Consider the following 105,494-nt stretch of genomic DNA (forward strand, 5'->3'; position numbering starts at 1 on the left):
TGGGCTCGGAGATGTGTATAAGAGACAGCCCGGGGGAGGCGCGGGGGCCCCCGAAGTCGGAGCCGCCGGCGACTTCCCCAGGGCCAGCAGCATTTCGGCGGTATGCCGCGACAGCTGCCAACCGCCCTGGAAGGGGGTGAACTCCATCGGGAAGGTGAAGTTGGAATTGTTGGCCTGTGCGGTGTGCACGGCGATGCTGGTCTTCACGTTCGACGGGTTCTTGTCCGACCACGCGATGTCGTTCGCGTTGAAGGTCATGGGCAGATAGCCGTTGTCGCGCAAGGCGTTGGTGAACTTGTCCAGGATGGGCGCGCTCTCCGGCGTCGCGCCCTCCACAAGATTCACCTTGCTGGCGCCCGGAACGTTCGGGTCGGTGAGTCGGGCGAGCACGTCGGTGAGCGCTTCGGGTGGCGGCAGGGGAGTCGTGACCGGCGCAGCAACCTGGCTCGACGAGGCGGGCGGCAGCGAAGAGACGGCCGACGAATCACTCTTCGGGTGCGGCGACGAACACGCCGCGAGCCCGACTGCCGCCACGGCGGTGGCGGCGCTCAGCGCTACTAACAGTGGCCGGTGCATCCAGTCGGTCGGCCGGCTAGGCGGCTCTGGCCGCTTCGCGAAGGATGGTTGTCGCTAAGGTCGGGCCGATGGGTGCAATCGAAGTCACACCCGCGGCGGGGGCTACGACGGCGACGCGGGTCGAGCCTGTGGCGAGGCTTTTTGCGGTCACGGCGGCCCTTTCGATCATCACGATTAGTGGCCGAGATTACCAGCGTGACGAAAATCTTAACTTTTCGTGGGTATTTGACTACGCACATCAATCGGCAATCGCCGGTAGCTTTGAAGTATCCGCCGCGCCAATTCGGTGTGGGAAAGGAGCGCAACATGGGTAGCTCAGAGCGTTCTGACGCTTTCGGACCTCTTCACGAATCAGACATGTCCAGCGGCGACGAGGCCGAGTTGGAGCAACTACGCCGCGAGGCAGCGCTGTTGCGCGAGCAACTCGAGCACGCCGCCGGCTCGCATGGCGGCGCCCGCTCCGCGCGCGATGTGCATCAGCTGGAAGCGCGAATCGACTCGCTTGCGTCGCGGAACTCCAAGTTGATGGAGACCCTCAAAGAGGCCCGCCAGCAACTGCTGGCGCTGCGTGAGGAAGTCGATCGGCTGGGGCAGCCGCCCAGCGGTTACGGCGTCCTGCTGGCCGCCCACGAGGACGACACCGTCGACGTCTTCACCTCCGGTCGCAAGATGCGGCTGACCTGCTCGCCGAATATCGAAGTCCCGTTGCTGCGCAAGGGTCAGACGGTCCGCCTCAACGAGGCACTCACCGTCGTCGAGGCCGGCACGTACGAGTCGGTCGGCGAGATTTCCACGTTGCGTGAACTGCTCGCCGACGGGCACCGCGCCCTTGTCGTCGGACACGCCGACGAGGAACGCATCGTGTGGTTGGCCGAGCCGCTGGTCGCCGAGAACCTGCCGGAAGGGCATCCCGACGCGCTCAACGACGACACCCGGCCGCGCAAGCTGCGGCCGGGCGATTCATTGTTGGTCGACACCAAGGCCGGTTACGCCTTCGAGCGCATCCCCAAGGCCGAGGTCGAGGACCTGGTGCTGGAGGAGGTGCCCGATGTCAGCTACCTGGACATCGGTGGCCTGACTCGCCAGATCGAGCAGATCCGCGACGCCGTGGAGCTGCCGTTCCTGCACAAGGAGCTATACCGCGAGTACGCGCTGCGTCCGCCCAAAGGTGTGCTGCTCTACGGCCCGCCCGGTTGCGGTAAGACGCTGATCGCCAAAGCCGTGGCCAACTCGTTGGCCAAGAAGATGGCCGAGGTGCGCGGCGACGACGCCCGCGAAGCCAAGTCCTACTTCTTGAACATCAAGGGTCCCGAGCTGCTCAACAAGTTCGTCGGCGAGACCGAGCGGCACATCCGGCTGATCTTCCAGCGCGCCCGGGAAAAGGCGTCGGAAGGCACACCGGTGATCGTGTTCTTCGACGAGATGGACTCGATCTTCCGCACCCGCGGCACCGGCGTGTCCTCGGACGTCGAGACGACGGTGGTTCCTCAGCTGCTCAGTGAGATCGACGGTGTGGAGGGACTCGAGAACGTCATCGTGATCGGCGCCTCCAACCGTGAGGACATGATCGACCCCGCGATCCTGCGGCCCGGCCGTCTCGACGTGAAGATCAAGATCGAGCGGCCCGATGCCGAAGCGGCGCAGGACATCTTCTCGAAGTACCTGACCGAGAACCTGCCGGTGCACGCCGACGACATCGCCGAGTTCGACGGCGACCGTTCGGCCTGCATCAGGGCGATGATCGAAAAGGTCGTCGAGCGGATGTACGCCGAGATCGACGACAACCGGTTCCTGGAGGTCACCTACGCCAATGGTGACAAGGAAGTCATGTACTTCAAGGACTTCAACTCTGGGGCGATGATCCAGAACGTCGTCGACCGTGCCAAGAAGAACGCGATCAAGTCGGTGCTGGAGACCGGTCAGCGGGGTCTGCGCATCCAGCATCTGCTCGACTCGATCGTCGACGAATTCGCCGAGAACGAGGACCTGCCCAACACCACCAACCCCGATGACTGGGCACGGATCTCGGGTAAGAAGGGCGAGCGGATCGTTTACATCCGCACCCTGGTCACCGGCAAGAGCTCGAGCGCGTCGCGGGCCATCGACACCGAATCCAACCTGGGTCAGTACCTGTAGGGATCGGCAACTTCTAGCGCGACATATAAGCCACGCACACGACACGCCGAGGCGGGTGTGCGTGGCTTATATCTCGGCATCGCCGACGGTCAGTCGGTGACCAGCGAATAGCTGTTGGTCAGATTGTCCTGCAGCACTTGGGCCGGCCGCTGCGTGGTGTCCAGGCGCAATTCGTCGGTGAGCACCCGAGGTTGATAGGCCCACCCCGCCGGCAGGTCGAGACGATCGCCAAGGCCCGGTAGGTCCGCGCGTGACAGGGCGGCGTCGGCGACCTGGCTCCAGGTCTGCATGATCCAGTGCTGGCTTTGGGGATCGATGAGTTCGTACACCTCTTGGCCGGCGTTGAAGACGAACACCGTGTGACGGCTGACGGTGTTGGGGATGTACGGCGCCGGGTTCATCGAGGACAGCAGCACGGTGGCCTGCTGGATCATTTCGATCCCACCAAAGGATTTCGTGATCTGCGGCCCCCGGGCTTGTTTTTCGATGGCGTTCATCAGCCAATACCGGGGACCGTTCAGCAGGGCAGCGGCCGCCCCGTGTTCGGTGGCGATGGCGTGCGCGTCCAGCGCCGACCACAGCTCTTGGGGACAGTCGTTGAGCGGGAAGCTGTTGTACACCGTTGCCTGCGGACCCGCCTCGCCCGGCGTTACGAGGAGTACCTCGCCGTAGCGCTTTCCGGACAGGTCGAGTGCGTGCTTACCGACGGATTGGCCGGATTCAGGGGCGGACACAGGGTGAAATTAGTCACTGGTGTCGGCGCCGTCAACACGACAGGCGGTGACCCCGGCGGCGCCGTGGTAGCGATTGCGCGCCGCCAAAGTCGTGTCCAGGTCGTCTATCAGCGGGTCGAGGAACGTGGACCGGTATTCCGCGTCGCCGGCCGCGCGGGCGCTGATGTACATGAACGTCAGCGCGCCGAGGAACAGCGTCATGTGGATCAGCGAGTCGGGCACCGGCAGCGTGAATCCGAGCACCGTCGCACTGCTCTTGTATGTGTGGGTCCACTCGTTGAGCAGTTCGGGGCTGAGCACGATGAGCCCCAGAATCAAGTAGATCGCGGTGGTCACCACCGCCACCACCAGGATCTGCGCCAGCTGAGAGACCGCCAGAACAAAAACGACGTTGAGGCGCTCCGACTTCTTCAACGGTGCGCCGGCGGCGGCGTTGGGCAACGTGGCGAACGGTGTGCCCGCGAGCTTTTCGGGTTCGTCGCACCGCGCCGTCGCCAATTTCAGCATCGGCCTGACGCGCTCTCGCGTGGCCGAGCTGACGAATGCCGCGGCGATGGTGACCAGGAACGCCATGGCCAGTGCCAGCCGGTTGCCGCTGATGGTCGCGGCCATCAGCCAGACGTAGGTGTTGAAGAACACCAACGCGGTCAGCAGCACGACCGGCAAGGCCCGAACGGCCAAGGCGCCCACGGTCGCAAGGTGCGACAGCATCATCCGCACCGCCCAGCCGATGACCGATCCGATTCCGCTGCCGGTCAGGATCAGCACGGCCACAACGACGACGGCCTCCTGTACGACGTCGCCTACGGCGACTCCAACGCACGCCACGGCCAGCACCGACGACGTCGCTATCGCGGTGCGTGCCTTGCGGCTTCGCGATCGCGAGGTCAGCCAGCCGACGGCCGCCGTCAACGGCAAGGCCAGCGCGAGCAGAGCCAGCACGGCCAATTCCGAAGTTGTCGGCTCGCCGCTGATCTCGACGTCGTGGCCGCCGGTGGTCAGATAGACCGCCAGGATGCAGGCCTGCAGCGCTGCGTACGCGGCAAGCATCGGCGCCGACCGCGGCCAGAGCCGCCGCCATCGCGCACGCCGGGTGAGTACGGACGGCAAACCGCGCTCCAAAAACCAGCTTTCGGCCGCGGCGCTCGGCTCGGCCCGGCGGCTCGGAGCGCGGCCGCGAAGTAGCTCCATGCCGGCTCACCCTACGGCCGGCATGTCGCCCGTGGTGCCCTTATCGGAAGGGTTGCCGGACTGGCATTTTCCCGACATCGGCGGCCCCGCTCAACGGCCTGCCCCGTCGCGGCTGCGCCGCTGGGAGGTACCCCCACTCCGCCCCGCCGCACGGGCCGCCTCGTCAACCGGCCTACGCTTAGGTCATGCAACGAATCATCGGGACGGAGGTTGAATACGGCATTTCATCGCCATCGGACCCGACGGCCAACCCGATCCTCACGTCGACACAGGCGGTTTTGGCTTACGCGGCCGCGGCGGGCATTCAGCGCGCCAAGCGCACCCGCTGGGACTACGAGGTGGAATCGCCGTTGCGGGATGCCCGCGGCTTCGACCTGAGCCGTTCGGCCGGCCCACCCCCGGTGGTCGATGCCGACGAGGTCGGCGCGGCCAACATGATCCTGACCAACGGCGCGCGACTGTACGTCGACCACGCGCACCCCGAATACTCCGCGCCCGAGTGCACCGACCCGCTCGACGCGGTGATCTGGGACAAGGCCGGCGAGCGTGTGATGGAGGCCGCCGCCCGCCACGTCGCCAGCGTGCCCGGGGCCGCGAAATTGCAGCTCTACAAGAACAACGTCGACGGCAAGGGCGCCTCCTACGGGTCGCACGAGAACTATCTGATGTCGCGGCAGACCCCGTTTTCGGCAATCATCGCCGGGCTGACCCCCTTTCTGGTCTCCCGGCAGGTGGTCACCGGTTCCGGACGGGTCGGCATCGGGCCGTCCGGCGACGAGCCCGGGTTTCAGCTGTCCCAGCGCTCGGACTACATCGAGGTCGAGGTCGGCCTCGAGACCACGCTCAAGCGCGGCATCATCAACACCCGCGACGAACCGCACGCCGACGCCGACCGGTATCGCCGGCTGCACGTCATCATCGGCGACGCCAACCTCGCCGAAACGTCGACCTACCTGAAGCTGGGCACCACCGCCCTGGTGCTGGACCTGATCGAAGAGGGCCCGGCGCACGGCATCGATCTGAGCGATCTCGCGCTGGCCCGGCCGGTGCACGCGGTCCACGCGATCAGCCGTGACCCGTCGCTGCGCGTCGCCGTGGCCATGGCGGACGGCCGGGAACTGACTGCTCTTGCGCTGCAACGGGTTTACCTCGATCGGGTAGCCAAACTGGTCGACGGTCGCGACCCCGACCCGCGGGCGGCCGACGTAGTGGAAACCTGGGCGCACGTGCTCGACCAACTCGAGCGCGATCCGATGGAATGCGCCGAAATCCTGGACTGGCCGGCCAAGTTGCGCCTGCTCGAAGGGTTCCGGCAGCGCGAAAACCTGAGCTGGTCGGCGCCGCGGCTGCATCTGGTCGACCTGCAATATTCCGACGTCCGGCTGGACAAGGGCCTGTACAACCGGCTGGTCGCGCGCGGCTCGATGAAGCGCCTGGTGACCGAACACCAGGTGCTCGAAGCGGTGGACAAACCGCCGACGGACACCCGCGCGTACTTCCGGGGTGAATGCCTGCGCAGGTTCGGCGCCGACATCGCCGCGGCCAGCTGGGACTCGGTGATTTTCGATCTCGGTGGTGACTCCCTGGTCCGCATTCCGACGCTGGAACCGCTGCGCGGCAGCAAGGCGCACGTCGGGGCGCTGCTGGACTCGGTGAACAGCGCCGCCGAACTGGTGGAACAACTCACCAGCTAGGTACCGGTTCACCGCGGGAACGTCGGGGTTGACCGGTAGGCTAGGAAAGACCAACGGGCAGTGTGGCTTGATCGGTGAATAAGCCATTCAGATGGCCCACACAACGCAGGAGGCGGCGATGGCTCAGGAGCAGACCAAGCGTGGCGGTGGTGGCGACGACGAAGACGACATCGCCAGCAGCACCGCCGCGGGCCAAGAGCGCCGGGAGAAGCTAGCCGAGGACACCGACGATCTGCTCGACGAGATCGACGACGTCCTCGAGGAGAACGCTGAGGACTTCGTTCGCGCGTATGTCCAAAAGGGCGGACAGTGACCTGGCCTTTCTCTAATCGCCTGTCCACCAATTCCGCACTCCCCGGCTCCGCATTCTCAAGAGACCCCGCTATAGACCTCTCGTCATTTGCTGAGCTGCTGCGACGCCAGGCGCCGGAATTGCTGCCGGCAAGCCTGTCCGGCACGCAATCGGATGCCGCCACGGGGCAGCTGCCGCACGGCACCACCATCGTCGCGCTGAAATACCCCGGCGGCGTCGTGCTCGCCGGCGACCGGCGTTCGACGCAGGGCAACATGATCGCCGGGCGCGACGTCAAGAAGGTGTACATCACCGACGACTACACCGCCACCGGTATCGCGGGTACGGCCGCCATCGCCGTCGAGTTCGCCCGCCTTTATGCGGTGGAACTCGAGCACTACGAAAAGCTCGAAGGCGTGCCGCTCACGTTCGCCGGCAAGGTGAACCGGCTGGCGATCATGGTGCGCGGAAACCTGGCGGCCGCGATGCAGGGTCTGATCGCGTTGCCGTTGCTGGTGGGCTACGACATCGATGCGGCCGATCCCGAAGGCGCCGGCCGCATCGTGTCTTTTGACGCCGCCGGCGGCTGGAACCTGGAAGAGGAGGGCTATCAGTCGGTGGGATCGGGCTCGATTTTCGCCAAGTCGTCGATGAAGAAGTTGTACTCGCAGGTGACCGACGCCGATTCCGCGGTGCGCGTCGCCATCGAGGCGCTCTATGACGCGGCTGATGACGACTCCGCCACCGGCGGACCGGATCTGGTACGCGGGATCTATCCCACGGCGGTCACCATCGGCGCCGAGGGGGCACTTGACGTGCCGGAGGCACGCATCGCCGAGTTGGCCCGCGAAGTCATCCAAAGCCGTTCGCGCGCTGACACTTTCGGCCCCGATAGTGGTGAGAAGTGAGCTTCCCGTATTTCATCTCGCCTGAGCAGGCGATGCGCGAGCGCAGCGAGCTCGCGCGTAAAGGCATCGCGCGCGGCAAGAGCGTGGTCGCGCTGGTTTATGCCGGCGGTGTGGTTTTTGTCGCGGAGAACCCGTCGCGGTCGTTGCAGAAGATCAGCGAACTCTACGACCGCGTGGGCTTTGCCGCCGCGGGCAAGTTCAACGAATTCGACAATTTGCGCCGTGGCGGAATTCAATTCGCCGACACCCGCGGCTACGCCTACGACCGTCGCGACGTCACGGGCCGCCAGCTGGCCTATGTTTACGCGCAGACGCTGGGCAGCATCTTCACCGAGCAGGCCAAGCCCTACGAGGTGGAATTGTGCGTCGCCGAGGTCGCGCACTACGGCGAAAGCAAACCGCCTGAGCTGTACCGGATTACCTATGACGGATCGATCGCCGACGAGCCGCATTTCGTGGTGATGGGGGGTACCACCGAACCGATCGTCACGGCGCTCAAGGAGTCGTACGCCGAGGATGCCGATCTGCGTGAGGCCATGCGGATCGCGGTGAAAGCGTTGCGGGCCGGCAGCGAAGCCTCGAATGGTGACCAGTCCACCCTCGACGTGGCTAGCCTGGAAGTCGCGATATTGGATGTCAACCGCCCGCGACGGGCGTTCCGGCGGATCAATCGCGCCACCCTGGAGAATTTGCTGCGCGAGCTGGATTCCAACGGCTCGGGGGGCGACGGCGAACCGTCGGACGCTGACGGCGACTCCTCCGACTAGACACGACTTGCCCGTGACGGCGACGCTCACTCGCCGGTGCTGATGGGACTGGTGGTTCGGAAGGTGCCGGTGAGCTAGCTCATAGCCAGGGCGTCGGTGCGGGCGGACAGGTGGTTCCGTGCGCCCCGCGCTGCCACCCCACGGGTCGACGACGAACTTCGTCAAACTGATACGCGCGGCTTGCTCACCGTCCCGGTCGGACAGCAAGTACCCTCGATTACGTGCAGCGACGAATCATGGGCATCGAGACCGAGTTCGGCGTGACGTGCACGTTTCATGGCCACCGCCGGCTCAGCCCGGATGAAGTCGCCCGCTACCTGTTCCGTCGCGTCGTGTCCTGGGGCCGCAGCTCCAACGTCTTCCTGCGTAACGGCGCCCGCCTGTATCTCGATGTGGGTAGCCACCCCGAGTACGCCACCGCCGAGTGCGACAGTCTGATACAGCTGGTCACCCACGACCGCGCCGGGGAATGGGTGCTGGAGGACCTGCTGGTCGACGCCGAGCAGCGGCTCGCCGACGAGGGCATCGGCGGTGACATCTACCTGTTCAAGAACAACACCGATTCGGCGGGCAACTCCTACGGGTGCCACGAGAACTACCTGATCGTGCGGGCCGGCGAGTTCTCCCGGATCTCCGACGTGCTGCTGCCATTCCTGGTCACCCGCCAGCTGATCTGCGGGGCCGGCAAGGTGCTGCAGACCCCCAAGGCCGCGACGTTCTGCCTTTCCCAACGCGCCGAGCACATTTGGGAGGGCGTCTCCTCGGCCACCACCCGCAGCCGGCCGATCATCAACACCCGCGACGAGCCGCACGCCGACGCCGAGAAGTACCGGCGCCTGCACGTGATCGTCGGCGACTCCAACATGTGCGAGACCACCACCATGCTCAAGGTAGGCACGGCGGCGCTGGTGTTGGAGATGATCGAAGCCGGCGTCCCGTTCCGGGACTTCTCGCTGGACAACCCCATCCGCGCCATCCGCGAGGTCAGCCACGACGTCACCGGCCGTCGTCCCGTGCGGCTGGCGGGCGGCCGTCAGGCCAGCGCGCTGGACATCCAGCGCGAGTACTACAGCCGGGCCGTCGAGCACCTGCAGACCCGAGAGCCCAACGCGCAGATCGAGCAGATCGTCGACCTGTGGGGCCGCCAGCTCGACGCGGTCGAGAGCCAGGACTTCGCCAAGGTCGACACCGAGATCGACTGGGTGATCAAGCGCAAGCTCTTCCAGCGCTACCAGGACCGATACAGCATGGAACTGTCCGACCCGAAGATCGCCCAGTTGGACCTCGCCTACCACGACATCAAGCGCGGGCGCGGCGTCTTCGATCTGCTACAGCGCAAGGGGCTGGCCGCGCGCGTCACCACCGACGAGGAGATCGCCGAGGCCGTCGACAACCCGCCGCAGACCACCCGGGCGCGGCTGCGCGGCGAGTTCATCAGCGCGGCCCAGGCCGCCGGCCGGGACTTCACCGTCGACTGGGTGCACCTCAAGCTCAACGACCAGGCCCAACGCACCGTGCTGTGCAAGGACCCCTTCCGGGCGGTCGACGAGCGGGTCAAGCGACTGATCGCGAGCATGTAGCCGCACGTCGGCTCGGCGCCACACTGGTGGCAGGGAATCGCGCGACGCGAGCGGCCGCGGAAGCGCCGGACGAGGTCCATCGAATAATCTGGAGCCAATGGCGACGTCAAAAGTCGAGCGGCTGGTCAATCTGGTCATCGCCCTGCTGTCCACCCGCGGCTACATCTCGGCGGAGAAAATCAGGTCGAGCGTGGCGGGTTACTCCGACAGCGCCAGCGCCGAGGCGTTCTCGCGCATGTTCGAGCGGGACAAGAACGAGCTGCGCGACCTGGGCATCCCGCTCGAGGTCGGCCGGGCGTCGGCGTGGGACCCCACCGAGGGCTACCGGATCAACCGCGACGCCTACTCGCTCGCGCCGGTCGACCTGACCCCCGACGAGGCGGCCGCGGTGGCCGTTGCGACGCAGCTGTGGGAGTCACCCGAACTCATCACCGCGACCCAGGGCGCGCTGCTCAAACTGCGCGCGGCCGGCGTCGACGTCGATCCGGACGCGCCGGTCGCCATCGCGTCGCCGGCCGGCGTGCCGGGCCTGCGTGGCTCGGAGGAAGTCCTCGGAATCCTGTTGTCCGCCATCGATTCCCGCCAGGCCGTGCAGTTTCCGCACCGGCCGTCCCGGGCCGAGCCGTACGCCACCCGCACGGTCGAGCCCTGGGGTGTGGTCACCGAGAAGGGCCGATGGTACCTGGTGGGCCACGACCGCGACCGCGACGCGACCCGCACCTTCCGGCTCTCCCGGATCGGCCCGGACGTCACGCCGATCGGCCCGCCGGGCGCCGTCACCGTGCCGAAAGACGTTGACCTGCGCAAGATCGTGGCCCAGACCGTCACCGACGTGTCGGCGCCGAGCATCGGACAGGCCCGGGTATGGGTGGCCGACGGGCGGGCCACCGCGCTCCGGCGCGCCGGCAGGCCCGTCGACGCGCGCCAACTCGGCGGTCGCGACGGCGAGGTGATCGAACTCGACATCAGGTCCGCCGACCAGCTGGCACGTGACATCGCCAGCTACGGAGCCGACGCCCTGGTGCTCGACCCGCAATCGCTGCGCAACGACGTGCTGGCCCGGCTGCGCGCGCATGCGGGCGCGGACACCGTCGGTGCGGGGCAACAGCCCGGGCGCGGGGGAGTGTCCGCATGACACCCATCTCCACCCGCCTGATCCGGCTGCTCAACATGGTGCCGTATTTCCAGGCCAATCCGCGGGTCACCCGAGCCAAGGCCGCCGCCGACCTCGGGGTATCGGCCAAGCAGCTGGAAGAGGACCTCAACCAGCTGTGGATGTGCGGTCTGCCCGGCTATTTCCCGGGTGACCTCATCGATTTTCAATTCTCCGGGGACACCATCGAGGTGACGTTCTCCGCGGGCATCGACCGCCCGCTCAAGCTCACCTCGCCGGAGGCCACCGGACTGCTGGTGGCGTTGCGTGCGCTGGCCGACATTCCCGGCGTCGTCGACCCCGAAGCCGCGCGCAGCGCCATCGCCAAGATCGAGGACGCCGCGGGAGCTCTCGGGCACGACGCCACCCATGCGGCGTCGGCCGTCGACGAACCGGCGCCGGTGGAGAACCGCGCCGCCGCCGCGGTGCGCGCCGCCGTCCAGTCCAGGCACGCGCTGGCCATCGACTACTACTCCGCCTCGCACGACACCCTGACCAGCCGCGTCGTCGACCCCATCCGAGTGCTGCTGATCGGCGGCCAGAGCTATCTGGAGGGCTGGTCGCGCGAGGCCGAAGGCGTCCGGTTGTTCCGTTTCGACCGGATCGTGGACGCCAGCGAGCTCGACGAGCCGGCCGCGCCGCCCGAGCCGGCGCTGCACGCCCCGCCGGACACCTCGCTCTTCGACGGCGACCCGTCGCTGCCGTCGGCCAAGCTGCGGGTGGCACCCGCGGCATCCTGGATGTTCGAGTACTACCCCATGCGCGACGTGCGCGAATTGCCGGATGGATCCTGCGAGGCGGTGATGACCTACGCCTCCGAGGATTGGATGACGCGGCTGGTGCTGGGCTTCGGGGCCGACGTGCAGGTGCTGCAGCCCGCGTCCCTGGCGCAGCGGGTGCGGGACGCCGCCGCGGCCGCCGTGACGTCCTACCAAGCCTTGAGCTCATAAAAGCCCAGGCGACATGGTTCACCGCGGCGCGGCGCGGGCCCGCCGCCACATGGCGCTACTGCGGTAGCATCGGGTCAACGTCTGGAGGTAATCAAAGTGGGCAGTCTTAGTCCGTGGCACTGGGCGATCCTCGCGGTCGTGGTGATATTGCTGTTCGGTGCCAAGAAGCTCCCCGATGCGGCGCGTTCGTTGGGTAAGTCGATGCGGATCTTCAAGTCCGAGCTCCGCGAAATGCAGACGGAGAACAAAGCGGAGACGTCGGCCCTGGGAACCCAGGGCGAGGCCTCCGCGGCGAACCCCACTCCCGTGCAGTCGCAGCGGGTCGACGCGCCGGCGCCCAGCGAGCAGGGGCACAGCGAAGCACGTCCGGCGTAGCCGCCATCATCGTCGCGCTGCCCGAGCGCCACTGACCGAGCATCGTGAGAGTCTTCAAGGTTTCAGCGCGCACTTCCGGCCTGCTGAGGCGCCTCAACCCCCGTAACCGGCGCAGCCGAACCAATCCGGATGCGACCATGTCGCTGGTCGACCATCTGACGGAGCTGCGCGCCCGGCTGCTGATCTCCCTGGCCGCCATCCTGGTGACCACGATCTTCGGGTTCGTCTGGTACTCGCATTCGATCTTCGGGCTGGAAAGCCTGGGCGAGTGGCTGCGGCATCCCTACTGTTCGCTGCCGCAGTCGGCGCGCGCGGAGATCAGCCCGGGCGGCCAATGCCGGCTGCTGGCCACCGCGCCGTTCGACCAGTTCATGCTGCGACTCAAGGTCGGGCTGACGGCCGGGGTGGTGCTGGCCTGCCCGGTGTGGTTCTACCAGCTGTGGGCGTTCATCACGCCCGGCCTGTACCAGAAGGAACGCCGCTTCGCGGTCGCGTTCGTGATCCCCGCCGTGGCGCTGTTCGTCGTCGGCGCGGTGCTGGCCTACTTCGTGCTGGCCAAGGCGCTGGGTTTCCTGTTGACCGTCGGCAGCGACGTCCAGGTGACCGCGCTGTCCGGCGACCGGTATTTCGGCTTCCTGATCAACCTGCTGGTGGTCTTCGGCGTCAGCTTCGAATTCCCGCTGCTCATCGTCATGCTCAACACCATCGGCGTGCTGCCCTACGAGCGGCTCAAGGCGTGGCGGCGCGGCCTGATCTTCGGGATGTTCGCGTTCGCGGCGGTCTTCACCCCCGGGTCCGATCCGTTTTCGATGACCGCGCTCGGGTTGGCGCTGTCCGTGCTCTTGGAGTTGGCCATCCAGATCTCCCGGCTGCACGACAGACGGAAGGCCAAACGTGAAGCCCAGGCCGTGATTCCCGACGACGAAGCATCGGTCATCGAACCGCCCACCGCGATACCGGAGCCGTCGTTCACCGCCGGGCAACACGACGATGTCACCTGATCCGTCGCCGCCCCCTGACGTGGCGGAACTGGTGGAGCTCACCCGGTTCACCGCCGAATTGCCCTTCGCGCTCGACGGCTTTCAGCGGCGGGCGTGCGCGGCCCTCGAACGAGGCCACGGCGTGCTGGTCTGCGCGCCCACCGGTGCCGGCAAGACGGTGGTCGGCGAATTCGCCGTGCACCTGGCGCTGGCGTCCGGCGGCAAGTGCTTCTACACCACGCCGCTGAAAGCGCTGAGCAACCAGAAGCACACCGACCTCACGGCGCGCTACGGCCGTGACCGCATCGGCCTGCTCACCGGAGACATGTCGGTGAACGCCGATGCGCCGGTGGTGGTCATGACGACCGAAGTGCTGCGCAATATGCTCTACGCGGATTCGCCCGCGCTACATGGGCTTTCGTATGTAGTGATGGACGAGGTGCATTTCCTCGCCGACCGGATGCGCGGCCCGGTGTGGGAGGAGGTGATCCTGCACCTGCCCGATGAGGTGCGGGTGGTCAGCCTCTCGGCGACGGTCAGCAACGCCGAGGAATTCGGCGGCTGGATCCAGACCGTGCGCGGCGACACGACTGTCGTGGTCGACGAGCACCGGCCGGTGCCGCTGTGGCAACACGTGTTGGTGGGCAAGCGTCTGCTGGATCTGTTCGATTACGACAACGAGAAACCCGCCGCGGATCGTCAGCCGCGCGTCAATCCCGAACTGCTGCGCCATATTTCGCACCGCCGCGAGGCGGACCGCATGACGGATTGGCAACCCCGGCGCCGTGGCACCGGGCGGCCGTCGCGTCCGCGCTTCTACCGGACTCCGTCGCGGCCGGACGTGATCGCCAGCCTGGACTCCGAGGGGCTGCTGCCGGCGATCACGTTCGTGTTCTCCCGGGCCGGTTGCGACGCCGCCGTCCAGCAGTGCCTGCGCTCGCCCCTGCAGTTGACCACCCAGGAGGAGCGCGCACAGATCGCCGAGGTGATCGAGCACCGGTGCGGCGATCTCGCCGACGCCGACCTCGGCGTGCTCGGCTACTACGAATGGCGCGAGGGGCTGCTGCGCGGTCTGGCGGCCCACCACGCGGGCATGCTGCCCGTCTTCCGTCACACGGTCGAGGAGCTGTTCACCGCCGGGCTGGTCAGGGCCGTGTTCGCCACCGAGACGTTGGCGCTCGGCATCAACATGCCAGCCCGCACGGTGGTGCTCGAGCGGCTGGTGAAGTTCAACGGCGAGCAGCACGTGCCGCTGACACCGGGGGAGTACACGCAGCTCACCGGCCGCGCCGGGCGGCGCGGCATCGACGTCGAGGGTCACGCGGTGGTGCTGTGGAATCCAACGGAGGAAACCACCGAGCCGTCCGCGGTGGCGGGGCTCGCCTCCACTCGCACCTTCCCGCTGCGCAGCTCGTTCGCCCCGTCGTACAACATGACGATCAACCTGGTCCAGCAGATGGGTCCCGAGCAGGCGCACCGGTTGCTGGAGCAGTCATTCGCGCAGTATCAGGCCGACCGCTCCGTGGTCGGGCTGGTCCGCGGCATCGAGCGCGGTACCGCGATGCTCGACGAGATCGCCGGGGAGCTCGACGGGCCCAAGGCCCCGATCCTCGAATACGCACGGATGCGGGCACGGATCAGCGAGATGGAGCGCGCGCAGTCGCGCGCGTCCCGGCTGCAGCGACGGCAGGCCGCGAGCGACGCGCTGGCCGCACTGCGCCGCGGCGACATCATCAACATCACCCATGGCCGGCGCGGTGGTCTGGCCGTGGTGCTGGAATCCGCCCGCGACAGCTCCGACCCGCGACCGTTGGTGCTCACCGAAAACCGCTGGGCGGGAAGGATTTCGACGGCCGATTACTCGGGTGCGTCCGCACCGGTCGGTTCGATGTCACTGCCCAAGCGGGTCGAACACCGTCAGCCGCGGGTCCGTCGCGATCTGGCGTCGGCGCTGCGATCGGCCGTCGCCGGGTTGACCGTCCCGGCCCGGCGCCGCGGGGGGCGCGGGGACTCCGATGGCGAATTCCACGATCCCGAGTTGGCGTCGTTGCGTGAACAACTGCGCCGGCACCCGTCGCACAACACGCCCGGCCTGGAGGCACAGGTGCGGCAGGCCGAGCGCTATCTGCGAATCGAACGCGACAACGCGCAATTGGAGAAAAAGGTTGCGGCGGCCACTAATTCGCTGGCCCGAACCTTCGACCGGATCGTCGGGTTGCTCACCGAGCGCGGCTTCATCGAAGGGCGCGACGGCGACCCGCGCGTCACCGACGACGGCCGGTTGCTGGCACGTATCTACAGCGAAAGCGATCTGCTGGTGGCCGAATGCCTGCGCACCGGCGCGTGGTCGGGGTTGAAGCCGGCCGAGCTGGCGGCGGTGGTCTCGACGGTGCTCTACGAAACCCGGGGTGGGGAGGGGCCCGGCGCGGGCTTCGCGGCCGACGCGCCCACCCAACAAGTGCGGCAGGCGCTGCAGCAGACGTCGCGGCTGTCGATGGCGCTGCGTGCCGATGAGCAAACGCACCGCATCGCCCCGAGCCGCGAACCCGACGACGGCTTCGTCAACGTCATCTACCGCTGGGCCAGGACCGGAGATCTGGCCGCGGCGCTGGCGGCCGCCGACCCGGCCGGCACCGGATCACCCCTTCTCGCGGGGGATTTCGTGCGCTGGTGCCGGCAGGCGCTCGACCTGCTGGACCAGGTCCGCAACGCCGCTCCGGACGCGGAGTTACGGGCCACCGCCAAGCGGGCCATCAATGACATTCGGCGCGGCGTCGTCGCAGTTGACGCCGGGTAGGCTAGGCCGGAGCTACCGTTAAGCGCCGAATAGTTCATGCCAAGACACAAGGGCTGAGGGAGAAAGATGAGCGGACCGCAGGGATCGGACCAGCAGTGGCAACCGCCTGGTCAGGGTCAAGGTAGCGATCACTCGTCGGACCCGACTCAGGTCGCACCAACCTGGAACGAGCAGTCGAACCAGGAGACGTCGTGGCAGGCCCCGGCCTACACGCCGCCCGCCGACTACCCCCACTACCAGCAGCCGGCCGAGCAGGCGTACCCGCAGCAGTACCCCCAGCAGCAGCCGGGCTACGGGCAGCCCGGTCAGTACGGTCAGCCGGGTCAGTATGGCCAGCCGGGCCAGTACCCGCAGCCGGGTCAGTATGGCCAGCCGGGCCAGTACCCGCAGCCGGGCCAGTATGGCCAGCCGGGCCAGTACCCGCCGCCTGGTCAGTACGGTCAGCCGGGCCAGTACCCGCAGCAGTACCCCGGCTACGAGCAGCCCGGCAAGAAGCGACCGGTCGGACTGATCGCCGGCGTGGGCGGCGCGATCGCCTTCCTGCTCATCGCGGTGGTGCTGGTGCTCGGCTTCTGGCAGCCCGGATTCTTCGTCACCACCAAGCTGGACGTCAACAAGGCGCAGGCCGGGGTCCAGCAGGTCCTCAGCGACGAAACCAATGGCTACGGTGCGAAGAACGTCCAGAACGTCAAGTGCAACCACGGCCAGAACCCCACCGTCAAGAAGGGCGCCACGTTCGACTGCGACGTCAGCATCGACGGCGCGCCCAAGCACGTGACGGTGACCTTCCAGGACAGCAAGGGCACCTACGAGGTCGGCCGGCCGCAGTAGCCGTCGGCCACGTCAGTTCGGCAGCGCGTCCAGGGCTTTCTGCAGGCGGGTGATCGACGAGCCGACACCCAGCTCCGTCGCCAGTTCGGCGGTGCGTTGCGGATCGGCGGCGACCAGCGGTAGTTCGTCGTCGGGCGTCGAGAAGGTGACGGGCGCGTCGGTGGCCACCCGCACCACCTTCCCGGCCGCCTCGATGTAATCCAGCGCGCCCAGCAGCTTCGCGCGCACACCCTTGGCCATCTTCGACTTCGGGTCGTGGGCGGCGGCCAGGATCTGCTCCAACGAGCCGTGCTGGGCCAGCAGGGTGGCCGCGGTCTTCTCGCCGACGCCCGGGACCCCCGGCAGGCCGTCGGACGGATCGCCGCGCAGCAGGGCGAGCTCGGCGTAGGCGGGGCCGGCCCTATCCACCGGCACGCCATAGTGTTCGGCTACCTCGTCGGGCCCGAACAGAGTGGCCTTGCTCAGTCCGCGGCCGAGGTAGAGCACGCGGACGGGGACGGGATCGTCCGACACCACCTGCAGCAGGTCGCGGTCACCGCTGACCACCACCACCGGATCCTTGCGTTCCTGTGCCGCCAAGGTGCCGAGCACGTCGTCGGCCTCGAAACCCCCCGCCCCGGCGGTCGGAATTCCGAACGCGTCCAGGAGCTCGGCGATCATGTCGATCTGGGGCGTCAGGTCGTCCGGGACTTCCTCGATGTCAGGCTCGTCCCGCGGCTCTTCCTCGGCCACCCGGTGGGCTTTGTAGGACGGGACGAGATCCACCCGGAACTGGGGCCGCCAATCGAGGTCCAGGCAGACGGCCAGCCGGCGGGGCCGCTGCTGGTTGATCACCACGGCTACGGAGTCGATGAATCCCCGGACGGCGTTGACGGGCCGGCCGTCGGGTGCGGTGATCGAGGACGGCACCCCGAAATAGGAGCGGAACCACATGCTGGCGCCGTCGAGCAACACGAGCGGTGATTGGAGCGCTGGCATGCCGGTTATGGTCTCACGCCGCCGCGAGGCGACCTGCGATCGAGCATTAGCCTGGCTGCCATGGAGTCTCACCGCTTCGACACAGCAGTATATGAGCGCCGCCTGGCCGCGGCCGCCGCGGCCGCCGCCGACGCAGGCCTGGCCGGGCTGGTGATTACACCGGGGTACGACCTGCGCTACCTCGTCGGGTCGCGCGCACAGACCCTGGAACGGTTCACCGCCCTGGTGTTGCCGGCATCGGGTGACCCGACGGTGGTGGTGCCGCGGCTGGAGCTGGCCTCGCTCAAGGGGTCTGCCATCGCCGAACTCGGCCTGGCGGTGCGGGATTGGGTCGACGGCGACAATCCCTACGAACTGGTGGGCGCTGCGTTGGGCGGTGCCCCCGCCGCGACCGCCGTCACCGATGCCATGCCGGCGTTGCACCTGCTGCCGCTGGCCGGAGTGCTCGGCGTGCTGCCGGTCCTGGCCACCGATGTGTTGCGCACGCTGCGAATGGTCAAGGAGGAATGCGAAGTCGACGCGCTTCGCAAAGCCGGGGCCGCCATCGATCGGGTGCATGCCCGGGTGCCGGAGTTTCTGGTCCCGGGCCGCACTGAGGCCGACGTGGCCGCCGACATCGCGGATGCCATTGTGGCCGAAGGGCATTCGGAGGTCGCGTTCATCATCGTCGGGTCCGGGCCGCACGGCGCCGACCCGCACCACGGGTATTCGGATCGCGAACTGCAGGTCGGTGACATCGTCGTCGTCGATATCGGCGGCTCCTATGAACCCGGCTACAACTCCGACTCGACACGCACTTACAGCATCGGCGAGCCGAATCCGGAAGTAGCTGAACAGTATTCGGTGCTGCAACGCGCTCAACGCGCGGCGTATGACGCGGTGCGTCCGGGCGTGACGGCCGAGCAGGTCGATGCCGCCGCCCGCGACGTGCTGGCCGCCGAAGGGCTTGCGGAGTATTTCGTGCACCGGACCGGGCACGGCATCGGCTTGTCGGTGCACGAAGAGCCCTACATCGTCGCCGGAAACGACCTGGCCCTGGCCGAGGGCATGGCCTTTTCCATCGAGCCAGGCATCTATTTCCCGGGCCGGTGGGGTGCGCGCATCGAGGACATCGTCGTCGTCACGCCCGACGGCGCCCTGGCCGTCAATAACCGGCCACATGACTTGATCGTGGTCCCGGTGGCCTAACCGACGCGGCCCTCCTTCCGCGTAGGTTGGGGGTGGTGTCAATCCTGGATCTCTCGCTGCTCCCGATTCGCATTGCACGTCACGTTGCCCACGCGGTCTTGCACCCCACCGCACCGGCACCGGCACCCACACCGACGCCGCCGGCTGAGCTCATCGTGGTCGACGGGATGCCTGAGGGTGTGCCACCTGCCGCGCGTCGCCCCGAGCGGAAACTTCCCACGCCCGCGGGTTGGCCGTTCGGTGAGGAGTTCCCGCGCACGTGCGGCGCCGGACGAGTGGCCGGCGGTGCACTGTTCTGGACCGACTTCCTCTACGACGACCATGGCGCGACCGGCATCCCGATCGGCGACCTCAAGATTCAGGCGCCGCCACGCGGCACCTACGTCTATCCCGACGGGCCCGCGGCCGGCAACGGCGCCGACATCTTCCGCGTCGCCATCGGGCTCACCGAGACCCACACCTGGTGGCGGATCGACTGGAACACCCTGCAGGACGCCTCAATTCCCGTCGCGCTGTTCACCTTCGACACCGACCCCACCCGAACCGCGGCGGAGGAGTGGCCCGCCAGCGCCGGCGTGCGCTCGAAGGGCATCGACACGGCCCTGCTGGTCTCGGGGAGCGGCGCCGCGTTGATCGACCTGACCACCCAGGTCAGGACGCCGGTCGAGCACAGCGTCGACATGCAGTCGCGGTCGTTCGTGGCGCAGGTTCCGCGGTCGCTGGCGGAGCCCACGGGCAGTTGGACGGTCCGCCTGGTCGCGGGGTTGGCCAACGCGGCGGGGGACGGGTTCGCCGACGTGTCCGCCCTGCACGGTGCGCTGCCCGGGCAACCCAACGTCTACAACGTGGCGTTTCGCACCAACGAGCAGGAGTCGCCGCACCTGAACTTCTGGTCGGATGCCGCGCAGGCCGCCGCCCTGACACACGGCGACGTCTCCGAGTTCGCGCTGACGGTGCCGTGGGCCCGGCTGGCGGCCGGCGAAACGGCTCCCGAGCCGGTGATCACCGGCCCGTCGACCCGGTGGTACGTGTCGTCGGTCGAACTCGGCCAGGGCCTGCAACAAGGTTGGGCCGCCAACGACATCTTGAGCACCAAGCCGCAATTCCTCGGCCGGGTGCAGCCATATTCGATCTGCCTGCCGTCGAGCTACGCGCCGGGGCGCATGCTGCCGCTGACGTTGCTGCTGCACTCGCTTTCACTCGGGCAGAGCCAGTTCGCCGCGATCGACCCGCGGCTGCTACACGAAGTGTGCGAGGGCCGCGACTCGGTGGTGGTCACGCCGTTGGCCCGGGGGCCGTCCACCTGGTACTTCGACACCGGCGAACTCGACGTCTGGGAAGTATGGGCGCGGGTTGCCGAACAACTGGGCACCGATCCCAATCGCACTGTGCTTTGCGGCTATTCGATGGGCGGGTATGCGACGTACAAGCTGGGGCTGAGCTACCCGCAGGTGTTCTCGCAGGCGGTGGTGCTGGCGGGGCCGCCGACGTGCGGTGTGCGGCTGCTGCCACACGTCGATCTTCCCGCCGACCTCGATTTGGACTCACCCTGTGCCCGTGAGGGTGATACCTGGAAGCTGCTGGTGAACGCCCGATGGCTGCCGTACGTCATCGCCCACGGGCTGCTTGACGAACTGGTGCCCTTCGCCTCGGCCGCCGAGCAGGTGCTGGAGTTGGACCGGCTGGGTTACCGGCACCGGTTCAGTGTTTACCCGCTCGAGGATCACATCGCCTGGGTGTTCCAGGACAAGTTCGAGGATCCGATCTCCCACATGGGAACCGCTGTGCGCCAAGCGGATCCGGGACACATCACGTTCGCCTGGTATCCGCAACTGGTGCGCGCCGATCTGGGTATCGGGCCGCACCAGGTGTGGTGGTTGTCGGAGCTGGCCGCAGCTCCCGAGGTGACCGCGCGACGCGGGGCGGTCGCCGAAGTCGACGCGCGCTCGTACGCGCGGCCGGATCCCACGCACGCCATTCGGCACCATCGCGGCGTCATTCCCGGTTTTGAGCCGACGCCCGGGCTGTACAGCGAGCTGGACTGGTACGTGGGACGCTCCGTCGGCCCGCTGCCGTATCTGACGTTGCGCCTCCAGGGTGTTGCCCGCCTGAGCGTCGATGTCGCGCGTGCCGGGCTGGCCGCGTTGCCGAAGTCGACCGTCACGGTGACCACCGATGTCGCCGCCCAGATCGCGCTCGCCGGCCTGCCTGCGGGGGTTGATGTGCAGCTCGACGGGGAACCGGCCGGGACGACCGTGACGGTGTCGCCTGGACGACACCGCATCACGTTGACGGCCGGACTGGCTGTTGATGGCTGAATTGTCGTGCCGAGTGATCGTGGCTAGCTTGGCGAAGCGATCATCGGGTGAATAGCGGCGACGGGCGGACCTGAGCGAAAATTCCGCACGTGGCTCCCTTGGCTGTCGACCCTGAGGCGTTGTACGCCGCGGGTAGCGCCGTGGCCGCGGCCGGGGAGGGTTTGGCCGCGAGCCTGACGGTGTTGGTCGCAGGTTTCTCGGCCCACACCGGTTTGGATGCCGCAGGCACGATCTTCGGGCTGGCGTATCAGGATGGGGCGGAGAAAATCCTGAAGGCCGCTGCGGCGGGCATCAACGCGTGCCGGCAATGCGGGGCCCGGATCCAGCAAGGCGCAGCGAACTATTCGAAGGTGGAAGCGGCCTCGACGCTAGGTGGCGGTGCCGGTGTCTTGCAGTCGCCGCCTGAGCCGCCTAAGACCAACCCTCCCGGGCCGCCGGGGACGTGGGGCAAAGGGGAACCACCGCCTTTGCTTTGGGCGGTAGTGGAGTCCTTCGTCGACGATGTGTGGCCGGACGGCGACGTTGAGGGATTGCATGCAGCGGCTGGTCGTTGGCGCGATTTTGCCGCGACGGTGAGCGGTATGAAAGGCGCACTCAACGCCTCCAAGTCGGTGTTTGACGGGCAACACCTGCCCGAAGGCGACAAGATCGATGATGCTTTATCGAAGATAGGCGACTGCCTAGCGCAGGTCGGCGATGTGTCCGGGAAGTTGGCGACGAACCTCGACAATTTCGCCAATCAGGTGAATCAAGCTCATAACCATATTCGAGACCTGTTGAACCGGTTGGGGTCGCTGACCGATCTGGGCCACGACCTGATGTTGATCGTCAAGGGTGACGCGCTCGACGAGATCAAGAAGATTGCCGATGACATCAATGGCGTTCTGCACGACTTGGGGCGTGAAGCCCGGGCCGGTGAGCAGGGCGTCAAGGTAGGAATGCAGGTCATCGACGGGCTGGTCGTCAAGCTCGAAAAGTACACGCGAGGCCAGCTCAAAGACTTTCTCGGTGATGCGGTCGGAAACCAGGTGGCGAGCGTCTTCGACACGTGGTTGAACGCGAACGAGGGTGTCCTCAAGGGCGCTGTCGGCATGGCGACCAGCATGGGTGACCTTCTCCCGGTCTGGAGTGCCGTCGATCCCGAGGGGTACGCGGCGACCTGGACTGGGTTGGCCAAAAACGTTTGGAAAGGCAGTCTTTTCAACGCCCTTCTCAACCCCAAGGAGGCTGGGGAAACACAGCTGCAGCAAATCAAATCCCTGCTGCACGTTGAAGATTGGAGTCGGGATCGGCCGGGATTGGGGTTTGGCGAGAACCTATTCGATTTCAGCACGTTGTTCATACCCGGGGCCGGTGAAGCGGGCGCTGCGGCTGATGGTGCTGGGGCTGCCGCACGAGGCGCCGAGGCCGCCGGTGCGGCAGGTCGTGCCGGCGAGAAAGCGGCCGGTGGACTTGGGGAGATTGCGGGTGCCCGCGGTGCCTTCGCCGGTATCTCCAAGACAGGTGGCGATCTGACCAAAAGCCTCGAAGGCGTCACCAAGGATCTGCCCGAGATCAAGCCTCCTGCGAGCGGCAGTCCGGTGGCATTGCCACCCGGCAAGCCGACTGAGCCGCCGGTCGAGTCGGCACCTCGTCCGGCCGACGGCGCTCCGGGCGCGCCTCACGGCTCGGCGCCTGCGGCAACGTCGCCGAGTCCGGCGGGCCCGAGAGCGGACGCCCCCTCCGGCCCGCACGAACCGGCGGGTGCTTCTACCGGTGGCCCGCACGAACCGATGTCGGTTCCGTCCGCCGGTTCGCCCGCCGCAGCAGTGCCGACCGCTGCCGGTGAGCGCTTGCCATCGGCGCTTCCGCAGCCGATTGACCATTCGCCGCCGGTGTCCGCCAGCGGATCTCCCGGCGGCGCATCACCTTTCGATGCCCACTCATCGGCGCCGCCGACGCCGGCATCCCCGCACTTCGCCCCTCCGAACGGTCACCCGGCTGAAGTGCCAACGCCCGGCGGTGGCTGGCACGGGCCTGGTGATGGCGGTCCTCCGGGCGGACACACGCCGGGAGAACCACCGCATGGTGCGAAACCGGATGGAGACGGCGACGGCGGTCCGCCGGGAGATCGGCCAGACGGCAAGGCTCCGGACGGTGACGATCCAGCCGGGCAAGGTCATGATCCTGACGACACGCATCCTTCGCACGGCGACGATGGGTCGGCGGACGGGCTCACGGCGGAGAAGCGCGACGAAATCATAGCTATGCCCAAGGGAGCTCGCCCTGATCCTTCGGAGTACTTGTCATCACAATATGTTGAGAGTCATCTGCGAAAATTCCACGATGGCGCAACCCGATTTATGCCGGAAAGCAATCTCGAGAAATACGGTATCGCTCAGCGGGATGGTACATCATTTGTGATGCCCAGTCATGAAGCAGATGCAATGACGGCAGCCACCGCGGGAGACTTGCGGGCAATGGAGAACGAGCTCGGATTACCTCGAGGGTTTTTGGACTCCAATAAGATTGTCAGGATAGATATCGCTGACCCAGAAGGCTTCAATCTGCGCGTTCCATCCGGTAACGAGGCCGGTGCGAACGAACAATGGATTCCCGGCGGTGTCTTACCTAATGGCGCATCGGAGGCTGTCATAGATGGTGGATTGATATCGCCCGACCACTACACTGTAACTGATGTCTTCGAGTAGAAAGAAATGTTATGAAATTTGATGACACATATTTTTCGCGAGAGGATAGATACTCGATCGGCGTCGAGTCGATGTCGGGCCGCTACTACGCGTCAATACCGGTAAGCAATGGGATCGTCGACTACGAAGAATATTACGAACTTACACTGGGTCAATATCACCAATTCCTAGCCGACAGGCAAGCGGCAGTCGATTTCATTGAAGCTTGTCGTCGGCACGAGCATGACGATCTACTCTTACAACAACCTGGCAGTAATCGCGGGACTCCCGTTTAAGGGTGGTCGGACGCCAGGACCGTGGACCTCCAACTTTCGTTAAGATCATGATCACCGATCCTGAAACAGACACTGATACAACGGTTTTCGAGCGAAGAAGCAGCTGAGGATGGATCCGGCAACCATCAATGCCGCAATCGTCGTAGCTATCGGCGACACCGCTGTTCCGCATATCGACCAACAGAAGTTGCTCGAAGTGTACGGGCCAGCGCAAGCCGAATCGCTAATGGCGCAGGTTTCCGACCTGGTGCACGAGGCCGTTGCGATGCCTATCGAATGGGGTAACAAGACGTTAGCGGAGGGCGTGAACGATATCCTGCAGCGTTTCCATGAAAAGCATCCGGAGTTATCTCAGGAAGCACTGCACGAGATTGGCCGATGTGTGGGATGGAATCTTCGTTAACTGATATGCCAAGTTCGGCACACGGTTACACCAAGAATTCGATCGCCTGTGCACGGTGGTGGGTAAGAGGCTGCAACAGACTAACTACTCGCCCCGGTCCAACAGGTCCGACGACCCCAGCACTCGCTCGATCTGAACCTCGATGACCACGCGTCGCGGGTTGGGTCGCGGCGTGCGGTAGCGCTGGGCGTACCGCAACTCCGCGTCGCGCACCGCGTCGACGTCGTTGTTGACCTTGGACCGCCCCTCCAGCGACAGCCACCGCGCGCCGTCGACCTGGCTGAGCACGGCCATTCCGCCGCGATCGGCGTTGACCGCCTTCTGCGAGCCCCCGGTGGTGATGACCCGCGCGATGTGCGTCTTGGGGTCGAAGGTGAAACCGACCGCCACCACGTGCGGTGAATTGTCGGCTCGCAGCGTGGTCAGCATGGCCAGATGGCGTTCCGACAAAAACGCCAACGCGTCGTCGGTGAGCCGGGTAGTGGTATTCGCCATCACCGCTCACGCTAGCGCAGGTGATAATCGCAGCCGTGGACGACACGGGCGCAGGTCCAGTACTTATCCTGGGCGGCCGCAGCGAGATCGGGATCGAGCTGGCGCGACTCCTCGCGCCGGGCGCGACGGTCGTGCTGGCCGCCCGCAAGGCCGATCACCTTGCGGAGCAGGTAAACGCGCTCAAAGCCGCCGGCGCCGCGGGGGTCGACACCAGGGAATTCGACGCCGACGACCTGGCCTCGCACGGCCCGCTGGTCGCCTCGGTCGTCGCCGACCACGGCCCCATCGGCACCGCGGTGCTGGCGTTCGGCATCCTGGGCGACCAGGCCCGCGCCGAAACCGACGCCGCGCACGCGGTCGCCGTCGTCCACACCGACTACCTCGCCCAGGTCAGCCTGCTCACCCATCTGGCGACGGTCATGCGCAAAGCGGACACGGGCCGCGTGGTGGTGTTCTCCTCGATCGCCGGCGCACGCGTGCGCCGCGCCAACTACGTCTACGGCTCGGCCAAGGCCGGCCTGGACGGCTTCGCCAGCGGCCTGGCCGACGCGCTGCACGGCACCGGGGTCCGGCTGCTGATCGCCCGGCCGGGATTCGTCATCGGCCGCATGACGGAAGGCATGACGCCCGCACCGCTGTCCAGCACGCCCGCGCAGGTGGCCGCCGCCACCGCGCATGCGCTCGCGAAGGGCCGCCGCACCGTGTGGATTCCGTGGGCGCTGGGCCCCGCGGCGGCGGTGATGCGACTGCTGCCGCAGTTCGTCTGGCGCAGGATGCCGCGATGATCCGCGCCGCTGACGATGCAGAGCGACGCGATGAGGAGGAGCGGGGCTCATGATCATCGTGGTCGGTATCGGCGCCGACGGCATAGCCGGCCTCGGTGAGGCATCGCGCGCCGAACTCCGCAGGGCTGCAATCGTTTACGGCTCCAAGCGGCAACTCGACCTACTCGACGACACGGTGCGCGCGCCCCGGCGGCAGTGGCCGTCGCCGATGTTGCCCGCGCTGCAAACGTTGCTCGACGAACACTCGAGTGACGTGCACGTGGTGGCCAGCGGCGATCCGCTGCTGCACGGCATTGGGGGCACCCTGATCCGCCTGCACGGCCGCGACAACGTCAGGGTCCTGCCGCACGTGTCGTCGGTGACGCTGGCGTGCGCGCGGATGGGCTGGAACGTTCACGACACCGACGTGATCAGCCTGGTCACCGCGCCTCCGCACACCGCGGTGCGTCGCGGCGGTCAGGCGATCGTGCTGGCGCAAAGCAAGTCCACACCAACGGAGCTCGCCGCACTGCTCACCGCGCATGGCCGCGGCGATTCGGAGTTCACCGTTCTCGAACGACTCGGCGCCCCGGACGAGCACCGGCGCGACGGCACCGCCCGCGACTGGGCCGACGACCGAGATCTCGACGACCTCAACGTGATTGCCGTGCGATATCTGCCCGACGAACGCGTCTCACCCCTGCCCGACGACGCCTTCACCCACGACGGGCAGATCACCAAGCAAGGCATCCGCGCGGTGACGCTGGCCGCCCTGGCGCCACGCCCGGGGGAGCGATTGTGGGACGTCGGCGCGGCCTCGGGCAGCATCAGTGTGGAGTGGTGTTTGAGCGGAAGAGGGTGCAGCGCAGTGGTATTCGAAAGCCACGAAGAACGCCGGCGCAACCTCGAAGTGAATGCCGCGGCCTTCGGAGTCAGCATCGATGTGCGCGGCGAGGCCCCCGGCGCGTTCGACGGCGCCGAGCCGCCGTCGGTGATCTTCATCGGCGGCGGACTGACCCAACCCGGCCTGCTCGACGCCTGCTGGGCCAACCTGGCCGTCGGCGGGCGGCTCGTCGCTAACGTGGTCACCACCGAGTCCGAAGCCGTTCTGACCCAAGCGCATCAGCGCCTGGGTGGTCAGCTGCGACGCTTCCAGCACTATCACGGCGAGCCGCTGGGCGCCTTCACCGGCTGGCGCCCGCAGTATCCCGTCACCCAGTGGGCGGTGACCAAGTGACGGTGTATTTCATCGGCGCGGGTCCGGGTGCTGCCGACCTCATCACCGTGCGCGGCCAGCGGCTCCTGCAAACCTGCCGGGTGTGCCTGTATGCCGGCTCGATCATGCCCGACGACCTGCTGGCGTTGTGCCCGCCGGACGCGAAAGTGGTTGACACCGGCCCGCTGACGTTGGAGCAGATCGTCACCGAGTTGAGCGAGGCACACGCCGCCGGCCTGGACGTGGCGCGGCTGCATTCCGGTGATCCGTCGCTCTACAGCGCACTGGCCGAGCAATGCCGGCGGCTCGACTCCCTCGGCATCGACTACGAAATCGTGCCCGGCGTACCGGCTTTCGCCGCCGCGGCGGCCGCGCTGAAGCGCGAGCTCACCGTTCCCGGGGTGGCGCAGACCGTGACACTGAGCAGGGTGGCGACCCTGTCGACGGCCATGCCGCCCGGCGAAGACCTGAAGACCCTGGCCCAATCCGGCGGGACCCTCGTCCTGCATCTGGCCGCCGCCCAGATCGACTCCATCGTCCCGCAGCTTCTCGAAGGCGGCTATCAACCCGAAACACCGGCAGCCGTTGTGGCTTTCGCGAGCTGGCCGCAAGAGGCGGTGCTGCGCGGCACCCTCGCGGACATCGCCGGGCAGATGCACCGGGCCAACATCACCAAGACCGCCGTCATCGTCGTGGGCGACGCGCTGACCGCCGGCGGCTTCGCCGACAGCTACCTGTACTCGACCGGGCGCGCCCGGGGGAGCAGGCATTGATGCGCGTCCTGCTGCTCGGCGGCACCGGCGAGGCGCGCGCCCTGGCGAAAGCCCTGCACCCGCGCGTCGACATCGTCAGCTCCCTGGCCGGGCGCGTTCCGGATCCGGCCCTGCCGGTCGGCCCGGTCCGCATCGGCGGCTTCGGTGGTGTCGAAGGACTACAGAGATGGCTGCAAGACGAACGCATCGACGCCCTCGTCGACGCCACCCACCCGTTCGCGGCGACCATGACGGCGCACGCCGCCGACGCGTGCGCTGACTTGCGGATCCCTTACCTGATCCTGGCCCGCCCGGCATGGGACCCGGGCACCGCCATCGTCGTCGACTCGGACGCTGACGCCGCTGAAACCGTTGCCCAGCAAGGCTATTCGCGGGTGTTTCTCACCACCGGACGCTCGGGCGTGCGGGCCTTCGCCGGCAGCGACGCGTGGTTTCTGATCCGGGCGGTCACCGACCCCGATGCGTCCGCGCTGCCGCGTCATCACCGGGTGCTGCTGTCCCGCGGACCGTACGGCTACGACGATGAGTTCGCGCTGTTGCGCGACCACCGCATCGATGCCCTGGTCACTAAGAACAGCGGCGGGGACATGACCCGCGCGAAGCTGGATGCGGCGGCGGCGCTGGACGTTCCGGTGGTGATGGTGGCGCGGCCGCCGCTACCCGCCGGGGTTTTGACCGTCGGCACGGTGGCCGAGGCCGCCGAATGGGTTGGCGCGCTAGCCCGTTAGGTGGCTGCGCTCACCGTCGGCCAGCAGCGCGTCGCGGGCGCGCGCAACCCGGGAGCGGATGGTGCCCACCGGGCAGCCGCAGACCGCGGCGGCGTCCGCGTAGGGCAGGCCGAGCAGCTGGGTGAGCAAAAGCGCTTCGCGCTGTTCGGCATTGAGGTTCGCGATCATCGTCGTCACCTCGACCACGTCCTCGAAACCGCGGGCGTGCCGGTCCCCACGCACCACGTGTTCCGGATCGGCGCCCTGGGCGGCGCGGGGCCGCGATTGCAGGTGGCGGATGTGGTCGGCCACGACGCGGCGCGCGATCGACAGCAGCCAGGTCCGCGCGCTCGAGCGCCCGGAGAATCGCTCGATGGCGCCGATGGCGCGCAGGAAGGTTTCTTGAGTCAGATCGTCGGCGTTGCCCGTATCCGACAGATAGGCGACGAACCGCCACACGTCTTGCTGGGTGGCCTTGATGAACGACTCGAGCGCTCGCGAGTTTCCGCGTGCGGCTGACAACGCGAGCTCGGTTACGGCCTCGTCGTCGCTCGGCGCGGTCATGCCCAACCACCTTTGTTGTGCGAGTTTTCCGATTCTACGACGGCTCGTCGTAGAGGACGCGGTGGGGTCGATGGCCGCGTGGTTGATGGGGCGTAGGTGCCCGCGCCGCCGACCACCGGGTGAGTCCGCCGCCCAGGCGGGAAAGTCGGCGTCATCCGAGGCATCTGAACCGCGCCGTCGGTGCGAGCCCACCCGTTCCCGCGCCACCAGCAATGCGAACGCCAGGCCCAACAACAGGGGCATGTGGCTGGCGATGCGGGTCGCGGTGACTTCGCCGTCGAAGGCGTCGACGATCACATAACCCAGCAGCGCAACGGAATAGACACCGGTGATTGCGGCCACCCCCGACGCGGATGCGGGCCACACGCCGGCGGCGATCATGGCCAGACCCAGCGCCAGCAACCAGGCCGTCGACTCGTGCATCAGGTGCTCGCCGGACATCGCGCCGTGCATGTGACTGGACACCATGCCGAAATCGATTCCGCTGATTTGGGCGGCGGCGATCGCCACCTGGAAAAGGCCGACGGCGATCAGGCCCCACCGCCGGTAGTGTGACCGCAACCAGCGCATCCGGGTCTGGTGTCCGGTGGGCTGCTCGCCGATGCTGGCCATGATCTTCTCGACCAGATCGGGTCCGTCGGCGGGAGTCACCGACGCCAGCCGCCGCGTCTGCACCGCCGCCCCTATCAGCCAGGAGCGGCAGCCGCGGCAGGATTCGAGGTGGGCGTCGACTTGCTGCGCGAGCACCTGCGGACGCTCGCCGTCCAGTCGAGCCGACAGCGCTTCGCGCGCAATCTCACACCGCATCCCTGCATCGTTGCGCATGGCCGGGCCGCGCGCAAAGACTCGCGGAATCTAGGGGCAGAACGAAATCGCAGGGAACTTATTCGTGCCGACAACCGACCTCTGATCGAACGCATCGCCCAGCCCGTCCACAAGTTCACCGAAGAGGTATTCGTGCTCTTGCCTGAAGGCCCCCGACGATGACCGCCCCGATCTGGATCGCGTTTCCGCCCGAAGTGCATTCGACGCTGCTCAGCAGCGGGCCCGGCCCCGCGTCGCTGCTGGCCGCCGCAACGGCATGGTCGTCGCTGAGCACCGACTACGCGACCGCGGCCGCCGAGCTCAGCGGAGTGTTGGGCGCCGTGCAGGCGGGTTCGTGGGACGGACCCACCGCGGACCAGTACGTGGCCGCACACGCCCCTTACCAGGCCTGGCTGCTGGAGAGCGCGGCCAAGAGCACCGCGGCGGCGAGCCTGCACGAGACCGCGGCCACCGCCTACACCGCGGCCCTGGCCGCCATGCCGACGCTCGGCGAACTCGCGGCCAATCACGCGGTGCACGGGACGCTGGTCGCCACGAACTTCTTCGGGATCAACACCATCCCCATCGCCGTCAACGAGGCCGACTACGCGCGCATGTGGGTACAGGCCGCCACGACGATGACCACCTATCAGGCCGTCAGTGCATCGGCCCTGGCGGCGGTCCCGGCGACGACGCCCGCGCCGACGATCGTCGTGCCGGGAGCGGAGGCGGGCACCGCAAGCGTCGCGGCGGTACAGGCGGCCGCCGTGGCGCCGGCCTCGGATTCCGGCTCCAACCTCAACAACGCGGATACCTCGAGTGCCCAACAGCAGGCCACCACGGCGACGCAGACCTACCCGTCCTGGCAGGACCAGCTCACGGCTTGGCTGAAGCAATACACCCAGAACTTCGCGTGGCCGGTGTCGGAAGAATTGAATCCCAACGGCTGGCCGTTTCCGCCGGTGCCGTGGGTCAACAGTCTCGCCTCGTTCTTCGGGCAGCTCGGACTGTCGCCGGCCCTGTCGAGCGCGCTGGGCTGGGCCATCTTCCACACCCTGATGATCTTCTGGCCGTTCATCCAGCTCGCGATCCAGATGGCGGTGGTGCTCGCACCGGTCGTCGTCGCCGCCATCGGTGCGGCAGCGGCGGGCGGGGTGGCGGCCGCGGTCACCGCGATCAGCGTCGCGGTCCCGCTCTCGACGCCGGCGCCGTTGCCGGCCGTCGCGGCGGCACCGGCACCGGCAGCCGTTCCGGCGCCGACGATCGCCACCGCGCCCGCCAGTGTGAGCCACGTGCCGACACCGTCGACCGCCCCCGCGACGACCGTCGCCGGATCGGCGGGCGGCGGACCCGTCGGTGGGGGACCCGGCGTGGGCTTCGGTCCCACGGCGACCGACGGCATCGGAGCGAACGTGTCCAACGCCCTGTATGCGGTGGGGCTTTCGGGACTGTCGGCGCGCGGCAGCGCGAGCAGCCGGTCGCGACGTAAGTCGGAGGAACCGTCGTCCGACGACGTCGAAGCACCCGCCGCCGCGGCCGCGGCCGCCGCGGCCAAGAAAAAGGCCAGGGCCCGCAGGCGCCGCGGTGGCACCGTCACCGAGCGGGCGTACCGCTACGAATTCATGGACTTGGACGACGGTGTGGATCCAACCGGTGACGGCGAAGACCCTTACGCCGCAAGCCCTTCCGAGGACAGTGCCGGACCGCTCGGATTCGCCGGTGCCGCAGGAAAATCCGATGCCGCGCAGGCCACCGGGTTGGTGACGTTGACCCGTGACGGGTTGAGCGGCGGCCCCACCGTGCCGATGATGCCGAGCACCTGGGACCGCGACTAGCCCTGGTAGCGCCGCGGCGTGAAGACCCGATCGGCGGAATCGTGTGAGTACCACTGGGTTTGCGACGACCCGACGATCAGCAGGCAGCGCATGTCGATCTCGCCGGGATTGAGATCGGCCAGCCTGACCACGCGGACGTCTTCGTCGGGGCCGGAGACGTTGCGGCCGATCACCACCGGGGTACCGGGTTCGCGGTGGGCCAGCAAGATTTCGCGCATCGCGCCGACCTGCCAGGTTCGCGTCTTGGACGCGGGGTTGTAAACCGCCAGCACCAGGTCGGCGGCCGCGGCGGCCTGCAGCCGCGCGGAGATCACCTCCCACGGCTTGAGGCGGTCGGACAGCGAGATCACCGCGTAGTCGTGCCCCAGCGGGGCGCCGACCCGGCTGGCCACCGCCTGGGCGGCGGTCATCGCCGGAATCACCCGGACCTGCACGCCCGGCCATTCTTTGGCCTCTTCCAGCACCGCGGTCGCCATCGCGAACACACCCGGGTCACCCGACGACACCACCGCCACGGCGCGGCCCTGCTCGGCCAGCGCGCACGCCAGCCGGGCCCGCTCGGGCTCGTCGCGGTTGTCGCTGGGGTGACGCTGCTGGCCGTCGCGGGCCGGGACGCGGTCCAGGTAGCCGCCGTAACCGATCAGGTCGGTCGCCGCGGCCAGCTCGCGCCGGGTCTGCGGCGTCATCCAGTCCATGTCGCCGGGACCCAGTCCCACCACCGCGACGCTGCCGGCGGCGGGGGTGCGTCGTCCGCGCTGCCCGCCCGGCAGGATGGCCAGCGAGAAGTATGGGACGCCGGCCTCGTCGACGTCGGCGGCGGGCAGTATGCGTTGGGTGGCGGTGCTGGCCCGCTCGACGTAGAACGCGTCGTCGAGCTGTCCCGACGCCGAAAGCGCTTCCCGCACAGCATGATACGAACGTCCAAGCTTGAGCACGACGGCGGCGTCGGCGTCGGCGAGTCGACGGGTCAGCTCTTCGACCGGCAAGGTGCCCGGCAGCACCGACAGCACCTCGTCGCCGGCCACCAACGGTGTCGCGATGGCCGCCGAGGCGGCGCTCACCGACGTCACGCCGGGGACGATGACCGCGTCGAACCGCTCCGTGAGCCGGGTGTGCAGGTGCATGTAGGAGCTGTAGAACAGCGGATCGCCCTCGGCGAGCAGGGCGACATTGCGACCGGCGTCGAGGTGCGCCGCGATGCGCTCGGTGGCCTCGACGTAGAAGTCCTCGATCGCACCGGCATAGCCGCCGGGATGGTCGGTCGTCTCGGTGGTGACGGGATAGACCAGGTGCTCCTCGATCTGACCGGGCCGCAGATATGGTTCGGCGATACCGCGCGCGATGCTGCGGCCGTGCCGGGCGCTGTGATAGGCCACCACGTCGGCCTCGCCGATTACCCGGGCGGCTTTGACGGTCACCAATTCCGGGTCACCGGGCCCCAGCCCGACGCCCCACAGGACGCCCCGGTTGGTCATTCGCGGTCGCTTGCGATCGCGTTGACGGCGGCGGCGGCCATGGCACTGCCGCCACGACGGCCCCGCACCACCAGATACGACGTTCCGCGCGGGTTCTCGATGAGCTCCTGTTTGGATTGCGCCGACCCGACGAAACCCACCGGCCCGCCCAGCACCCCGGCCGGCGGGGCCAACCCGTCATCGATCAGTTCGAGCAGCCGGAACAGCGCGGTCGGGGCGTTGCCGATCGCCAGCACCGCGCCGGGCAGCCGGTCCGCCCACAGCTCCACTCCGGCCGCCGAGCGCGTGGTCTGCCGACGGGCGGCCAGCTCCGCCGCCCGCGGATCGGCCACCAGCGACACCACCTGGTTGCCGGCCGGCAGCCGCGCGGCGGTGATCCCGGCGGCCACCATCGACGAATCGCACAGCACGGGAGCGCCGCCGCGTAGGGCCGCGCCGACGCGGTCGACGACGTCGTCGGTGAACGCGACGTGCTCGGCGACGTCGACCTGGCCGCAGGTGTGGATCAACCGGACGACCACCCGTGCCACGTCGGCGGGGAATCGCGCCAGGTCGGCTTCGGCGCGGATCGTCGCGAACGACTGGCGATAGATCTCCGCCGCGTCGCGGATGTAGTCGAGCACCCGCCCACTTTAAGGCTCACCCACGCGGCGACCCGCCGCACCCGGCTACAGCCGCCGGTATCCGTCCGGTGTAGCCACCAGCACCTCGCCGGCGAGGGGACTGCCGCACGCCCGGTCGCAGCCGACGAAGTGCCGGTGCACCGTTGAGTCGGGATCCAGCGATCGCGCGGCGTCGGCCCGCACGTCGGCGGCCGAGCTCGCGCAGCCGGGGCTGCCGGTGCAGGCGCTGACGGTCAGCCAGGGGGAATGCTCGTCGAACACCAGGCCCAGGGGCGCCAACACCCGCAGCGCGGTGTCGGCCACCTCTTCATTGAGGTCACACACCAGCACCGAGCGCCACGGCGTGATCACCAGCGGCGCGTCGATCGCGGCCAGGTACTCGGCGACGCGTGCCGGCAGCACACCCAGAGGCACCGCAGCGCCCAGCGTCACCCGCCCGTCGTCCTGGCCGATCCAGCCCACCGGCGCCGCCTTGGTGACGGCCGGAAAGGGTGTGGCGCGCGGCTCGGCGCCGGGTAGCAGCCGCCGAATGTCGTCCAATTCCTGGACGCGCCAGGCTGTTCCGCGGATGTCGACAAACCGCGTCGCGAGAGTGATCAGCGTCTCGACCACCTCGCCGGCCGCCAGCCGGACACCCGTATCGCGCCCGGCCAGCAACAGGGCACAGCCCTCGGGGGACGCGTGCACCCCGACGTCGGCGCGCAGCCCCGAGACGTCGGCGCGCCCGTCGTCCAGGCTGAACCAGAACCGGCCGCCCAGTTCTGCGAGCCTGGGCTCGGCGCAGAGGGCGGCATCGAGCTCGCCGACCCAGCGCCGGACGTCGAGGTGTCCTCCCGAGCGCCCCGACAGCGGTGACGCGACGATGTTGCGGACCCGCTCGTGCGTCGTCGACGGCAACAGGCCCGCGGCCGCGAGCGCTTCGCCCACCGCGGTCACGTCGGTCAGCCCGCGCAACTGCACGTTGCCCCGGGCGGTCAGCTCGAGCGTTCCCGACCCTGACTGGTTACTGACGGCGGCCAGCGCGGCCAGCTGCGCGGCGGTGATCATGCCGCCGGGCAGCCGGATCCGGGCCAACGCGCCATCGGCCGCCTGGTGCACCTGCAGCGCACCCGGGCATGAGTCGGTGTCGCGTGCTCGGGGCATGGTTCACCGTACGACGTTACGCAACGCTGTCCCATTGTTCGTCGGTCACATCGGCGAGGCAACGGTAGGCGATCACCGGGACCCCAGGGTTCGCCACGCCACCGTTGATGTTGAGACAGGGACCTAGGGCGCTGGTCACCTGGCCGTTGGGCTGGATACTCCAACGCGCGTTGTTCGGATTGGTCTGGCAGCTCGAGAGGATCACCGGGGTGGTATCTGCTGGGCTGCTGATGCTCGCGCACTGCCCGGCGAAGGCCGCGCTCTCGATCTGACCGGCCGCGTTGAAATTCCAGAGCTGGGACGTCGACCCGTTGCAGGCGTTGATCATTGTCGGGGCGTTGTTGCCGTTCGGGCCGTCGAGACACCAATTGCCCATTCGGCTCTTCAACTGGACCGGGCCGGCGGCACTGGCCACACCAGCGCTCAGCAGCGCGACACCGAGCCCCGCGCCGGTTATGACAAGGGCCCGGCACACACCGCCCATCAGCTGTGATTCATGCATTTCAGTTCCATCTCTCGGCCCGGCCCGCCATCTGAACCAGGCGGTTTGCCGCAGGTAACAAGTACCCCGGCCTGCGGGAATCATGCCCGCGGCGCCTGCACCGCCCTTGCGACGAGCGTGCATTCACTGCGAGATTCCGGCCGCCCGGGATTGCCTTCAGCCAGACGTAAACCCTTACCCCAGCCCCCGGCCGCGCCATAGCGTCGGCACAGTGAGCATTGCCACCGCGCTCGACGCTGCGCCGAGCAAGCCGGGCGGCGCCCCATCCGGCGGGCCGAGCGGGTTATGGGCGCGCCGCAAATGGGAAGTCGTGCGCGTCGCGTCGCCACTGGCGCTGCTGGCGCTGTGGCAGCTGGGCAGCGCGCTCGGCGTGATTCCCGCCGACGTGCTCCCGGCCCCCTCCTTGATCCTCGAGGCGGGCGTCGAGTTGACCCGCAACGGCCAGCTCGCCGACGCCTTGCACATCTCCACCGTCCGCGTTGTAGAGGGGCTGCTGCTGGGCGGGATCATCGGGATCGTGGCGGGCGCGGCGGTCGGCCTGTCCCGCTGGGTCGAATCGACCGTGGACCCGCCGATGCAGATGATCCGGGCACTGCCGCACCTGGGACTGATCCCGCTGTTCATCCTCTGGTTCGGAATCGGCGAGTTGCCCAAGGTGCTGCTCGTCGCCCTGGGGGTGATCTTCCCGCTTTACCTCAACACCTTTTCGGCAATCCGGCAGGTCGATCCCAAGATGCTGGAAACCGCTCAGGTACTGGGCTTTTCGTTCTCGCAGCGGTTCACCCGGATCATCGTGCCCAGCACGGCGCCACAGGTGCTCGTCGGCTTCCGCCAATCGCTGGCCATCGCGTGGCTGACCTTGATCGTCGCCGAGCAGATCAACGCCGACAAGGGAATTGGTTTCCTGATCAACAACGCCCGCGATTTTCTGCGAATCGACATCATCATTTTCGGGCTGACCATCTACGCGCTGCTGGGCATCATCACCGACGCGCTCGTCCGGCTCATCGAACGCCGCACGCTGCGGTACCGACACTGAAAGGTCCAGGCTTGACACTCATCGCGGAATCGTCCGCCGCCACCCGCGGGCGGACTGACATCGCCGGCGAGCTGCGCCACGTCGACAAGTGGTACGGAAACCGGCAGGTGCTCAACGACGTTTCGGTGCGGGTGCAACGCGGCGAGATCGTCGCGCTGGTCGGCCGCAGCGGCTCGGGCAAATCGACGGTGCTGCGGGTGCTCGCCGGACTGTCGGATGACCACAGCGGGCAGCGCACGGTGGCCGGCGCACCGGCGCTGGCCTTCCAGGAGCCGCGCCTGTTTCCGTGGCGCGATGTGCGGACCAACGTCGGTTACGGGCTCACTCGCAGCCGCCTCCCGCGGGCGCAAGTCCGGGATCGCGCCGACCGGGCGCTGGCCGACGTCGGGCTGGCCGACCATGCCGGGGCGTGGCCGCTGACCCTGTCCGGCGGTCAGGCGCAACGTGTTTCGCTGGCCCGCGCGCTGGTGGCCGAGCCACAACTGCTGCTGCTCGACGAGCCGTTCGGTGCGCTGGACGCGCTGACCCGGCTGGCCATGCACACCCTGCTGCTGGATCTGTGGCGCCGGCACGGGTTCGGGGTGTTGCTGATCACCCATGACGTCGACGAAGCGGTCGCGCTGGCCGATCGTGTGCTGGTGCTCGACGAGGGCCGCGTCGTGCACACGCTGACCATCGAGGAGCCTCGCCGCGCACCGGGTGATCCCGGTGCGCACACCGAGCGGCATCGCGCGGAGTTGCTGGATCGTCTTGGTGTGCGGCTTTGACGCGGGGTTTCGTCGCGCTGGCCGCGACGGTCGTATTCCTGTTGGCCGGATGTGTCTCGCGCACAGCGAGTTTGGGGCCCAAACCGCCGCCGGCCCCGGTGCCGCTGTCGGAGCTGACCGGTCTCACCCTGCAGGTGGGGGACCAGAAGGGTGGCACCGAAGCGCTGCTGCGCGCCGCCGGGCAGCTGGACAACCTGCCCTACCGCGTCGCGTTCTCGACGTTCACTTCCGGGCCGCCGCAGGTCGAGGCGGCCACCGCGGGCAAGATCGACTTCGCGATCACCGGCAACACGCCGCCGATCTTCGGGGCCGCCAGCAACGCGAAGATCAAGGCGGTCTCCGCGTACGGTGGCGGCGGGGCGGGCAATCGCGTTCTGGTGCATGCCGATTCGCCCATCACGTCGGTCTCCGACCTGCGTGGCAAGGCGATCGCCGTCGCCAAGGGCAGCTCGTCGCACGCCAACCTGCTGGCCCAGCTGGACAAGGCCGGGCTCAAACCCGCCGAGGTAAAGTTCGTGTTCCTGCAGCCCGCCGACGCGCTGTCGGCGTTCAGCCAGCATCAGGCCGACGCCTGGGCCATCTGGGATCCGTATACGGCCCAGGCCGAACAGCAGATCCCGGTGCGCAGCATCGCCGAGGCGCAGGGCGTCACCAATGGCGACTGGGTGGGCGTCGCATCCGACCAGGCGCTGGACGACCCGAAGCGCAACACCGCGCTGTCCGACCTGCTGGTACGTTTCGAGAAGGCCGTACAGTGGGCCAGGGCTCACCCCCAACAATGGGCCCAAGACTATTCCGCCGCAGTAGGATTGGATCCCCAAGTGGCGGCGGTCGCGGCGACGCGCAGCCTGCGACTACCGACCGAACTCGGTGACGACGTGGTCGCGTCGGAACAGAAGCTGGCCGATTTGTTCGCGGCCGCAGGCCAGCTCGCATCGTCGCCCCGGTTTGCCAACTGGGTCGACCGTCGATTCAATGAGGCGTTGCGACAAGGCCTCGCCAGCTGATCTGAGGAGTTATGGCGGCAAAGTTCTTCTGGTTCCTGCCGACCACCGGCGACAGCCGATCCATCGTGGGTGGTTCGCATGCGTCGTCGCACCACGTGGTTCCGGCGAGTCATCGCAAGCCGACGCGCCGCTATCTGGCCGAGGTGGCGCGCGCCGCGGACCGGCTCGGCTACGAGGGCGTGCTGACTCCCACCGGGACCTGGTGTGAGGACGCGTGGTTGACGGCGTCGGCGCTGCTGGCCGAGACGGAACGGTTGAAGTTCCTGGTCGCGTTCCGGCCGGGCCTGGTGCCGCCGACGCTGGCCGCGCAGCAGACCGCGACGCTGCAGCGCTTTTCGGATGGCCGGGTGCTGCTCAACGTCGTCAGCGGTAGCGACGACCGCGAGCAGCGTCGCTTCGGTGACTGGCTCGGCCACGACGAGCGCTACGCGCGCACCGGCGAATTCCTGCACATCGTCAGTTCGGTGTGGCGGCGGGAATCCGTCGACTTCGAGGGCAAGTACTACCACGTCGAAGACGCACGGGTGTCCGAGCCGCCGGATCCGTTGCCGCAGATCTATTTCGGCGGATCCTCACCGCCGGCACTGGCGATCGCGGCCGAATACGTGGACGTGTACCTCACCTGGGGTGAGCCGCCGCAGGCCGCGGCGGAGAAGATCACCAAGGTTCGGGCGCTGGCCCAGGAGCGTGGCCGCAACGTGCGGTTCGGGATCCGGTTGCACACCATCAGCCGCGACACCTCCGCTGCGGCATGGGCCGTGGCCGAGGAACTGGTCAGCGAACTTAGCCCCGAGCAGATCGCGAATGCCACTGAGCAGCATGCACGTTCGGAATCCGAAGGGCAGCGCCGCATGACCGCGCTGCACGGCGGCCGCCTCGACAAGCTGGAGATCTACCCGAACCTGTGGGCCGGAGTCGGGCTGGTGCGCGGCGGTGCGGGCACCGCGCTGGTCGGCAGCCACCAGGAAGTCGCCAACCTCATCGCCGAATACCACGCGCTGGGCTTCGACGAATTCATCCTGTCGGGCTATCCGCATCTGGAAGAGGCCTACTGGTTCGCCGAGGGAGTGCTGCCGATCCTGCGCAACAAGGGCGTTGCCTGATGGAGGATTGAACACGCGTCAGTATGGGCATCCTCGTGCCCGTGAGGACGGTGGAATATGCCCCCGGCCGGTGGGCCGATGTCTTCGGCGAGCCGGCGCCGTCCACGATCTTGCTGTGGCACGGCGCGCAAACCGACGCCCGCGCCGCCGTCGGCCCCTTGGCCGGCATGCTGGCCGGGCGGTCCGCGGTGGTGGTGGCACCGGACTGGAACTCCCACGCCGACGACTGCGGGCGGGAAGATCTGCTGCGGTCGCTGGAGTTCACCCGCAACCTCGCCACCGACGCCGGGCGCATCCTGCTTGTCGGGTGGTCGATGGGCGGTGCCGCCGCGGCGGGCGTGACGCTGCACGCGGCGCAATTCGACTTCGCTCCGGCGCACACGGTGTGCCTCGCCGGGGCCTTCATGGCCCCCGATCCGATTTCCGGTGCGCCGCTGACCGTCGGGCTGAGCGCCGTCGAGGTCGGTTCGCCGTTCTCGTTGCTGCACGGCCTCGACGATGACGTCGTGCCGGTGGACGCCAGCAGGGCTTTCGCCGCCCGGCTGGAACGTATCGGTTGGCCCGTGGAGGTGGTGGAACTGGCGGCCGATCACGGGTCGATCGCCGGCGCCGACTACGACGCCCTCGCGGACCGCTACGAACCGGCGAAGGACGGCCCGGCTCGAATCATGGCGCAACAGGTCGCCGGCCTGATCGCGGCGATGCTGGGCGGTTGACCGGTCCCAGTAGGCGCGAGCGCGCCTCGTTGCGGTACGAATGACGGGTGGCTGAGCCGACCATCCTGCTGTTATCGACATCCGATACGGACCTGATCAGCGCCCGTTCCAGCGGGAAGAACTATCGGTGGGCCAACCCGTCGCGGCTGTCGGAAGAGGAGCTGCCCGACCTGCTGGCCGGCGTCGCCATCGTGGTGGTGCGGATCCTCGGCGGCTACCGGGCGTGGCAAAGCGGCATCGACACGGTGATCGCCAGCGGGGTGCCCACGGTGTTGGTCAGCGGCGAGCAGGCCGCCGACGCCGAGTTGACCGGTCTGTCCACGCTGGCGGCCGGCATCGCGGTGCAGGCGCACATCTACCTGGCCCACGGCGGTGTGGACAACCTGCGCCAGCTGCACGCCTTCCTCTCGGACACCGTGCTGATGACCGGGTTTGGATTCACCCCGCCGGTCGTGACCCCGACGTGGGGGGAACTGCCGCGGCCGAACGCCGTTGATACCGACGGCCCGACGATCGCCGTGCTGTACTACCGCGCGCAGCACCTGGCCGGCAACACCGGCTACGTCGAGGCGCTGTGCCGGGCCATCGAAGACGCCGGCGCGCGGGCGATGCCGGTCTACTGCGCATCGCTGCGCACCGCCGAACCCGAACTGCTGCAACGGCTGGGCGACGCCGACGCCATGGTGGTCACCGTCCTGGCCGCCGGGGGACTGAAGCCGGCCACGGTGTCGGCCGGCGGCGACGATGACAGCTGGAACGTCGAACACCTTGCCGCGCTGGATATCCCGATCCTGCAGGGACTGTGCCTCACCAGTCCCCGCGACCAATGGCGCGCGAACGACGACGGCCTGAGCCCGCTCGACGTGGCAAGCCAGGTGGCGGTGCCCGAGTTCGACGGCCGCATCATCACCGTGCCGTTCTCCTTCAAAGAGATCGACGACGACGGACTGATCTCTTACGTCGCCGACACTGAACGGTGCGCCCGGGTCGCGGGCTTGGCGGTCCGCCACGCGCGGCTGCGCCATGTCGCCCCGGCGGATAAGCGGGTGGCCCTGGTGTTCTCGGCCTATCCCACCAAGCACGCCCGCATCGGTAACGCGGTCGGGTTGGACACGCCGGCCAGCGCCGTCGCGCTGCTGCAGGCGATGCGCGAGCACGGCTACCGGGTGGGTGAGTTGCCGGGCGTCGAGGCCAACGACGGCGACGCCCTGATCCACGCGCTGATCGAGCGGGGCGGACACGACCCCGACTGGCTCACCGAAGGCCAGCTGGCAGGCAACCCGATCCGGGTGTCCGCCAAAGATTACCGCGAATGGTTCGCGACCCTACCCACCGAGTTCACCGACGCCGTCACCGAGCACTGGGGCCCGGCACCCGGGAATCTCTTTGTGGACCGCAGCAACGATCCCGACGGCGAAATCGTCATCGCCGCAATGCAATCGGACAACCTGGTGCTGATGGTGCAGCCGCCCCGCGGCTTCGGCGAAAACCCGGTCGCCATCTACCACGACCCTGATCTGCCGCCCAGCCACCACTACCTGGCCGCCTATCACTGGCTCGACGTCGGCTTCGGGTCGCACGCGGTGGTGCATCTGGGCAAGCACGGCAACCTGGAATGGCTGCCCGGCAAGACGCTGGGCATGTCGGCGGCCTGCGGCCCCGACGCCGCGCTGGGCGACCTGCCGATGATCTACCCGTTCCTGGTCAACGATCCCGGCGAGGGCACACAGGCCAAACGGCGCGCGCACGCCGTTCTGGTCGACCATCTGATCCCTCCGATGGCGCGCGCCGAATCCTACGGCGACATCGCGCGTTTGGAGCAGCTGCTCGACGAGCACGCCAACGTCGCCGCGCTGGACCCTGGCAAGCTGCCCGCCATCCGCCAGCAGATCTGGACGCTGATGCGGGCCGCGAAGATGGACCACGATCTGGGCCTGACCGAACGTCCCGAGGAAGACTCGTTCGACGACATGCTGCTGCACGTCGATGGCTGGCTGTGCGAGATCAAGGATGTCCAGATCCGCGACGGCCTGCACATCCTGGGGCAAAAGCCCACGGGGGAAGCCGAACTGGATCTGGTGCTGGCGATCCTGCGGGCTCGCCAACTGTTCGGTGGCGAGCACACCCTGCCCGGATTGCGACAGGCCCTGGGTTTGGCCGAGGACGGCACCGACGACCGGACCGCGGTCGATCACACCGAGGCCGTGGCCCGCCAGCTCGTCGCCGCCCTGCAGGCGACCGGCTGGGATGCCGATGCGGCCGAACGGATCGCCGGCGCGCCCGACGTCGCCGCGGTGCTGCGATTCGCGGCCACCGAAGTGGTGCCGAGGCTCGCCGGTACCGCCGCCGAAATCGAGCAAGTGCTGCGCGCCCTGGACGGCCGGTTCATCCCGGCCGGCCCGTCCGGATCCCCGCTGCGCGGCCTGGTCAACGTGCTGCCCACCGGCCGCAACTTCTATTCCGTCGACCCCAAGGCGGTGCCGTCCAGGCTGGCCTGGGAAGCCGGTGTGGCGCTGGCGGATTCGTTGCTCACCCGCTACCGGGACGACCACGGGCAGTGGCCGCAATCGGTCGGGCTGTCGGTGTGGGGCACCTCGGCCATGCGCACCGCCGGTGACGACATCGCCGAAGTCCTTGCCCTGCTGGGTGTTCGGCCGGTGTGGGATGACGCGTCGCGGCGTGTCGTCGATCTGGCGGCGATTCCGCTGGCCGAGCTGGGCCGTCCGCGCATCGACGTGACGGTGCGCATCTCCGGCTTCTTCCGGGATGCCTTCCCGCACGTCGTGACGATGCTCGACGACGCGGTGCGGTTGGTCGCCGAGCTCGACGAGGCCGCTGAGGACAACTTCGTCCGCGCGCACGCTCAGGCCGACCTGGCTCAACACGGCGATCAACGCCGCTCCACCACAAGGATTTTCGGATCCAAGCCGGGCACCTACGGCGCGGGGCTGCTGCAGCTGATCGACAGCCGAAACTGGCGCGACGACGCCGACCTCGCCGCCGTGTACACGGCGTGGGGCGGCTTCGCCTACGGCCGCGACCTCGATGGCCGCGAGGCCGTCGACGACATGAACCGGCAGTACCGGCGCATCGCGGTGGCCGCGAAGAACACCGACACCCGCGAACACGACATCGCCGACTCCGACGACTATTTCCAGTACCACGGGGGCATGGTGGCCACGGTGCGGGCGCTGACCGGTCAGGCGCCTGCCGCCTACATCGGTGACAACACCCGCCCCGACGCGATCCGCACCCGCACGCTGTCGGAGGAGACCACCCGCGTGTTCCGGGCGCGCGTCGTCAACCCGCGCTGGATGTCGGCGATGCGACGGCACGGATACAAGGGCGCGTTCGAGATGGCGGCGACGGTGGACTACCTGTTCGGCTACGACGCGACGGCCGGGGTGATGGCTGACTGGATGTACGAACAGCTCACCGAGCGCTACGTGCTGGACCCGGAGAACCGCAAGTTCATGTCGGAGTCCAATCCCTGGGCGCTGCACGGCATGGCCGAACGGCTGCTGGAGGCGGCCGGGCGTGGCATGTGGGCGCAGCCGCAACCGGAAACGCTCGACGGGTTGCGCCAGGCGCTGCTGGAGACCGAGGGCGATCTGGAAGGCTGACGGGGCCCGTCAGATGAAGTCCGACCCGCCATCGACGTTGACCGTCGCACCGGTGACATAGCCGTTGCGCCGCGACGCCAGGTAGGCGGTAAGGGAGGCGACCTCTTCGGGCAGTCCGGCGCGGCCGAGGTCACAGGGCTGGTGAAAGTTGTTGTCGATCCAGGTCATGACGTCGACCGGATTGGTGGCGTCGAGGCCATCGGCGGCGAGGATGTCCTTGAGCGCTTCGGTGAAGCTCGCGGTGACGATGGTTCCCGGGCACACGCAGTTGACCAGAATGCCGTCCTCGGCAAGGCTTTTCGATAGGTTCTTGGTGACACTGGCCAACGCCGATTTCGATGCCGTGTAGGCGATGATCCGCGGGTTTTGCCGCTGAATCGAATGCGCGGACAACGTCACGATGCGGGCCCAGTCCGCGGAGCGCAGCAGCGGCAAGGCGGCGCGAATCGATCGGACGGCCGACATCGTGCCGAGGGTGAACGCCTCGTCCCACTGTGCGTCGTCCATCTGCTCGAAGTAGCCGTCGCCCGGCCCGATCGTGTGGACCAGGCTGTTGAGTTGCCCCCAACGTTGCGCGACGGCGGCGAAGCCGGCGGTGATGGACTCGCCGTCGGTCATATCCACGCTGATGCCCACGGCATCCGGAGCGCCCGCCCGGCGCAGCGACGAGACGGCGGCATCGAGCGCCTGGTGGCCTCTGGCCATCACCGCCACGCTGGCTCCTTCGGCCGCAAGGGTTTCGGCGATGGCCAGCCCCATGCCCTTGCTGCCGCCGGTGACCACGGCCGTCGATCCGGCAAGGCCCAGGTCCATCGCTAGTCTCCTTTGCTCGATCCTGCGACCCGCGCGCCCAGCCCACGCAGGCAGAACTGCAGCATGCGTTCGCGGAGAACGTTGCGGTCGAAATCGCCGGTCGCCCAGTGTTGGTTGATGCCAGCCCAGACCACCCCGTGAATGAACTGAGCGTCCGTCATCGGGTCGACGTGATGGAACACCCCGCGCTGCAGGCCGCGCTGCAGCGCCTCGCTGAGCGGCTTGAGCATCACCGCGTATGCGGGCTGAACAAGTGCGGAGGACTGCGACTGAGCTTCCATCGACAGACGACGCAAGTCGGATCTGATGTTGTCATCGAACGCCAGGTCGAGTCGTCCATCGATCCACGCCGCGACCGCGTCGACCTCCGTGGCGGCAGGTGCCATCCGGCGTCGCAGTCGCCGTTCCTCCGCGCGCGCCATGTCGAGAAAGAGCGCGGCCACCAAATCGTCCTTGGATAGGAAGTGCCGATAGAACGCCCGGGTGCCCAGCGCGGCCCGGTCGAGCACCGCGCCGATGCTGAGCTTCCCAATTCCCTGCTCCCGCAGCACGGTTGAAGCGGCGGCCAGGATCTCGCGGCGCACCGCTGCGTCCGGGCCGAGTTTTTCGCGTCGCCGCGTGCGGGGAGTGCTCACGGATTCAGGCGGTCGCGTCGTAGGTGGCGAGATAGTCCGCAAACCGCTCGCGAACGCCTTCAGGTGTCAGGCCGTAGTCGGCCAGGGCGTAGTCATGTGCGCCGCGGGAGCCGGGCCGGTGGTCCGTGGCCCAACCCGTGACCGCGGTGAGGGTGGCATCGGTGAAGTTCAGGCCCAGGGTGTCGTAGCTGGTTTGCAGCGTGGCCACCGGATCCGTCTGGAGGTCCGCGAACGAGACGTCGGCGAATCGGTTGTCGCCCATCCGGCTGCGGAAATCCATCGCCCGCCGGACACCTTCGACCCAGCTGTCGACTTGCTCGGCGCCGAGTTCGCTCGCGTCGTCACGGTCGCTGCTCCAGCTACGCACATACCGGATCAGGCTGCAGACCGAACCCATTACTTTGGCCGGGTCGCGGTGACTCCACAGGAATTTGGCGTCGGGATATGCCTCGACGAGGGCGTCGAGGGCAAACATGTGCACCGGCGTCTTGAGATGCCACAGCACCGGCGGACAGTGCCATTGCAGCAGCCGGAGCACTCGCCGATGAAAGGTGTAGGTCTCGCGCATGTCGCAGCCCATCAACCACCCGAGGTACCCGGGTGCGCGCACGGCACCGTCAAAGTGGAACGTGCGGAAGCTCATTCCCATCAGGTCCTGGCATTCGGTCGGCGCTGTGGCCTCGGAGTTGTACAAGGTCTTCATCAGCGGGAACATGTCGTCGAGCATCTTCAGGCCGGCCTCGGCCTGCGCGATCCGCGGGTCGCTGTGTTCGGTGGCGGCCTCCGGCGGTGGGGTAGGCGCTTGCGACTCCCACATCCGCAGCGATCGGAACTGGGGATCGGCGGCCACCAGCTGGCTCAGCGCGGTGGTTCCGGTGCGCGGCAGGCCGATGACGAAGACCGGGCCCCCGACCACCTGGTCGTCGATCTCGGGGTGCTGCCGGTAGGCGTCCTCGACCTTGAGGCGTTGGATCAGGGCATTGCTGATGGTGGCGTGCTGGATGACCCGTCCGATGTCGTTGAGGTCCGCCTCGCTGTTCAGCGCGTCGACGATCCGTTCTAGTCCCTCGCGATAGTAAGACGATCCGAAATCGTCCAGACCGGTTGCGGTTCGAGCGCCGTCCTCCAACTCGTCAGCGTCGAAGGTCACCGTCCGAACCTTTCGTGCACCGCGCGGCGCCGTGCCGCGAGGATTGATGCGCGCTCTTCGGGGGTGACTTGTGCGGTGTCCGAAGGCAACTCGGTGCGGATATCGTCGAACGGCACCACTCGTGTCGTCGGTGTGGGCGCCGTTTCGGTCCGCACGCAGCGCAGGATGATCGGGCCGTTGCTGTGGCCCGCGGTGTCGAGCCAGTTGGCGACCCCGGGGTCACGATCGCACAGCACCACGCGGACCAATCCATCGGAATCGAATGCGGCTTGATGGGCGTTCAGGCTGGACTGATGGCGCCCGTAATGGATCGTCTCCCACCACGGGTTGCCGATCGAGAAGCTCCAATAAATGCCATGTGGTGGTTTCACTTCGACGATGAGGGCCTCGCCCGGGCGCAGTTCCCACCGGCCTATCACCGGCCGGTTTTCCGCGGCGGCCCCCATGTCGGTGCGATCGATCGGGGGCAGGAAGCCGTTGGGCGGTGCGGCGCGCCCGAACTGCAAAAAGAACGCCAGGTTGTCCGCGACGAAGTCGCCGAGGGCGGTCAGTTGCCGTGTCACCGCCGAGTAGGGATCGACCGGAGGCGCGGTAGCCCGGATCGGGTCACCGAGTCGCTCGATGCGCAGCGACGATGCCACCTCGGTATCCCAGTCGTAGAAGAAGTGCCGCACCGTCAACGTGGGGTGCTCACCTTCGATAGGCATCCAATTGCCCGCTCGCCCCGGGTGTTTCGAGGCCGACAGCACCACCTCGAAGTTCCCGTCTGGATCGGTTTCGAGCTCGTCGACCAACGCGTTGGCGGTGGCGGTGATGCCGTTCATCGTCTGCAGCCCGACGTAGCGGGCGGTGCCTCGGTTGCCGAACAGCCGATAGCTCTCCCCGCCGCGGAGCGCGGCGCGGGTGTAGAGGCAGTCCGGGCACTCCATGCCCCACGTCACGATGTCGTCGGTGCTGGTGCGTTGGACGCGCAGCGCCGGATCCGGATCGAACCGCAGCGCCTCGTCGATACCCGCGGTGAGCAGTACCAGCAGGTGCCGGATTCCGGCTGCGACGTCGATCCGATTGCGGCTTGCCGGCTCGGATTCGACGGTCTGCGCGGCTTCGTTGAGCCGACTCAACAGTTGTGACCACGCCGCAGACAGATCGGGAACGCTCGCCTCGCCCGTCGATTCCATGGCCGCCTCGGCGATCGTGAACGGCAACCACGCCAGCGGCTTCTTCGGATCGCCCATGATTGCCTACTTCGATCGAGCTCGGCGGTCTTAACTGAAAATAACGTTTTCATTTAGCTGTCACGACTATCGCAGCCCAGCGCTGAGAATGTCAACGCCGCGACCCCGCGGCGGTACGTTGTTCTGGTGACGCCGACCTTCGCCGACCTTGCCAAGACGCAATACATCCTGCTGACCACGTTCACCAAGGACGGCAAGCCCAAGCCGACGCCGATCTGGGCCGCCCTGGACAAGCAACGCGGGGACCGCCTCCTGGTCATCACCCAGGAAAAGTCGTGGAAGGTCAAGCGAATCCGCAACACCCCGCGGGTCACGCTGGCCACCTGCACCATGAACGGCCGGCCCACCAGCGAGGCCATCGAGGGGACCGCGGCGATCCTCGACAAGTCGGAAACGGCCGCCGTCTACGACGCGATCGGCAAGCGCTACGGCGTCGTGGGCAAGGTGTTCAACTTCTTTAGCAAGCTGCGCGGCGGCATGGACAACAACGTCGGCCTCGAACTGAAAGTGGCCTGAACGCCAAGGCGCCGTGGCCACCGTTCTCATCCCGATCCCGGACCGCGACTTCGACCCGACCGAGGTCGCGGTCAGCTGGAGGGTGTTGACGCGAAGCGGCCACCGGGTGGTCTTCGCGACCGAAACCGGCACGCCCGGGGTGGCCGACGACATCATGGTGACGGGCCGTGGACTGGATGTCTGGTCTGTGCTGCCACTGCTGGGTGCCATCCCGCTGATCGGGCTGACGCTACGCGCCAACAAAGATGGGCGTAGGGCCTACCGAGACATGGTGCACTCCAACGAGTTTCAGCATCCGTTCAGCTGGGCGGGGGCCACCCTCGACGGCGTCGACGCGGTGCTGTTGCCGGGCGGGCACCGCGCCCGCGGGATGCGCAGCTACATCGACAGCGGCATCCTGCACCGGCTGGTGGTGGAGGCCTTCGCCCGCAAGCTGGTGGTGGCCGCCATCTGTCACGGAGTGCTGCTCGCCGCGCGCAGCGTCGATCCCGAAACCGGCCGTTCCGTCCTGTACGGACGCAAGACGACGGCGTTGACGTGGGCAATGGAGCGGTTGGCCTGGCGCCTCACCCGACTGACCCGGTTCTGGGATCGCGACTATTACCGGACCTATACCGAGGAGCCGGGCCAACCCGGGGGGTACATGTCGGTGCAGTCGGAAGTCACACGCGCGCTTGAAGATCCGGCCGACTTCCGTGACGTCGCCCGCGGGTCACCGCACTGGCGGCGGAAAACCTCGGGCATGGCGCGCGATACGACAACCGACTCGCGGCCCGCATTCGTCGTCGATGACGGCGGCTACGTCTCGGCGCGCTGGCCCGGTGATACCCACACGTTCGCAACGGTGTTGGCGCAGAAGCTGAACGCGGCGCGCTGACCCGTCACGTCGCGGCGCCCGTGCTCAGATGCTCGCCGAAGAAGGCGAACACCCGCCGCCACGCGTCCTCGGTTGCCTCGTGGTCGTAGCCGAAACCCGCGATGCGAAGCAGCGGTTGCCCCGGCAGCTCGTTGGCGAAGCCGTGCCCGACGCCCGGATACGTCTTCACATCGGCGGTGATGGTCTTGGCCGCGATGGTCTTGTTCAGCTTCTCGGACGCACCCCGGCCCAGCGGGTCACGGCCACCGAAGCTGGCCACGACCGGGCACGCGCCGTCGAGCGTCTTGTCCAGGTTGCGTGGCAGGGGAGTGCCATAAAACGGAGCGGAGGCACCGAAACCCTTGGGCGACATGACAAGAGCGAACTGGCCGCCCATGCAGAAACCCGCGATGCCCACCTGGCCGGAACATTGCTGCATGGCCTTCAGGTGATCGCGCGCGGCCAGGATGTCGTCGAGGGCGCGGCCGCGCTGCGTCTGCAGCTCCTTCATGACGCGGATGATGCAGCGGATGCGGCCACCGCGCGAATACAGGTTCGGGGTGAGCGCCAGATAACCCGCCGCGGCGATACGGTCGTTAATCGACTGCTTGTCCCGGCCGTAGCCGATCGCGTCGTGGATCACCACCACACCCGGCCACGGGCCTTGTCCCGAGGGCGTGCTCAGCAACGCATCGATCGGTCCATCAGGGGTATCGATCTGAATCGTCGTCATAGCGTCATCTAACTGCAATCACACTGGCGAGCACCACGGGAACTTGGGCGCGGTCCACACGCGTTGGTCTGGCATGGTGTCGCGGCTGTTGCTGATCTACGCCGTCGTCGAACTCGCGGTGATCTTCACGCTGGTGTCGACGATCGGATGGGGCTGGACCCTGCTGGCCCTGGTGGGGACCTTCCTGCTCGGCTGGGGCATCGTGGCGCCGATGGCCGGGTCGCATCTCATCCGCCGGATCGGGCAACTGCGCTCGGGCCGCACCGACCGACGCGCCGCGGGCGATGGTGCGCTGGTCAGCCTGGCCGCGCTCCTCGTCCTCGTTCCCGGCCTGGTCAGCACGGCGCTGGGCTTGTTGCTGCTGATCCCGCCGGTGCGGTCGGCCGTCGGCCCTGGGTTGACGGCCAGGGCGGTGCGCACGCTGCAGCGCCAGATGCCGGGACTCAGTTACGCGAACGCTTTCCGCGCGGAGCCCCACCCGGCGTCGTATCCGAGCGGGTACTACTCGGATACCGGGTATGGCCACGGCGACTACATCGACGGCGAGGTAATCGATGTCCGCGACGGCGAGACGCCGGCGCGGCCGCAACGATTCGACGGACGCTGACGCGGCGCGGGGCACCCGCCGACCGTCACTCGCCATCCGAACGCACGTAGTTTTGGCATGTGACCGATCGTGACCGTTAGTCCCGCACCGGTGACCCTGTTGATCAATGGCCGGGTGCACAGCCCGGTCCAGCCCGACGCGACCGCGATGGCCGTCCGCGACGGCCTGGTGGCATGGCTGGGCAGCGACGAGGTCGGCCGCCGCTTGTTTCCCGACGCCGACGTCGAAGATCTCCTGGGCGGGTTCGTGGCGCCGGGATTCGTGGACAGCCACATCCATCTCACCGCCACCGGGCTGACGCTCAGCGGGCTGGACCTGCGCCCGGCCGCCTCCCGCGCCCAGTGCCTACAGATGGTCGCCGAGTACGCCGCCGCACACCCCGGCCAGCCCGTGTGGGGCCATGGCTGGGACGAAACCTCGTGGCCCGAGAACGCCCCGCCCAGCATCGGAGACCTGGACGCCGTCCTCGGCGACCGGCCCGCCTACCTGGCCCGCGTCGACGTGCACTCCGCGCTGGCGTCGACGGGCCTGCGACGGCTGGTCACGAAGCTTCCGGCGGCGGCGGGTTTCAGCGCCGAGGGGCCGCTGGCCGGCAACGCACACCATCTGGTGCGCGGCATTGCCCGCGACCTGCTGACGGGCGAACAGCTCGCCGAGGCCCGCGCCGCAGCGCTGCGGGCCGCCGCGGTGGCCGGCATCGTCGCGGTCCACGAATGCGCCGGCCCCGAGATCGGGGGGATCGACGACTGGCTGCAGTTGCGGGCCCTCGATCATGGCGTCGAGGTGATGGGTTATTGGGGTGAGCCGGTGAGCAGCCCCGCCCAGGCGCGCGAGCTGATGGCGGCGACCGGAGCCCACGGGCTGGCCGGTGACCTGTTCGTCGACGGCGCCCTGGGGTCGCGCACCGCGTGGCTGCACGAGCCGTACACGGACGCCCCGGAGCGCACCGGAACCTGCTATTTGGATCCCGATGCCGTCGAGGCGCACGTGCGGGCATGCACCCAGGCCGAGGTCACCGCCGGATTCCACGTCATCGGGGACGCCGCGGTCGCGACTGCGGTGGAGGCTTTCGAGCGCGTCGTCGCCGACCTCGGGCCGGTCGCCGTCGCCCGTTGCGGGCACCGCCTCGAGCACGTCGAGATGGTCAGCGCCGATCAGGCCGCCAAACTGGGCCAGTGGGGCGTCATCGCCAGCGTCCAGCCCAATTTCGATGCGCTCTGGGGCGGCGTCGACGGCATGTACGCGCGACGGCTCGGCACCCAGCGAGGCAGTCGGCTCAACCCGTTTGCGCTGTTAGCATCCCAAGGCGTGCCCCTCGCGCTCGGTTCCGACGCTCCGGTCACGGGCTTCGACCCGTGGCTGAGCGTGCGCGCGGCGGTCAACCACCGCACCCCCGGCAGCGGGATCTCGGCGCGGGCCGCGTTTGCTGCCGCCACCCGCGGCGGCTGGCGGGCGGCCGGTGTCCGCGACGGCAAGGCGGGCACGCTGGTGCCCGGAGCGCCGGCCTCGTACGTCGTCTGGGATGCCGGGGACCTTGAGGTGCACGCCCCGCTCGACACCGTCCAGCGCTGGTCGACGGACCCGCGGTCGCGCGTGCCGGCGCTGCCGCGATTGGGGCGCGACGATGCCCTACCGCGGTGCCGGCGAACGGTGCATCGGGGCGCTGTCATCCATGGCTAGGTACCGGCTGGGCGACGACGAGCCCGCGGACCAAACCGATGCGGCCGACGAGGACCTGCCGCGGCGGCCTGACACCGACCCCATCAGCGACGAGGCCGAATCAGACCGCGACGAACAGCCCGCCGAGGTCCGCGTCGAGCCCGAAGCCAGCGACGGCGAACCCGACCCGGACGAGGACGCCGCGGAACCGGAATCGCCCGAGCGGCAGGCGGGCGGCGCGAGTCTGGGTGGCTGGCTGGGGACCGCGGCGCGCGGGGCGGCGACCGGACTGGTGGCCGCCGTGATCGGGCGGCTGCCCGCCGCCCAGGCCGCGATGCTGCCCCGCCTGACCCGGCTGAGTTGCGTCGTGATGGGCGGCTTACTGCTCTGCGCCAGTTTCCCATCACTCAATTGGTGGTGGGGCGCCGTGGTGGCCGCCGCGTTGCTGGCGTGGGTGTTGACGCACCCCGCGACCACGCCCGCGGGCGGCCTGGGTTACGCGTTCCTGTTCGGGCTGGCGTTCTACCTGCCGCTGCTGCCGTGGGTCGGCCTCCTGGTCGGCCCCATCCCGTGGATCGCCCTCGCGACCGTCTGCGCGCTGTTTCCCGCCCTCTTCGGCCTGTGCGCCGTCATCGTGCGCCGGCTGCCCGGCTGGCCCATCTGGTTCGCGCTGATCTGGGCGGCCCAGGAGTGGCTCAAGTCGATCCTGCCGTTCGGCGGCTTCCCCTGGGGGTCGGTGGCATTCGGTCAGACGCACGGTCCGTTCCTGCCGCTGGTCCAGCTCGGCGGCGTGGCGCTGTTGTCCATGGCGATCATGCTGGTCGGCTTCAGCGCGACGGCCATCGCGCTGGAGATCGTGAAGTGGTGGCACTCCGGTCACCCAGCGGCCGGCGACAGCGTCGCCGCGGATGCCGCGCACCCCGACCAGGCGCCGCCCGCGGTGGTGCTGCCCGGCGTCTGCATCTGCCTGGTGCTCTTCGCGTCGCTCATCGTCTGGCCGCAGGTACGCCACGCCGGTACCGGATCGGGTGGCGAGCCGGCGGTGACCGTCGCGGCCGTGCAGGGCAACGTGCCGCGGCTGGGCTTCGAGTTCAACGAACAACGGCGCGCGGTCCTGGACAACCACGTCCAGGAAACCCTGCGGCTGGCCGAGGACGTGCGGTCCGGGGCCGCCCCGCAACCGCAGTTCGTGATCTGGCCGGAAGACTCGTCGGACATCGACCCGCTGGTCAACCACGACGCCGCCTTGGAGATCTCGCAGGCCGCGGCGGCGATCGGCGCTCCGATCCTGATCGGCAGCGTGCTCGAGGTACCCGGGCGCCCGCCGCAGGATCCCAACTACACCAACACCATGATCGTGTGGAATCCGGCCACCGGTCCGGCCGATCGCCATGACAAGGAAATCGTGCAGCCGTTCGGCGAGTACCTGCCGATGCCATGGCTGTTCAAACACCTGTCCGGCTACGCCGGGCGCGCGGGAAGCTTCGTGCCCCGCCAGGGCTCCGGGGTGGTGCACATCGCGGGGGTGCCGCTCGGCGTCGCCACCTGCTGGGAAGTGATCTTCGACCGGGTGCCGCGACAGGCGGTCCTCGGCGGCGCCCAGCTGCTCGCCGTGCCGGCCAACAACGCCACCTTCAACAAGAGGATGAGCGAACAGCAGCTGGCCTTCGCCAAGGTCCGGGCCGTCGAGCACGACCGGTATGTGGTGGTGGCCGGCACCACGGGGATCAGCGCCGTGGTGGCCCCCGACGGTGGCGAGTTGGCCCGCACCGACTTCTTCCAGCCCGCCTATCTGGACATGCAGGTGCGGCTCAAGACCAGGCTGACACCGGCGACCCAATGGGGGCCGCTGGTGCAATGGGTCATGGTGCTGGCGGCCGGAGCGGTGATTCTGGCCGGGATGCGGCACAATGGATGGTTCCCGCGTTCGGTACGTCTCAGGTCCACACGCCAACCGGAAGGGGCCGGTGCAACCCCGGGCAAACCCCCGCCCGACGAGCACGACGCAGACACTGCGCCCGACTCCCGGGACCGCACGCCGGCAGACGACGGCGACTGACCACCCTCCGTCCGACCAGGACGGCCGACATTCTTTCGATTTCGGGCGACACAGAGGAGCTACATGACCACCGGCCAGCCGGCGCCCCAGGTCCCAGGTAACCGTCCCAGCCAGCGCGTCTTGGTGATCATCCCTACCTACAACGAGCTGGAGAACCTGCCGGTCATCCACCGGCGGCTCAAAGAGGCGTGCCCGCACGTGCATCTGCTCGTGGTGGACGACAGCAGCCCCGACGGCACCGGCCGGCTCGCCGAGGAACTGGCGGCGGCCGACGCCGGCCGCACGCACGTCATGCACCGCACCGCCAAGGACGGCCTGGGCGCGGCGTACCTGGCGGGTTTCGCGTGGGGGTTGAGCCGTGACTACTCGGTCCTGGTCGAAATGGACGCCGACGGCAGCCACGCCCCCGAACAGCTGCACCGCCTGCTGGACGCCGTCGACGCCGGCGCCGACCTGGCCATCGGGTCGCGCTACGTCGAGGGCGGGACGGTGCGCAACTGGCCATGGCGGCGATGGGCGCTGTCCTGGACGGCGAACACCTACGCCCGGCTGGCCCTCGGCATCGGCGTGCACGACATCACCGCCGGCTACCGGGCCTACCGCCGCGAAGTGCTCGAAGCGATCGACCTCGACGGCGTCGACTCCAAGGGCTACTGCTTTCAGATCGATCTGACCTGGCGCACGATCTGCAACGGGTTCACCATCGCCGAGGTGCCGATCACCTTCACCGAGCGCGAACTCGGCGTGTCCAAGATGAGCGGATCCAACATCCGCGAAGCCCTGGTCAAAGTCACCCGTTGGGGTGTTCAGGGCCGACGGTCGGGCGCCAAGGCCACCAGGGCCGACAACCGCACTTAGGCCGCGGTCCGGCCCCGGCTCAAGCCAGGGTCAGCCCCGGCGGCGGGTCTTGATGATCTCGAGGCGCTCCTTGAGCAGCTCTTCGAGCTCCTCGACCGAGCGACGCTCCAGCAGCATGTCCCAGTGCGTCCGCGGCGGCTTCACCTTCTTCGGCTCGGGCAGGTCGCCCTCGATCAGGGTGCCTTCCAGGCCGTTGCGGCACAGCCAGGTGCCGGGGATCTCGGCGTCGTCGGCGAAGGGAACCTCGAACTCCTCGCCGTTCTCGGTCCGGTACTTCGCGAGCTGACGCGGCGCCAGGTCGTGGTTGCGGTCAGTCTCGTAGCTCACGGCCCCGAGGCGACTGCCTCTCAGTACGCGATCAGCCATGGCTGCTACTCCTTCAGGTCTTCTTCTCGGAGCCCTCGGGCTCCCTTACTGCAGTTCGGTGCAATCTGTCCAGTTAGCAAACGCTGCGGCGATCTGCGCAGTTCCCGGCCGGGACCGGCATACGCGACGCGACCCTCAATGATACCGGGATCGCCGAGAAAACCCGACTAAAGTCGGCAGGCGTGAGCCGCCGTACCCACCCGCAGCCTTGTCGCTGGTGCGGCCGAGACGTTACCGATGCGGGAATGGGACGTCGCCGCCAGTACTGCCGGCAGTCGTGCCGGCAGCGCGCGTACGAACAACGGGCCTCGCTGAACCGCAACGGCGCGGCAGCCGTGCCCGAGGACGCGGTGGTGCTGTCGGCCGAGGATGCCGCCGACCTGTCGGATCGCGTCTACCAGGTGCGGTGCGCGGCCGAGGACGTCGCCACGGCCGTCGACGAAGGCGCCGGGGCCACCGAGCTTCGCCAATTGTGCGACGCGCTGATCCACGCCGCCAGGGCCGCCGACGGCTGGCGCCGAGCGGGTGTGTGACCCCCGCCGGGTCTGCGCCGCGCCGAACCCGCCACGACAGCGCCTGACCACCGGCTATGGTCAGCCGGGTAAAGTCGCGCCATGGACGTCGGGCCGTGTCAACAGCGCACCGCTGTCCAGCGAGCACACCGGGCACCCGGCCTCACATACTCTTTGCGCGGCGCGGCGCAGCGGTCCATGCCGGTCCTCCCGTAGCAGTCGGGAGCAGCGGACGTTTTGAAATCCAGTCGGAGTTGGCCATACTCACCAGCAATATTCTTGGGTCGGAGAGCAGCACGACGCTGGTCGAACGGGAAACGGCGTCGCCTCGTGCAGCAAATTCCGTCACTCGGCGAAAACCGCATCCGGCGGTGAAAGACGGCCGTACGTCGTTAGGTGAGGTTTGTGATGGTTGATCAACTCCAGCATGCGACCGAAGCGCTGCGTAAAGCGCTGGTCCAGGTTGAGCGCCTGAAGCGCACCAACCGGGCGTTGCTGGAGCGGTCCAACGAACCGATCGCGATCGTCGGTATGTCGTGCCGCTTCCCGGGTGGCGTCGACAGCCCGGAGGCGCTGTGGCAAATGGTCGCCGACGGCCGTGACGTCATCTCGGAGTTCCCCGCCGACCGTGGCTGGGACGTCGCGAGCCTCTACGACCCCGACCCCGACGCGCGCCACAAGTGCTATGTGAACACCGGCGGATTCGTGGACGGCGTCGCGGACTTCGATCCGGCCTTCTTCGGCATCGCGCCCAGCGAGGCGCTCGCGATGGACCCCCAGCATCGGATGCTGCTCGAACTGTCGTGGGAAGCATTGGAGCGGGCCGGAATTGACCCGAGCGGGTTGCGCGGCAGCGCTACCGGCGTGTTCGCGGGGCTGATCGTTCAGGGCTACGGCATGCTCGCCGAGGAGATCGAGGGTTACCGGCTCACCGGCATGACCTCCAGCGTCGCCTCGGGGCGGGTGTCCTACGTGCTGGGCCTCGAGGGCCCCGCGGTGTCCGTGGACACGGCGTGTTCGTCGTCGCTGGTGGCCTTGCACATGGCCGTGCAGTCGCTGCGCTCGGGGGAGTGCGATCTGGCCCTGGCCGGCGGCGCGACCGTGAACGCGACGCCGACGGTCTTCGTGGAGTTCAGCCGGCACCGCGGGTTGGCGCCGGACGGACGATGCAAGGCCTACGCGGGCGCGGCCGACGGCGTCGGCTGGTCCGAGGGTGGGGCCATCCTGGTCGTGGAACGCCTGTCGGATGCGCAGCGGCTGGGGCACCCGGTGCTGGCCGTGGTCCGCGGCTCGGCGGTCAATCAGGACGGCGCCTCCAACGGGCTGACCGCGCCCAACGGTCCGTCGCAACAGCGAGTGGTGCGTGCGGCGCTGGCCAACGCCGGGTTGTCCGCGGCCGACGTGGACGTCGTCGAGGGCCACGGCACCGGAACCACCCTGGGTGACCCGATCGAGGCGCAGGCCCTGCTGGCCACCTACGGGCAGGACCGCAGCGAGCCGCTGTGGCTGGGCTCGATCAAGTCGAACATGGGCCACACGCAGGCCGCCGCCGGTGTGGCCGGCGTCATCAAGATGGTGCAGGCGATGCGCCACGAGACGCTGCCCGCGACCCTGCACGTGGACGCGCCGAGTCCGCACGTGGACTGGTCGGCGGGCTCGGTGTCGCTGCTGACCGAGGCGCAACCCTGGAACGCCGAGCGGCCGCGCCGGGCGGGCGTGTCGTCGTTCGGCATCAGCGGCACCAACGCGCACGTCATCGTCGAGGGCGCTCCGGTGGCGCCGGCACGGGAGGGCGGACCGGTCCGGCCGGTGGTTCCCTGGGCGGTGTCGGCGAAATCGCCGTCGGCGTTGGCGGCGCAGGCGGCGCGGTTGGCCGAATACGTTCGCGCGCACAATGATCTGGACATCGCCGACATCGGCTGGTCATTGGGGGGCCGCGCGACATTTGAGCACCGCGCGGTCGTTGTCGGCGGTGACCGTGACCGGCTGCTGGCCGGGCTGGACGAGCTTTCCAACGATGACACCACCGGATCGGTCATCCGGGGCACCGCGACGCCGGCGGGCAAGACCGTGTTCGTCTTCCCCGGCCAGGGCTCCCAATGGCAGGGCATGGCGCTTGAATTGCTGGATACCGCACCGGTATTCGCCCAACAGATCCGGGAATGCGAGGAGGCCTTCGCAGAATTCGTCGACTGGTCGCTGACCGGCGTGCTGCGCGGCGCCCCTGATGCTCCGGGACTGGACCGCGTCGACGTCGTGCAGCCGGTGCTCTTCGCGGTGATGGTGTCGCTGGCCGAACTGTGGAAGTCGATCGGCGTGAACCCGGACGCGGTGATCGGGCATTCGCAGGGCGAGATCGCCGCCGCCTACGTCGCCGGGGCGCTGTCGCTGCAGGACGCGGCCCGGGTGGTCACGTTGCGCAGCAAGCTGCTGACGGCGCTGGCCGGCCCCGGTGGGATGCTGTCCATCGCCTGCAGCACCGAGCGGGCCCGGGAGTTGTTGGCGCCCTATGGGAATCGAGTCAGCATCGCGGCCGTCAACGGCCGCTCGGCCGTCGTGGTGTCGGGTGAGGGGGCCGCGCTCGACGAGCTCGTCGGCTTCTGCGCCGACCTCGAGCTGCGGACCCGGCGCATCGACGTGGACTATGCCTCGCACTCGGTTGAGGTCGAGGCGATCCGCGCCGACCTCGCCGAGGTGCTGGCCGGCATAGAGCCGCGCTCCTCGCGCATCGCGTTCTTCTCCACTGTCACCGGAAACCGTTTGGACACGGCCGGATTGGACGCCGACTACTGGTATCGCAACATCCGGCAGACCGTGCAGTTCGACCAGGCGGTGCGCAGCGCGTGCGAGCACGGATACCGGACGTTCATCGAATCCAGTCCGCATCCGGCGCTGGTCGCGGGCATCGAGGACACCGCCAACGACCATGTCAGCAGTGGCGCCGAGGCCGCTGAAGTCACAGTCATCCCCACCCTGGGCCGCGAGGACGGCGGTCTCGACCGGTTCCTGACGTCGGCCGCCACCGCGTTCGTCGCGGGAGTGAGCGTGCGCTGGCGCGGTGCGCTGGACGGCGCCGGCTTCGTCGAGCTGCCCACGTATGCCTTTGACCGGCGCCGGTTTTGGCTGTCCGGCGAAGGCATCGCGGCGGACGCCTCGGGCCTGGGCTTGGGCACCAGCGAGCACCCGCTGCTGAGCGCGGTCGTCGAGCTGCCGTCGTCGGGTGGGGTGGCGCTGACGGGCCTCCTGTCGCCGAGCCGGCAGGGCTGGCTGACCGATCACGCCGTGTCGGGAACGATCGTGTTCCCCGGGTCCGGCTTCGTGGAACTGGCGATTCGCGCGGGCGACGAGGTCGGTTGCTCAACGGTCGACGAACTGACGCTGCAGGCGCCGTTGATGTTGCCGGCCAAGGATTCCGGGTCGGCATCGGTCGCCGTGCAAGTGGTGGTCGGTCCCGCCGAAGAATCCGGCCAGCGCGGGGTGTCGATCTTTTCGCGCCCCGACGCCGGCTCCGGCTGGGCGTGCCACGCGGAAGGAACGCTGAGCACCGGCTCGGTCGAGCCGGGTGCGGATCTGTCGGCATGGCCGCCGGCGGGCGCCGTCAAGGTCGACGCGGCCGACTGCTACGAGCAGTTGGCGGAGCTCGGCTACGGCTACGGCCCGGCATTCCAGGGACTGACCGCGACGTGGGTGCGCGACGACGAGGTGTTCGCCGAGGTGCGGCTGCCTGACGCCGCGGGCGGCGTCAACGGTTTCGGGGTCCATCCGGCGCTGCTTGATGCGGCCATGCATGCACTGGTCGTCAGTCACCAGATCACCGGCCAGACCGACGAAGTGGTGCTGCCGTTCTCGTGGCAGGGCGTGTCGTTGCACGCCGCGGGCGCGTCCGCGGTGCGTGCACGCATCGCGCCGGCATCGGCGTCGGAGTCCACGTTCGCGGCCTCCAGGGCGGTCTCGATCGAACTGGCCGACGCGCTCGGACTGCCGGTGCTGTCGGTGCGGGCGATGGTCGCGCGTCCGGTGAGCGAGCGGCAACTGCGCGCGGCGGTGTCGGCCTCGGGTCCGGACCGGCTGTTCGAGCTGGCGTGGTCGCCGGCCGCGACGACGGCCGCCGGCACCGAGCCGCCCGCACACGCGGTGTTCGAATCCGTTGCGGCCGATCAAGATCCGGTCTCCGGATCGTATGAGCGCACGCATCGGGCGCTGGCGGCAGTGCAGTCGTGGCTGACCGAGCACGACTCCGGGGTGCTGATCGTCGCGACCCGCGGAGCGATGGGATGGGCGGGTGAGGACGTACCCGATCTGGCAGGTGCGGCGGTATGGGGGCTGGTGCGGTCGGCGCAGACCGAGCATCCCGGCCGGATCGTGCTGGTGGATTCCGATGCGGCGCTTGACGATAACGCGATCGCGACCGTCCTGGCGGTCGGCGAGCCCGCGGTGTTGCTGCGCGACGGCACGGCCTATATAGCGCGGGTGCGCGGCAGTCGCGCGGTGGACGGGATCATGACGCCTCCGGCGGACGGGCCTTGGCGGCTCGGAATCAGCAGCGCGGGCACGTTCGAAAACCTGCAATTGGAGCCGGTTCCCAACGCCGGCGCCGCGCTGGAGCCCGGCCAGGTTCGGGTGGCCCTGCGCGCCATCGCCACCAACTTCCGCGACGTCATGATCACGCTGGGCATGTTCACCCATGACGCCCTGCTCGGTGGCGAAGGCGCCGGTGTGGTGGTCGAAGTCGGGCCGGGAGTCACCGAGTTCGCGGTCGGCGATTCGGTGTACGGCTTCTTCCCCGACGGCAGCGGCACGCTGGTGCCCGGCGACGTGCGCCTGCTGCAGCACAAGCCCGCCCACTGGTCCTACGCCGAAGCCGCCGGCATCTCGGCGGTGTTCACCACCGCCTACATGGCGTTCATCCACCTGGCCGACGTCAAGCCCGGGCAGCGGGTGCTGGTGCACGCCGCGGCCGGCGGTGTCGGCATGGCCGCGGTGCAGCTGGGCAGGCATCTGGGCCTGGAGGTGTTCGCGACCGCCAGCCGCGGCAAGTGGGACACGTTGCGGTCCATGGGCTTTGACGACGATCACATCTCGGATTCGCGCAGCCTGGAGTTCGAGGAGAAGTTCCGGGCGGTCACCGGCGGCCGCGGCATGGACGTGGTGCTGGACTCGCTGGCCGGCGAATTCGTCGACGCTTCACTGCGGCTCGTCGCTCCCGGCGGGGTGTTCCTGGAGATGGGCAAGACCGACATCCGCGACCCGGGCGTGGTCGCCCAGGAGTACCCGGGTGTCCGCTACCGCGCCTTCGACCTGTTCGAGCCCGGCCGTCCCCGGATGCATCAGTGGATGCAGGAGCTTGCCGGGCTGTTCGACGCCGGGGTGCTGGAGCCGTTGCCGGTCACGACCTTTGACGTGCGGCGCGCCCGTACGGCGCTGCGGTACTTGAGCCAGGCCCGCCACATCGGCAAGGTCGTCATGACGCTGCCGTCCGGCCTGGCATCCGGCACCGTACTCATCACCGGCGGAACCGGGATGGCGGGCTCGACGTTGGCCCGCCACCTGGTGGCACACCACGGCGTCGAGGACTTGGTGCTGCTGAGCCGCCGCGGTCCCGACGCGCCCGGGGCCGCCGAGTTGATCGCGGAGCTGCAAACCGCGGGTGCGCGGGCGCGCGTGGTGGCGTGCGACGCGGCCGACCGGGCGGCGCTGGCGCAAGTCATCGACGACATTTCGGCGCAGCGGCCGCTGTCGGGCGTGATTCACGCGACCGGTGTGCTGGACGACGCGATGGTCACCTCCCTGACCCCCGATCGCGTCGACGCGGTATTGCGGGCCAAGGTCGACGCGGCTTGGAATCTGCACGAGTTGACCCGCGACCTGAATCTGTCTGCCTTCGTGATGTTTTCGTCGATGGCCGGCCTGGTCGGCTCGTCGGGCCAGGGCAACTACGGGGCGGCGAACACATTCCTGGACGGGTTGGCCGCGCACCGTCGGGCGCACGGGCTGCCGGCGATCTCGCTGGCCTGGGGCCTGTGGGAGCAGGCCAGCGCCATGACCGGCGGACTGGACGCTGCCGACCTCGCCCGGTTGGGTCGCGACGGGATCTTGGCGCTGTCCTCGGATGAGGCCATGGAACTCTTCGACACCGCACTGATCGTCGACGAGCCGTTCCTGGCGCCGGCCCGCATCGATCTCGGCGCGCTGCGGGCCCACGCGGTCGCGGTGCCGCCGATGTTCACCGATCTGGTCAACGCCCCGGCGCGCCGCCGGGTCGACGACTCGCTGGCGGCCGCGAAGTCGAAATCGGCGCTGGCGCATCGCCTGGACGGGCTGTCCGAAGCCGAGCAGCACGCCGTGCTCCTGGATCTGGTGCGCTCGCACATCGCCACGGTGCTGGGCAACACCGCCGCCGAGGCGATCGACCCCGATAAGGCGTTCCAGGAGTTGGGCTTCGACTCGCTGACCGCGGTCGAAATGCGCAACCGGCTCAAAACCGCTACCGGACTGGCGCTTTCGCCCACCCTGATCTTCGATTACCCGACGCCCAACGGCCTGGCCGGCTACATCCGCACCCAACTCGCCGGGGTCCCGCAAGAGATCAAGCATGCCCCGGTGGCTCGCGCCACCGACGACGATCCGATCGTCATCGTCGGCATGTCGTGCCGCTATCCGGGTGGCGTGAATTCCCCCGAGGACCTGTGGGACATGCTGACCGAGGGCCGCGACGTGCTCTCCGAATTCCCGACCGATCGTGGCTGGGACCTGGCCGGCGTGTACAACCCGGACCCCGATGTTCCGGGCACCTGCTACACCCGCACCGGCGGCTTCGTGGACGGGGTCGCGGACTTCGACCCGGCCTTCTTCGGCATCGCGCCCAGCGAGGCGCTGTCCATGGACCCACAGCAGCGCATGTTCCTCGAGCTGTCCTGGGAAGCGTTGGAGCGGGCGGGAATTGAGCCCGGCACGCTGCGCGGCAGCGCCACCGGAATGTTCGCCGGGGTGTACACGCAGGGCTACGGCATGGGCGCGGCCCCGACCGCGGAGGGCTTCCGGCTGACCGGCCAGTCCTCGAGTGTGGCGTCGGGCCGGGTGTCCTATGTGCTGGGCCTGGAAGGTCCCGCGGTGTCGGTGGACACGGCGTGTTCGTCGTCGCTGGTGGCGTTGCACATGGCCGCGCAGTCGCTGCGCTCGGGCGAGTGTGACCTGGCCCTGGCCGGCGGCGTCACCGTCAACGCCACGCCCGACATCTTCGTGGAGTTCAGTCGCATGCGCGGGTTGTCCGAGGACGGCCGGTGCAAGGCCTACGCCGGCGCGGCCGACGGCACCGGATTCTCCGAGGGCGGCGGCATGCTCGTGGTGGAGCGCCTGTCGGATGCGCAGCGTCTGGGGCATCCGGTGCTGGCCATGGTCCGCGGCTCGGCGATCAATCAGGACGGCGCCTCCAACGGTCTGACCGCGCCCAACGGCCCCTCGCAACAGCGGGTGGTGCGTGCCGCGTTGGCCAGCGCCGGATTGACGCCGGCGGAGGTAGACGTCGTCGAAGGCCACGGCACCGGAACCACATTGGGTGACCCGATCGAGGCGCAGGCCCTGCTGGCGACCTACGGTCAGGACCGCGGCGAGCCGCTGTGGCTGGGCTCGATTAAGTCGAACATGGGTCACACGCAGGCCGCCGCCGGGGTGGCCGGTGTCATCAAGATGGTCCTGGCGATGCGCCACGAGATGCTGCCCGCAACATTGCATGTCGACGAACCCAGCCCGCACGTCGACTGGTCGACCGGTTCGGTGTCGCTGCTGACCGAGGCGCGGGCGTGGCCCGGCAGCCGTCCCCGCCGGGCGGGTGTGTCGTCGTTCGGCATCAGCGGCACCAACGCGCACGTCATCGTCGAGGCGGTGCCGGCCGAGTCGCCGCGCGTCGTGGACGGTCCGAAGCCACCGGTGGTGCCGTGGCCGGTCTCGGCGAAGTCGCTGTCGGCGTTGAACTCTCAGGCCGCGCGGCTGGCGGACCACCTGCGCGCCCACCCGGATTTGGACATCGCCGACGTGGGGTGGTCGCTCGCGGGCCGGTCGGCCTTCGAGCAGCGGGCCGTCGTCGTCGGCAGCGACCGCGACCGGCTGCTGGCGGGCCTGGACGAGCTGGCCGGCGACGACCTGGGCGGCTCGATCATGCCCGGCCTAGTCCAGGGCACTGCACGCCCTGGTGGCAAGACGGTCTTCGTGTTCCCGGGCCAGGGCTCCCAGATATTGGGCATGGGAATGGGATTGCACGCCGGCTATCCGGTCTTCGCCGAGGCGTTCAACACCGTCGTGGCCGAACTGGACCGGCACCTGCTTCGCCCGCTGCGCGAGGTGATGTGGGGACACGACGAAAACCTGTTGAACAGCACCGAGTTCGCGCAACCCGCGCTGTTCGCGGTGGAAGTCGCGTTGTTCCGGCTGCTCGAATCCTGGGGTGTGCGGCCCGACTTCGTGATGGGCCACTCGATCGGGGAGCTGTCGGCCGCGCACGTCGCCGGCGTGCTGTCCCTGGAGAACGCCGCGGTGCTGGTGGTGGCGCGGGGCCGGTTCATGCAGGCGCTGCCGGCAGGTGGCGCGATGGTCGCAGTGCAGGCCACCGAGGAAGAGGTGCGGCCGCTGCTGGTGCCCTCCGAACAGGCCACCGTGGGCATCGCCGCGGTCAACGCGCCCACCTCGGTGGTGATTTCGGGAGCCGACGACGCGGTGATGGCGATCGCGGACCGACTCCGTACCGACGGCCACCGCGTGCACCGGCTCTCCGTCTCGCACGCCTTCCACTCGCCGTTGATGGACCCGATGATCGACGAATTCGGCACCGTCGCGGCCGGGCTGGCCATCGGCAAGCCCACCATTCCGATCGTGTCCAACGTGACCGGACAGCTGGCCGGTGACGACTTCGCGTCGGCGGCGTACTGGAAGCGGCACGTGCGCGAGGCGGTGCGATTCGCCGACAGCGTGCGTTTCGTGCACTCGGCCGGCGCAAACCGCTTCCTCGAAGTCGGGCCGGGCAGCGGCCTGACGGCATCAATCGAGGAAACACTGGCTTCCGATCCGACGGCAGCCTCGGTGACCACCATGTCCGCGCTGCGCAAGGACCGCCCCGAGCCCGTCACCCTGGTCGACGCCGTCGCGCAGGGATACGTCGCCGGAATGGATGTGGACTGGCGCGGCACACTGGGCGGTGCCAGTTCCGACGCCAATCTCGTCGAGCTGCCCACGTATGCCTTTGACCGGCGGCGCTTTTGGCTTGCGGCCGACGGCGCCCCGGCCGATGCCGCGGGCCTGGGCCTGGCCGCCAGTGAGCACGCCCTGCTCGGTGCGGTGGTGGAATTGCCTGCGTCCGACGGAGTGGTGCTGACCGGCCGGCTGTCGCCCGGCACGCAGGGCTGGCTGGCCGATCATGCGGTCGGAGGTGTGGTGCTGTTCCCCGGCGCGGGATTCGTCGAGTTGGCGATCCGCGCCGGCGACGAGGTGGGCTGCGGAATCGTCGATGAGCTGAATCTGGCGGCGCCGCTGGTGTTGCCGGCCGGTGGGTCGGTCGCCGTTCAAGTCGTTGTCGGCGGCCCGGATGATTCGGGTGCCCGTGCGGTGTCGGTGTTTTCGCGGGCCGAAGCGGGCTCGGGCTGGTCGCTGCATGCCGAAGGTGTGCTGCGGGCGGGGTCGGTGCAGCCGAGCGCGGACCTGTCGGCGTGGCCACCGGTGGGTGCGGTCCCGGTGGATGTCGGCGACGGGTACGAGCAACTGGCCGAGCGGGGTTACGGGTACGGGCCGGCGTTCCGGGGGCTGACGTCGATGTGGCGCCGCGGCGACGAAGTCTTCGCCGAGGTGTCGCTCCCCACCGACGCCGGGGTGTCGCCGGCCGGGTTCGGCGTCCACCCCGCGATGCTCGACGCGGCGTTGCATGCGGTCATGTTGGCCTCCGACAGTGACGAACTGCCCGACGGCTCGATGCTGGTCCCGTTCTCCTGGCAGCAGGTGTCGTTGCACGCCGCGGGGGCGGGCGCGGTGCGCGCCCGGATCGTGCCGGTCAGCCCATCCACCGTGTCGATCGAATTGGCCGACGGGCTGGGGCTGCCGGTGCTCTCGGTGGCGTCGATGGTCGCCCGCCCGGTCACCGACAAGCAGCTGCTGGCCGCCGTGTCGAATTCGGGACCGGACCGGCTCTTCGAGGTCATCTGGTCCGCGCAGCCGTCAGCGGCGGCGCAGCCAGTATCGCTGTCCGCTTGGGGCGCAACGGAATTGGACGGCACCGAGGACGAGCGGCCGGCGGTGTTGTTCGAATCGCAGCCGGTGTCCGGCGACGTGATCACCGAGGTGTACGCCGCGACGCGAGCGGTGTTGCCCGTGCTGCAGTCGTGGTTGTCGCGCGAGGCCGCCGGAACGCTGGTGGTAGCGACCCGGGGCGCGATGACGCTGCCGGGGGAGGACGTCACCGATCTGGCCGGCGCGGCGGTCTGGGGGCTGGTGCGGTCGGCGCAGACCGAGCACCCCGGCCGGATCGTGCTAGTCGACACGGACGCGCCCCTGGATTCCGAGGCGATAGCAGCGGTTCTGGCGCTCAGCGAGCCGCAGGCGATCCTGCGCAGGGGGACGGTCTACACCGCGCGGGTGCTCGGCAGCCGCGCCGTCGGCGGTCTGCTGCTGCCCCCCGACGACGGGCCGTGGCGACTCGGCATGAGCAGCTACGGCACCATCGAGAACCTGCGGATAGAGCGGATTCCCGACGCCGACGCGCCGTTGGGGCCCGGTCAGGTGCGGGTTGCGCTGTCGGCCATCGCGGCCAACTTCCGGGACGTCATGATCGCGTTGGGTCTCTATCCCGACCCCGAGGCGATCATGGGCATCGAGGCCTCCGGCGTGGTCGTCGAAACTGGCCCCGAAACCGCCTCGCCGGACGGGCGTTTCGCGGTCGGCGACCGCGTGATGGGGCTGTTCCCGGACGGCACCGGAACCATCGCCAAGACCGACCAGCGCCTGCTCGTCAAAGTGCCGGCCGGATGGTCGCACACCGCCGCCGCGACGGCGTCGGTGGTGTTCGCCACGGCGAACTACGCGCTGGTGGATCTGGCCGGCGCCAAGGCGGGTCAGCGGGTGCTGGTGCACGCCGCGGCCGGTGGGGTCGGGATGGCGGCGGTCCAGCTGGCCCGTCACATCGGTCTGGAAGTGTTCGCGACCGCCAGCCGCGGCAAGTGGGACGCCCTGCGGGACATGGGCTTTGACGACGACCACATCGCCGACTCGCGTAGCCTGGAGTTCGAGGACAAGTTCCGGGCGGTCACCGGCAGGACCGGCATGGCCGGGATGGATATCGTCCTCGACTCGCTGTCCGGTGATTTCGTTGATGCTTCCCTGCGCCTGATGGCCCCCGGCGGGGTGTTCCTCGAGATGGGCAAGACCGACATCCGTGACCCCGAGGTCGTGGCCCGGGACCACTCGGGCGTGCGTTACCGCGCCTTCGACCTGTTCGAAGCCGGGCCGGATCGGATCGCGCAGATGCTCGACGAGCTGGCCGCCATGTTCGGCGAAGACGTGCTGCGGCCGTTGCCGGTCACCAGGTTCGATGTGCGGCGCGCACCCGCCGCGCTGCGCTACCTGAGCCAGGCCCGCCACGTCGGCAAGGTCGTGATGACCATGCCCGACGCCTGGACGGCCGGCACGGTGTTGATCACCGGCGCCACCGGCATGGCCGGTTCGGCGGTCGCGCGTCACGTCGTAACCCGACACGGTGCACGGAATCTCGTGCTGGTCAGCCGCCGCGGCCTGGATGCACCGGGTGCCGCGGAGCTGGTCGCCGAACTCAGCGCGGCCGGTGCGCACGTGGAGGCGGTGGCCTGCGATGCCGCCGATCGCGAGGCCCTGGCCAAGGTGATCGCCGAAATCCCTATGCAGCATCCGCTGACCGGGGTGATCCATGCCGCCGGCGTCCTGCACGACGCGGTGGTGACCTCGCTGACGCCCGACCGGATCGAATCCGTGTTGCGGTCCAAGGTCGACGCGGCGTGGAACCTGCACGAATTGACGCGCGAGCTGGATGTGTCGGCGTTCGTGATGTTCTCGTCGATCGCCGGGCTCGCGGGTGCGTCGGGTCAGGCCAACTACGCGGCCGGCAACTCGTTCCTGGACGGGTTGGCCGCGCACCGGCGGGCGCACGGCCTGCCGGCGATCTCGCTGGGCTGGGGTCTGTGGGATCAGGCCAGCGCCATGACCGGTGGGTTGGGCGCCGCCGACCGCGCCCGGTTCGGCCGGGACGGGATCGTCGCCATGTCTTCGGACCAGGCGCTGGACCTGATGGACACCGCGCTGATTGTGGACGAGCCATTCATGCTGCCCGCCCATATCGACCTCGCGGCGTTGCGGGTCAAGTTCGACGGGGGCACGCTGCCGCCGATGTTCGTCGATCTGATCAACGCGCCGACGCGTCGTCAGGTCGATGACTCGCTGGCCGCAGCCAAGTCGAAGTCCGCTCTGCTGCAACGCCTCGAAGGGCTGCCCGAGGACGAGCAACAGGCCATCCTGCTGGACTTGGTGCGCGCCAACATCGCCACCGTGCTGGGCAGCGCCAGCCCGGAGGCGATCCACCCGGACCGGGCGTTCCAGGAACTCGGCTTCGACTCGCTGACCGCCGTCGAGATGCGCAACCGGCTCAAAGCCGCGACCGGACTGGCCCTTTCGCCGACGCTCATCTTCGACTACCCGAACTCGGCCGCGCTGGCCGGCTACATGTATCGAGAATTGGTCGGGTCGTCGGACCAGCCCGCGGTGGCGGCCGCACCGGGCGAAGCCGAGATTCAGCGGGTGGTGGGGTCGATTCCGGTCAAGCGCCTGCGCCAGGCCGGCGTGTTGGAGCTGCTGCTGGCCCTGGCCAACGAATCTTCCAGTGGGAGCGCGCCGTCCGAGGTGACCACGGAGAAGGACATCGCCGACATGGACCTCGATGACCTGGTCAACGCCGCGCTGCTGGATGACGACGAATAGCCATGAGCCGCGCCGACGACGATGCAGAGCGCAGCGATGAGGAGCGGCGCAATTGAGTGAGGGCTCTTCGTGAGAATCGCGGTCACCGGGGCCAGCGGCGTGCTCGGGCGCGGCCTCGCCATGCGGCTGCTCAGCGCAGGCCACGATGTCGTCGGGCTCGCGCGCCATCGGCCCGACAGCTGGCCGAGCGCAGCGGACTTCGTCGCCGCCGACATCCGTGACGCCCGCGCTGTCAAACGCGCCTTGGGCGGCGCGGAGGTCGTCGCGCACTTCGCATGGGCGAAGGGTTCCGGGTACGACGACCAGGTCAACATCGGCGGTACTTGCAACGTGCTCGACGCGATGGCCGAGACCGGTTCCAGGCGAATCGTTTTCGCGTCATCAGCCCATGTGTATGGCGGGACAGCCGCGCCGAAGGCCGAACACGAGGCCGCGACTCCGGTCAGTGCCGAAGGGCGGTTCAAAGCCCGAGTCGAGCAGATGCTTTCGGAATCGGGCGCGGAATGGGTCGCGATCCGCTCCGCGCTGATCCTGGGGCGAAGCGTCGATAATTGGGTGCGGCGCCTGCTGGCGTTACCGGCGTTTCCCGACCGGTCGGCCGATCGCCACATGCAGGTCGTCCACCTCGACGACGCGCTTCGGCTGTTCAACCGGGCCATCGTGGAGGCCGAAATCGCCGGTGGGCCGGTGCATCTCGCCGCTTCGGGCGAACTGACCTTCCGGCAACTCGCCGCTGCGCTGCGCCGCCCGGTCGTGCGCCTGGGCCTCGAACCGGCGGAGCTGCGGCTGGTGCGGGGGGTTGCGCTTATGGACACCTCGCGGCTGGCAGACGAATGGGCATTCCAGCCGGCGTGGGAATCGGGCGAATGTGTCCAGGATTTCGCGCTGGCGGTGCGTGGCCGGGTAACCGTGGGCAATCGGGTGGTATCGCTGCCGTGGCGGCTGGCCAACATCCAGGACCTACCTTCGGTGGACGCGCCGAGCAGCGACGGCGTCAAGCCCATTTGGGCGGGCGCAGAAGGGGATAACGGGGAATTCGACACGCCGATCGACCCGCGTTTTCCCACCTTCCTGGCCACCAATCTGTCTGAGGCGCTGCCTGGCCCCTTTTCGCCGGCGTCCGCGTCGGCTACGGTTCGCGGACTGCGGGCCAGTGCCGTGTGCGTCGCCGAGCGGTTGCGGCCCGGCGGGACGATCCAGCGCGAAATCGCGATGCGCATGGTCGCGGTGTTTGCCCACCGGCTCTACGGCGCGATCACGACCGCACACTTCATGGCCGAAACGGTGCCTTTCGTCAAGCCCACGACTGTGGTGAGCAATAGCGGGTTCTTCGGTCCGAGCATGGCCGCCCTGCCGATCTTCGGTGAGGAACGTCCGCACTCCGACACCGGCCGTGTTCGCAAGCAACTGCGGACCGTCCGCAACATCGGGGTTTTCGGCGTCAACTTGATCGGCCTGTCCGCCGGCGCGTCCGTGGACACCCGCGAGTTCGTCGCCGATGTCGATCGCCTGGAACGCTTGACCGACGGTGACGTCGCCGGGCTCGACGATCGTCGGCTGCTGAGCCTGATCTCGCTGGCGCGTGATCAGGTGGTGCACGGCTGGGTGCTCGCGGCGGGCTCGTTCCTGCTGTGCGCGGCGTTCAACGTGCTGCTGCGCGGGTTGTGCGGGCGAGACATCACCGCGCCCGGGGGACCGGAATTGGTCAGTGCGCGTTCGGTCGAGGCGATGCAGCGGTTGGTGCTCGCCGCGCAGCGCGATCCGAAAGTGACTGCGCTGCTGGCCGAACCGGGGGATCGGCTGGACAAGCTCGCCGTCGAGGCACCGGAATTCCATGCCGCCCTGCTGGACGAGCTGGCGCTCATCGGACACCGCGGTCCGGCCGAGCTCGAGATGCTCTCAACCAGCTACGCCGACGACCCCGAGCTGCTCGTGCGGATGGTGGCCAGAGCGATGAGCGCACCATCCGCGCCGCAGCCGCAACGGCCCCGGATTCCGTTGCACGCCAAGCCTATTGCAGTTCTGGCCACACAGCAACTGCGCGACCGCGAGGTCCGCCGCGACAAGGTGGTGCGGGCTAACTGGGTGCTACGCACGCTGCTTCGCGAATATGGACGTAGGTCGGTCCAGGCCGGGCTCTTCACCGCCGCCGATGACGTCTTTTATCTGCTCGTCGACGAACTCGATGCCCTCCCCGCGGATGTGGGCGCGCTGGTGGCCCGACGCCGGGCCGAACAACGCCGGCTGGTCGCGGTGGCGCCGCCGACGGTCTTCAGCGGAAGCTGGCAGCCAACCGCGACCTCATCGGATGCGCTGGCCAGCGGGGACACTTTGCGTGGTGTCGGCGTATGCGGGGGACGGGTGCGCGGGCGGGTGCGGATCGTGCGGCCCGACACGATCGACGACCTGCAACCCGGCGAGATCCTTGTCGCAGAGGTGACCGACGTCGGCTACACCGCGGCGTTCTGCTACGCCGCCGCCGTCGTGACCGAACTCGGCGGCCCGATGTCGCACGCCGCGGTGGTGGCCCGCGAATTCGGGTTTCCGTGTGTCGTCGACGTTCAGGGGGCCACGAAGGCACTGCCGCCGGGAGCCATGGTGGAGGTCGACGGTGCCACCGGCGAGATCCGGGTGCTCGAGCTGGCCGCGGACGACGCGCCGAGCTAGTCGAACTCCATCTCCAGCTCTACCGGCCCGCTCAGTCCCAGCATCGGTTTCCAGCGTGCGGTTGCCACTCGGCGCGGGTTGGTCATGCGCCGCGCGATGACTTTGAGGGCTCCAGCGAGTTCCGTTCGGGCGAGGTTGGCGCCAAGGCAATAGTGGGCGCCGCCGCCGAACGTCAAAATGGGCGGCGGGTCTTCGCGGGTGAGGTCGAACCGGTCCGGGTATGGATAGACCTCTGGATCACAGTTGGCGGCAAAGGTATTCACCGAAATGAAGGTGCCCGCCGGAAACCTGTACCCCGCGAACGTGACGTCGTCAAGGACGGTGCGCAGGGTGGTGCAGACCGCCGGCGAATGGCGCATGCATTCCTCGACGGCTCGCATCGCGAGGCCGGAATCGTCGCGCAGCATCGCCAGCTGACCGGGATGATCACACAGCGCGTGCGTGCACGCGGCCAATTGATTGCGAGTGGTGTCGGTGCCGGCGCTGAGGATGCTGAACGCCAGCATCCGCATCTCCGCGTTGCTCAGCCGGTCGCCGTCGTCCTGGGCGCGGATCAGCTCAGAGATCAAGTCGTCGGTCAACCGGCTCCGCCGTTCGGCGATCATGTCGTCGATGTAGGCGTCGAACTCGTCCCACGCTCGCATCACGATGTGCTGCTCGTTCGCCAGGTCGGAGTCGAGCCTGACGATTTTGAAAATGTCCTCGGCCCATAGGGAAAACTGCTCCCAGTCCTCGGGAGGCGCGCCCAGCAGCGCACAGATGATCGGGATCGGGTATGGCCGGGCGATATCGGTGACGAAATCACACCGGCCGGCGTCGGCGACCTGGTCGATCAACTCGTTGATCACCGTGTCGATGGTGTCTTCCATGCGCGCGGACGCCCGCGGCGTGAAGGCCTTGGACACCAGGCCGCGCAGCCGTCGATGTTCCTCGCCTTCCATGCCCAGGATGGTGCCGAGGACCCGGTCATAGAGCGGGCCGGACGTTATTCCGCGAGCGGTCATGTGCATGCCGGGCGGGAAAACGAACCTGGGGTCGCGAAGTATCCCGCGGGCGAGTTCGTAGCCGAGCACCTCGGGTCCCAGCGGCCCGATGGCTATCGGCGACCGCGTGCGCACGTCGTGGATGCGCGGGGCGACCTCGTGCACGGTGTCGGTGATGTCGTAGTGCAGTGTCGGGAGGTCGGCGTCGAAGACGCTGGGTGATGCGGTGTCGACGGTCATCGTGTCTCCTTAGGCCGAAATCAGCTCGGCTGGTAGCGCTTTGGCAGTACTTCGATCGGCGCCGAAATGGCTTCACCGGGAGCCAACTCCCCGGAATCCGCTAGATCAGGCATCAACCTGGCCGTGGACGTGTCGGCGATCGCGGCGAAGTTGTCCCGCACCTTCTCGAGGGTGAGACCGGAGTCGTAGTGGCCCGTGGTCTGGCCGAACACCCGGATGCCCACGTTCCCGCCGCCTGCTTCGAGGTTGGCGCCGGACACCGGACAGCTCTCGTGAACCAGGAAGGCCACGGCCGGTGACACCAGGCCGGTCGGAAAGTGCTCCTCCATCAGCTTCGTGAACGCGGACGGGTCGTTGAAATGCCGCACGGCGCTGGTGTTTGCGGCCGGGCCCAACGCGTTGACCTTGATGCCCAGCGGAGCTCCCTCGACGGCGAGACCGCGTGTCAGCCCGAAGATTCCGCCCTTGGCGGCGCCGTAGATGGACAGGTATTCCAGCCCGAACATCGCCCCGGACGTCGTGTTCACGATGCGGCCGTAACCGGCGTCCCGCATGTGGGGCCATGCCGCCCGGCACATCCACACGGTTCCCATCAGGTGCACGTCGATGACGTTACGAATGTCGGCGTCGGAGATCTCGTCGAAGTGCGCCATGAAGCAGACCCCGGCATTGTTCACCAGGATGTCGAGACGACCCCACACGTCGAGCGCGGTCTGGACGACCCGGCGCGCGCTGTCCTGATCGGCGACGCTGTGCAGGTCTGGCACCGCCTCACCGCCCGCCGCGCAAATCTCGTCGGCAACCTGCTCGGCGTTGGCCCGCAGGAGGTTTCGCCCGTCAGGCCCGACGCCGAGGTCGTTGACCACGACCTTGGCTCCCCGCTCGGCCAGCAGTTTGGCATGCGAGCGCCCCAGGCTCGGCTCCTGGCCCCCGGCGCCCGTGACAATCGCGACCCTTCCGTCAAAGCGAAGCTCGGTCATGACGCATCCTTCGCGAGAATCCGCACCGGCAAGGAAGGCAGCGTGCATGTCGGCGACGGCCAGGTGATTTCGGGCCGGCATCCGGGCGCGAGCTCGAAATAAGGTATGTGCCTTAGCCATTCGGTCACGACGACCTTCATCTCCATGCGCGCCAGGTGCGAACCCACGCAACGGTGCGGACCGCCGCCGAAGCCCCAGTGCTTGTGCACCTTGCCGTCCATCACCACGTCGTCACCGGATATCGCATCGCTGCCATCCCGGTTGATGGCGCCGAGGCACAGCCGCACGCGAGATCCAGCGGGCAACGTGATGCCGGCGACGGTGACCTCCTCGGTCGTCGCCCGCGGGACGACGGGAGCCGACGACTCCAGCCGGACGATCTCCTCGACGAAGACACCGATTTCTTCGGGCCTTTCGCGAAGCCGGTCGCGCAGTTGGGGGCGACGTGCCAATTCGAGCATCGCCGCGCCGATGGCCGACGTGACGGTGTCCAGTCCCGCGAGGACGAAGAAGAACGCCATGCCGAGGGCCTCGTCGTCGGTGAGCGCTTCCTCGCCCGCGAGCACCTGGGAGAGGACATCGTCGCCGGGATCGCGTCGATGCTCGGCGACGGCCTCGGTGAGGTAGTTGAAGAGCTCGAGCGCCGGTGCGAGGTCCGGGGTTTCACCCGCGGCGTTGGGGATGCTCAGCTCGATGATGGCGTCTTTCCAGCCGATCAGCCGCTCGCGGTCGCGCAGCGGCAGCCCGAACAGCGTCAGGAAGACCTGTGACGGGTAGGGAGTCGCCAGATCGGCCATCACCTCGCACTTGTCGCGTCCCGCAATCGATTCGATGATGTCGATCGCCTGGCCCTGGATCGACGGCAGGATCGCGGCGAGCGCATGGGGACTGAAGAACGGCTGCAGGATCTTGCGGAACCGGGTGTGCTCCGGCGGGTCGAACGCCGCCGGTACCAGCGGAAGCGGGCTGCCGACCACCTCGAAGGCCTTCTGCGACGAGAACACGGTGGGATTTCGCAGCGCGGTGAGGACGTCTTCGCGACGGGTCAGCGCGTACCAGCCGTCGCTCAACACCACCGGGCCGGCGTCCCGCAACGCCGCCCAGCCGACGCCGCGGTCGAGCGCCATCGGCAGGTCGTCCAGATCGAGCTCCGGAATTTCCTGCGGGCCACGAGCCATGTCGTCTCCAATCACGGGATGTTGGTTGCCAGAAATGTCAGTGGCAGTCCCAGGATCGACACGTCGTTTTCGTCGAGGTACGTGCCTCCGCCCTCCATGCGTTGCCGGAATCGCGTTGTCGCGCCGTAGCGCTCGGCGACCTCGTCGGCGGAAGCGGCTTCCGGAACTCCGATCACCACCGTGAACACGCCGTCGCCGTGACGCTCGAGGAACTCCGTAACCGAGACGGCGACCTCGCCGGTCGACCCGGGGATCGGGCTGATCAGTTCAATGCCCCGATTCCAGTCGAGGTGGATGTCCAGGCCGAGCTCGGCCAGCTGCAGTGGCTCGAAGAGGAATCCGAGATCGGTGAACATTTGTGCCGCTGCGGCATGTCGTTCCGGCGCCACGGCGAACACGACGTGGTGAAGCGAGGGCGAGTCAGGCTTTTCGGGCATCGGTGCCTTCCTATCGGGAATCAGCGCGCAGCACTCCGCGCGGCAGAAGCAGCGGCAGGTCGTTGTAGGTGACAATGCCGGGAGGCGCGGCGACGACGGCAGGTATCGCGGTGATCGCCGGCATCGCGGTGATGGTCAGTCCCAACATGATGTAGTCGTCCAGCGTCTGGCCCGCAAAGTCCAGCGGCGGAAGGAAACTCAGCGTGGTCTTGATCGTCGGCTGGCCCTGCACCTCGATTGTGTAGCCCATGTCCAGCGGCCAATCCGGATCCAGCGATTGACCCTTGCGCCAGCGCCCGCGGATCTCGATGATCTCACGATTCGCGACAATTCCTTTCCAGCGGACGTCCACGCCGGCGACGCACCCCTTTTTGATCGTCCATTCGCCGGGAAGATCCAGATCCTCGGTGGTCTGGGCGTATTCGACTTCGCAGCGCACGTCGTCGAGCTCGACGCCCAACGCGTCGGCGATCAGCAATACGCCGTCGCGGAAGATGCCGGAGCCCTTCTCGGTGATGGCCGGAAGATCCGGTCGATCGATGGGATAACCGAAGCCCATGGGTATTTCGGTCGCGGGCGAGTTGTAGATCGTGGTGTCAACGGATTCCAGCATCGAGACCTTGTCCACCCGGTCCGAAAGCCCCGCCGACACGATGGCGAAGAGCTGGATGAAACCGGGGTTGATGCCGCTGCCGAAGATGGTCGATCCGCCGTCTGCGCATGCCTGTGCGATGCGTTCCCGCCCGGCGCCGAGGAAGTGCCCGGTGATGAACCCGGCGGTGCCCACCACGTTGATGCCCGCGCCGAGGATGCGGGCCAGCTCGTCGACGTCGGCGAACATCGGGTTGTAAACCACGCAGTCCGGCTTGAGCGCGAGCAGCGCCTCAATGTCGTTGGTGGCCTTGACATTGAGCGGTTCGATCCCGCACAGCTCGCCGACATCACGCCCGGCCTTCTCCGGCGACCAGGCATAGCACCCGACCAGTTCCAGCGTCGGGTTGGCGGCGATCGCTTTGACCGAGCTCTTGCCGACGTTACCCGTCGTCCACTGGACGACCCGGTGGGTCAACGGGTCCGCCCCGTCATGGGTGCGATGCCGCCTGTTGTTGTGCCGCTTGGCGGGCCAGCCTGTCGTTGTGGATCTTGACGAGTTCGCGGAATCCCAGCCGGTGGTACTTCGGTATCGGCTGGATGCCCCACACGTCCTGCGCGGTGGCCTTGCCCTCGGCGCCCTCGGGCGGGCCGAACGGCGGGTAGGGGTACTTGCATTCGAGCGTGTCGTTGGAGTACCGGATCTTGAGCAGCTCACTGCAGATCTGGGTGAGGCTCAGCGTCGGGTAGCCGTAGTAGACCGCCATGAACGGCAACGTGAAGGCACCCTCGATCACCAGGGCCACCAGGCACACCAGCACGGCACGCTTGATCCATTTGTGCATCCGGGCGTAGTACGGCGTCGTCCCCGGCTCGAGATCGGCGGCCGGGTCCTTGTCTTCGGCGGATGCCGGTGCGGAAGGGCTTGTCATGGCACGACTCCTTGCTAGTCGGAGAAGATTTCGCGATTGACGGTGTGCAGATAGGGGATGGCGAGGAACGGGGTGATGTAGAAGATGTCGTAGAGCCACCAGCCGATGACTGGAAAGACGACTCCGGCGTACCGCACGTCGGCGAACATTGTCATGTTGAAGACATAGGCCGACCAGATCACCACACCCATCCAGCATGTGACGACCATCCATTGATGACCCCAGCGCTTCATCTGCAGGAAGCCGATCGCCGCGGCCACCCGCATCGAGAAGACCGTGAGGATCAGGCCGGCCACGTAGGCTTTCTCGCCCGGCCCGGCGGCGCCCCCGACCCAAAGCTCGTTGTAGTGCCAGAAATAACCGGCGTCGAACATGTTGCCCCAGCCGACCATCAGCACGCGGTTGATCAGCGTGTGGTTGGCCACCAGGTCGAGGGCCCAGCCCAGGCTGTTGAGCATTCCGTCGATCAACACCAGATAGCCGATCAGGGTGACGATCATGGGCCGGACCGACAGTCCGGCGCGCAGGGCCTGGCGCTGCAGCCACACCCCGCGCATGAAGATGGGAAAGCCGATCAGGCCCGGCGCCCACATGCCCATCAGGCCGGCGCCGACGATCATCCACTTATCGGCGCGGCGCTGAGCCTGGCGGGATTCGTCGTGGTGATCCTCGAGGCTGACCGATGCCGCGGCACCGACCGAATGTCGTTTCAGCAAGGGGAGATTCACAGGTCCCACCACCCCCGTGCGAACGACATGTAGAGCTGGATCCCGAACATCGCCAGCAGGTAGCCGTAGATGAAGATCTGGAAGACGATGAGCGCCCTCTTGCGCTTCTCCTCTTGTCGGTCCATGCCGTTGCTCCTTTCTAAGAACTGCTCGATGTGTCTGCGGTCCCCAGGCTGGCAGCCGCGACTTCGCGTAGGCCGTCGGTGACGGCGCCGTCGGTACTCAGTGGGGCGAGTATGCACGCATCGGCCGCATCCAATTCGGTTGCGCCCGCGGCGATCAACTGGGCGGCCGTGACGAGCACCCGGGTCGACGGCGGCTCGAAGTGGAAGGCTTGGTCTGCGGTGCGGACCGCGACCGCGCATCCCACCAGCCGCCTCGCCGTGGCCAATGGGATTCCCGATTCGGCGACGATCACCTCCGCCTCGCGGTCCGGCGGCAGGTAGTGCATCGCCAGCGTGGCGAACCGTTGGCGGAACGACGGTTTGAGCTCCTTGAGCGAGCTGCGATAGGCCGGGTTGTACGAACACACCAGCATGAACTCCTCCGGCGCTTGCACAACCTCGCCGGCGCGGTCGAGATACAGCGACCGCCGGTGATCGGTGAGCGAATGCAGGATCGCCAGGGAGTCGTGGCGGGCCTCGACGACTTCGTCGAGATAGCAGATCGCGCCGGCTTTGACGGCCCGGGTCAGCGGGCCGTCGGTCCAGACCACGTCGCCGCCGGTCACCATGAAGCGGCCGACGAGGTCGGAGCTGGTGAGGTCGTCGTGGCAACTGATGGTGACCACGGGCCGCTGCAGCAAGGAGCCCATGTGTTCGACGAAGCGGGTCTTGCCGCATCCGGTCGGGCCGGTGAGCATCACCGGGATGCGCCGGTGGAAGGCCTGCTCGAACAGCTGAACCTCGTTGCCGTTGGCGAAGTATGTGTCGGTGGTCATCTCTTCCTCAGCAGGCCGGCGTTCACGCGGCGACCAGTTCACGGTGGACATGGGCCAATACCCGGGGCAGTTCCTCTATGCGCCGGATCCGCTGCGACCGGCGAGGCCCGAACACCTCGGGCAGGGGATCCACGCGGGTGGGTCCGACGCCCACGTAGTAGATCGACACCCCGGCCTCGTTGGCCTCCTCGACCGCATGCGCGGCGTCGGCCCAGGCATAGCGGCCCTCGTATCCCTCATCGGAGATCAGTCCGTCGCCGATGACGATCAGCAGGCGGCGCTCGGAGGCCTGCGCCAGCAGCCGGCTCGTCAAATGGCGAAGCGGCGCACCGAGTCTGGTGTATCCCCTGGTGTGCAGGCCGAGCCCGCTCGGCGGTACGAACCGACGGTCCTCGAAGTCCTTCAGGCAGCGGACTTCGACTCGATGGCGGGTGTTGCCGGTGAAGACGAAGACACCGTGCCGTTCGCGCGTCAGCGTCATGGCCCGCGAAAGTGCATCGGCACAGGACAATTCCAGTTGGAATACGCGCCCGCCGTGCACCCCTAGCGACGAACTGCCGTCGAGCAGCAGCGCCGTGGTGACGTCGCGGCTGCTGGGCAGCAGGTCGCGGAACACCTTCGGCTCCTTGGCCTCGCCGGTCGCGAGATCGATGTAGTGGTTGACGTATTGGTCGACGTCGAGGTCGGAGCCGTCTTCGAGGCGATTGGTCATCGCGCGGTGGGTGTGTTCTTCGAACCACTTGCGCACGTCGACGGCCACGGGCACCGGGCGGCGGGCGTGCCGGCCGTCGGCGTGCTCGACAACGGCAACGTGGTCTTGCATGAATCGCTGTGTCCACATGTTCCATTCGGGATAGGGGATCCCCGGCCGGTGTTGCGGTGTGACGTCGAGATCGTTGTCCTGTGGCCGGCTCGGTGGCGGCAGGTTGGGGTTGCGGACCCCGCCGTCGCCGCCGACCGGAACCGAGTACGGCCGCGGCAGGCGCTTCTGTGTCGTGGTCCATGGCATCCTGCCGAAGCTGCGTCGCAGCTTGTCGGCCAGTCCGTGCGGCGCGGTGTATGCCGGCGGCAATGAGCCCAGCAGGGGGTGGAGGGTCAATTCCTGATGTGTGGCCGCCAATGCGATTGCCAGGTCGAGCATCTGGACGGCAGGCATGTCGCCGTCTTGGATGTGGACTTCGGGCAGCAATCGCCGGACCTCGGGCAGCAGGCCGGGCCACCGCGACGCGATCCAGCCAAGGGCGACGCCGGTCTCGACGAGGGTGAGTGCACGCAGTTCGCGGGCAGAGAGCTCGTAGAGGCGATATTCGGTGACGCGTTCTTTCGACGGCGAACACTGCAGCGCCACGCCGCATGTCAGGGTCCTGCGTGTCCACTCGGGCGGCGCGGGGTAGGGGACATGAACGAACGTGAGCGCCGCGTTCACGCCGAAACCCCGCCGGTCGCCGGTGACCAGGCGGACGCCCTCGCGACGTTGGTCGCTGAACGCGACCGCCGTCACGGAGCAACCGCGTTCCAGAGCCATCGCATGGCCGTCGGACTGGTCAATCATCGCCGAAATCCCGTGCGCTTCGACTACCGAGGCCGCGGTTCAGAAGGTGCCGATGTTGGAGAACAGCCAGTACCAGAACCAGATGATCAGTCCGGTGCCGCCCCATGCGGCGACGTAGCGAAGGATCTCCCATAGATAGCCCATGATGTGACTTCCTCGGTGGCGTAGTGGATTTCAGTTCGCGCATTTCAGTCGGAGAAGAGTTCCCGGTTGACGGTGTGCAGGTAGGGGATGGCCAGGAACGGGGTGATGTAGAAGATGTCGTAGAGCCACCAGCCGACGACCGGCAGTACGACTCCGGCGAAGCGCACATCGGCGAACATGGTCATGTTGAAGACGTAGGTGATCCAGATGACCACGCCCATCCAGCAGGTGACGACCATCCATTGATGGCCCCAGCGTTTCATCTGCAGAAAACCGATGGCCGCCGCGATGCGCATGGTGAAGACGGTCAGGATGAGGCCGACTTCCAGAGCTTTTTCGCCCGGGCCCGCCGCGCCACCGACCCACAGCTCGTTGTAGTGCCAGAAGTAACCGGCGTCGAACATGTTGCCCCAGCCGTTGAGAAGCACTCGGGCCAGGATCGTGTGGTTTGCCACCAGGTCGAGGGCCCATCCGACGGTGTTGATGGCGGCGTCGATGATGACGAGGTAGCCGAGCAGCGTGACCAGCATCGGCCGAACGGAGAGGCCATCGCGCTGGGCCCGGCGCAGCAACCGCACCCCCCAGAGAAACAACGGCAACCCGAAGATGCCCAGGGCGGCGGTGCCGATCAGCAGACTGCCGGAGATGAGCCATTTGTCGGCTCGGCGCTGCGCGAGCTGCGACCGTTCCAGATGTTCGTCGATGGTCAGACCCGTTGGGGGAGCGCCGCTTGAGCCGACCGCGATGCCCGCACTGCCGGCATCGCGCTGTTGCAGCCTCGGCAGATTCACGAACCCTCCCCGTTTGCTGATTGGATCGGCCTGTGCACTATAACAGGCTGACTACAGTCAGCAGAAGATGCCCGGCGGACTTTCTGTGAAGTTGGTGCAGGCGCCACGACGCCGGCGGCCGCACGGTGCTGCACCGCCGTATAACAGGTCAATCCGCCTTCGACGTGGCACCTTCCGTTGGTGGCGCAAGGCGAAAGTTACTGACGAAAGTCAGCTGCCAGTCGTTGACACAACATTCAAGGGACGCCTACGCTCAGCGAGCGCTCAGCCGTTGCGGCGTCGTGTGCCGGCGGCGAAAGACGGTTCGTTCGCTCTAGCGCTGTCGGTGCATGCAAAGGAGTAGCAATGACACCCAAGCCGCCGGCCGAGAAGAAGTATCGCGTAATTCAATGGGGCGTAGGGAATGTCGGCACGATCGCGCTCCGTCATTTCGTGCACAACCCTGCCTATGAACTGGTCGGAGTGCTGTGCAATCGTCCAGAGAAGGTAGGCAAGGACGCCGGCGAGCTCTGCGGCAAAGCGCCGACCGGGGTGCGGGCGACCACCGACAAGGCTGCCATCGAGGCACTCGACGCCGATTGCGTGTTCTATGCGCCGCTATGGTCTGACCCCGATGAGGTGTGCCGCTTACTGCGCGGGGGCAAGAATGTCGTCGCCTCCGGTGGCGCCTGGTGGTATCGAACCGAACACAGCAAGGCGGACATCGACAAGATCGATGCAGCCTGCCGCGAGGGTGGGACGTCGTTTCATGCAGGTGGCGTCAACCCCGGCTTCGCCGGAGACCTACTCGTCCTGACGCTGGCCCGAATCGTCAGTCAGATCGATACTATTCACATTTACGAGGTGGTGAACTTCGGTCGGGACACGCTGAAGTACCTGTATGAGATGGGAATGGGGAGCGATCCTGCCGGGTTCGAGGACGGCCCGAACCTGTTGGGACAGGCATGGCCATTGTTCGCACAGTCGATGGCGATGGTTGTGGAGGGAATGGGTAAGACAGTCGAGAAATATACGACCGAGGTGGAGCTAGGGTGTGCCACGCGCGACATCCCCTTCGAGGGGGCAGAGACCAGCGACATGCCGGGCTTCAAGGGCGTGATCAAGAAGGGCACGGTCGCTCGCCAGCATCATAAGTGGACCGCTTGGGTGGAGGGTAAGCCCCTTCTGATCTTTCATGAGGTATACACGATGGACACGTTCGATGCCATTGAACCGCAGGAGGATTGGCCTCAGCATTACCACTACCGCATAGTGATTGAGGGCGATTCATCCACGGAGCTGATCCTGCAGGGGGCGCAGGACCCGGATGGTGGCTACGCGCTGCCCGGCTACACCTGGACCGCGATGGGCCCCGCGAACGCCATTCCCGCGGTCTGCGACGCTCCGCCGGGGTTCATGTCCCACAACGAACTCGGGCTTATGCCGCTGCGTGGCGTCATACGGCCCTAACGCCCGCGTGTCATGGTTTTAAGCTTCGCAATGTCCTCGCGACATAGTCTTCCAACAGCGTGTGGCCAGTCGGCCAGTGGTTGGTGGTGATCAACAGCGCGTAGAGGCCCAGCAAGAAGAACACCGCACTGTTCATGGGATCGACGTCCGCATCCGTCTCGCCGCGCTCTTGGGCCTGCGCGATCTCCTGGGCGACCAGGACGATCAGGGGGTGATCCCTGCCGTCTTCGGTCTGCGGGCGGGTTTGGGAGAAGTGCAGCGCGAGAAAGTCATTGAAGAGTCGATCGCCCAGGCGGCGTTCCAATCCGACGACCAATCGGACCGCCTCATTCAATGCCGAAGCGAGGTCGTGTTTGGACTTCAGGAATTGCGCGAACTGCTTGGCGATTCGGTCCTCTTCGCGGCGCTCCAGCTCCAGCAGCACATGCTCCTTGGTGGGGAAGTGGAAGAAGAAGGTCCCGTGGGCGACGCCCGCTGCGGCCACAATGGCGCCCACGTCGGCCTCGGCCATCCCGGCGCGGGCGAACTCACCGATCGCGGCGCCCATCAATCGCTCCCGCGTCTGCAGGCGCTTAGCTTCTCGTGCCGACAACCGGTCCGTCACAGCCATTGCTTTCCTCACGGTTGACCTGACTCACGTCAGAGTTTCGAGGCTAACCCGACCAGTATGCCGTGTCCCGGTCAAAAAGGCTTGCACAACTTGTCATTGTTGGACGCTCCGCGCACTCTGTCGGACGTCGGCCCCATGAATTCGTTGACTTTAGTCAGCAAGGTTCATAGATTGAACGCGCACCAGACCACACATCGGAGGAGCCAGCATGGCATTGGAGCAGTTCAGGCTGGACGGACAGGTCGCGATCGTCACCGGAGCCGGGAAGGGTGTGGGAGCGGGCATTGCCCGGGTGCTGGCGGAGGCGGGCGCCACGGTGGTCGGGACCGCGCGGACCGAGGCGGATATCGTTGGCACGATTGAGGGTATCGAGACAGCGGGCGGCAAGGGGCTGGCGCTCGTCGCGGACGCGATGAGTCGTCCTGATTCAGAGCGGGTGGTAAGCACGGCGATGGACCGCCTCGGCCGCATCGACATTTTGGTCAACAATGTCGGCGGGTCGACCTACGCGCGATTCCTCGAAATCACCGACGAAGACTTCCGGCACACGTTCGATTGGTGTGTGACGTCGGCCTTCATCATGAGTCAGCTCGTGGCGCCACACATGCTCAGCGCCGGACACGGTTCCATCATCAATATCTCGTCGGGCTCGGCGCGATTCGGCATACGGGCGCTGACCGCGTATTGCGTTGCCAAGGGCGGCCTGGAAGCGCTCACCCGCGCCATGGCGCAGGAACTCGCCCCGAAGATTCGCGTCAACGCCATCGCCCTGGGGTCCTTCGCCACCGACGGTCTGAAGGGCAGCCTGGATCTGATGCCCGGATCGCTGGAGAAGATGCTGGAGGCTACACCGCTGCATCGGCTGGGCGACGTCGAGGATCTCGGACGGCTCGCGGTGTACCTGTCCACGCGTGACTGTTACGCGACCAACGCGACGTTCCACGTCGATGGTGGCATCGACTCGAACAATTCGCCGCTGCCGATACCCGATTACTGACCCGCTCTGTGATTGAACGCGTCATGATGGGTCATCACCCACCGCCCGAAGGACGAGGGTAACCATGCGCAGGGTCATTCAATTCTCCACCGGTAATGTGGGCCGGCATTCGTTGCGAGCCATCATCGGCAGACCCGATCTCGAGCTGGTCGGCGTGCACGCCGCCAGCAGCGAGAAGATCGGCCAGGATGCGGCGAGGTTGTGCGGACTGGACGAACCGACCGGCATCATCGCCACCGACGACATCGACGCCCTGGTGGCCCTCGGCGCCGACTGCGTCGTTTACACGTCTCAAGGTGAGACTCGGCCGATGGAAGCCATCGAACAGATGGCCAAGTTCCTCACGGCGGGCACCAACGTCGTCGGTACATCGATGGTCTGGCTGGTCACGCCACGCCACGCCGACGACTGGTTGCGAGAGCCCCTGGAGCGTGCCTGCGCGGCCGGCAACGCCTCGCTTTACGTCAACGGCATCGACCCCGGTTTCTCCGGCGATACCCTGGTGCACTCGGCAGTGAGCCTGACCACCCGGGTCTCCTCGATCACCGTCCAGGAGATCTTCGACTACGGAAATTACGATGACGCCGAGTTCACCGGTGCTGCAATGGGTTTCGGGTCGAAGCCGGACGACGACACACCGATGATGTTCCTGCCCGGGGTAATCGTGGCGATGTGGGGTGGTCAGGTCCGAAGCCTGGCGGACCATCTCGACATCAAGCTCGACGACGTGCGCCAGCGCTGCGAACCCTGGTATACCCGTGAGCGAATCGACTGCACCATGATGACGGTGGAGCCCGGACAGATGGCGGCGGTGCGGTTCGCCACCGAGGGCGTGCGCGACGGCGAACCGGTCATCACCCTCGAGCACGTCACCAGGCTCACCCAGGCCGCGGCGCCCGATTGGGAATTCCCACCCGACGGCCATACCGGGGTTCATCGCGTCGTTGTGGAGGGCGAACCGCGGGTCGAAATCAACACCCACGTTTCACACCCGCTTTTCGATTCCACTGATGCCGGCTGCATCTCGACGGCCGGTCGAGCCGTCAACGCGATCGATTGGGTGTGCCGCGCGCCCCAGGGGCTGATCGGCGTGGAGGATATCCCGCTCTCCGCAACGATGCGTGGCCTGATGTGGAACGAGCACTAGCCGGATTTGTGGCATGACGACATCATCTTCGGGACGCGTTGCCGGTAAACGCATTCTGATTACCGGCGCCGCCCGCGGCATGGGCCGCAGCCATGCGCTGCGGCTTGCGCAGGAGGGCGCCGACGTCATCGTGCTCGACATATGCGAATCTCTGCCCCCCATCGAATATCCCTTGGCCACAAAAGACGACTTGGCCGAAACAGTCGAATTGGTAAGGGGTTTCGGCCGCCGCTGCGTGAGCGGCATCGTCGACGTTCGCGACGAGGCACAACTGCGGTCTGCGGTCGACGACGGCGTCGGCGAGCTCGGAGGTCTCGATGGCGCGGTGGCCAATGCCGGCGTGCTCACGGTGGCGGCCTGGGACCAGACAACCGCCGACCAGTGGCGCACGGTGGTCGACGTCAATCTCATCGGCGTATGGAACACTTGCGCGGCCGCGATACCCCACTTGCTCGACCAGGGCGGAGGCAGCCTGGTCAACGTCGGTTCCGCAGGCGCCATCAAGGGATTTCCACTGCAGACGCCCTACACGGCTGCCAAGCACGGCGTCGTCGGCTTGACGCTGGCCTTGGCCAACGAACTGGCGGCACAGAACGTGCGCGTCAACACCGTGCTTCCCACCGGTGTCCCCACCGGGATGGTTCCACCATCGTTCGGGCCTCTCTTGGGCGAGCATCGGTCCGACCTGATTCCCATCTTCGTCAATGCGATGCCCACGCCGGCCGTCGAGCCCGTCGACGTCAGTAACGCTGTGCTGTTCCTGCTATCGGATGAGTCCAGGTATGTGACGGGATTGCAGTTCAAGGTCGACGCAGGAGTGACCATCAACTAGAAACAGGGCGCATTCAGTTGCCGGAATCGGCGTCAAAGGTCAACGCCACGCCGGCCCTCGAACGAGTGCCCTTACTGAGATCGCGTCAAGCCCATAGGCTGGGCTGTCGGATGGATATTCGTGTGGCGGCCGAATTTTGCGTGTTCGCGCTGCCGGCGCGCGCGGTAACGGATACAAATAGCTGACTTCAAAAGGAGAGCCTTATGAATACGGTGCGGACGTCCGCGCTCGGCTTGACGGCTACCGCGGTGTTGATCGGCGCGGCGGTGGTGGGCTGCGCCGGGGGCAAGAGCCCCACGGCGTCATCGGGTTCGGCCTCGTCGTCCAGCTCGGCCGCCTCGTCGGGCTCCCCGACCAGCGCGTCCCCGGGTGCGCCGGCGGACTACAGCAATCTGTTGATCAAGCCCAGCGACGTCGGTCCCAACGCCACCGTTGACGGGCCGCCGAGCCAGAATCCCAGCGGCATCACCGGCGTGGGACAGGTTTTCAAGAACCCCGACGGCAAGCGCACCATCATCGACACGATCGCGGTGTTTCCCGACGCGGCCACGGCCACCCAGACCGCGGCGAACATGCGCGACGTGGTCGGTAAGAAGGTCAACGGTCAGCAGCAGCCCATCGACGTCGGCACCAACGGGTTCATGGTGATCGGGCAGGGAACCGATCCGGCCAACCCGATGGAGATCTCCGAGGCGGTGTTCGTCGAAGGCAGGGCCATGGTCGACCTGGAGTCCGACTGTGTCATCGGCAATCCCACGCCGGCCGACATCATGCTCGATCTGGCCCGTAAGCAAGACGACGCGGTCAAAGCGGGCCTACCGCCTAGCTGAGCCGCCGATCGTCACAGGGGCCAGCTGTCCGGCCGCACCTCATAGTGCAACGCGGCGGCCGGAGGCAGCGGCTGACGGTCGTTGACCGAGATCGCGTCGATCACGAGGGCGACATAGCGTCGCCAGCCGTCGCTGCCGGCATCCATGGTCGACAGCACGCTGAACAGCATCGCGACCAGGCGAGGCAGGTCGTCGCTGACCAGGTCGGCGCGGATGCGGCCGGCTCGCTGGCCCGCGCGGGCAAGCTCGCCGAGCGCGTCGTTGAGCGACACCGAGACGTCGGACGTGAGCGACCCGGCCCGGCGCGCGGCGGTCAGCAGGCTGTGTTCGCGCGCCCCCAGCGAAATCGCCGCTTCGATCAGTTGGGTCAGACCGCGCAGCGGATCCTCGGCGCGGCGCGCCTTGTCGATCACCGGCGTGAGGTCCTCGGCGATGCTTTGATCCAGGGCCGCGCGCACCAGGTCGGCCTTTGCCGGAAACCTGCGGTAGAGGGTTCGCTCACCGACGCCCGCCCGGCGAGCGACCGCTTCCACCGGGGCGTCGGGCCCCAGCTCGCTGTAGACCTCGCGCGCCGCGCGCAGGATGCGCTCGACGTTGCGCGCCGCGTCGGCCCGCAACGGCCGGTCTTCCACCGCGGTCATGGCGACAGCCTAACTGACGGTTGACTGCCAACAACCGTCGCTTTACGCTCTACAACTGGCAGATATCTGACACTTAACGGGAAACGCGGGTTATGTCAACAACTTCCAAATCCTTCGGAACCGCCGACTCCTGCTCCGACGCCGGTCTGCCGGTGCTGCCCCTACCGCGGCCCGCACGCTGCCCGCTCGCGCCCCCGCCCGAATTCGGCGACTGGCGCGAGCAACCCGGGCTTCGAAAGGCGGTGTTCCAGGGCAACCCGGTCTGGGTGGTCAGCCGCTACCAGGACATCCGGGCGGCGCTGGTCGATCCGCGGTTGTCCGCGAAGACAATTCCGGACTCGATCATGCCGAAGGACGAGGAGAACAAGGTCCCGGTGATGTTCGCGCGGACCGACGATCCCGAGCATCATCGGTTGCGGCGCATGTTGACGAGCAACTTCACCTTCCGGCGTTGCGAATCGATGCGACCGCACATTCAGGAATGGGTCGACCACTATCTCGGCCAGATGATCGAGGGCGGCGCGCCGGCCGATCTGGTGCGCGCATTCGCCTTGCCGGTCCCGTCGATGGTGATCGCGTTGTTGCTCGGAGTGCCGCCCGAAGACCTCGAACTTTTCCAGTTCAACACCACCAAGGGGCTCGACCAGAAATCCAGCGACGCGGAAAAGGGTCAGGCGTTCGGGGCGATGTACGCCTACATCCAGGAACTGGTGGAGCGCAAGGCGCGTGAACCCGGTGACGACCTGATCAGCCGGCTGGTCACCGAATACGTGGCGACGGGCCAGCTCGACCATGCCACCACGGCGATGAACGGCGTGATCATGATGCAGGCCGGGCACGAGACCACCGCCAACATGATCTCGCTGGGAACGGTTGCGCTGCTGGAACATCCCGACGTGTTCGAGCGACTCGGGCAAAGCGACGACCCCGCCGTCACCGCGAACGTCGTCGAAGAACTCATGCGCTACCTCAGCATCGTGCACAGCCAGGTCGACCGCATCGCGACCGAAGATCTGATGATCGGTGGCCAGCTGATTCGCGCGGGGGAGTACGTCATGATGAGCCTGCTCGCCGGGAACTGGGACGCCGGGTTCGTCGACACGCCCGAAACCTTCGACGTCGACCGAAACACCCGCGGGCACTTGGGCTTCGGCTACGGTGTGCATCAATGCATCGGCGCGAACCTGGCCCGTGTCGAAATGCAGGTTGCGTTCGCCTCGCTGGCGCGCCGCCTGCCCGGGCTCCGACTGGCGGTGCCGCCTGAGCGGCTGAGCTTCAAAGACGCGAACATCTATGGCATGAAGGAACTTCCGGTGAGCTGGTGAGCGGCGAGCTGAGGTTTGACGACCAGGTCGCCGTCATCACCGGCGCCGGTGGCGGTTTGGGCAAGCAATACGCGCTGCTGCTGGCCTCCCGTGGTGCGCGTGTCGTGGTCAACGACTTGGGCGGCTCGGTGACCGGTGACGGCACCGACAGCCGCGCCGCTGATACCGCGGCGGCCGAGATCCGCGACCTCGGCGGTGACGCCGTGGCGGACGGCCACAGCGTCACCAGTCCCGAAGGCGGACAGGCGATCATCGAGGCCGCCCTGAACGCGTGGGGACGAGTCGACATCGTGATCAACAACGCCGGCATCGTCGGGGACGCGCCGTTCGAGGACATGACGGCGGAACGATTCGAGCCACTGCTGGATGTGCATCTCAAGGGCGCGTTCTACGTCACCAGGCCGGCCTGGAAAGTCATGCGCGAGCAGGGATATGGCCGCATCCTCCATACCTGTTCGGCCGCAGGGATACTCGGGGCGACCGGAATGAGCAACTACGGGTCGGCCAAGACCGGGTTGATCGGCCTGACCCGCGTGCTGGCCGCCGAAGGCGCCGACCACAACATCAAGGTCAATGCGGTCGCCCCGATCGCCTACACCCGGATGCTGGCGCACTCCGTGGAGGGCGCCGCGCAGCCGGACGATCCCGCCGCACAGGCGGTGCTGGACGACCTTGTGGGCCAATACCTTCAGAAGCTCGATCCAGCGCTGGTGGCCCCGGTGGCCGCCTTCCTGACCCATCGTGACTGTCCGGTGTCGGGGGAGATCTACACCGTTGGTGCAGGCCATGTTTCGCGATTCTTCATCGGCAGGACAAAGGGCTTCTACCGGCCCGGGTTGTCCATCGAGGACGTGCGTGATCACCTCGCGGAGATCCGCGACGAAACCGGCTACACCGTGCCGGGCGGAACCGCCGACGAGATGAGCGAGCTTTTCGCGACCATCATGGCCGGCCTCAGCAACTGAACGCCGTGCCGACACCATCCGGAGGTGGCGCCGGCTTCAGGCAGCCGAACGCCTCGATGCCGGAAATGCTGAATTTGGCCGCCGACTGGTGCGCGTAATTCACGCAATACAGTCCGGACTGGTCGGCGCGGCACCGGTAGTCACCGAACGACAGCGAATCCCCGTTCGCCAGTTCCGGTCCGTTGCCGTTGATGAACGGACCGGGATCGGCTCGCGCGGATCCCACCTGCAGGTTCACCCCGTCGAAGCCGATCCAGCCGCCTTGCCACTGGCCATAGGCCGTGGCGGGCGCCGGCGGCGGGTTGGTCAGACTCACCAGGCAGGCCAGCGCGCCGCCGGTGTGTTTGGCGTCGGTCATGCAGGAGACCTTGCCCGCCATCGCCGTCAGCGCGATGTCGTCGCCCAGTGGCGTGGCCGCCCCGTCGCGCGTGGCCGTGTGGAACCGGCCCGGATCGGCCGGGTGACCGGCCTCGATCCACGCGATGACGTCGGAGATTGCCGCTCCCGCGGCCGGCGCGGCGGCCGGTCCCGGTGATTTGCTTCCCGGCGCCCCGGCACCGGTCGATGACTGGCTGGTGCTTCCGGTGGGCTCCGAATGGCCGCCCGTGGTGTGTGAGCACCCGGCAATCAGTAATGACGCGGCGATCACCGCAGCTATCCGCATTCAGTCAGGCTAACCGGCGCGCCGGCCAATTAAGGCGCTGCGCGCGCGTTACGACGGTCATGTCGGTTACCGTCGGGTTATGCATCAGCGCACTGTCCGCGCACGCACGGCCATCGGCACCGTCGAAGGCTTCACCCGCGACGGGGTCACTCGGTGGCGGTCGATCCCGTATGCCCGTCCACCGGTGGGAAATCTGCGCTTCCGGGCGCCGCAGCCGGCCCAGCCGTGGTCGGGTGTCCGGCACTGCCATGGCTTCGGCAACTGCGCGCCCCAGCAGCGCCGCTACACCCTGCTCGGCATGTCGGGTTTGGGAGGCCGCTACCAGCCGATGAGCGAGGACTGCCTCACCCTCAACGTCGTGGCACCCGAGGGTGCGGTCGAGGGACCTCTGCCCGTCATGGTGTTCATCCACGGCGGCGGCTATTTCCTGGGCAGCTCGGCGACGCCGCTGTACGACGGCGCTGCCCTGGCCCGCCGGGGATGTGTGTACGTATCGGTGAACTACCGGCTGGGCGCGCTGGGGTGCGTTGACTTCTCGTCCCTGTCGACGCCGGAGATCACCATCGACAGCAACCTGTACCTGCGCGACCTGGTGCTGGCGCTGCAGTGGATTCGCGACAACATCGCGGGGTTCGGCGGCGACCCGGACAACGTCACCATCTTCGGCGAGAGCGCCGGCGCGTGCATCACCGCCTCACTGCTGGCGGTGCCCGCCGCCAAAGGCCTGTTCGCCCGGGCGATCTCGGAAAGCCCGGCCTCGGGTCTGGTGCGGTCGAAAGAGGTTGCCGCGGAGTTCGCGAACCGCTTCGCCAACCTGCTTGGGGTGCGCAGGCAGGACGCCGCCAACGCGCTGATGTCGGTGTCCGCCGCCCAACTGGTGAAAACCCAGCACCAATTGATCGACGAGGGCATGCGGAACAGGCTGGGCGCCTTCCCGATCGGACCGGTCTTCGGTGACGACATCCTGCCGCTGGATCCGGTGGAGGCGATGCGGCGCGGCGAGGCCCACCGGGTTCCGCTGATCGTGGGCACGAACGCCGAGGAAGGACGGCTGTTCACCCGGTTCCTGGCGATGTTGCCGACCAACGAGACGATGGTCGAGGAGCTGCTCGCCGAGGCGGAACCCGCTATCCGCGAACGCATTACCGCCGCATATCCCGACTATCCCGAGCGGGCGGCGTGCATCCAGCTCGGCGGTGACTTCGCGTTCGCGTCGGCGGCCTGGCAGATCGCTGAGGCCCACGGCACGCACGCGCCGACGTACCTCTACCGGTACGACTACGCACCGCGCACGCTGCGCTGGTCCGGTTTCGGAGCCACCCACGCCACCGAGTTGCTCGCGGTTTTCGACGTCTACCGCACCAGATTCGGCGCGTTGTTGACCGCCGCGGCGGACCGGCGGGCCGCCTTGCGGGTGAGCAATCAGGTGCAGCGCCGCTGGCGGGCCTTCAGCCGCACCGGCGTGCCGGGGGAGGACTGGCCCCTCTACACCGCCGACGACCGGGCCGTAATGGTCTTCGACCGCAAGTCCCGCGTCGAGTTCGACCCGCATCCGCATCGCCGAATGGCATGGGACGGCTTCTCACTGGCGCGTTGACCTGGCACGCTAACCCTCATGCACGCCGAGACCGAACAAGTCATCGAACGACCCAGTGACCTCACCGCCTCCTGGCTGGCCGCGGTCATCGGCACCGGACCCATCGCCGACTTCTCGGTCGAGCGCATCGGTACCGGCCAGATGAGCGAGTGCTACCGCGTCCGGCTCAGCTATGCCGAGGGGCCCTCGGACGGGCCCGAGTCGGTGGTGCTGAAGGTCGCGGCCACCGACCCGATCAGCCGGCAGACCGGGCTGGCGCTGGGACTCTACGAGCGGGAGGTGCGCTTCTACGGCGACATCGCGCCGCGGCTGGGTGGGCCCATCGCGCCCTGCTACCACGCGGCGGTCGACACCTCGGCGGGCGTGTTCGACTTGCTGCTGGGCGATGCCGGGCCGGCCGTCGTCGGCGATGAAATCGCCGGCGCCACAATCGAACAGGCCCGCCTGGGGGCCGTCGAACTGGGACGGCTGCATGGGCCGCTGCTCGGCGACGCCTCGCTGGCCGAGGCGCCGTGGCTCAACCGTGAGCCTCCGCTGAACCGGGCCATGATCACCCCGCTGTACGCCGGTTTCGTCGACCGCTACGGCGACCAGATCGCGCCGGAGCACCGAGTGGTGTGCGAACGCCTGGTGGCCGCGTTCGACGGCTACCTGGCCCAGGAGGGGGAGGCGCCCGACCGCGGCCATCTCCAGGGCCTGGTGCATGGCGACTACCGCCTGGACAACATGCTGTTCGGTACCGACGGCGCCGATCGCGCGCTGACGGTGGTCGATTGGCAGACCGTGTCCTGGGGTCCGGCGCTGACCGACCTGGCCTACTTCCTCGGTGGCGCGATGCCCACCGAGGACCGTCGGCACCACTACGACACGCTGCTGCACGCCTACCATGAGGCGCTGGGCCCGCGGGCGCCACTCACCCTGGCCGACGTCGCCGACGGGGTGCGCCGGCAGAGCTTCTTCGGGGTGATGATGGCGATCGTCTCGCCCATGCTGGTCGAGCGCACCGACCGCGGCGACCGGATGTTCATGACGATGCTGCGACGACACTGCGACCATGTACTCGCCACGGACGCGCTGTCGACGCTGCCCGCACCGGTCGCGCCGGAGCCGTTGCGGCCGCCGGCCGAGGACGAACTCGCCCACGATCCCACCGCCGAACCGCTGTGGAGCGAGAGCTGGTATGCCGACTTCGCCGACGCGGCACAGGGATTGGGCGGCTGGTTCCGGCTCGGCCGGGTGGCCAACGAGCAGACCGCCTGGGTGCACGTCCTGTTGTGCGGGCCCGACATGCCGACGGTCGCCGTCGACGCGCAGGTGCCGCTGCCGTCGGACCCGTGGACGGTGCGCACCGATGACTTCGAACTCGGCCATTCGGCCGAGGTGCCGCTGCAGAGCTACCGCGTGGACGTGCGGGCGCGGGGCCGGGCCTACACCGATCCGTCCGCGTTGTTGCGCGGGGAGCCTGGAACCCCGGTCGAGATGACCATGAACCTGGTGTGGGCCACCGACGGCACGCCGTACAAGTACGGGCTGACGACGCGTTATGAAATTCCGTGCACCGTCTCGGGCACCGTCACGATCGACGACACCGGCTACCGTCTGGACTCCGTTCCGGGCCAGCGTGATCACTCGTGGGGCGTGCGCGATTGGTGGGGCATGGACTGGATATGGAGCGCGCTGCACCTGGACGACGGCACCCACCTGCACGGCGTGAACATCAGGATTCCCGGGGCCCCCGCGTTCAGCATCGGCTACGAACAGGGCGCCGACGGCAAGGTCACCGAGCTGCAGACCGTTGACTCGCGAGAATCGTTCGCCGACAACGGGTTACCGCTCGACGCAACTCTGCGGCTCACACCGGCTGAGATCACCGCGGACGTGAACGTGCGCGGTCAGGCGCCGGCCCGGCTCGTCGCGACGGACGGGCGGGTCAGCCAGTTTCCCCGGGTCTGGGCCACGATCAGCACGGCCGACGGGCGCAGCGGCGTGGGTTGGCTGGAATGGAACCGCAATCTCGGCGACCACACGTAGGTGAGCGGATCGGCCCCCGTCGTGGTGATGGGCGTCTCCGGATCGGGCAAGTCGACGGTGGGGGCGGCGCTCGCGCAGCGCTGGCGGGTCCCGTTCGTCGACGCCGACACCCTGCACCCGGCCGCCAACGTCGCCAAGATGGCGGCCGGCGAACCGCTGGACGACGATGACCGCTATCCCTGGTTGGAGCGGGTCGGCGACTGGTTGGCCGCCCACCGCGACGGCGCCGTGGTGAGTTGTTCGGCGCTGAAGCGGAAATATCGCGACCAGTTGCGCGCGCACTGCCCGGAGGTGGAGTTCCTGCACCTCTCGGGTTCGGCGGAACTGATCGGCGGCCGGTTGGCGACCCGGACCGATCACTTCATGCCGGCCGCACTGCTGCGCTCGCAGCTGGACACTTTGGAACCCCTCGGTCCCGACGAGGCCGGCATGACCGTCGACGTTGGTCCCGGCGTCGACGCGATCGTGGATGCCCTGGTGAAAGGACATCGCGACACTTGACGGCGGAATCGGGAGCGGTGCAAGCGATTTCGAGGTTACACCTTGAGTGATCGACTGCGGCCGCTAGTGGTCAGCACCCGCCGTTGGTGGTGGAGCGTCTTGGGGCAGTTTGGTCAATGTCGCGAATGCTTCGGTAAAGATGGCGGCGATGTCGCGGTCGTCGGCGGTGGCTATCGGCTCCTTGTGTAGCAGGACGCGCAGGACGCCGACCCCGAGGAGCAGGGCCGCGACCAGGTCGGCACGAAGTCGGGGATTGTCGGCCTGGATCCGTCGGGACAGGTTGGCGGTCAGGCCGTTTTCGAGCTGATCGTTGAGGCGTGCGACGACGTCGGGGTCCCCACTGGAGCGCAGCAGCGCGAACAGCGGGGCGTCGCTATCTTGACGAGCCTGCAGCACGCGTTCGATCAAGGTCCGGCCCACCGCCGCATCGGTGGCCTGGCGGGCCGCTTCGACGTTGTCGGAGATGTTGGTGGCTTCGTCGAAGAGCTGTTGTTTGGACCCGAAGTAGCGCCGGACGAGCATTACGTCCACGCCGGCTTGAGCCGCGATCGCACGTAGCGAGACGGCCCGATACCCGTGGCGCAAGAACTGTTCGCGCGCCGCGGTGAGCAGTCGCGCCTGGGTGGCGGCGGCGTTGCGACGTGGCAGGCCCGTATCCGGACCCGTGCGGTTTGACGTGCGCGTCATCGTGCTCCCTCAGAAATTTATCTACGACTGTAGACATGATCAGCCGACCCGCATAGAGTTGCCTATGTCTACGATCGTAGACATTGTCTCAAGGGGATCAGCGGCGGCGACGAATCGAAAGCGGGTGGAGCGTATGGCTGAGCGGCCGCAAAAGGATTCAGGTCCAACGGGCGTCGGTGCGACTTCCCTCGGGGTGGCTGTACTGCGGGCAGAGGAAAGCTCACGCACGGACCGATTGTTCAACGACCCCTACGCGCGCGCATTCGTCGACCACGCTGATCCCGATGGATCGATATGGAACAGCGAGGGCGCGGCGCAGCATGCTGGCGCTGGATCACAACGAGGGCTGGCCACCGCATCCAAAACCATGTCGTGAAAAACGAACGCTGTCAGGAGGATTCGTCATGGTCGGAGTAATGCTCGTCAAACAAAAAGTCGGTAGCGTCGAGCAATGGAACACCATCTTCCGCGATCCCGAGCTCGATGCCGTGCGACGTGACCACGGTTTGGTGGTCACAGGGACCTACGTCGACGCCGCCGACTCCAACACGGTCATCGTCGTGATGGACATGCACGACGTCGACCAGGCGCGCAAATTCGCTAGCTCGCAGGAACTGGCCACAGCCCGGGAAAGGGCCGGGGCGATCGGCGTCCCGGACGGCGTGTGGTTCGGGCCGGAACGGATTCAGTGACGCGTGGCGCCAGAAGGCGATGCCGTACCGAACCAGTCGGTGGAAGGGCCCATACCAACGGCCGGCCCAGCCGTGTAGCATTATGCTACAGCTTGTAACGGAGTGTTGCATTGGAGGAAGCCATGGCCGAGGCTCTCGATCGTGTAACGCGGGTCGCATCCGACCTGATGGACAGCGCGGCGGCTGAGGGTGCCCGGCAGAGCCGCTCGGCCAAGCAGCAACTCGACCACTGGGCGCGGGTCGGGCGCGCGGTGTCCAGCCAGCACACCGCCTCGCGGCGCCGGGTGGAAGCCGCCCTCGCCGGCCAGCTCGCGACCGGCGAGCTCACCGTCGAGGAGGGCGTGGTGTTCAACGCCGAGATCTCCGCGGCCATCGAAGAAAGCCTGGCGCGCACGAACTACGGGGCGACGCTGGCCGGGCAAGGCGTCACCACGGTGGCCCTCAACGACGACGGCGAGATCGTCGAGCACCGCCCCGACGGCGCCGCGGTGGTGCTCGCGGGCGGGCGCTGACCCGGCGATCGTCGGCGGTTCGGCGGTGCGATGGATCGACTTGACTTGGTGGTCGGGCCGAACGGTGCCGGTAAATCCACGTTCATCGCGTTCACCCTGGCGCCGCTGTTGCCGGGAAGCCTCGTGGTCAACGCCGACGAGATCGCGCGGCAACGCTGGCCGGAGGATCCGGCCTCGCACTCCTACGACGCCGCGCGCGTCGCCGCCGACACCCGCGCCAAGCTGATCGAACTGGGTCGGCCCTTCATCGCCGAGACGGTGTTTTCCCATCCCTCGAAGCTGGACCTCATCCACACCGCGCGTCGCGCGGGCTTCACCGTCGTGCTGCATGTGCTGCTCATCCCGGAAAACCTTGCGGTGGAACGCGTCCGGCACCGCGTGCGGGCCGGCGGTCACGACGTGCCGGAAGCCAAGATCCGCGAGCGCCACCGCCGGTTGTGGACGCCGGTCGCCGACGCCATCGCCGCATCTGACCTCGCGACGGTGTACGACAACAGCCGCTTGCGCGGCCCGCGCATCGTTGCCCGGCTCAGCGGCGGCCTGACGGTCGGCGCCCCCGAGTGGCCGGCGTGGGCGCCCGATAACGTGCGGGCTCGCTGGCCCGACTAGCTCCAGGCGCTAGCGGTCCGCGACTTCCGCGATCACCAGGGCAGCTTGCGGCGGCCGGTCTCGACCTGGCCGCCGACCCGCTCGCGCGCGGTGCTGGCCAGCTTCTCGCTGCGTTTACGCGCCTTCTTGGCCAGTTTCTCGCTGCGTTTGCGGGCCTTCTTGGCCAGCGGCGCGGCCCGGTCAGCGGCCTCGTCGGCGAACTCTTCGCTGCGCTTGCGCGCCTTCTCGGCCAGGTACGCGGCGCGCTCGGCGGCCTCGTCGGCCCATTCCTCGCCACGCTTGCGCGCCTTCTTCGCCAACGGCCTGCTGCGGTCGGCCGCGGTGCTGGCGAGTTCGCGGCCGCGTTCGAGTGCGGCCTCGGCGTAAGGCGCGCCGCGTTCCGCCGCGGTGCTGGCGAGTTCGCGGCCGCGTTCGAGTGCGGCCTCGGCGTAAGGCGCGCCGCGCTCGGCCGCGGTGCTGGCCAGTTCGCGACCCCGCTCGGCGCCGATCTGCAAGCCGTGTGCGAGCCGATCACCCAGCTCCGAGAAATCGGCATCGAAGGCCGAGTCGTCGGAACCGGGCCACGCCGACGACACCCGCTCGGAGAGCCGTTCCGCGGCGCGGCGGCCACGCCACCCGAGTGAAGGCTTACCGGCGGTGTCGGCGGAGGCGATCAACAGGCCGCCCAACAGGCTGAGGTCGGTGAGAAATTGTTGGCGTTTCTGGGCTTTGGCCACCGGGTCGCTCTCGTTCCAGAACGAGTGCGTCCCAAGGTTGGCCGGCAACACCGTCACCGCGAGCGCCGCCGACGCGATGCGGGGGAGTTTGCCGGTGGCGAGCAGCAGGCCGCCGCCGATTTGAACGGCCGCGGTGATCTGCGCGACCGTCTCGGGGTCGCTGGGAATGCTGCTGCTCACCGAATCCGGCAACGCCTGCAGACCGTCCACCGCCGGCGCCGCGGCCTCCGCCGCGGATTTGGGATTGAGCAGTGAATTGACTCCTTGCCCGATGAATGCCACTGATAACAGGGGTCGCGCGATTCTCCTGAGCACCATGGCCGGTGTATTACCCGGCTGCCTGTCGAGCAAACCGTGGCGTCGATATCCCCAGCTAGACCGGCCTAGACATAGAGGTGCACATCGATAGGGTGGAGCGCGTGCGAGCGTTGATCATCGTCGACGTGCAAAACGATTTCTGCGAGGGCGGCTCCGTGCCGACGGCCCGCGGCGCCGCGGTGGCACCCGCGATCAACGACTATCTGTACGGCGACCCGGGCTACCACTACGTCGTGGCCACCCAGGACTTCCACATCGATCCGGGTGATCATTTCTCCGACCGACCGGACTTTTCATCCTCCTGGCCCGTGCACTGCGTCGCCGGAAGCGTGGGTGCGAATCTTCGGCCCGACCTGGACATCCGGCGCATCGATGCGGTCTTTCGCAAGGGCGCTCACGCCGCCGCTTACAGCGGTTTCGAGGGCGTCGACGAGAACGGGACGACGCTACTTGAATGGTTGCGGCGGCGGGGCGTCGACGAGGTCGACGTGGTCGGCATCGCCACGGACTTTTGCGTCCGGCGAACCGCCGAGGACGCGGCGGCGGCAGGCATGATCACCAGGGTGCTGGTGGACCTGACCGCGGCCGCGGCCGTGGACTCCGCTGCCGAGGCGCTGGCGGCAATGCGCTCCGCCGGCATCGAGTTGGTTGGGGGGCCGTAATGGTGGTGCCGCTGGATCGGGAACATCTGCTGGCCGCGGTGGAGCGCTCGCCGCAGGCGGCCGCCGCCCATGATCGCGCCGGGTGGGTGGGACTGTTCACCGGTGACGGCCGGATCGAGGACCCGGTGGGCTCGCGACCGCACGTGGGGCATGAGCAGATCGGCCGCTTTTACGACACATTCATCGGTCCGCGTAACATCAAGTTCCATCGCGATCTCGACATCGTCGTCGGCACGGCGGTGCTGCGTGACCTCGAGCTCGAGGTCACGATGGGTTCGGCGGTGACGATGTATATTCCGGCGTTCCTGCGCTACGACCTCCGAGAAACCAACGGCGAGTGGAAGATTGGCGAGCTGCGGGCCTACTGGGAGCTTCCCGCCATGATGCTGCAGTTCCTGCGCACCGGCTTCGGCGCCGTGGGCCCCGCGCTGAACCTGTCCAGGGGGCTGGTGAGCAATCAAGGCTGGCGGGGGACCGCCGGTTTCATGACCGGATTCCGACGGGTGGGAGCGCGTCATCAGCGGCTGGTGACCACGTTCCTCGACGCGGTCGCGCGGAAAGACACGTTTTCCGCTGCACGGCTGCTGTCATCGGATGCCGCAATAACTTTGGCCGATCGCGACCCACTCGAGCTGGCCGAGCTGGCGGAGCAACTGGACGGGGCCGGCGCGACCAAGATGAACAGCGCGGGCCTTACCGTCGCGATGTCGCTCAACTCGTGTCACGGACGCGCCATCGTGTTCGCCGATGTGGCCCGGCGCGGCAACGCGATCAACCGGATCAGGTACTTTCCCGCCTGACCCCCGCATGCCTCACCGGACCACCATCAGCGCCAGCGAAGCCGCGGACAGGCACAAAAACGCGCCGGGAAACGCGATGTTGTACAGGACGCGTGCCCTCAGGTGCGTCGCCACCGCGCCGACGAAAAACGCAACCAGGCCGGCAGCGGCCGCGATGCCCAATTCCCGCAGGCCCAGCAGGCCGACAACGATCCCGACGGCTCCGGCCAGCTTCACTGCTCCCAGCGCCGGTAACCACGAGCGGGGCACCCCGACTTGGGCAGAGTTCGCCAGAACGAATCGCGCCGGAACCAAGTCGGCGATGGCGATCGCGGCGGTGATGGCGGCGGTGATCAGCGTGATCACGACGAGTGCGGTGTGCATCCGGATCAATCCCTTGTCGCGCAGCGATTTCCGCAGCGGCGGGTCGAATGCGTGCAGTGCGCGGCGCGGCGCACAATCGGTAAGGTCATGGTGCTTGTCTCCTTTGCCACAGGAAGTCCGTTGGACGCGGTCATCTTCTTGACGACTTTCGTGCGGGAAAGGTGACCCATGAGCGCAACGATGGATCTGGCGGATCTGGCACGGCGTTTCGACGCCGATCGACGACACCTGAGGTCGGTCGCGTTCCAGCTGCTGGGCTCGGTGGCCGACGCCGACGACGCCGTTCAGTCGGCGTGGCTCAAGGCCAGTCGTGCGGACTTCGACGCTGTCGACAACCTCTCCGGTTGGTTCACCACGATCACCGCGCGCGAGGCGTTCGACCAGCTTCGAGTGCGCAAGCGTCGCGCCGAGCAACCGCTCGGCGGCACCGACGAACTGGACCGACTGGCCCGGACGGCGTCGGCGGCGGCCGACGAGGACGCACTGCTGGCGGAGTCGGTGAGCAGCGCCCTGCTCGTGGTGCTCGACCGGCTCTCCCCGGCGCAGCGTGTTGCGTTCGTGCTGCACGACGTGTTCGCCATGCCGTTCGAGCAGATCGCCGGGCTGATGGATCGGTCAGCGGACGCCACCAAGAAGTTGGCCAGCAGGGCACGTGGGCGCCTGCACGCCGACCCGGCCGCCCCGCCCCGTCGCACGGCCGACCACCTGCAGGTGGTCGAGGCGTTTCTGACGGCGTCGCGCGACGGCGACATCGCGGGCCTGCTCGAACTGCTCGCTCCCGAGGTGGTGCGCACCGTCGATCCGGCCCTCGTTCCCGCCGACGTGCCAACCACGTTGCGCGGCGCCCGTGAGGTCGCCGGGGAGACTCGCCGGTTCTCTCAGCGGGCACGCGCCGGTGCTGTCATGCTCATCGACGGGGCACCGGGCATCGTGCTCGCGGCCGGTGGGCGCGCTCAGGTCCTGCTGGTGATCGGCATCGGCACCGACGATCGCATCCACACGATCGACATCACCGGCAATGCCGAGCGAATCCGACGGGCCGCGCTGACGCTGCCGCGGTGGCCGATCCAGGAACATCACAAGCGCATCGGGTACCAAGGACGTCAGACACAGTCGGCCGGGAACCCGGCCACGGGGCAAGACCGGGAGAGCCATGCTCGATAAGCCGTTCGGGCGGCGCAACCTGCTGCGGGGCGCCGGCGCGCTTTCCGCGGCTGCGCTGGCACCGTGGCCGGCCGGGTGCGCTTCCGACGACGAGGACGCCCTCACGTTCTTCTTCGCGGCCAATCCGGACGAGCGGGACGCCAGGATGCGCATCGTCGACGAGTTTGCGCGCCGCCATCCCGACATCAAGGTTCGCCCGGTGCAGTCCGGTCCGGGCGTCATGCAACAGCTTTCGACGTTTTGTGTCGGCGGCAAATGCCCCGACGTGCTGATGACATGGGAACTGTCCTACGCCGAACTCGCCGACCGCGGTGTGCTGCTGGACATGAACACGCTGTTGGCACGCGACAAGACGTTTGCCGACCAGCTCAAGGCGGACAGCATTCCGGCGCTGTACGAAACGTTCACCTTCAACGACAAGCAGTACGCGTTGCCCGAACAGTGGTCGGGCAACTACTTGTTCTACAACAAGCGGCTCTTCGCCGAAGCCGGGGTGCCCGCACCGCCCAAGACGTGGGAACAGCCTTGGGATTTCACCGAATTCCTGGACGTAGCGCGCGCGCTGACCAAGCGTGAGGCATCCGGGCGGGCCGCTCAGTACGGTTTCGTCAACACCTGGGGTTCCTATTATTCGGCCGGCCTGTTCGCGATGAACAACGGCGTTGCCTGGTCCAACCCGCGGCTGAACCCGACTCACTTCAACTTCGACAAGGCGGCGTTCCAGGAAGCGGTGCAGTTCTACGCCGATCTGGCCAACAAGTACCGGGTTGCGCCCAACGCGTCCGAGACGCAGTCGATGTCGACGCCTAACCTTTTTGCGGTGGGGCGTGCGGCGATCGCGCTCGGCGGACATTGGCGTTACCAGACCTACATCCGCGCCGAGGACCTGGATTTCGATGTCGCCCCGTTGCCCGTCGGTCCGGCGCTGGGGAAGGGCCACGCCGCGTGTTCCGATATCGGCGCCACCGGACTGGCCATCTCGGCGAGCAGCCCGCGCAAGGAGCAGGCATGGGAATTCGTGAAGTTCGCGACCGGGCCCATCGGGCAAGCGTTGATCGGTGAATCTTGCCTGTTCGTTCCGGTGCTGCGGTCGGCGCTGCGATCGGACGGATTCGCCAAGGCCCATCGACGGCTCGGCAATCTCAGCGTGCTCACCGAAGGTCCGGCCTTCTCGCAGGGCTTGCCGATCACGCCGGCGTGGGAGAAGGTCAATGCCTTGATGGACCGCAACTTTGGCCCCATCCTGCGGGGCCGGGTACCGGCTACGTCCTTGAGCGGGTTGTCCCGCTCCGTCGACGAAGTGCTACGTAGCCCATGACCTCGATGGACGCACCTGGCGCGACCGCCCCGGGCGGGAGGGCGACGCGGAAGGCGCCGGAGGATCCGAGCCCGTGGCGCCGGCACGCCTGGGCCGGCCGGTTGTTCGTCGCTCCCAACATGGTGGCGGTCGCCGTGTTCATGCTCTTTCCACTGGGCTTTTCGCTGTACATGAGCTTTCAGCAATGGGATGTGTTCACCCCGCCAAAGTTTGTGGGCCTGAAGAACTTTTCCGACCTGTTCAGCTCGGACCCGCTCTTCCTGATCGCGATCCGCAACACGGTGATCTTCACCCTCGGGACGGTGGTGCCGACGGTCCTCATCAGCCTGGTCGTCGCGGGGGTGCTGAACCAGAAGGTCCGGGGCATCGGCATCTTCCGAACGATTGTCTTTCTGCCGCTGGCCATCTCGTCGGTCGTGATGGCGGTGGTGTGGCAATTCGTCTTCAACACCGACAACGGCCTGCTCAACATCATGCTCGGCTGGGTCGGGCTCGGCCCGGTCCCGTGGTTGGTCGATCCCCACTGGGCCATGGCCTCGCTGTGCATCGTCAGCGGCTGGCGCAGCGTGCCCTTCGCCACCGTCGTGTTGCTGGCTGCGATGCAGGGTGTTCCGGGAACGGTCTACGAGGCGGCCAAGATCGACGGGGCCAGCGAGATAAGGCAATTCGTCTCCATCACCGTTCCGTTGATCCGAGGGTCGATATCGTTCGTGGTGATCATCTCGGTGATCCACGCCTTCCAGGCGTTTGACATGGTCTATGTCCTCAACGGCCCCAGCGGTGGGCCGGAATCGGCGACCTACGTCCTGGGCATCATGCTGTTCCAGCACGCGTTCTCGTTCCTCGAATTCGGATACGCCTCCGCGCTGGCGTGGGTGATGTTCGCCGTCTTGCTGGTGCTGACCGTGGTGCAGTTGCGTGTCAGCCATCGACGATCTTTGGAGACTTCGCGTGGGCTTAAGTGAGGGTGCCATCAGGCACACCGTGGTGCGCGGCGGCATGGTCTATGGTTCGCTGCTCGCGGTCGCCTGGTGTGCGCTGTTCCCGATTGCGTGGGCGGTGTCGGGTTCGCTGAAGACGGAAGGCGAGGTCAGCGAGCCCACGCTGCTGCCGGCCCACCCGCGGTGGTCGAACTACACCGAGGTGTTCGCGCTGATGCCGTTCGGGCGGATGTTTTTCAACACCGTGCTGTACGCGGGGTGCGTCACCGCGGGGCATGTCTTCTTTTGCTCACTGGCCGGATATGCCTTCGCGCGACTGGATTTCCGCGGCCGCGATGCGCTGTTCGTCGTGTATCTCGGCACGCTGATGGTGCCCTTGACGGTGACCGTGATCCCGCAATTCCTGGTGATGCGGACCCTGGGCTGGGTCGACACCCCGTGGGCGATGATCGCACCGGGTTTCTTCGGCAGCGCATTCGGCACGTACCTGATGCGGCAGTTCTTCCGCACCCTGCCCACCGATCTGGAGGAGGCCGCGATACTCGACGGCTGTACGCCGTGGCAGGTCTATTGGCGGATCCTGCTTCCCCATGCACGACCGGCGGTGATGGTGCTCGCCGTGCTCACCTGGGTCAACGTCTGGAACGATTTCCTCTGGCCGCTGCTGATGATTCAGCGCAACAGCCTGGCCACCCTGACCCTGGGCCTGGTCAGGATGAAGGGCGAATATGTTGCCCGGTGGCCGGTTCTGATGGCAACCTCGATGCTTATCATGCTGCCCCTGGTCATCATGTACGCCATCGCGCAACGCTCGTTTGTCCGCGGAATCGCCGTCACCGGAATGGGCGGCTAGCCATGGCCTCGGTGACATTCGAGCAAGCGACCCGGCGCTACCCGGGAGCCGACCGCCCGGCCCTGGACAACCTGGACCTCGTGGTGGGCGACGGCGAATTCGTCGTGCTGGTCGGACCGTCCGGCTGCGGCAAGACGACGTCGCTGCGTATGGTGGCCGGGCTGGAAGTCGTGGACTCCGGGCATATCCGGATCGGCGACCGAGACGTGACCAACGTCGACCCCAAGGATCGCGACGTCGCGATGGTCTTTCAGAACTATGCGCTCTACCCGCACATGACGGTGGCCCAGAACATGGGCTTTGCCATGAAGGTCGCCAAGACCCCGAAGGACCAGATTCGTGAGCGGGTGTTGGACGCGGCGAAACTCCTTGACCTGCAACCCTATCTCGATCGCAAGCCGAAGGACCTTTCCGGTGGGCAACGCCAGCGGGTGGCGATGGGCCGTGCGATCGTGCGCCGGCCGCACGTGTTCCTGATGGACGAACCGCTGTCCAATCTCGACGCCAAACTCCGCGTGCAGACGCGTAACCAGATCGCCGCGTTACAACGGCGGCTGGGCACCACCACCGTCTACGTCACCCACGACCAGGTCGAGGCCATGACCATGGGTGACCGCGTCGCCGTGCTGCGCGACGGGGTGCTGCAGCAGTTCGCGCCACCCCGCGAGCTCTACCGGAACCCGGAGAACGTCTTCGTGGCGGGCTTCATCGGATCGCCGGCGATGAACCTGTTCACCCTTCCCATCGTGGATTCGGCTGTGTCGCTGGGTGATTGGCCCATAGTTCTGCCCCGGGAGATCGCCGGCGGCGCGGGTGAGGTCGTGGTCGGGGTCCGTCCCGAACATTTCGAGCTGGGTGGCCTCGGTGTCGAGATGGAGGTCGACGTGGTGGAGGAACTGGGCGCAGACGCCTACCTGTATGGGCGAATCACCGGCCCCGGCAACGTAATCGACGCGCCCATCGTCGCGCGGGCCGACGGGCGAAACCCACCGCAGAAAGGCAGCAGGGTACGTCTGCATCCGGAACCCGGGCACCTGCACTTCTTCGGCGTGGATGGCCGCCGGATCTGTTGAACCCCATCTCGATCCGGTTAGGGGGCTGACGTGAGTACGAACCGTGCCGACTTGGTGTGCGAAGGCGGTGGCGTCCGGGGCA

General features: G+C 67.7%; 88 protein-coding genes and 2 pseudogenes. 56 read left to right on the top strand and 34 right to left on the bottom strand.

Annotation, left to right across the window (positions count from 1 at the left end; genetic code table 11):
* Positions 1–576, bottom strand: a 576-nt coding sequence (locus A5760_RS13310) for a hypothetical protein (RefSeq protein ID WP_064881592.1), incomplete at its 3' end; no start/stop codon positions are given.
* A gap of 306 nt (positions 577–882) precedes the next feature.
* On the opposite strand from A5760_RS13310, the gene arc reads away from it, so the two are divergent.
* Positions 883–2,712 (top strand): proteasome ATPase, encoded by a 1,830-nt coding sequence (gene arc / locus A5760_RS13315; protein WP_064881594.1) that lies wholly within the window; start codon positions 883–885, stop codon positions 2,710–2,712.
* An 89-nt stretch (positions 2,713–2,801) separates the two neighbouring features.
* Here the strand turns inward: arc and A5760_RS13320 are convergent, their stop codons facing one another.
* Both A5760_RS13320 and A5760_RS13325 read right to left on the bottom strand, forming a co-directional pair.
* Entirely contained in the window at positions 2,802–3,446 is a 645-nt protein-coding gene (locus tag A5760_RS13320; RefSeq protein WP_064881433.1) for a hypothetical protein, read from the bottom strand.
* 9 nt (positions 3,447–3,455) lie between these two features.
* Entirely contained in the window at positions 3,456–4,637 is a 1,182-nt protein-coding gene (locus A5760_RS13325; RefSeq protein ID WP_082279456.1) for a hypothetical protein, read from the bottom strand.
* 185 nt (positions 4,638–4,822) lie between these two features.
* On the opposite strand from A5760_RS13325, the gene dop reads away from it, so the two are divergent.
* From dop to A5760_RS13380, 11 genes are all read left to right on the top strand, one after another.
* A complete protein-coding gene (gene dop / locus A5760_RS13330; RefSeq protein ID WP_064881435.1) occupies positions 4,823–6,331 on the top strand; it encodes a pup deamidase/depupylase in 1,509 nt (502 codons plus the stop codon).
* A gap of 118 nt (positions 6,332–6,449) precedes the next feature.
* The gene (locus A5760_RS13335) at positions 6,450–6,644 is read left to right on the top strand and encodes a ubiquitin-like protein Pup (protein ID WP_044488417.1); all 195 of its coding nucleotides are present in this window, start codon (positions 6,450–6,452) and stop codon (positions 6,642–6,644) included.
* Entirely contained in the window at positions 6,641–7,531 is an 891-nt protein-coding gene (gene prcB, locus A5760_RS13340; protein WP_064881437.1) for a proteasome subunit beta, read from the top strand. The genes A5760_RS13335 and prcB overlap by 4 nt, the downstream gene beginning before the upstream one ends.
* Positions 7,528–8,298 (top strand): proteasome subunit alpha, encoded by a 771-nt coding sequence (gene prcA, locus A5760_RS13345; RefSeq protein WP_064881440.1) that lies wholly within the window; start codon positions 7,528–7,530, stop codon positions 8,296–8,298. The genes prcB and prcA overlap by 4 nt, the downstream gene beginning before the upstream one ends.
* A 221-nt stretch (positions 8,299–8,519) precedes the next feature.
* On the top strand, positions 8,520–9,878 hold the full coding sequence (gene pafA / locus A5760_RS13350; protein WP_155764321.1) for a Pup--protein ligase: 1,359 nt from the start codon (positions 8,520–8,522) through the stop codon (positions 9,876–9,878).
* Positions 9,879–9,975: 97 nt separating this feature from the next.
* On the top strand, positions 9,976–11,013 hold the full coding sequence (locus tag A5760_RS13355) for a helix-turn-helix transcriptional regulator (protein ID WP_064881444.1): 1,038 nt from the start codon (positions 9,976–9,978) through the stop codon (positions 11,011–11,013).
* Positions 11,010–11,981: a helix-turn-helix transcriptional regulator gene (locus A5760_RS13360; RefSeq protein ID WP_064881446.1), complete on the top strand. Its 972-nt coding sequence runs from the start codon at positions 11,010–11,012 to the stop codon at positions 11,979–11,981. Before A5760_RS13355 ends, A5760_RS13360 begins: the two co-directional genes overlap by 4 nt.
* Positions 11,982–12,077: 96 nt before the next feature.
* Positions 12,078–12,356, top strand: a complete 279-nt coding sequence (gene tatA, locus A5760_RS13365; protein WP_064881448.1) for a Sec-independent protein translocase subunit TatA — start codon at positions 12,078–12,080, stop codon at positions 12,354–12,356.
* Between the two features lie 44 nt (positions 12,357–12,400).
* Complete coding sequence (gene tatC / locus A5760_RS13370) at positions 12,401–13,357, top strand: twin-arginine translocase subunit TatC (protein ID WP_155764322.1); 957 nt, start codon at positions 12,401–12,403, stop codon at positions 13,355–13,357.
* 19 nt (positions 13,358–13,376) lie between these two features.
* Positions 13,377–16,133 carry a DEAD/DEAH box helicase gene (locus A5760_RS13375; RefSeq protein ID WP_064881452.1) on the top strand — a complete coding sequence of 919 codons (2,757 nt, stop codon included), beginning with the start codon at positions 13,377–13,379 and terminating at the stop codon, positions 16,131–16,133.
* 66 nt (positions 16,134–16,199) lie between these two features.
* Positions 16,200–16,964 carry a DUF4333 domain-containing protein gene (locus tag A5760_RS13380; protein WP_064881454.1) on the top strand — a complete coding sequence of 255 codons (765 nt, stop codon included), beginning with the start codon at positions 16,200–16,202 and terminating at the stop codon, positions 16,962–16,964.
* Between the two features lie 12 nt (positions 16,965–16,976).
* Here the strand turns inward: A5760_RS13380 and A5760_RS13385 are convergent, their stop codons facing one another.
* On the bottom strand, positions 16,977–17,942 hold the full coding sequence (locus tag A5760_RS13385; protein WP_064881456.1) for a 5'-3' exonuclease: 966 nt from the start codon (positions 17,940–17,942) through the stop codon (positions 16,977–16,979).
* Positions 17,943–18,002: 60 nt separating this feature from the next.
* On the opposite strand from A5760_RS13385, the gene A5760_RS13390 reads away from it, so the two are divergent.
* The 5 genes from A5760_RS13390 (at position 18,003) to A5760_RS13410 (ending at position 24,816) form a co-directional block, all read left to right on the top strand.
* Positions 18,003–19,130: a M24 family metallopeptidase gene (locus A5760_RS13390; RefSeq protein ID WP_064881458.1), complete on the top strand. Its 1,128-nt coding sequence runs from the start codon at positions 18,003–18,005 to the stop codon at positions 19,128–19,130.
* A gap of 35 nt (positions 19,131–19,165) precedes the next feature.
* Positions 19,166–21,448, top strand: a complete 2,283-nt coding sequence (locus A5760_RS13395; RefSeq protein WP_064881598.1) for an alpha/beta hydrolase-fold protein — start codon at positions 19,166–19,168, stop codon at positions 21,446–21,448.
* A gap of 89 nt (positions 21,449–21,537) precedes the next feature.
* Positions 21,538–24,138 carry a hypothetical protein gene (locus tag A5760_RS26160; protein ID WP_082279457.1) on the top strand — a complete coding sequence of 867 codons (2,601 nt, stop codon included), beginning with the start codon at positions 21,538–21,540 and terminating at the stop codon, positions 24,136–24,138.
* Positions 24,139–24,149: 11 nt separating this feature from the next.
* Positions 24,150–24,413: a hypothetical protein gene (locus A5760_RS26165; RefSeq protein ID WP_082279458.1), complete on the top strand. Its 264-nt coding sequence runs from the start codon at positions 24,150–24,152 to the stop codon at positions 24,411–24,413.
* Between the two features lie 109 nt (positions 24,414–24,522).
* The gene (locus A5760_RS13410) at positions 24,523–24,816 is read left to right on the top strand and encodes a hypothetical protein (RefSeq protein ID WP_064881464.1); all 294 of its coding nucleotides are present in this window, start codon (positions 24,523–24,525) and stop codon (positions 24,814–24,816) included.
* 84 nt (positions 24,817–24,900) lie between these two features.
* Here the strand turns inward: A5760_RS13410 and A5760_RS13415 are convergent, their stop codons facing one another.
* Positions 24,901–25,311: a F420-dependent biliverdin reductase gene (locus tag A5760_RS13415; protein WP_064881466.1), complete on the bottom strand. Its 411-nt coding sequence runs from the start codon at positions 25,309–25,311 to the stop codon at positions 24,901–24,903.
* Between the two features lie 35 nt (positions 25,312–25,346).
* On the opposite strand from A5760_RS13415, the gene A5760_RS13420 reads away from it, so the two are divergent.
* Genes A5760_RS13420 through A5760_RS13435 form a run of 4 tightly spaced genes read left to right on the top strand, consistent with a single transcriptional unit; the run spans position 25,347 to position 28,792 of the window.
* Positions 25,347–26,096, top strand: coding sequence for an SDR family NAD(P)-dependent oxidoreductase (locus A5760_RS13420; RefSeq protein ID WP_064881468.1), 750 nt, complete (start codon positions 25,347–25,349; stop codon positions 26,094–26,096).
* A 49-nt stretch (positions 26,097–26,145) separates the two neighbouring features.
* Complete coding sequence (locus A5760_RS13425; RefSeq protein ID WP_064881470.1) at positions 26,146–27,312, top strand: bifunctional cobalt-precorrin-7 (C(5))-methyltransferase/cobalt-precorrin-6B (C(15))-methyltransferase; 1,167 nt, start codon at positions 26,146–26,148, stop codon at positions 27,310–27,312.
* Positions 27,309–28,064, top strand: a complete 756-nt coding sequence (gene cobM / locus A5760_RS13430) for a precorrin-4 C(11)-methyltransferase (RefSeq protein WP_064881472.1) — start codon at positions 27,309–27,311, stop codon at positions 28,062–28,064. The genes A5760_RS13425 and cobM overlap by 4 nt, the downstream gene beginning before the upstream one ends.
* Entirely contained in the window at positions 28,061–28,792 is a 732-nt protein-coding gene (locus tag A5760_RS13435) for a cobalt-precorrin-6A reductase (RefSeq protein ID WP_419538245.1), read from the top strand. The genes cobM and A5760_RS13435 overlap by 4 nt, the downstream gene beginning before the upstream one ends.
* On the opposite strand, the gene sigC is transcribed toward A5760_RS13435, so the two are convergent.
* On the bottom strand, positions 28,781–29,335 hold the full coding sequence (gene sigC, locus A5760_RS27350) for an RNA polymerase sigma factor SigC (RefSeq protein ID WP_231122632.1): 555 nt from the start codon (positions 29,333–29,335) through the stop codon (positions 28,781–28,783). The two genes, A5760_RS13435 and sigC, sit on opposite strands and share 12 nt — an antisense overlap.
* Before the next feature lie 114 nt (positions 29,336–29,449).
* Positions 29,450–30,160, bottom strand: a pseudogene (locus A5760_RS27575) (DUF2275 domain-containing protein); the annotation flags it as partial.
* Between the two features lie 158 nt (positions 30,161–30,318).
* Between A5760_RS27575 and A5760_RS13445 the strand changes: the two are divergent.
* Positions 30,319–31,974, top strand: a complete 1,656-nt coding sequence (locus A5760_RS13445; protein ID WP_064881476.1) for a PPE family protein — start codon at positions 30,319–30,321, stop codon at positions 31,972–31,974.
* On the opposite strand, the gene A5760_RS13450 is transcribed toward A5760_RS13445, so the two are convergent.
* From A5760_RS13450 to A5760_RS13465, 4 genes are read right to left on the bottom strand one after another with little or no spacing between them, the layout of a single operon-like run.
* Positions 31,971–33,449, bottom strand: a complete 1,479-nt coding sequence (locus A5760_RS13450; protein ID WP_064881478.1) for a precorrin-2 C(20)-methyltransferase — start codon at positions 33,447–33,449, stop codon at positions 31,971–31,973. The genes A5760_RS13445 and A5760_RS13450 overlap by 4 nt on opposite strands.
* The gene (locus tag A5760_RS13455; RefSeq protein ID WP_064881480.1) at positions 33,446–34,072 is read right to left on the bottom strand and encodes a precorrin-8X methylmutase; all 627 of its coding nucleotides are present in this window, start codon (positions 34,070–34,072) and stop codon (positions 33,446–33,448) included. The genes A5760_RS13450 and A5760_RS13455 overlap by 4 nt, the downstream gene beginning before the upstream one ends.
* Positions 34,073–34,117: 45 nt before the next feature.
* A complete protein-coding gene (gene cobG / locus A5760_RS13460) occupies positions 34,118–35,215 on the bottom strand; it encodes a precorrin-3B synthase (RefSeq protein ID WP_064881482.1) in 1,098 nt (365 codons plus the stop codon).
* A gap of 16 nt (positions 35,216–35,231) precedes the next feature.
* A complete protein-coding gene (locus A5760_RS13465) occupies positions 35,232–35,717 on the bottom strand; it encodes an RICIN domain-containing protein (RefSeq protein ID WP_064881484.1) in 486 nt (161 codons plus the stop codon).
* Between the two features lie 211 nt (positions 35,718–35,928).
* On the opposite strand from A5760_RS13465, the gene A5760_RS13470 reads away from it, so the two are divergent.
* Genes A5760_RS13470 through cobN form a run of 6 tightly spaced genes read left to right on the top strand, consistent with a single transcriptional unit; the run spans position 35,929 to position 43,972 of the window.
* Positions 35,929–36,756 (top strand): ABC transporter permease, encoded by an 828-nt coding sequence (locus A5760_RS13470; RefSeq protein WP_064881486.1) that lies wholly within the window; start codon positions 35,929–35,931, stop codon positions 36,754–36,756.
* Between the two features lie 11 nt (positions 36,757–36,767).
* A complete protein-coding gene (locus tag A5760_RS13475) occupies positions 36,768–37,523 on the top strand; it encodes an ABC transporter ATP-binding protein (RefSeq protein ID WP_064881488.1) in 756 nt (251 codons plus the stop codon).
* Positions 37,520–38,530, top strand: a complete 1,011-nt coding sequence (locus tag A5760_RS13480) for an ABC transporter substrate-binding protein (protein ID WP_064881490.1) — start codon at positions 37,520–37,522, stop codon at positions 38,528–38,530. The genes A5760_RS13475 and A5760_RS13480 overlap by 4 nt, the downstream gene beginning before the upstream one ends.
* Before the next feature lie 11 nt (positions 38,531–38,541).
* Positions 38,542–39,633, top strand: a complete 1,092-nt coding sequence (locus tag A5760_RS13485; RefSeq protein ID WP_064881492.1) for an LLM class flavin-dependent oxidoreductase — start codon at positions 38,542–38,544, stop codon at positions 39,631–39,633.
* A 41-nt stretch (positions 39,634–39,674) separates the two neighbouring features.
* Entirely contained in the window at positions 39,675–40,349 is a 675-nt protein-coding gene (locus A5760_RS13490; protein WP_155764323.1) for an alpha/beta hydrolase, read from the top strand.
* Positions 40,350–40,396: 47 nt separating this feature from the next.
* Positions 40,397–43,972, top strand: coding sequence for a cobaltochelatase subunit CobN (cobN, locus tag A5760_RS13495; RefSeq protein WP_064881497.1), 3,576 nt, complete (start codon positions 40,397–40,399; stop codon positions 43,970–43,972).
* Between the two features lie 9 nt (positions 43,973–43,981).
* On the opposite strand, the gene A5760_RS13500 is transcribed toward cobN, so the two are convergent.
* From A5760_RS13500 to A5760_RS13515, 4 genes are read right to left on the bottom strand one after another with little or no spacing between them, the layout of a single operon-like run.
* Positions 43,982–44,785 (bottom strand): SDR family NAD(P)-dependent oxidoreductase, encoded by an 804-nt coding sequence (locus tag A5760_RS13500; RefSeq protein WP_064881499.1) that lies wholly within the window; start codon positions 44,783–44,785, stop codon positions 43,982–43,984.
* A 2-nt stretch (positions 44,786–44,787) separates the two neighbouring features.
* On the bottom strand, positions 44,788–45,420 hold the full coding sequence (locus A5760_RS13505; protein ID WP_064881501.1) for a TetR/AcrR family transcriptional regulator: 633 nt from the start codon (positions 45,418–45,420) through the stop codon (positions 44,788–44,790).
* Between the two features lie 4 nt (positions 45,421–45,424).
* On the bottom strand, positions 45,425–46,570 hold the full coding sequence (locus A5760_RS13510) for a sulfotransferase family protein (protein WP_064881503.1): 1,146 nt from the start codon (positions 46,568–46,570) through the stop codon (positions 45,425–45,427).
* Positions 46,567–47,805, bottom strand: a complete 1,239-nt coding sequence (locus A5760_RS13515) for a DUF1214 domain-containing protein (protein ID WP_082279461.1) — start codon at positions 47,803–47,805, stop codon at positions 46,567–46,569. The genes A5760_RS13510 and A5760_RS13515 overlap by 4 nt, the downstream gene beginning before the upstream one ends.
* Before the next feature lie 126 nt (positions 47,806–47,931).
* Here A5760_RS13515 and A5760_RS13520 point away from each other — a divergent pair, with 126 nt between their 5' ends.
* Both A5760_RS13520 and A5760_RS13525 read left to right on the top strand, forming a co-directional pair.
* Entirely contained in the window at positions 47,932–48,321 is a 390-nt protein-coding gene (locus tag A5760_RS13520; RefSeq protein WP_064881505.1) for a PPOX class F420-dependent oxidoreductase, read from the top strand.
* Between the two features lie 13 nt (positions 48,322–48,334).
* Positions 48,335–49,198 (top strand): type 1 glutamine amidotransferase domain-containing protein, encoded by an 864-nt coding sequence (locus A5760_RS13525; protein WP_064881507.1) that lies wholly within the window; start codon positions 48,335–48,337, stop codon positions 49,196–49,198.
* Positions 49,199–49,202: 4 nt separating this feature from the next.
* On the opposite strand, the gene A5760_RS13530 is transcribed toward A5760_RS13525, so the two are convergent.
* The gene (locus A5760_RS13530) at positions 49,203–49,910 is read right to left on the bottom strand and encodes a dienelactone hydrolase family protein (protein WP_064881509.1); all 708 of its coding nucleotides are present in this window, start codon (positions 49,908–49,910) and stop codon (positions 49,203–49,205) included.
* A gap of 73 nt (positions 49,911–49,983) precedes the next feature.
* Between A5760_RS13530 and A5760_RS13535 the strand changes: the two genes are divergently transcribed.
* From A5760_RS13535 to lnt, 3 genes and pseudogenes are all read left to right on the top strand, one after another.
* Positions 49,984–50,517 carry an FxsA family protein gene (locus A5760_RS13535; protein ID WP_064881511.1) on the top strand — a complete coding sequence of 178 codons (534 nt, stop codon included), beginning with the start codon at positions 49,984–49,986 and terminating at the stop codon, positions 50,515–50,517.
* A 90-nt stretch (positions 50,518–50,607) separates the two neighbouring features.
* The gene (locus A5760_RS13540; RefSeq protein ID WP_064881513.1) at positions 50,608–52,197 is read left to right on the top strand and encodes an amidohydrolase; all 1,590 of its coding nucleotides are present in this window, start codon (positions 50,608–50,610) and stop codon (positions 52,195–52,197) included.
* Between the two features lie 313 nt (positions 52,198–52,510).
* A pseudogene (gene lnt, locus A5760_RS13545) lies at positions 52,511–55,093 on the top strand (apolipoprotein N-acyltransferase).
* A 30-nt stretch (positions 55,094–55,123) separates the two neighbouring features.
* Here the strand turns inward: lnt and A5760_RS13555 are convergent.
* Entirely contained in the window at positions 55,124–55,459 is a 336-nt protein-coding gene (locus A5760_RS13555; protein WP_007770897.1) for an RNA polymerase-binding protein RbpA, read from the bottom strand.
* Positions 55,460–55,641: 182 nt separating this feature from the next.
* On the opposite strand from A5760_RS13555, the gene A5760_RS13560 reads away from it, so the two are divergent.
* The 3 genes from A5760_RS13560 to A5760_RS13570 all read left to right on the top strand — a co-directional run bounded on the left by A5760_RS13560 (position 55,642) and on the right by A5760_RS13570 (position 71,619).
* Positions 55,642–55,992 (top strand): hypothetical protein, encoded by a 351-nt coding sequence (locus A5760_RS13560; RefSeq protein WP_082279462.1) that lies wholly within the window; start codon positions 55,642–55,644, stop codon positions 55,990–55,992.
* 387 nt (positions 55,993–56,379) lie between these two features.
* Positions 56,380–68,952: a type I polyketide synthase gene (locus A5760_RS13565; protein WP_064881519.1), complete on the top strand. Its 12,573-nt coding sequence runs from the start codon at positions 56,380–56,382 to the stop codon at positions 68,950–68,952.
* A gap of 69 nt (positions 68,953–69,021) precedes the next feature.
* Positions 69,022–71,619 carry a sugar epimerase family protein gene (locus A5760_RS13570; protein WP_064881521.1) on the top strand — a complete coding sequence of 866 codons (2,598 nt, stop codon included), beginning with the start codon at positions 69,022–69,024 and terminating at the stop codon, positions 71,617–71,619.
* On the opposite strand, the gene A5760_RS13575 is transcribed toward A5760_RS13570, so the two are convergent.
* The 11 genes from A5760_RS13575 to A5760_RS13620 form a co-directional block, all read right to left on the bottom strand.
* Positions 71,616–72,842, bottom strand: a complete 1,227-nt coding sequence (locus A5760_RS13575) for a cytochrome P450 (RefSeq protein WP_064881523.1) — start codon at positions 72,840–72,842, stop codon at positions 71,616–71,618. The genes A5760_RS13570 and A5760_RS13575 overlap by 4 nt on opposite strands.
* A 20-nt stretch (positions 72,843–72,862) precedes the next feature.
* Positions 72,863–73,822, bottom strand: a complete 960-nt coding sequence (locus A5760_RS13580; RefSeq protein WP_064881525.1) for an SDR family NAD(P)-dependent oxidoreductase — start codon at positions 73,820–73,822, stop codon at positions 72,863–72,865.
* A complete protein-coding gene (locus A5760_RS13585; protein ID WP_064881605.1) occupies positions 73,819–75,000 on the bottom strand; it encodes a cytochrome P450 in 1,182 nt (393 codons plus the stop codon). Before A5760_RS13585 ends, A5760_RS13580 begins: the two co-directional genes overlap by 4 nt.
* A gap of 11 nt (positions 75,001–75,011) precedes the next feature.
* Positions 75,012–75,437, bottom strand: coding sequence for a hypothetical protein (locus A5760_RS13590; protein ID WP_064881526.1), 426 nt, complete (start codon positions 75,435–75,437; stop codon positions 75,012–75,014).
* 10 nt (positions 75,438–75,447) lie between these two features.
* Positions 75,448–76,506, bottom strand: coding sequence for a dihydrodipicolinate reductase (locus A5760_RS13595; RefSeq protein WP_064881528.1), 1,059 nt, complete (start codon positions 76,504–76,506; stop codon positions 75,448–75,450).
* Positions 76,507–76,519: 13 nt separating this feature from the next.
* Positions 76,520–76,960 carry a hypothetical protein gene (locus tag A5760_RS13600; protein ID WP_064881530.1) on the bottom strand — a complete coding sequence of 147 codons (441 nt, stop codon included), beginning with the start codon at positions 76,958–76,960 and terminating at the stop codon, positions 76,520–76,522.
* Between the two features lie 14 nt (positions 76,961–76,974).
* Positions 76,975–77,688, bottom strand: coding sequence for a hypothetical protein (locus A5760_RS13605; protein ID WP_064881533.1), 714 nt, complete (start codon positions 77,686–77,688; stop codon positions 76,975–76,977).
* The gene (locus tag A5760_RS27580; protein WP_255360762.1) at positions 77,685–77,813 is read right to left on the bottom strand and encodes a hypothetical protein; all 129 of its coding nucleotides are present in this window, start codon (positions 77,811–77,813) and stop codon (positions 77,685–77,687) included. The genes A5760_RS13605 and A5760_RS27580 overlap by 4 nt, the downstream gene beginning before the upstream one ends.
* A 14-nt stretch (positions 77,814–77,827) precedes the next feature.
* Complete coding sequence (locus A5760_RS13610) at positions 77,828–78,628, bottom strand: CbbQ/NirQ/NorQ/GpvN family protein (protein WP_064881535.1); 801 nt, start codon at positions 78,626–78,628, stop codon at positions 77,828–77,830.
* Positions 78,629–78,650: 22 nt separating this feature from the next.
* A complete protein-coding gene (locus tag A5760_RS13615; RefSeq protein WP_064881537.1) occupies positions 78,651–80,180 on the bottom strand; it encodes a nitric oxide reductase activation protein NorD in 1,530 nt (509 codons plus the stop codon).
* Between the two features lie 188 nt (positions 80,181–80,368).
* Positions 80,369–81,115, bottom strand: coding sequence for a hypothetical protein (locus tag A5760_RS13620; protein ID WP_419538246.1), 747 nt, complete (start codon positions 81,113–81,115; stop codon positions 80,369–80,371).
* Positions 81,116–81,460: 345 nt separating this feature from the next.
* Between A5760_RS13620 and A5760_RS13625 the strand changes: the two genes are divergently transcribed.
* On the top strand, positions 81,461–82,564 hold the full coding sequence (locus A5760_RS13625; RefSeq protein ID WP_064881539.1) for a hypothetical protein: 1,104 nt from the start codon (positions 81,461–81,463) through the stop codon (positions 82,562–82,564).
* A gap of 10 nt (positions 82,565–82,574) precedes the next feature.
* Here A5760_RS13625 and A5760_RS13630 read toward each other — a convergent pair whose 3' ends face one another.
* On the bottom strand, positions 82,575–83,174 hold the full coding sequence (locus tag A5760_RS13630) for a TetR/AcrR family transcriptional regulator (protein WP_064881541.1): 600 nt from the start codon (positions 83,172–83,174) through the stop codon (positions 82,575–82,577).
* Between the two features lie 208 nt (positions 83,175–83,382).
* Here A5760_RS13630 and A5760_RS13635 point away from each other — a divergent pair, with 208 nt between their 5' ends.
* The 4 genes from A5760_RS13635 (at position 83,383) to A5760_RS13650 (ending at position 86,980) form a co-directional block, all read left to right on the top strand.
* The gene (locus A5760_RS13635; protein ID WP_064881542.1) at positions 83,383–84,171 is read left to right on the top strand and encodes an SDR family NAD(P)-dependent oxidoreductase; all 789 of its coding nucleotides are present in this window, start codon (positions 83,383–83,385) and stop codon (positions 84,169–84,171) included.
* 64 nt (positions 84,172–84,235) lie between these two features.
* Complete coding sequence (locus A5760_RS13640; protein ID WP_064881544.1) at positions 84,236–85,318, top strand: hypothetical protein; 1,083 nt, start codon at positions 84,236–84,238, stop codon at positions 85,316–85,318.
* A 13-nt stretch (positions 85,319–85,331) separates the two neighbouring features.
* Positions 85,332–86,150, top strand: a complete 819-nt coding sequence (locus A5760_RS13645) for a mycofactocin-coupled SDR family oxidoreductase (RefSeq protein WP_064881546.1) — start codon at positions 85,332–85,334, stop codon at positions 86,148–86,150.
* Positions 86,151–86,353: 203 nt separating this feature from the next.
* On the top strand, positions 86,354–86,980 hold the full coding sequence (locus A5760_RS13650; protein WP_064881548.1) for a hypothetical protein: 627 nt from the start codon (positions 86,354–86,356) through the stop codon (positions 86,978–86,980).
* Positions 86,981–86,991: 11 nt separating this feature from the next.
* On the opposite strand, the gene A5760_RS13655 is transcribed toward A5760_RS13650, so the two are convergent.
* Positions 86,992–87,621, bottom strand: coding sequence for a TetR/AcrR family transcriptional regulator (locus tag A5760_RS13655; protein WP_064881550.1), 630 nt, complete (start codon positions 87,619–87,621; stop codon positions 86,992–86,994).
* A 92-nt stretch (positions 87,622–87,713) separates the two neighbouring features.
* On the opposite strand from A5760_RS13655, the gene A5760_RS13660 reads away from it, so the two are divergent.
* Both A5760_RS13660 and A5760_RS13665 read left to right on the top strand, forming a co-directional pair.
* A complete protein-coding gene (locus A5760_RS13660; RefSeq protein ID WP_064881552.1) occupies positions 87,714–88,946 on the top strand; it encodes a cytochrome P450 in 1,233 nt (410 codons plus the stop codon).
* Positions 88,943–89,911: an SDR family NAD(P)-dependent oxidoreductase gene (locus tag A5760_RS13665; RefSeq protein WP_231122630.1), complete on the top strand. Its 969-nt coding sequence runs from the start codon at positions 88,943–88,945 to the stop codon at positions 89,909–89,911. The genes A5760_RS13660 and A5760_RS13665 overlap by 4 nt, the downstream gene beginning before the upstream one ends.
* On the opposite strand, the gene A5760_RS13670 is transcribed toward A5760_RS13665, so the two are convergent.
* Positions 89,901–90,575 carry a hypothetical protein gene (locus A5760_RS13670; RefSeq protein WP_064881556.1) on the bottom strand — a complete coding sequence of 225 codons (675 nt, stop codon included), beginning with the start codon at positions 90,573–90,575 and terminating at the stop codon, positions 89,901–89,903. The genes A5760_RS13665 and A5760_RS13670 overlap by 11 nt on opposite strands.
* Positions 90,576–90,654: 79 nt before the next feature.
* Between A5760_RS13670 and A5760_RS13675 the strand changes: the two genes are divergently transcribed.
* The 3 genes from A5760_RS13675 to A5760_RS13685 are packed head-to-tail and all read left to right on the top strand — an operon-like array spanning position 90,655 to position 94,704.
* The gene (locus A5760_RS13675; protein WP_064881558.1) at positions 90,655–92,172 is read left to right on the top strand and encodes a carboxylesterase/lipase family protein; all 1,518 of its coding nucleotides are present in this window, start codon (positions 90,655–90,657) and stop codon (positions 92,170–92,172) included.
* Between the two features lie 18 nt (positions 92,173–92,190).
* Positions 92,191–94,203, top strand: a complete 2,013-nt coding sequence (locus A5760_RS13680) for a phosphotransferase (protein ID WP_064881560.1) — start codon at positions 92,191–92,193, stop codon at positions 94,201–94,203.
* Positions 94,204–94,704: a gluconokinase gene (locus A5760_RS13685; RefSeq protein WP_064881561.1), complete on the top strand. Its 501-nt coding sequence runs from the start codon at positions 94,204–94,206 to the stop codon at positions 94,702–94,704.
* A gap of 63 nt (positions 94,705–94,767) precedes the next feature.
* Here A5760_RS13685 and A5760_RS13690 read toward each other — a convergent pair whose 3' ends face one another.
* Positions 94,768–95,391 (bottom strand): TetR/AcrR family transcriptional regulator, encoded by a 624-nt coding sequence (locus tag A5760_RS13690; RefSeq protein ID WP_064881563.1) that lies wholly within the window; start codon positions 95,389–95,391, stop codon positions 94,768–94,770.
* A gap of 404 nt (positions 95,392–95,795) precedes the next feature.
* On the opposite strand from A5760_RS13690, the gene A5760_RS13695 reads away from it, so the two are divergent.
* The 3 genes from A5760_RS13695 (at position 95,796) to A5760_RS13705 (ending at position 97,204) form a co-directional block, all read left to right on the top strand.
* Complete coding sequence (locus A5760_RS13695) at positions 95,796–96,083, top strand: hypothetical protein (protein ID WP_231122631.1); 288 nt, start codon at positions 95,796–95,798, stop codon at positions 96,081–96,083.
* 122 nt (positions 96,084–96,205) lie between these two features.
* Positions 96,206–96,595 carry a TA system antitoxin ParD family protein gene (locus A5760_RS13700; RefSeq protein WP_064881567.1) on the top strand — a complete coding sequence of 130 codons (390 nt, stop codon included), beginning with the start codon at positions 96,206–96,208 and terminating at the stop codon, positions 96,593–96,595.
* Between the two features lie 30 nt (positions 96,596–96,625).
* Entirely contained in the window at positions 96,626–97,204 is a 579-nt protein-coding gene (locus A5760_RS13705; RefSeq protein ID WP_064881569.1) for an AAA family ATPase, read from the top strand.
* A gap of 32 nt (positions 97,205–97,236) precedes the next feature.
* Here A5760_RS13705 and A5760_RS13710 read toward each other — a convergent pair whose 3' ends face one another.
* Positions 97,237–98,238, bottom strand: a complete 1,002-nt coding sequence (locus tag A5760_RS13710) for a DoxX family protein (RefSeq protein ID WP_064881577.1) — start codon at positions 98,236–98,238, stop codon at positions 97,237–97,239.
* Positions 98,239–98,339: 101 nt separating this feature from the next.
* Here A5760_RS13710 and pncA point away from each other — a divergent pair, with 101 nt between their 5' ends.
* Together pncA and A5760_RS13720 are read left to right on the top strand one after the other, a co-directional pair.
* The gene (gene pncA / locus A5760_RS13715) at positions 98,340–98,900 is read left to right on the top strand and encodes a pyrazinamidase PncA (protein ID WP_082279468.1); all 561 of its coding nucleotides are present in this window, start codon (positions 98,340–98,342) and stop codon (positions 98,898–98,900) included.
* Positions 98,900–99,700 carry a ketosteroid isomerase family protein gene (locus A5760_RS13720; protein WP_064881580.1) on the top strand — a complete coding sequence of 267 codons (801 nt, stop codon included), beginning with the start codon at positions 98,900–98,902 and terminating at the stop codon, positions 99,698–99,700. Before pncA ends, A5760_RS13720 begins: the two co-directional genes overlap by 1 nt.
* Positions 99,701–99,712: 12 nt before the next feature.
* Here the strand turns inward: A5760_RS13720 and A5760_RS13725 are convergent, their stop codons facing one another.
* The gene (locus tag A5760_RS13725) at positions 99,713–100,063 is read right to left on the bottom strand and encodes a DoxX family protein (protein WP_064881582.1); all 351 of its coding nucleotides are present in this window, start codon (positions 100,061–100,063) and stop codon (positions 99,713–99,715) included.
* Positions 100,064–100,231: 168 nt separating this feature from the next.
* Here A5760_RS13725 and A5760_RS13730 point away from each other — a divergent pair, with 168 nt between their 5' ends.
* From A5760_RS13730 to A5760_RS13750, 5 genes are all read left to right on the top strand, one after another.
* Entirely contained in the window at positions 100,232–101,227 is a 996-nt protein-coding gene (locus tag A5760_RS13730; protein ID WP_064881584.1) for a sigma-70 family RNA polymerase sigma factor, read from the top strand.
* Positions 101,217–102,545 (top strand): ABC transporter substrate-binding protein, encoded by a 1,329-nt coding sequence (locus A5760_RS13735; protein WP_064881586.1) that lies wholly within the window; start codon positions 101,217–101,219, stop codon positions 102,543–102,545. The genes A5760_RS13730 and A5760_RS13735 overlap by 11 nt, the downstream gene beginning before the upstream one ends.
* A gap of 119 nt (positions 102,546–102,664) precedes the next feature.
* The gene (locus tag A5760_RS13740) at positions 102,665–103,510 is read left to right on the top strand and encodes a carbohydrate ABC transporter permease (RefSeq protein WP_155764326.1); all 846 of its coding nucleotides are present in this window, start codon (positions 102,665–102,667) and stop codon (positions 103,508–103,510) included.
* A 34-nt stretch (positions 103,511–103,544) separates the two neighbouring features.
* Positions 103,545–104,339: a carbohydrate ABC transporter permease gene (locus A5760_RS13745; RefSeq protein WP_155764327.1), complete on the top strand. Its 795-nt coding sequence runs from the start codon at positions 103,545–103,547 to the stop codon at positions 104,337–104,339.
* Between the two features lie 2 nt (positions 104,340–104,341).
* Positions 104,342–105,412: an ABC transporter ATP-binding protein gene (locus tag A5760_RS13750; RefSeq protein ID WP_064881590.1), complete on the top strand. Its 1,071-nt coding sequence runs from the start codon at positions 104,342–104,344 to the stop codon at positions 105,410–105,412.
* Positions 105,413–105,494 lie beyond the last annotated feature (82 nt).

Source organism: Mycobacterium colombiense, from assembly GCF_001665835.1.
Taxonomy (GTDB): Bacteria; Actinomycetota; Actinomycetes; order Mycobacteriales; family Mycobacteriaceae; genus Mycobacterium; species Mycobacterium colombiense_A.

Bases quoted from the DNA above. Each gene is read 5' to 3' on its own strand.
- arc (WP_064881594.1), top strand. From the start codon at position 883: ATGGGTAGCTCAGAGCGTTCTGACGCTTTCGGACCTCTTCACGAATCA.
- A5760_RS13325 (WP_082279456.1), bottom strand. From the start codon at position 4,637: ATGGAGCTACTTCGCGGCCGCGCTCCGAGCCGCCGGGCCGAGCCGAGC.
- dop (WP_064881435.1), top strand. From the start codon at position 4,823: ATGCAACGAATCATCGGGACGGAGGTTGAATACGGCATTTCATCGCCA.
- A5760_RS13335 (WP_044488417.1), top strand. From the start codon at position 6,450: ATGGCTCAGGAGCAGACCAAGCGTGGCGGTGGTGGCGACGACGAAGAC.
- A5760_RS13355 (WP_064881444.1), top strand. From the start codon at position 9,976: ATGGCGACGTCAAAAGTCGAGCGGCTGGTCAATCTGGTCATCGCCCTG.
- A5760_RS13360 (WP_064881446.1), top strand. From the start codon at position 11,010: ATGACACCCATCTCCACCCGCCTGATCCGGCTGCTCAACATGGTGCCG.
- A5760_RS13380 (WP_064881454.1), top strand. From the start codon at position 16,200: ATGAGCGGACCGCAGGGATCGGACCAGCAGTGGCAACCGCCTGGTCAG.
- A5760_RS13385 (WP_064881456.1), bottom strand. From the start codon at position 17,942: ATGCCAGCGCTCCAATCACCGCTCGTGTTGCTCGACGGCGCCAGCATG.
- A5760_RS13390 (WP_064881458.1), top strand. From the start codon at position 18,003: ATGGAGTCTCACCGCTTCGACACAGCAGTATATGAGCGCCGCCTGGCC.
- A5760_RS26165 (WP_082279458.1), top strand. From the start codon at position 24,150: ATGAAATTTGATGACACATATTTTTCGCGAGAGGATAGATACTCGATC.
- A5760_RS13410 (WP_064881464.1), top strand. From the start codon at position 24,523: ATGGATCCGGCAACCATCAATGCCGCAATCGTCGTAGCTATCGGCGAC.
- A5760_RS13415 (WP_064881466.1), bottom strand. From the start codon at position 25,311: ATGGCGAATACCACTACCCGGCTCACCGACGACGCGTTGGCGTTTTTG.
- A5760_RS13425 (WP_064881470.1), top strand. From the start codon at position 26,146: ATGATCATCGTGGTCGGTATCGGCGCCGACGGCATAGCCGGCCTCGGT.
- sigC (WP_231122632.1), bottom strand. From the start codon at position 29,335: ATGACCGCGCCGAGCGACGACGAGGCCGTAACCGAGCTCGCGTTGTCA.
- A5760_RS13445 (WP_064881476.1), top strand. From the start codon at position 30,319: ATGACCGCCCCGATCTGGATCGCGTTTCCGCCCGAAGTGCATTCGACG.
- A5760_RS13450 (WP_064881478.1), bottom strand. From the start codon at position 33,449: ATGACCAACCGGGGCGTCCTGTGGGGCGTCGGGCTGGGGCCCGGTGAC.
- cobG (WP_064881482.1), bottom strand. From the start codon at position 35,215: ATGCCCCGAGCACGCGACACCGACTCATGCCCGGGTGCGCTGCAGGTG.
- A5760_RS13465 (WP_064881484.1), bottom strand. From the start codon at position 35,717: ATGCATGAATCACAGCTGATGGGCGGTGTGTGCCGGGCCCTTGTCATA.
- A5760_RS13485 (WP_064881492.1), top strand. From the start codon at position 38,542: ATGGCGGCAAAGTTCTTCTGGTTCCTGCCGACCACCGGCGACAGCCGA.
- A5760_RS13500 (WP_064881499.1), bottom strand. From the start codon at position 44,785: ATGGACCTGGGCCTTGCCGGATCGACGGCCGTGGTCACCGGCGGCAGC.
- A5760_RS13515 (WP_082279461.1), bottom strand. From the start codon at position 47,805: ATGGGCGATCCGAAGAAGCCGCTGGCGTGGTTGCCGTTCACGATCGCC.
- A5760_RS13530 (WP_064881509.1), bottom strand. From the start codon at position 49,910: ATGACGACGATTCAGATCGATACCCCTGATGGACCGATCGATGCGTTG.
- A5760_RS13535 (WP_064881511.1), top strand. From the start codon at position 49,984: ATGGTGTCGCGGCTGTTGCTGATCTACGCCGTCGTCGAACTCGCGGTG.
- A5760_RS13555 (WP_007770897.1), bottom strand. From the start codon at position 55,459: ATGGCTGATCGCGTACTGAGAGGCAGTCGCCTCGGGGCCGTGAGCTAC.
- A5760_RS13565 (WP_064881519.1), top strand. From the start codon at position 56,380: ATGGTTGATCAACTCCAGCATGCGACCGAAGCGCTGCGTAAAGCGCTG.
- A5760_RS13575 (WP_064881523.1), bottom strand. From the start codon at position 72,842: ATGACCGTCGACACCGCATCACCCAGCGTCTTCGACGCCGACCTCCCG.
- A5760_RS13580 (WP_064881525.1), bottom strand. From the start codon at position 73,822: ATGACCGAGCTTCGCTTTGACGGAAGGGTCGCGATTGTCACGGGCGCC.
- A5760_RS13585 (WP_064881605.1), bottom strand. From the start codon at position 75,000: ATGGCTCGTGGCCCGCAGGAAATTCCGGAGCTCGATCTGGACGACCTG.
- A5760_RS13590 (WP_064881526.1), bottom strand. From the start codon at position 75,437: ATGCCCGAAAAGCCTGACTCGCCCTCGCTTCACCACGTCGTGTTCGCC.
- A5760_RS13600 (WP_064881530.1), bottom strand. From the start codon at position 76,960: ATGACAAGCCCTTCCGCACCGGCATCCGCCGAAGACAAGGACCCGGCC.
- A5760_RS27580 (WP_255360762.1), bottom strand. From the start codon at position 77,813: ATGGACCGACAAGAGGAGAAGCGCAAGAGGGCGCTCATCGTCTTCCAG.
- A5760_RS13610 (WP_064881535.1), bottom strand. From the start codon at position 78,628: ATGACCACCGACACATACTTCGCCAACGGCAACGAGGTTCAGCTGTTC.
- A5760_RS13615 (WP_064881537.1), bottom strand. From the start codon at position 80,180: ATGATTGACCAGTCCGACGGCCATGCGATGGCTCTGGAACGCGGTTGC.
- A5760_RS13625 (WP_064881539.1), top strand. From the start codon at position 81,461: ATGACACCCAAGCCGCCGGCCGAGAAGAAGTATCGCGTAATTCAATGG.
- A5760_RS13630 (WP_064881541.1), bottom strand. From the start codon at position 83,174: ATGGCTGTGACGGACCGGTTGTCGGCACGAGAAGCTAAGCGCCTGCAG.
- A5760_RS13635 (WP_064881542.1), top strand. From the start codon at position 83,383: ATGGCATTGGAGCAGTTCAGGCTGGACGGACAGGTCGCGATCGTCACC.
- A5760_RS13640 (WP_064881544.1), top strand. From the start codon at position 84,236: ATGCGCAGGGTCATTCAATTCTCCACCGGTAATGTGGGCCGGCATTCG.
- A5760_RS13645 (WP_064881546.1), top strand. From the start codon at position 85,332: ATGACGACATCATCTTCGGGACGCGTTGCCGGTAAACGCATTCTGATT.
- A5760_RS13650 (WP_064881548.1), top strand. From the start codon at position 86,354: ATGAATACGGTGCGGACGTCCGCGCTCGGCTTGACGGCTACCGCGGTG.
- A5760_RS13655 (WP_064881550.1), bottom strand. From the start codon at position 87,621: ATGACCGCGGTGGAAGACCGGCCGTTGCGGGCCGACGCGGCGCGCAAC.
- A5760_RS13660 (WP_064881552.1), top strand. From the start codon at position 87,714: ATGTCAACAACTTCCAAATCCTTCGGAACCGCCGACTCCTGCTCCGAC.
- A5760_RS13670 (WP_064881556.1), bottom strand. From the start codon at position 90,575: ATGCGGATAGCTGCGGTGATCGCCGCGTCATTACTGATTGCCGGGTGC.
- A5760_RS13675 (WP_064881558.1), top strand. From the start codon at position 90,655: ATGCATCAGCGCACTGTCCGCGCACGCACGGCCATCGGCACCGTCGAA.
- A5760_RS13680 (WP_064881560.1), top strand. From the start codon at position 92,191: ATGCACGCCGAGACCGAACAAGTCATCGAACGACCCAGTGACCTCACC.
- A5760_RS13690 (WP_064881563.1), bottom strand. From the start codon at position 95,391: ATGACGCGCACGTCAAACCGCACGGGTCCGGATACGGGCCTGCCACGT.
- A5760_RS13695 (WP_231122631.1), top strand. From the start codon at position 95,796: ATGGTCGGAGTAATGCTCGTCAAACAAAAAGTCGGTAGCGTCGAGCAA.
- A5760_RS13700 (WP_064881567.1), top strand. From the start codon at position 96,206: ATGGCCGAGGCTCTCGATCGTGTAACGCGGGTCGCATCCGACCTGATG.
- A5760_RS13705 (WP_064881569.1), top strand. From the start codon at position 96,626: ATGGATCGACTTGACTTGGTGGTCGGGCCGAACGGTGCCGGTAAATCC.
- A5760_RS13710 (WP_064881577.1), bottom strand. From the start codon at position 98,238: ATGGTGCTCAGGAGAATCGCGCGACCCCTGTTATCAGTGGCATTCATC.
- A5760_RS13720 (WP_064881580.1), top strand. From the start codon at position 98,900: ATGGTGGTGCCGCTGGATCGGGAACATCTGCTGGCCGCGGTGGAGCGC.
- A5760_RS13725 (WP_064881582.1), bottom strand. From the start codon at position 100,063: ATGCACACCGCACTCGTCGTGATCACGCTGATCACCGCCGCCATCACC.
- A5760_RS13730 (WP_064881584.1), top strand. From the start codon at position 100,232: ATGAGCGCAACGATGGATCTGGCGGATCTGGCACGGCGTTTCGACGCC.
- A5760_RS13735 (WP_064881586.1), top strand. From the start codon at position 101,217: ATGCTCGATAAGCCGTTCGGGCGGCGCAACCTGCTGCGGGGCGCCGGC.
- A5760_RS13740 (WP_155764326.1), top strand. From the start codon at position 102,665: ATGGTGGCGGTCGCCGTGTTCATGCTCTTTCCACTGGGCTTTTCGCTG.
- A5760_RS13745 (WP_155764327.1), top strand. From the start codon at position 103,545: ATGGTCTATGGTTCGCTGCTCGCGGTCGCCTGGTGTGCGCTGTTCCCG.
- A5760_RS13750 (WP_064881590.1), top strand. From the start codon at position 104,342: ATGGCCTCGGTGACATTCGAGCAAGCGACCCGGCGCTACCCGGGAGCC.